Origin of the sequence: Shewanella sp. 5S214 (assembly GCF_041439795.1) — a bacterium.
In the GTDB taxonomy this organism is placed as follows: domain Bacteria; phylum Pseudomonadota; class Gammaproteobacteria; order Enterobacterales; family Shewanellaceae; genus Shewanella; species Shewanella vesiculosa.
The window spans coordinates 1-110,143 of sequence record NZ_JBGOOV010000015.1 but is presented as its reverse complement, the minus strand read 5'-3'; the positions used below and the strand labels follow the sequence as shown (position 1 = coordinate 110,143).

The window sequence follows — 110,143 nt, the reverse complement described above, 5'->3', positions numbered from 1 at the left end:
CTTCCTACAGAGGACTTTCACCTCATTAGTTCATGCCCATGCTGGGCGTACACAAAAACAATCAGCGGAACGGTTTTAAGCTGCTTTCGCTTCGCTCAATCAATTTAAAACACGTCCGCTGTTGTTGGCGTTATCCATAGAAATTTTAATTCGAAACTCACTAATTCGAGCTAAAGGTCTAACTCGGAAATGTCCAAAAATCAGTTAGCCTCGTTTAGAAATTTATAAATTCTACTCTGAACTTGAGGTCGTTGAAGAAAATGACGTGAGCTAGCCATGGATGGCGAGCTAGCTTTGGAGGGGAAGGGACGCCCCATCTGAAGCGTTAGCATTTTCGAATAAGGCCGAGGCCGATTCCAAATAGAGTTAAAAGCTGGATACATTTCCGTCGCAACTTTTTCGCTGCTGCTGTTTGGTTAAATAGCGAAAATGTTGCCGGAACGGCAGGGGTGATCCAAGAGGGGATTGCTGTTGATCCCCTTTTGGCCCGTGCAGGGTGGAACCTTGCGATGTTACTTCAAACGAAGTTTGAAAAAGTCTGGTGTGGGTGAAGCGCCACGACGTTAGTGGCCGTAGGCCATAAAGTACAAAGCAAAAATAACACCTGGATTCCGGCTCAAAAGCATTGCCGGAATGACGCCGTATTTGGCCTGTGCAGGGTGGAACCTTGCGATCTTACGTCAAACGAAGTTTGAAAAGTCTGGTGTGGGCGAAGCGCCACGACGTTGGTGGCCGTAGGCCATAAAAGAACAAGGGTTCCCCTTTGCTGAACCTAAAGCAAATCCTTCATTCTGTGATACAACATTCCAGCAGCAAGTAATGGCGAGCGCAACATTGGGCCGCCAGGGAAAGTCATGTGTTTAATGTCATTAAACACATCAATGCGTTGTGATTGTTGGCTAATTGCTTCAGCTATTAATCTAGCAGCCATATGGGTGGCGTTTACACCATGACCTGCATAGGCTTGGGCGAAGTAGATGTTGGCTGCGTCGGGTAAGCGGCCGATTTGCGGCATGCGGTTGGCGCCAATGCCCATCATGCCACCCCATTCATAATCAATTTTGATGCCTTTTAATTGCGGGAACACTTTTTCAAGATTAGGTCTTAATTCAGCTTCAATATCTTTTGGGTCTTTACCAGAATAAGTGCATAAACCGCCAAACAATAAACGGCGGTCTGCCGATAAATGGAAGTAATCTAATGCCACGCGCATATCGGCAAATGCCATATTTTGCGGGATGATACTGGCACATTGTTGTTCGGTTAACGGCTCCGTGGCTAATAAGTAGGTGCCTGTGGGGAGTACTTTTCCGCCAAGAAAAGGGCTTAATTTATTGCCGATATAACCATTGCCAGCCAACACGAGATAGTTACAATTCACTTCGCCTTCAGCGGTAATCACTTTGGGTTTATTGCCTTTAATGATTTTTTCTGCGGCGCTGTATTCAAATAATTGTGCGCCAAGCTCACGAGCTACTTTTGCTTCACCCAAGGCTAGATTTAGTGGGTGCAAATGTCCGCTGCCCATATCAACTAATGCGCCTTGGTAAAAGTCTGAACCGATAACTTCACCTATTTGCGAACGATCCAGCAGTTTGATTGATTTTTGATAACCTTGGTCTTTTAGATCTTGGTATTCTGCAGCTAAATCATCCATATGTCGTGATTTTACGGCTAAATCGCAATAGCCCATATGCAAGTCGCAATCGATTTTATGATCGGTAATTCGCTGCGTGACGATATCAACCGCTTCAAAACCCATTTGCTGAATGGCTTTTACGCCTTCACCACCAATTTCATTGCGGAATTGAGTCGCGTCATGCCCTATGCCACGGATCAGTTCACCACCATTACGCCCAGATGCGCCCCAACCAATGCGTTTAGCTTCGAGTAATACCACACTGTAACCACGTTGTCTGAGTTCAATAGCGGTATTAATCCCGCTGAATCCACCCCCCACAATACACACATCTGCCGTTATATTTTCGGTCAGTTTTGGGTGCTGATAAAGCTCTTTTGCTGTCGCGACATAAAAGGAATCTGGGTACTGTTGGCTATGAATCGGGGTATTACGTGGCATATACTCTCCAAGCTATTGATTGTATTATAATAATAGATTTTAAATAAATAGTTAGATGCAAGGTGACACATCTAGAGTGTGCATTTTATTTAACACTTATTTAGTGTAAAATACAATTGCTTTGATTTAAGTAAGTTATCATGCTTAATTAGTACAGATTTTTGGTAAAGTGTTAATAATCTGCAACACTTAGTCGCAGGCTATCAGTCAAGATTTAATAGGGGAATAAATTTGGATATTGGTACAAGCCTAAAAGCTGTTCGCAAATTGAAAGGGTTATCTCAACGCGAGTTGGCCAAGCGTGCAGGGGTGACCAACAGTACAATTTCAATGATTGAGAAAAACAGTGTCAGTCCTTCGGTGAGTTCACTGAAAAAGGTCTTATCTGGGATCCCGATGTCATTAGTCGATTTCTTCTCAATTGATGACGGTTCTGTTGGAGACCTGAAAGTGGTTTATCGCAGTAATGAGTTGCTCGATATTGGTACTGGTGAATTAGTCTATAAGCTAATTGGCCGAGATTACCCCAACCGAGCAATGTCAGTGATGAGTGAAACATACCCAGTGAATGCTGATACCGGCGCTGAAATGCTGCAGCACAAGGGTGAAGAAGGCGGTATCATTGTCTCTGGTAAACTTGAGCTTACTGTGGGTGAAGAAGTTTTTACTCTTGAAGAAGGTGACAGTTATTATTTTAACAGTGAACAACCACACCGTTTTCGTAACCCATTTGAGCAAGCTTGTAAGGTTGTAAGCGCAACGACCCCCGCTGATTTTTGATGGTTTATCATTCATTTCTTTCTGCTATATCGACTGTTTTTGTTCAAGGGAATAGCGCAAGATCATCCATTAATCTAGCTATTCCCACCTATCAAAAGTAAATAATGAGTCTACTTTTTGCTGTTACAGACTCTCCTCCTAGCATGTGATTATTGTTTTGTGTAAAGAATATTAAGCAACAAATTCCCTTTTATTGTGCATTCATCTCCCCATTTTGGCGCATTTTATCGTGATAACTCATCAATGTTGATGAGATGATTTTTTTATACATCTTGGTTGATTTAAAGTTAATGCAATGTATTTAAAGTGTTTTAATTTATTTTCATTAAAAGTTATTTTTATCCTCCGTTATCCTCTTGCCTAGCTAAAAAAATCCGTGTAGTGTGTGAAAAAATGAACACGTAAAACAATAAGTTCATCACATTCTTTGCTAAAGGTGAGATATGTCTCAGTCAGGTATTCCCCTCATAGGGGTAGTAGCGTGCAATCAGCAAATAGGTCTTCATCCATTTAACATAGTGGGCGAAAAATATTTGTTGAGTGTGGTCAATGGCGCAAAAGGTTTTCCCTTAGTTATCCCATCGCTTGGTGTCGATGCGCCTATTGACGCTATTCTTGCTCGTCTTGACGGCATTCTTTTCACTGGCTCACCATCAAATGTTGAACCTCACCACTACCTAGGGCTCCCTAGTGATGAGGGCACTCATCATGATCCCAAGCGTGACGCAATAACCTTACCCATGATAAAAGCTGCGATTGATGCCGGTATTCCGGTATTGGGTATTTGTCGTGGTTTTCAAGAAATGAATGTGGTGTATGGTGGCAGTTTGCATCAAAAGCTACATGAAGTTGGCACGTATATTGAACATCGTGAAGATAAGAAAGCCCCTTTAGATGAACAATATGGTATTTCGCATCAAGTAAATCTTGTCGCTGGCGGGCTTCTTCACGATGCATGGGGCTGTAACACCGCAGAGGTTAACTCTGTTCATACTCAAGGCGTTGATCGTCTTGGTGAGGGGTTACAGCCAGAAGCATTCGCTCCAGACGGATTAGTCGAAGCATTTTCTGTTAAAAATGCTAAAAATTTTGCATTAGGTGTTCAATGGCATCCAGAATGGAAAGTAACTGAAAATGCATTCTATACTGCTATTTTCGAAGCATTCGGACAAGCCTGTAGACATTATGCGGCAACACAAGTGAGATAAAAATGGATAAGTTAATCGCTTTTTTGAAAGACAAAAAAATTACCGAAGTTGAATGTGTTATCAGTGACATGACTGGGATTGCACGTGGCAAGATAGCCCCAGTAGATAAGTTTGTATCAGAAAAAGGCATGCGTTTACCTGAGAGTGTGTTGTTACAAACTGTGACTGGTGATTTCATCGATGATGAGATTTACTATCAACTTCTTGATGATGCCGATATCGATTTTGTTTGTGTGCCAGACGAAAACGCTGTTTTCATGCTGCCATGGACTGTTGAAGCTACCGCTCAGGTTATTCACGATTGTTATGATCGTATGGGCAACCCGATTGAACTGTCACCGCGTAATGTATTGAAGAAAGTACTAAAGCTTTATGAAGATAAAGGCTGGGAACCGGTTATTGCGCCAGAAATGGAATTCTACCTCACCAAACGCTCTGACGACCATGATTTACCGCTTAAGCCACCTATTGGTCGCTCTGGTCGCCCAGAAGCTGGACGTCAGTCTTTCTCTATCGACGCCGCTAACGAATATGATCCTTTGTTCGAAGACATGTATGACTGGTGTGAAGTTCAAGGCCTTGATATTGATACCTTGATCCATGAAGACGGTCCGGCACAAATGGAGATTAACTTCAGCCATGGCAATGCATTGTCATTAGCCGATCAAGTGTTCATTTTTAAGCGTACATTGAAAGAAGCTGCGTTAAAGCATGATGTGTGTGCCACATTTATGGCCAAGCCAGTTACCGATGAACCTGGTAGCGCAATGCACATTCACCAAAGCGTGCTTGATATTAAAACCGGTAAAAACATTTTCACTAAAGAAGATGGTACTCAAAGCAAATTATTCCTTAGCTACATTGCGGGCTTACAACAATACATTCCAGAATTGTTACCGTTAATGGCGCCAAGTGCTAACTCGTTCCGCCGTTTCTTGCCTGGTACATCTGCACCCGTAAACCTTGAATGGGGCGTTGAAAACCGTACTTGTGGCTTACGTATTCCAGAATCATCACCACAAAATCGTCGTATTGAAAACCGTATTCCAGGTGCCGATGCTAACTGTTATCTGGCGATTGCTGCCAGCTTATTATGTGGTTATATCGGTATGGTTGATGATTTAAAACCTTCTACGCCTGTGACCGGCAAGTCAAACGAAAGCCGTACTAATAATGACAACTGCTTACCTTTGACCTTAGAAGAAGCGTTAGTTGCGATGCAAACCAGTGATGCTTGTATTGAGTATCTCGGTCAATCATTTACCACAGGTTTTGTGGCGGTAAAGCAAGCAGAGCTTGAAAACTTTAGACGTGTTGTAAGTTCATGGGAACGTGAGTTCTTATTATTAACCGTGTAATGATAGTTGAGAACGTTAACTTAGATTACTAATGTTTGTGGATAACAACAGGTAGCAAATAAACATTAATTTGTTACCTGTTTGTAAGGATACCAGTATGCCAAACCCATTACCGACAGATGCGATGAGCCAGCAACATGAGCTTGAGCGTCTGCAAACTGCAGATAAACAACATTTTATTCATCCATTCACCGACTCAAAGGGGTTAGCCGAAAAAGGGACTCGGGTGATTGAACGTGCAGATGGCGTCTATTTGTGGGATGTAATGGGACATAAACTGCTCGATGCGATGGCAGGTTTATGGTGTGTCAATGTGGGTTATGGTCGCCAGTCAATCGTTGATGCCGCCAGCCAGCAGATGCAGAAGCTACCTTTTTATAATAGTTTTTTTCAATGCTCTCATCCTCCTGCAATTGAGTTAGCTCAAAAAATTGCTTCTCTGGCTCCAGCGCACATGAATAATGTGTTTTTTACCGGGTCAGGCTCTGAGTCAAATGACACTAATTTGCGCATGGTGCGACGTTATTGGGATTTAAAAGGTAAGCCAAACAAGAAAACCATTATCAGTCGAGTGAATGCTTACCATGGTTCAACGGTTGCCGGGGCCAGTTTAGGTGGTATGTCTGGCATGCATGAACAAGGTGATTTACCTATTCCTGGTGTGGTGCATATTGCGCAACCTTATTGGTATGCAGAGGGCAAGGACTTGTCTGCTGAAGCATTTGGGTTACAAACAGCACAGGCATTAGAAGCCAAAATCATTGAGCTAGGCGAAGATAATGTTGCCGCGTTTATTGCTGAACCTTTTCAGGGCGCGGGTGGAGTGATTATTCCACCTTCAACATATTGGCCCGAAATAAAACGCATTTTAGCCAAATACGATATTCTATTTATTCTTGATGAAGTGATCAGCGGCTTTGGCCGCACCGGAAAGTGGTTTGCGGCAGAGTATTTTGATTTGCAGCCAGATCTCATCACTATCGCCAAAGGCATGACTTCGGGTTATGTGCCAATGGGCGGGGTGATTGTGTCAGACAAAGTGGCAGACGTTATTAAGCAAGAATGTGGCGAATTTACCCATGGTTTTACTTATTCCGGTCATCCGGTTGCCGCTGCCGCTGCATTAGAGAATATTCGTATTATTGAGCAAGAAAAATTAGTTGAACGTGTGGCAAATGATAGTTCGCCGTATTTACAGTCGCGCTTACAACAACTGGCCGAACATCCATTAGTGGGTGAGGTTCGCGGCATTGGTTTGGTTGCCGCCATAGAGTTAGTGAAAGATAAAGCATTACGGCAGCGATTTGACGCCAAGGTCGGCGTTGGAACATATTGCCGCGATGCGTGTATCACTCATGGTTTGGTTATGCGTTCGGTCGGCGACACTATGATTATTTCGCCACCATTAACCATTAGCCACGCAGAAATTGACGAGCTAGTGAGTAAAGCAACCCAAGCATTAAATGACACTTATCAACACCTAAATATGCTCAACTAATACATAATTACTGAATGATTATTGCGATATAGTGATTTTTTAACCAATTGCATTTAGCAGATCTAGTAATCGAAAATGTTTTTGATAGTATTCACAGTGAAAGGCGAAAGTGATGTTGCGTTAACCATACCGATGCATAGTTAAGTTGTAGCATTGGATAATTTCTTTCAATAGAAAGAAGATTTTACACGCTGTTAAGATCTAGCGAAAAAAACGAATGTCAGTACCATTCTGACCATTATCCAAAAGGGAGAAAGTATGAAGCTATTAAACAAACTATCCACAGTGGCCTTAATTACAGCAGGTGTGTTTGCTAGCACCGCTATTCAGGCTCAGGAAGTGGTTAAAATGTACAACTGGTCGGATTATATTGCCGAAGATACTTTAGCCAATTTTGAGAAAGAAACCGGTATTCATGTCATTTATGACGTGTTCGACAGCAATGAAGTACTTGAAGCAAAATTACTTTCTGGCCACAGCGGTTATGACATTGTTGTTCCGTCTAATCACTTTTTAGCGAAGCAAATTAAAGCGGGCGCTTTTCAAAAACTTGATCGCGCTAAGTTGACTAATTATGCCAACTTAAAGCCTGATTTAATGAAACAGCTTCAAAAAGCCGATCCCGATAACCAGTATGCAATCCCTTATTTATGGGGCACTAATGGTATCGGATACAATATCGATAAAGTCAAAGCGGTATTAGGTGAAGATGCGCCATTTGATTCTCTAGAGTTAATTTTTAATCCTAAGTACGCAGAAAAAATCGCATCATGTGGTTTTTCGATGTTAGATTCTGCTGACGATATGTTACCTCAAGCGCTGATTTATTTAGGCTTAGATCCTAACAGTAAAAATCCTGATGATTATGAAAAAGCCGCCGAAGTATTGGAAAAAGTACGTCCTTACGTCACGTATTTTCATTCCTCACGCTACATCTCTGATTTAGCGAATGGCGATATTTGTGTCGCGTTTGGTTTCTCTGGTGATGTATTCCAAGCAGCTGCACGTGCAGATGAAGCCGGTAATGGTAATAAGATTGGCTATTCTATTCCAAAAGAAGGCGCCAACTTATGGTTTGATATGTTAGCTATTCCACAAGATGCCACTAACATTGATAACGCCCATAAGCTGATAAACTATTTACTTCGCCCTGAAGTGATTGCACCTATCAGTAACTATGTTGCTTACGCAAATCCTAACGCACCAGCACAAGCATTAGTTGACGAAGCTATCCGTAATGACCCAGCCATTTACCCACCTCAATCGGTAATTGATAAGTTATATATTGGTGATATTCGTCCATTAAAAATTCAACGTGTAGTCACACGTGCTTGGACTAAAGTGAAGTCAGGTCAATAACCTTTCTCGCTCATAACAGGGCGAGTTCCTCGCCCTGTTTTTTAAACATATTTATGTATTTATTGGCTAATTTAGCCATCTAACAGATTGTTACGTGTGCCCTTAAACAGACTTTTCTGTTGTGGTATGCACACTCCAAAAAGGCGGAGCAGTATTATGGTAAACACCTCGGGCGTCACCAATAAACCAATCACAAAGACGCAAGATAAAGTACTGCTTAAAATTGAGCGTGTGAGTAAAATTTTCGACGACGTCCGTGCAGTAGACGATGTGTCGTTAACCATTAATCGTGGCGAAATATTTGCGCTGCTGGGTGGTTCAGGTTCTGGTAAGTCAACTTTATTACGTATGTTAGCGGGCTTTGAAAAGCCAAGTGAAGGGCGTATTTTCCTTGATGGTGTCGACATAACTGATATGCCGCCATACGAGCGTCCTATTAATATGATGTTCCAATCATATGCATTATTTCCGCATATGACGGTTGAGCAAAATATCGCTTTTGGATTAAAGCAAGACAAAATGCCCAAGGCTGATATTGCCGTGCGGGTTAAAGAAATGCTTAAACTGGTGCACATGGAAAAGTACGGTAAACGTAAACCGCATCAGTTATCAGGTGGCCAGCGTCAGCGTGTGGCACTCGCTCGTTCGTTAGCGAAACGACCTAAATTATTATTACTTGATGAGCCAATGGGCGCATTAGATAAAAAGCTGCGTACGCAAATGCAGTTAGAAGTGGTCGATATTTTAGAAGCGGTAGGCGTGACTTGTGTGATGGTTACCCACGACCAAGAAGAAGCCATGACCATGGCTGGACGCATTTCTATTATGCATGAAGGGTGGATTGCACAAACTGGCAGCCCAATGGATATTTATGAGTCGCCGGCCAGTCGAATGGTGGCAGAGTTTATTGGTACGGTTAATTTATTTGATGGTGAGATCATCGAAGATGAAGTTGACCACGCAATCATTAAGTCTCCAACCTTATCGCAGCTGTTTTATATTGGTCACGGTATTTCAACCAGCCTTGAAAATAAACATGTATTTTTAGCTTTGCGCCCAGAAAAAACCATTATTAGCCGTCAAAAGCCCGAAAGTGATTACAACTGGGCCCATGGTGTAGTGCATGATATTGCTTATCTTGGTGGCTTATCAGTGTATTACATTAAGTTAAAAAACAATCAAATTGTCCAATGCTCAATGATCAATCGTGAACGCCGCGCCGATCATCCTACATGGGAAGAAGAGGTTTACATCAGTTGGGAAGACACCAGCGGGGTTGTATTAAACTCATGAAGAATCCATTGAAAATTTTCAAAGGCCGACATCTCACCATGGGGATTCCATACCTATGGTTGTTATTGTTTTTTGCCTTACCGTTCGCCATTGTGCTAAAGATCAGTTTTTCTACTGCTGCGATTGCGATTCCACCTTACGAGGCAACATTTAATTATGTAGATGAGGCACTCAATATATTCGTTAACTTGGGTAACTATTTATTGTTATTGCAAGATTCGATGTATTACATGGCTTATCTGACCTCATTAAAAATGGCTTTCTTTGCCACTATTGGGTGTTTGGTACTCGGTTTTCCAATGGCTTATGCCATTGCCCGTGCTCCAGTAAAAATGCAGGCGGTATTACTGCTGTTGGTCATGCTGCCATCGTGGACTTCATTTTTGATCCGTATTTATGCTTGGATGGGTATTTTAAGCAATAACGGTCTAATTAATAACGCCTTGATGTGGTTAGGGGTTATTTCAGAACCGATACAAATGCTCAATACTAACTTTGCTGTGTACATAGGTATTATTTATGCCTACCTGCCGTTTATGATTTTGCCGCTGTACGCCACTTTGGTTAAATTGGATTTAAGCTTAATTGAAGCGGCCTCAGATTTAGGCTCTAGCAGTCTTAATACCTTCTGGAAAATCACTCTACCATTATCAAAGGGCGGTGTTATCGCTGGCTCTATGTTGGTATTTATCCCTGCAGTAGGTGAGTTTGTTATTCCTGAATTACTGGGCGGCCCAGACACATTAATGATTGGTAAGGTGTTGTGGCAAGAGTTCTTTAATAACCGCGACTGGCCTGTAGCGTCATCATTAGCCATTGTGATGTTAGCGTTACTGATTATCCCGATTACCTTGTTCCATCGATATCAGTCACGCAACATGGAGAACGATCTATGAAGAATTTAAGTTTCTCTAAAGTGATGTTGTGGTTTGGATTGATATTTTTATATGCGCCAATGCTTATTTTGGTGATCTATTCATTTAATGAATCAAAATTGGTTACCGTATGGGGAGGCTTTTCACCTAAATGGTATGGCGAACTATTTCAAGATGAGCAAATATTAAATGCCGTCTGGACCAGTTTACGCATCGCCTTTTACAGTTCTACTATGGCGGTGATAATTGGTACGATGGCGGCATTTGTTATGACCCGTTTTAGACGCTCATGGGCTAAGTTAACCCTGTCTAATATGATTACTGCTCCTTTGGTTATGCCAGAAGTCATCACCGGTTTGTCGTTATTATTATTATTTGTACAGATATCAGAAACCTTTGGCTGGCCCACTGAACGTGGCATGTTTACCGTGTGGATTGCTCACTCTACTTTCTGTGCGGCTTATGTTGCTGTGGTGGTGTCGTCAAGACTGCGTGAACTGGACTTATCAATTGAAGAAGCGGCGATGGATTTAGGTGCAACGCGATTAAAAACCTTCTTTTTGATTACCATACCCATGATAGCCCCATCTCTTATTGCTGGTTGGTTATTATCATTCAGTTTGTCATTAGATGATTTAGTGATTGCCAGCTTTACCTCTGGTCCGGGTTCTACAACCTTACCCATGGTCGTGTTTTCGTCTGTGCGTTTAGGGGTATCACCTAAGATTAACGCGCTAGCGACAATTATTATTTTAGCTGTGTCCTTGGTTGCTTTCCTGTCTTGGTATTTAGCCCGCCGAGCAGAGAAAAAAGCCAAAGCTGCGATGGAATAACATCATTCAATAGACCAAGATTAAAAGCCATACTGACATCAGTATGGCTTTTTTATTCGCTATGTCTGCTACTCAAATGTTTTTACGCTATTTTGATTACGTGGGTGTTTAATATATTCTACAAAGTGTCAAAAATTTCATAGTAAATGCTAGTTTTTGAATTTGCTTAAGTGTAGGATGAATCAGTTGTTTTACGTTTTGAACCTATAAAGGAAGTGCTATGTCCGCCACACCTCATGCTAGTTCATATTATGCCGCGTCGGCTAATGATAAAGTTGAACGCCCTCGCTTAGAATCTATAATTGAAACAGATGTTTGTATCATTGGCGCGGGCTATACCGGGCTGTCTTCTGCATTACATTTATTAGAAAGCGGCATGAAAGTTGTGGTGCTTGAAGCAGCAAGGATTGGCTGGGGAGCATCCGGTCGAAACGGTGGTCAAATCGTCAATTCATTTAGTCGCGATATTGATTCTATTGAAGGTGTTGTCGGCAAAGAACAAGCTAAGCTATTTGGCAAAATGGCATTCGAAGGCGGCCAAATTATTCGTGATCGTATTGCCAAATATAACATTGATTGTGATCTAAAAGACGGCGGTGTATTTGCCGCCATGAACGCAAAACAAATGCGTCATTTAGAAGGTCAAAAATCCTTATGGGAAGCGCATGGTCATAACAACCATTTAGAGTTACTCGATCAAAATGGCATACGTAATGTCGTCAATACCGATTTATATGTTGGTGGTTTGCTCGATAAAAGCGGTGGTCATATTCACCCTCTAAACCTTGCTTTAGGCGAGGCTCGTGCGGTTGAATCTCTTGGTGGGCTAATTTTTGAAGACTCTGCTGTTATAAAGGTAGATGACGGTGCTTCACCGATTGTGCATTCCGCGCTGGGCCAAGTTAAGTGTAAATACGTGGTAGTTGCAGGTAATGCATATTTAGGTAAGTTACTGCCAGAGCTGCAAGCTAAATCCATGCCGTGTGGTACTCAGGTGATCACCACTGAACCATTGTCTGACGAAATGGCAGCCAGTTTACTGCCACAAGATTATTGCGTAGAAGACTGTAATTATCTATTAGATTATTACCGCCTTACTGGAGATAAACGCCTGGTATTTGGTGGCGGAGTAGTTTACGGCGCACGCGATCCTGCTAACGTTGAAGCCTTAATTATGCCTAAGTTATTAAAGACCTTCCCGCAATTAAAAGGGACTAAGGTGGATTACGCTTGGACAGGTAATTTTTTAATGACCTTGTCGCGTTTGCCGCAAGTGGGACGTATTGGCGACAATATTTATTACTCACAAGGCTGTAGTGGCCATGGGGTTACCTACACTCATTTGGCGGGTAAGCTGATTGCTGAAATGCTTAATGGTCAAGCCACACGTTTTGATGCTTTTGCCGCATTACCTCATTATCCATTCCCTGGTGGTCATGCTATGCGTGTACCGTTTAGTGCCATAGGCGCTTGGTATTACACCCTTAGAGATAAGTTTGGAATTTAACCTGCTTTACGTACTGGTAGAGAGAGTGCGAGTAGGTTGAGTACAAACGTCAGTTTAGGAGAATATTGTGAAATTAATCGATCCAAGTTTATTACGTCAACAGTGCTACATTAATGGCCAGTGGTGCAATGCCGATAGTGGTAAAACGATTGCCATAGCGAATCCAGGCACGCATGAGGTCATTGGTCATGTTCCTGTGATGGGCAATACCGAAACACTTGCGGCTATCGACGCTGCAAATGCGGCGCTACCAGCGTGGCGAGCATTAACCGCAAAAGAGCGCGGCCAAAAGCTGCGTCGTTGGTTTGAGCTAATGTTGCAACACAGTGATGATTTAGCACTATTGATGACCACAGAACAAGGTAAACCACTTGCCGAAGCCAAAGGTGAAGTGGCTTATGCCGCGTCCTTTATTGAATGGTTTGCAGAAGAAGCTAAGCGTGTGTATGGCGATACTATTCCTGGGCATCAAGCAGATAAACGTATTACGGTTATTAAGCAGCCTGTTGGCGTTACCGCGGCGATTACACCATGGAATTTCCCTGCGGCTATGATTACTCGTAAAGCCGCGCCAGCATTAGCTGCTGGTTGTACTATGGTCGTTAAGCCTGCGCCGCAAACGCCATTTACCGCATTAGCATTAGCCGAGTTAGCTGAGCGTGCTGGTATTCCTGCAGGTGTATTTAGTGTGGTTACCGGTGACTCAATCGCCATCGGTAAGGCCATGTGCGACAGCCCAATTGTGCGTAAGTTATCGTTTACTGGCTCAACACCAGTTGGTATTAAACTGATGGAGCAATGCGCGCCAACACTGAAAAAACTATCACTTGAGCTAGGTGGCAATGCACCGTTTATCGTATTCAATGATGCAGATATTGATGCTGCCGTTGAAGGTGCAATGATTGCCAAATATCGTAATGCGGGTCAAACCTGTGTGTGTGCTAATCGTATTTATGTGCAATCGGGCGTTTACGATGAATTTGCGCAACGTCTCGCTGTCGCGGTGGCTAAGCTTAAAGTGGGACTAGGTACAGAAACGGGTGTAACCACTGGACCATTAATCAACGCCGATGCCGTAGCAAAAGTTCAGCTTCATTTAGATGATGCTGTAGCAAAAGGTGCGCAGATCCTTGCTGGTGGTAAACCTCATGATCTTGGTGGCTATTTCTTCGAACCGACTATTTTAACCGGCGTAACACGCCAGATGTTAGTCGCAACCGAAGAGACTTTTGGTCCTTTGGCTCCATTGTTTAAGTTTGATGATGTTGATGATGTGATCAAGCAAGCAAACGACACTGAGTTTGGTTTAGCGGCGTATTTTTACGGTCGTGATATTTCGTTAGTGTACAAGGTTGCTGAAGCGCTTGAATATGGCATGGTTGGCGTCAACACAGGATTAATCTCGACTGAAGTAGCACCTTTTGGTGGTATTAAATCGTCTGGGTTAGGCCGTGAAGGTTCAAAGTTTGGTATCGAAGAATACCTGGAAATGAAATATATCTGCATGTCAGTTTAAGAGAGTGGGCAATGACTAAAACAAATGATGGACTAATGGCACGTCGCCAAGCGGCAGTGGCTCAAGGTGTAGGACAGATCCACCCAATCTTTACTGAACGAGCGGAAAACGCCACAGTATGGGATGTTGAAGGCCGTGAATATATTGATTTTGCAGGTGGTATCGCCGTACTTAACACCGGCCATTTACACCCTAAAGTTAAAGCAGCAGTGGCAGCGCAGTTAGAGGCGTTTTCACATACTTGTTTTATGGTGCTTGGCTACGAAAGTTACATTGAAGTGTGTGAAAAACTCAATCATCTGGTGCCTGGTGACTTTGCTAAAAAAACCGCGTTGTTCACCAGTGGTTCGGAAGCGGTCGAAAACGCCGTTAAAGTCGCGCGGGCTTATACCAAACGAGCGGGGGTTATTGCATTTACGTCTGGTTACCATGGTCGCACTATTGCTGCCTTGGCATTAACTGGCAAAGTAGCACCCTACAGTAAAGGTATGGGCTTAATGTCAGCTAACGTGTTTAGAGCTGAATTTCCATGTGAAATGCATGGCGTGTCTGAAGACGATGCTATGGCATCGATTGAGCGCATTTTTAAAAATGATGCTGAGCCTGCTGATATTGCTGCCATCATTTTAGAACCCGTTCAAGGCGAAGGTGGTTTCTACGCTGTGACGCCGTCATTTATGAAACGTCTACGTGAACTCTGTGACGCCCATGGCATTGTATTAATCGCTGATGAAGTGCAAACCGGTGCGGGTCGTACAGGCACGTTTTTTGCGATGGAGCAAATGGGCGTAGCAGCAGATATCACTACCTTTGCTAAGTCAATTGCCGGTGGTTTCCCATTATCAGGCATTACTGGTAAAACCGAGGTGATGGATGCCGTTACTGCAGGTGGTTTGGGCGGCACTTATGGTGGTAGTCCTATTGCTTGTGCTGCGGCATTAGCCGTTATCGAAGTGTTTGAAGAAGAGCAATTGTTAGCCCGTGCCAATGAAGTGGGTAACAAACTCAAATCAGCATTAACCGACATGCAGGCTAAATACCCGCAAATTGCTGATGTTCGAGGCTTAGGTGCAATGATCGCTATTGAGCTGATGGAAGACGGTGAGCCTGCGCCGCAGTATAGTGGCAAAATTTTAGCTGAAGCGCGAAGTCGTGGGCTTATTTTATTGTCATGTGGCACCTACGGTAACGTTATTCGTGTATTAGTTCCGTTAACAGCGCCTGATGCACAAATTGATGCCGGTCTGGCGATTATGGATAGCACATTTCAAGCGGTGTTTAAATAACCAGTCTTTTTATGATCTAGAATAAATAAAATCCTGCTTTTGTGGGGTTTTTTTTGGATTAAACAAACTTAATTTTTAAAGCTGACTACACTTTTTTTATATCTAAAAATCATACTAAAGCAGGAGCCCACTTGAATGAAGGAATTATCCATTAGGTCAAAGTTGTTATGGATCACCTCGACATTATTTATTGTCACAGTAATTTCACTTTCTCTAAGTCTCTGGCTGGGATTAAAAGAAAAAAATGCTGAGTTAGCCACACAAGTAGAGATAGCGCTAAAGCAAGAGATTAACGACAAACTGTCAGCAAGAGCCGGGGAATATGGCGAACGAGTGGCGGGATTTATTAATGAGGCCTATAGGATCCCTTTTTCATTTGCTGGCTTACTTGAGCAAAGCTCAAAAAAAGATCCTTTAAGTCGTGAACGTGTTGAGTTGTCTGTCGCTGCAATACTTCAAAAAAATAGCCAACTGTCATCTATGTACGCGCAATTTGAACCAAATGGTTATGATGGTCTTGATAGTGAATACACTCAAGGTGCACCTCACAGTGTCGTGAGCTCGGGCACCATGGAAATATATTATACTCGCAATGATGATGGCACTGTTGAGCAGAACCAAGTTGATGATGCAGCTGAAAAATATATTACGACGTTAAATGAGTTTGGTATGCGCGAAGCAGAGTGGTACTTATGCGCTAAAGATACTAAGAAGCCTTGTTTAATGGAGCCTTATTTATACGAAATCACCCCAGGTAATACAGCGTTAATGACCTCGCTAACCGTGCCTGTGATTGTTGATAACCAATTTAAAGGTTTAGTTGGTGCAGATATTAATTTGCCGATATTTCAAACCATGATCATGGAATTATCTAAAAGCTTATATGGTGGAGAGGCCAAGGTGACCTTGGTGAGCCAAAAAGGATTTGTGGTCGCTGCCAGTCATTATAAAAAACTTGCTAGACCCTTGAGTGAGTCTGTAGGGCCAGAATTGGCCAAAAAACTGTTGGCGTTAAACAATTCATCGGGGTTTGTTAATGAGCCCAATACTATCGCTGTGGCTTATCCTATTAATATTCCTATCGCCAATGCGACTTGGTCATTGATTATTGAAGCGCCAAAAAGTAACGCATTTATGGCGGTTGATGATATGAACACTGCCATGAATGAGATGGCAACGTCGCTGGGAAGTTTACTGCTAACCATAGGCATCATAGTTACCGCTATTGCTGTACTGATTATCAGTCTGGTGATTAAGAGCATTATTTCGCCGCTTAATATGATCCAAGCTAGGGTTGAGAATCTTGCCAGTGCAGAAGGTGATTTAACCCAATCGATTGAAGTTGAATCCCATGCGGAATTAATTGCTCTTGGCAGTGGTATCAATGCCTTTATTGCGAAATTACGTTATCTGATCTCCGAACTAAAAGTGCTTGCAGACCGCTCACAGCAAGAAAGTATTAAGTCGGCAGACATCGCTAAGCACACTCGCGAAAGTGTTAATCGTCAATATGGCGAAATTGAAAGTGTGGTTACCGCGGTCAATCAAATGAGTGCTACCGCGCTAGAAGTGGCAAAAGCTTCTGAGCAAACGGCAATGGAAACCGAGTCAATGACTGTCAATGTTAAAGATGGTCAGTCGCGTTTAACCCAGGCTATGGTGTTTGTTGAAGGTATGTCGACAGATTCTGAGCAAGCTCAGAAAGCGGTGGGCATGGTGTCGCAAAGTAGCTCCAATATTAGCCGCATTTTAGAGGTGATTAGTTCGATTGCTGAACAAACTAATCTCTTAGCACTAAACGCAGCGATTGAGGCGGCCCGTGCCGGAGAACAAGGTAGAGGCTTTGCTGTTGTTGCTGATGAAGTGAGGACTCTAGCGTCTAGAACGCAAAAGTCGACTAATGAAATTAGTACCTTAATTGAATCGTTACAAAAAGAAGTTAAAAATGCTTCGAGTATTATTGATAAAGGCGCTCAAGGTGCACAAAAAGCCGTAGAGCAAACTCAGCTGGCATTGCAGTCGCTTAATGCCATCGTAGAACAAATTAACGAGGTGTCTGGTCAGGTGACGCATATTGCTACCGCCGCAGAAGAGCAGAGTGCGGTAACCGAAGAGGTTAATCGTAACATTACTGGTATTTCTGATTCTGCATCAGAATTGTCACAGCTCGCCGATAGTGCTCAGCAAAGCAGTGACAGTTTAGCTAAGCTAGTGGATGAGCAGCATCAGCAGTTAGCAAAATTACGAACTTAATTCTGTGTGCTTTTGTGTGAATATGAAAAAAGGTGGCTTATTAGCCACCTTTTTTATTGTTATCCCGCTCAAGGTAAGACATCTGCTAAGATGTTACTCATTGGGTATGGCGACTACGATATGGTTATCACAAATATCATGTTACTAAGATATGATGGTTATTAAGATATGCTGACGAAATATTATGACTGAATTTATTGCGCCACCTTGTGATGGAATTATTGATGTTTTATACCAAGATGAACATCTACTGCTTATCAATAAGCCAACAGGTTTATTGAGTCTTTCGGGGAAAAATCCATTAAATAAGGATTCAGTACACTATCGTTTAGTGCAAGATTACCCTTCGGCAACCTTAGTACATCGACTTGATTTTGGCACCTCTGGCATCATGCTGGTGGCATTAAACAAAGTCATCAATGGATTACTAACAAAACAGTTTCAGCAGCGCACTATTACTAAACAGTATACCGCTGTACTTTATGGCGATGTAGTTAACGACTTTGGTGATATTAGGTTACCGATAGCCAAAGACAGCGAGCATTTTCCGTTAATGAAAGTGTGTCATCACCATGGCAAGCTCGCTCACAGTCAATACCAAGTAATAAAGCGACATCAAGAGGGGATATCTACCCGAGTGGAATTTACCCCTATAACTGGACGTACACACCAGTTACGTTTGCACAGCCAACAAATCAGTCATCCTATTTTAGGGTGTGACTTGTACTATAATGAACATTCTCAGCAGATGTCGAGTCGCTTGATGTTACACGCTAGTGGATTATCTTTTACTCATCCAGTGACCGAACAAAGGATCGATTATGTTTGTCCAAGTCCCTTTTAATGAGTGAGCTATTTAACCGCTCAACAAACAAACTGATTTTAGCATGATGAAATCTAATGCATAATCAATCTATTATTTATTATTACGCGGGTTAATCAGTATGGTTATGTCTTGGTTAGATGCGCTAGCGTTAAGTGTATTTTTGGTCAGTTGGATCGGTTATACCAGTTTTGCCAAACGTAAAGCGAAAAACACCAACTGTATTGCGCGAGTGATGCATCAGCAGCGCATACATTGGATGTCACAAGTTATCGCCAAAGAAATACGTGTGGCCGAAGCGGCATTGTTGGCTAATTTAGAGCGTAATATTGCATTTTTTGCTTCCACAACCTTACTGATCATTGCGGGGGTATTAACGCTTTTTTCTCAAGTGGAAAAGCTTGAAACTGTTATTGGTTCTATTCCTTTTACCTCATCGCCTAACCATGCCTTGGTCCAAGTCAAACTGGCTCTTTTAGCTGGTATCTTCGTGCTAGCTTTTTTCCAATTTACTTGGTCTATGCGTCAATATGGTTTTGTGAATATCATGATTGGTGCTGCGCCATTAGATAAAACTGGCACCGATAAAAATGCACTCGGTTACGCAAGGCAAATGGCTGTTGTGCAAGATCAAGCAGCACATTCATATAACTATGGCCTACGATCTTATTATTATTCCATGGCCGCATTGTGCTGGTTTATGCATCCTGGGATATTTATTTTGGCCAGTTTATTTGTGGTATACACTTTGTACCAACGCGAATTTAATTCTAAAGCCGTGGTAGCCATTACCGCCGCCCAAGCCTTCCTAGAAAAAAATCCGGCCTATATCCGTCGAGACTAGGGCGGTAATGTCAGTGCTAGCGTTTCAGTTTGGCGTGATCTGAGACGAATCCGTTAAAAGCTATTTAGCACTGATAAGAAAAATAATGCATCAGTGTGAGAGTAAGCAAGGTTTGCTGCTGATAATAGTGATTGGCAAGGCTACACGACAGCTATGGGGGGATCTCAATCAACCTCAAAGATAGGCCTATTAAATTGCACTATGAACTCAACATTGATGAACAAACTGGTGAGTGTTTACCTAGTTATTATGATGGTGAATTTACCACTAAAATTAATGGGCTGTGGTTCGCAGGACAGGCAATAGCGACAAGACTTTATCAGTGGAGAGTACAAAAAATATAAGTGGTTTAGTGAGGCTATGAGTGACTAGTCTAGACGTAACGTCTAAAGGTTCAAACTAATGCTATAAATCGCAATCTAGATAATATCAATCACCTCAAATCTTCATTCTTAAGCTTCTAAAGTAACAACAATTCTGAAACCTAATTTTTACCCCTTGATTTGAGATCTAGCCAGAATGGCGAAAGTGCTTTTACTTGGAGTTCTGTAAATAACTGTACCAATAACAAGAATTGCTGAAGGGTTGTAGTATGATGAATTAAATCAAATGTTTCATTAAATTCAAGTAGGGAAGCTATGACCATTTTAATTGATAAAATCAGGATTTCTGGATTTAGAGGGATTAATAATATTGAATTAGATTTACCAAGAGTTGCGGTGTTAATAGGCCTAAATAATGCAGGTAAAACCTCTGTAGTTAAAGCATTTCAGCTTGCTCTAGGTGATTATTCAAGATATCTAACTGAAGAAGATTTTTTTATCGGTGAAGACGACAACCCTATAGATGAAATTTTGGTAGATATAAGGGTGGTTTCAATCGGTATCGATGGTGAGAGAACTTCACTTTTTGAGGATGAATGGATAGATTTTTTTGGTGATAAAGTTCAAGCTGATGCTCTTGAGAATCAATTTTCAGCAATTAGAACTATATGTAAAGCTGATGCTATCAAAGGAGGTTATGACGTTTCTAGATTTTCTTTAGAAAACTGGCCTGATTTTACAGATTGGAGAGGTATTAAGGTCAATCAGAAAAAACGAATTCGTTCGGCATTGCAATCTTTACCATACTTCTCTATTGATGCTCAGCGAGATCTTCATTCAGAATTAAGAGAGAAAAACTCTTTTGTCGGAAAAATATTATCTAATATTAAATACAACGAAACAGATAAAGATGCATTAGAGGGAATCATTTCTGATTTAAATATTGAAGCAGTTAGTAAGAGTGAACCTCTTTTAAAATTAAAAAAGCATTTAGAACAACTAAATCAATCCTTTTCAAACTCAGGGATAGCTGAAATAACCCCTTTCCCTAAAAAAATAAGAGATTTATCAAAGCAATTTACAGTACATTTTGGGGAAAGTGACAGTAGCTTGTTTTCAATGGAGTACCATGGGATGGGGACCAGAAGTTGGGCCTCTATGTTGACGGTTAAAGCTTTTACTGAGTTAACTTCTGAAAAGTATGAGGAAGAATCCGAAGCTTATCACCCTATACTTGCCGCAGAAGAGCCAGAGGCGCATTTGCACCCGAATGCACAACGAACACTTTACAAGCAGCTAGTTGAATCTAAGGGGCAAGTTATCATAACGACCCATTCTCCTTATGTCGTAGCATTAGCGGAACAGAGTAATTTGAGAGCGCTCTCAAATGGAGCATCTGGAGTTTGTGTAAGGCAGTTAAGTAGTGATATTTCTCTTGAGGATAAACGAAAGCTACAAAGAGAAGTCATACACTCTAGAGGAGAATTGCTGTTTTCAAGAGCTTTAATTTTGTCAGAAGGTGAGACAGAAGAACAAGCATTACCTATTTTGTTTCAGAAATACTTTAACTCAGAACCTTTTTCTCTTGGGATTAATTTTATTGGAGTTGGTGGATCTGGGGCTAAATACAAACCATTTTTGAGATTAGCTAGAGATTTTGGTATTCCAGTATTTATTTTTAGTGATGGAGAAGTCCCTATTATAGCAAAGCTAAAAAGTGCTTATGAAGATATTTTTGGTGATGTTGATTTAGCAAGTGCTTCGAATATTACCATCCTGAATGGAACAGATTTCGAGGGGTATTTATTAGCAAGCGGGTATGAAGAACTGATAAAAAAATCGATAACGGAGCTTGAGGGGCCTGATAAAATTACTTCTTGGATGAATAAAAGGCAAGGTACTGCTTTAAAGCCTGTTAAGGTCGGTGTTCCAGATTGCCAAACCTGTAGGCAACCAATTTTAGAAGCTCCCATTAGAGATTACTCAAGTGCTGATGGAATGCAAAAAGCAATTTTAGAAATATTGGATTCTAAAAAACCAATGTATGCTCAAGCTATTGCGCAGGCTTTATGTGAATTACCAAAAGAAAATTTACCGCCCAAAATAATAGAATTTTTTGAGAAAATTAAGGTGAGGGTCTAAGCCATGATGCCACTATCACATAATCAGTCGCTTGTTGTAAAAGCGCCACTTGATAAGAATATACAAGTCTTAGCCTCTGCTGGCTCAGGTAAAACTAGAGTATTAACAGAAAGAGTCCGATTTATATTAGAACAAACTAAAAAAGAAAGAGTTATCGGACTCACATTTACTAATAAAGCTGCTGAAGAAATGATAGAACGGTTATCTGATTCAGAAGAAGCTGCTAGTAGAGCATTGATCTCAACAATTCATTCTTTAGCTCAAAGCATAATCGAACAATATGGCCACATTATAGGATTACCATCTGAACTAAATATTTATGACAGAGACAAAGATAGGATGGAGATCTTTTTACAATCTTTGAGAGATGATGGAGTTAATATTGATGAATATTTGGATGTTCCTGACTCGAAAGAACACCGCAACAGACAATCTATTATGCAAAAATATATGGATGCATTCTCTACTATAAAACGAGAGTTTCTAACAGAAGATGAGGCTTTAGCTAAATTTGGTGGACAAGACCGGATTTGGAACATTTATCAAGATTATCAATCTGCATTATTGAATACTGGCGGAATTGATTATGATGATATTTTATTTTATGGTCATCAATTATTATTAAAAAACGATTGGGTTTCAAACATCTATAGAACGAAATATAAACACGTTTGTGTGGATGAAGCTCAAGATTTGAATAGGGCACAATACGAATTTATTAAAGTGTTCTGTGGTCAATCAGTGAAAAGTTTATTGATGGTTGGAGACCCTCACCAAATGATTTACGGTTTTAATAGCTCATCATCAAATTTTTTATGTGAAGAATTTATTCGTGACTTTGAACCATTAACATTTGAGTTAAAAGAAAATTATCGGAGTTCTAAGTCAGTAATTTGTGCTGCAAATAAATTAAAACCAAACTCTCAAGAAGAGCATAGTGCTGCACTTATCGGTGGAGTAACCTTCAATAAATTTCAAGATGAATTTGCAGAAGCTCAATGGATTGCTAATCAAATTAAATATTTACTTGAAATGAAGAGCCATGTAGAGATAGAAGGTGAGATAGCACTTGAGAGAATGGTAGTGATTGCTAGAAATCGTTTTGTTTTTAAAGCTTTAGAAGAAATTTTATCCAATGAAAATATTAAGTACTTTTTAAAGAAAGGTGAACGTTTAACAGAACCAAATTCACTCTTTGGGAAGGTGTTAGATTATGGTTTGAGGGTTAAATTGACCCCTAAAGACTGGGTTGATGGTAAAAAATTATGTAATTTATTGGGAATATCACCACCGAAAGATTGGGGCGGAGAGAGACAGTTATATAACTGGTCGATGAATATCGAGCTCAATTCGAATGTTCAATTTCCTGAACTTCAATCAGAGCTACTGAAAGAGCTCGATAATTTAGACAATGAAGAACCGAAAATAAGAAAGTTTGTTTCTAAATTTGACCAGAAACTAAAGGATTTAGCTTCATCAAGTAAGAATGAGAAAGATAAGTTAGAGTTAGAAATGAGTATTTCTGAATTGAATGACTTTAAAGAGTTATGGCTCAGATTTAAAATGAAGGGTATTGGAGATTCATTAAAAGCATTTAGAAATGCCATAGCCTTAGGGCAAATTACAGAAAGTAGAAGCAATGCTGGTATTACGTTAAGTACGGTACATACCATGAAAGGTTTAGAAAAAGACATAGTATTTTTAATGGGTATGTGTGAAGGAGTATTTCCTGACTATAGGGCTGTTTCAAGCAGTGATATTTCAGAAGAGCGAAATAACGCATTCGTGGCAGTAACAAGAGCTAAAAGATGGCTATATATTTCTTACCCAGAAAGAAGAACTATGCCATGGGGAGATGTTAAATGGCAGCAACCATCAAGGTTTGTTAAAGAAATGCAGTAACTCAACAGCGGACTATAGAATTCACTATAAATTAGCTATCTGTAAGGCTCTCTGGGGAGCTATTTTATAACGAATCATCATATCCAACCAATCGCATTAAGCAGCTATAAAGCCTATCTGGCGCGTAAAAACCTTAATCGCTTGGGAGTTAAATTAACACTCATAAATATTGTGTTGATTTAACTCTCCGTAGGACCCAAAAAATATTACTTATGGTAAAACGAAACCTAAGAGTACAAGACATTAGAAGTTTTTTAATATAGACATAACTAATAGAATCGAAACTAGTGAATCTCCCAGTAATAATTTCTATTTGAATAATCTGAATCTGCTACATATCTGCTACACAGAACGCCAGAAACGAAAAAGCCGTAGTAGGTGTTATCCTGCTACGGCTTATCTGAATTGGTGGCCCCTCACAGACTTGAACTGTGGACCTGACGATTATGAGTCGTATGCTCTAACCAACTGAGCTAAGGGGCCGACTTAAGCTAGTCGTCACTAACAAAAGCGTGTGCAGTATACGAAGTTTATTTGTGCTTGTCACCTCTGATGTTGCAAGAATTCTATTGAAATGATTCAACTGGTTATCTGTTAATCAGTACAACTAAATATCCATAACAAGCTTGCAGGTATTTGTCGCACTTTAATGCCAAATAGAGAGGTTGATCGCAGTTACAGCGGATGACTTTTTTGTCACAACGTTACCCCGTGATGACTTATGCTATTCAGCCTGAATCTCAGTGGTGATTTTTTTGTAAATGTCAGTCCAAATGACAACTATCCTCATTGCCCTTCATTGCCAGGTCGTCGGCGCCATTTAGCCAAAAATGCTAACGCTTCCTCTATATCCCAGTGCTGTAGCGCATGTTTAATCCGATTCTGTGAAGGCGGTATGTGTGCTTGGTTTTGTTTTGTTATTTTCTGTGATCGAGTTGACCAATAACGTTTTGATATCAGGGGGTTGTTCACGTTAATAGTACAAATTTCGAGCTGATTTAAAGGTTGAGATTAAGGTCTAAAGTATTTGCAGTATGTTGCGTTTAACTCTGCTAAAAAGGTAGACAAGGTATTATTACGTCAGTCAGTAAACCCATGTACTGCACCATAATAATGTGTTCTTAATAACGAGAATCGTTATGGTTGCAAGTTACAATTATTTCTATTTTGATCCCAAATGGCTTTAGCTTGAAATCAAGGTAACAACAATACAAGCACAAGTATAAATTGGCAGTCTTAAATAGTTTGGGGCAAATATTTGCATGATATTAGTCGAAATCAACATGCAGGAATGTCTGACCAAAATGCTTATCTTGGCTATGTCGAGGTCATCAAGTTACGGTGCAAAGTCGGCATAACGTTTTAGATGGAGTCTACTAGGACTCTGTTCACATATAGATGACATGAATGGGGATACACACATGTTGCAATCTAATTTGACCGTGCTTGCCGATAAATTAGGCCAACTCCTTGAGCCTTCTCGAGTTCATACCGATTACATACGCCGCGTAGCTTGGGGTACAGATGCTTCTTTTTACCAAAAGCGTCCACAAATGGTTGTCCACACTAAAGATGAAGCTGAGGCGTCAAAAGTATTGGCGCAATGTTATCAGAGTGCGACTCCAGTGACCTTTAGGGCTGCAGGTACAGCGCTTTGTGGTCAGGCTATTTCTGATTCAGTTTTGATGGTTGCAGGCCTTCACTGGAATCGCTTTAAGGTGCTAGAAGCGGGCAAGAAGGTACAAATGCAGCCCGGAGTCATAGGTTCTAGACTGAATAGTGCACTGGCGCCTCTGGGATGGAAATTTGGGCCAGATCCAGCCACCATTGCCTCTGCAATGGCGGGTGGGATTGTGTCTAATAATGCTTCTGGAATGAACTGTGGTACGCATCATAACTCTTATCAATTAATCGACTCTGCACGAATCATCTTTGCCGATGGCTCGATTTTAGACACCGCAAATGCGCAAAGTCGTGAAGCGTTTAAGCAACAGCATCCTGATATGATCAAAGGTATCGAAGCCATTCGTGACGAAATCATGGCTAATCAGGAACTCGTTAACCGTATCAAGCGTAAGTATTCGATTAAAAACGTAACGGGTTTTGGTATGAACTCTTTCGTTGATCATCATGATCCTATCGACATTATTTTACACTTGATGGTTGGCTCTGAAGGTGCCCTAGGGTTCTTATCTGAAATCACCATGAACAGTGTGGTTAAAAACAATTTTTCTGCGTCGGCAATGGTGTATTTCGATTCACTTCGTGGAGCTTGTGAGGCCATTGTTGAGCTGCGACGAGATGCCTTCAAAGAAACCAATGCTGCCGAGTTATTAGATAACTTTGCCCTCAAGGCTGTTGCTCAATCTAAATATCAAACGCCAGACTTTCTAAAACATGTTCATAAAGATGTGACGGCGGTATTATTCGAGACCTTTGGCGACAGCCAGGAGCAGATTGATGCTAACGTTGCTAAAATGTCAGTGATTATGGCTAAGCACGGTTTGTATCGTGATGTCGAGTTCACCCAAGATCCAGCAGTTGTCACTAATATGTGGGCCATTCGTAAAGCCATTTTCCCGCTGGCCGGTTCAATGCGCCCAGTCGGTACGTCTTGTATTATCGAAGATATCGCCTTTCCTATTGAGGTGTTGCCACAAGCCACCATAGATTTACAAAACTTATCTTTTGCCCATGGTTATGATGATGCGGTGATCTATGGTCATGCCCTTGAAGGTAACTATCACGTTATCTTCGCTCAAGACTTCTCTACTAAAGCTGAAGTGGAACGTTTCGAAGGCTTTATGCAAGGAATGGCTGATCTAGTTGTTGGATATGACGGATCGCTTAAAGCTGAACACGGTACTGGCTTTGGCATGGCTGCATTCGTTGAAAAAGAATGGGGTAGTGCGGTTTATGACTTGATGAAGCGAGTTAAGAAAACCCTGGATCCAAACGGTATTTTAAACCCAGGAGTCATCATTAACGATGACCCACTTTGTCACGCAAAAGGCTTTAAGCCTATGCCAAAAGTGCATGATATTGTAGATAAATGCATTGAGTGTGGATTTTGTGAACCGCATTGTGTGGCCCATGGCTTAACCTTGTCTCCACGTCAACGTACTGCTGTTGCGCGTGTTATGAAAACCTTAGAAGCCACAGGTGATGAGCCTGACGTCTTGGCTGACCTAAAGAAGAACTATCCTTACTTTGCCATCGACACCTGCGCTGCAGATGGCTTGTGTAAACTCGGTTGTCCAATGGCAATTGATACCGGTAAATATATGAAAGTATTGCGGGCCGAAGGGGCCAGTAATATGGATAAGAAAATTTCTGATTTTACTGCCGATCGTTTTGGTAGCATGGAATCTGTGGCTCGATTTGCGCTAGGTGCCACTGACATTAGCCGTAAAGTGATTGGCGAATCAGGTATGGGGGCAATCACTAAAATCGTTCGTAAGATTATGCCTAGCATGCCGATCCCATTATGGACTGAAGGTATGCCGACACGGGGCAAAGCTTTACCAACGGCTAAAACCTCTGGTGACATGAAAGCTGTTTATTTCCCTGCATGTTTGAACCGTATGATGGGCACCAGTGCTAAACATGATGATCAGCGCTCTTTGCCTGAAACGATTGTGAGCTTATTCGAAAAGGCTAATATCGAGATGATCCTAGGTGAGAAGACCAAAGGCTTATGTTGTGGTCAGCCTTGGGAGTCTTATGGTCACGACGAAGCGGCTGATCGTAAGTCTGATGAGCTCTCTGTGTGGTTGTTAAAGGCGTCTAACAATGGTGAATATCCAATCTTAGTGGCTACCACTGCCTGTCTTGAGCGGATGCGCCGAGCTTGTGATAGCCGTTTACAGATGTATGGCCCTGAAGAGTTTGCTTTTGAATTTTTGGTTGATCGTCTACACATAAACAAAGTTGTCGATAAAGTGGCTGTTCATCCAACCTGTACCACTCGTAAGCTTGGTATGGCTGGTAAGTTAACTGAGCTTGCCAAACTTTGTGCTACCGAGGTTGTGGTGCCTGAGAAGGTTGGGTGTTGTGGTATGGCGGGTAACCGCGGTATGAATTACCCTGAGCTTAATGAGCATGGTCTTCGTCATTTAAAAGAGGAGACTAAAGATCAAGGTTGTACTCATGGTTACTCAGTATCAGCAACCTGTGATGTTGGGTTAACGACCCACTCAGGTATTCCGTATAAAAATATCTTAACGCTACTCGATAAAGCATCTAGCAAAAAACAGCACTAATACGCTTATATTGATATTCATTAGCCCACGAAATAGCGTGGGCTTTTTTAGCTTTACGGATGTGATACCCATGTTATTCACTACCTGAACCGTTTATCGAGTGGCAAGCTTGGCAATCTATATAAAAAAACCCAGCATATGCTGGGTTTTTATGGTCTTGCTATAGAGCGTAAACCTTACGTTTACTCGTCTAAGAACGACTTTAAGATTTCTGAGCGAGAAGGGTGACGTAATTTACGTAACGCTTTAGCTTCAATTTGACGAATACGTTCACGCGTTACATCAAACTGCTTGCCCACTTCTTCTAACGTGTGGTCGGTATTCATGTCGATACCAAAACGCATACGCAGTACTTTTGCTTCACGGGCTGTTAGGCCAGCTAGGACTTCGTGTGTAGCGTTCTTTAGACTTTCGCTTGTGGCTGAGTCTAATGGTAGCTCGAGGGTAGTGTCCTCGATAAAATCACCTAAATGCGAATCTTCATCGTCACCGATTGGGGTTTCCATTGAGATTGGCTCTTTAGCGATTTTCAGTACCTTACGAATTTTATCTTCAGGCATCATCATACGTTCTGCCAATTCTTCAGGAGACGGCTCACGGCCCATTTCTTGAAGCATTTGACGCGAAATACGATTCAACTTGTTGATGGTTTCGATCATGTGTACTGGAATACGGATCGTACGGGCTTGGTCAGCGATTGAACGAGTGATTGCCTGACGGATCCACCACGTTGCATAAGTCGAAAACTTGTAACCACGACGGTATTCAAACTTGTCTACCGCTTTCATCAAACCAATGTTACCTTCTTGAATCAAATCCAAGAACTGTAAACCACGGTTGGTGTATTTTTTAGCAATAGAGATAACCAAACGTAAGTTAGCTTCAACCATTTCTTTTTTCGCACGGCGAGCTTTCGCTTCACCGATAGACATACGACGGTTAATGTCTTTGATGCCTGCGATGGTTAAATCTGTTTCAACTTCGATAGCACCTAACTTGGTCACACAACGTGTGACGTCATCAGTGATCATACGCAAACCTTCAGCGTAAGGCTTGGTGCTGGCTTTTTCTTTGTTGAACCAATCTAAGTTTGTTTCGTTGCCAGTGAATGCTTTAATAAAGTTTTTCTTTGGCATTTTAGCTTGTTCAACACACAGTTTAATGACCAAGCGTTCTTGAATTCGAACGCGGTCCATCATGTTGCGCATGCTTTTAACTAAACGGTCAAACTGTTTTGGTACTAAACGGAATTCTTTGAATAATTCACCAATAACAAATAATGAGCCAATCGCTTCAGGATGGTCACGGCCTTTTGTGGCAATGATCGCTAAGCTTTTTTCGTAGGCTTCTCTAAGTTGAGTGAATTTTTCTTTAGCTTCTTCAGGATCAGGCCCTTTGTTGCCTTCTTCCTCTTCTTCATCGTCGTCATCGTCATCGTCATCATCATCGTCATCTTTTTTAGAGTCCGCTAATTCAGAACCAATGTTGGTGGCGGTAGGGGCGACGTCATCGTCGTCAGGATTGATAAATCCAGAGATAATATCAGACAAGCGCAATTCTTCAGCTTCATACTTATCGAATTGTTCTAAGATCATTGCAATCGCTTGAGGGTACTCACTGACAGAACTCTGTACAGTGTTGATACCTTCTTCGATACGTTTAGCAATAACAATTTCGCCTTCGCGGGTAAGTAGCTCTACCGTGCCCATCTCACGCATATACATGCGCACAGGGTCTGTGGTTCGGCCTAACTCACTTTCTACGGTTGCGAGAGCTGCCGCTGCTTCTTCTGCAGCATCTTCGTCTGTGTTGTCTTCCGACATCATCATGTCATCGGCATCTGGCGCTTCTTCAAAAACGCGGATACCCATGTCATTTATCATCTGGATAATATCTTCAATCTGATCGGAATCGACCATGTCTGCAGGTAAGTGGTCGTTCACTTCTGCATAGGTTAAATAACCTTGCTCTTTACCTTTAGCGAGCAACAGTTTGAGTTGCGACTGCGGAGTGTGATCCATAGATATCATCCAATTTTGGGGAACTGATAAAACGATAGGCCAGTTAGCTATGCTAAGTGGCACGCAAATCGTCAATTATAGCTGTGTGGGCTAACCTTAGCTAGTCCATGGCAATGTTTGTTCGCATATTCTTAACGAATAAGCTGCGAACTACTTCGCTATGCCTTTCATTATAGAAATCAGCTTAGTTAGCTGTATTTTTTCAACTTTCGTTAAAGCCTGTTTCAGGCTTAACTCCTGATATCGTTGTTCAATATATTGGTTGTTTAACCAAATCAGGGTTTGTTTAAACTCTGGCAGTACGTTTTCATCCGCCACTTGATGATCCCATTGGGCTAGCTTAATTAGAGTGCTTTTTTGGTCATGCTCTCTATGCATTTCAAGTAGTTGTGCGCTGTTTAACGTTTGCTCTCGAGTTATATCTAACAAATGATTGAGCAATTCTATGCCGGTCATCTGTAATCGATCTAGTGCAGGCTGTTTTGCCAAACCAAAGCCTAAACTTGGGTTTTGGACCAGTAGGCCAATGGCCAATCTTAATGGCGTGCCACGACCTTGTAAGCCTTTCGCATTTAATGGTTTCTGTTTTGCAACATTGATATTAATATCTCTTCTTAATTCAATGATGTTATTCTTTTTCATTCTATATGCTAAGTTTTTTAACAATATTCCTTGCAAAACACTGTCTTGTACCTTTTCTATGTACGAAATAGCATCTTTCGTCAACGCAGCTTCATTCAGACCATGCATTAACGCTAAATTATCAAATAAAAAGGCTTCTAATGTGCTACTTGCTGAATAGCGACTTTCAAATTCTTCTTTTCCAATCTTACGAATTAATGAGTCAGGGTCTTCTCCTTCAGGAAGAAACATAAACCTAACTTGAACACCTGGTTTTAATATAGGAAGAGCTGTATCAAGAGCACGCCAAGCTGCTGCTTTTCCTGCCTTATCGCCGTCGTAACAGCAAATAACTTCCTTGGCACTACGTAATAAAAGTTGAAATTGTTCTGCCGTAGTTGCTGTGCCTAATGACGCTACAGCATAATCAACCCCAAACTGGGCGAGTGCGACGACATCCATATATCCTTCAACAATTAATACATGCTGAGGATCACGGTGCTTTTGTTTTAGCTCATATAAACCATAAAGTTCATTACCCTTATGAAATATGGGCGTTTCTGGAGAATTCAAGTACTTTGGGGTACCGTCACCCAAAACTCTTCCACCAAATCCAACCACACGACCACGACGATCGCGTATTGGGAACATTAATCTGTCGCGAAAACGGTCATAGCGTTTACCGCTATCATTGGCAATTAACATGCCTGCTGTCAGTAATTTATCTTGGGCGGGCACATTTTGCCTGTAACGACCCAGTAAACCATCCCAACCGTCGGGAGCAAACCCAATGCCGAACTGCTCAACAACTTCAGTCGATAATCCGCGAAACTCAAGATAGTCGATAACTTTCTGTTTGTCTGTATGCTGCCTCAACTGGCTTTGATAGAAGAGGTTGGCTTCTTCCATCAGTTCGTATAAATCTCGACTTAATCCTTGATCAGGTCTTTTTCCTGTGCCTTGCTCTCGTGGTACTGCAAGACCAAGCTGACCGGCAATTTCTTCAATGGCATCAACAAATTCTAGGCGATCATATTCCATGACAAAATCAATAGCATTGCCATGGGCACCGCAGCCAAAACAGTGGTAAAACTGTTTGTCTCTACTGACGGTAAAAGAGGGTGATTTTTCGCTATGAAAAGGACAACAAGCCGAATGGTTCTTACCGGCTTTTTTCAACGGCACTTTACGATCGATTAGATCGACTATGTCTACTCGAGCTATTAGCTCATTGATAAAATCACGAGGTATCGCCATTGATTGCTGTTGTTCTCGAATTTACTTTATCAACTGATTTAAACAAACAAGCCGTGCAAGTGCACGGCTTATTCAACATTAAAAATTGATTACTTCAATTTAGCGCGGATCATTGTACCAATGGCACTCATATCTGCACGGCCTTGAACTTTAGATTTTAATGCTCCCATTACTTTACCCATATCCGCCATGGTTCCAGCACCAACCTCAATAATTGTTGCATCGATAATCGCTGCAACTTCATCTTCGGTTAGCGGCGTAGGCAAGAAGTTTTCGATTACTCGAATTTCTTCTGCTTCTGCCTCTGCCAACTCCGGACGATTCGCTGCTTCATATTGAGCAATCGAATCGCGGCGTTGTTTAACCATCTTGGTTAATACAGCTATTGTCTGTTCATCAGTCAGTGTTTCGCGGGTATCCACTTCAATCTGTTTGATGGCAGAAAGAGCCATACGAATTGTTCCTAGGCGCACTTTTTCTTTAGCGCGCATAGCATCTTTCATTTGGTCTTTTAGCTGTTCGGTTAAGTTCATAATGAGATTAATATAAACGTACGCGACGTGCGTTTTCGCGAGAAAGCTTCTTAGCTAGACGCTTAACTGCAGCTGCTTTTGCACGCTTACGGGCAGTAGTTGGCTTCTCGTAAAATTCACGAGCACGCACGTCAGCTAGAATACCTGCTTTTTCACAAGAGCGCTTGAAACGACGAAGAGCTACGTCGAATGGTTCGTTTTCACGTACTTTAATAATTGGCATACGCCATCACCCCTTAGGTGTAGTTATGCTGGATGACTAAATCGACTAAACTTTTTTAGTGATTTAACTCAAACCAAAGGCTATTTAAAATGGTGCGGAATTTTACACCGAGCGGTGACCATTTGTAAACCCCCTGACTTGATTTTCTCTTTAGGGAGCGGCTCATCGTGCTATTTTGTGATAGTGAATCAAAATGCGGTCATCTTGGATAACTGCGCCGCATCTGCCTTAGTCTCAGAGCAGTATGGTCTGCGTTAAATAAAGCGCATCATGATTAGCGAAATTATCGTCACCTAATCGTTAAATTGAGCATTAGGTTTGTATAAAACAAGCTTATAACTTGGATTTGTTAACCGAAACTCTTATTCATCGCTTGTGTTATTTAATCCTGAAATATTGGAGTATTGACGCAGAGACGGGTAGAATTGGCGGCCTTATTTTAATGAAGACGAGAGATTATGCGCGTTATTGGTATTGAGACATCCTGCGATGAAACTGGGATAGCAGTCTATGATGATAAATTAGGCTTAATGTCACATGTGCTATATAGCCAAGTTAAATTGCACGCCGACTATGGTGGTGTTGTGCCTGAGCTTGCCTCTCGTGATCATGTTCGTAAAATTGTGCCTTTAATCAAACAGGCCTTAGCGCAAGCTAATTCGAGCTTAAATGATATCGACGGCGTAGCGTACACTAAAGGTCCTGGCCTCATTGGTGCCTTACTTGTAGGAGCCTGTGTAGGGCGATCGTTAGCTTATGCTTGGAACAAACCTGCTGTTGGTGTACATCACATGGAAGGGCATTTACTGGCGCCTATGTTAGAAGATGATGCGCCAGAATTTCCTTTCATAGCCTTGCTAGTCTCTGGTGGTCATTCAATGTTGGTACAAGTTGAAGGCATTGGTCGTTATCAAGTGTTAGGTGAGTCTGTAGATGATGCGGCCGGTGAAGCTTTTGATAAAACAGCCAAGTTAATGGGATTAGATTATCCTGGCGGCCCTCGCTTAGCCAAGTTAGCTCAAAAAGGCTTATCAGTAGGCTATAAGTTTCCGCGCCCAATGACCGATAGACCTGGGTTAGATTTTAGTTTTTCAGGCTTAAAAACATTTACTGCAAACACGATTGCTAAAGAGCCTAACGATCCGCAGACTCGTGCCAATATTGCCCGTGCTTTTGAAGAAGCCGTTGTTGATACTTTAGCGATTAAATGTAAACGAGCTTTAAAGCAGACAGGTTATAAGCGATTAGTGATCGCTGGCGGTGTGAGTGCTAACACTCGTTTACGTGAATCATTAGCCGAAATGATGACTAATCTAGGTGGGCAGGTATATTATCCTCGCGGAGAGTTTTGTACTGATAATGGTGCCATGATTGCTTATGCTGGATTACAGCGCTTACGTGCTGGACACACTGAAGGACTCGCGGTTAAAGGCCAACCAAGGTGGCCTTTGGATACCTTACCTGCAGTCGATTAATCGATGAGTTTATGCGATTGGTAGCTTAGTCTAGCAAGTGATTCTACGATTGCTATTAATGAAAACCTGATACTATTTGGCATCGGGTTTTTTAATGGATTTTTTTCGTGAGACTTTGCTTTCTTCACCGTGACGCAAACGGCCAATATTGTCTTTGTGACGAATTAAAATTAGCGTTGATAGCATAGCGACAGGAAGAATGAAGCGTTCATCTAACCACCAAGTGTAAAAAGGCGCTAAGGTGGCCGTTGCCATAGCAGCCACAGATGAATAGCGCGTTAACAGCACAAATACAATCCAAGTCAGGATTAGGCAAAGGGCTAAATCTCCACCAATGGGAGCCATTGCACCAAAAGCGGTCGCGACACCTTTACCGCCTTTAAAACCAAAAAAGATTGGCAATATATGCCCTAAGCAGGCGCTGACAGCAATGAAGCCTAATGATGCCGCATCAAGTCCCATTTTATAGCCAAGGTAAGAGGGCGCAGCGCCTTTAAGCATATCAAAAAATAATACTAATACTGCCGAACTGACTCCACCGATGCGAAGCACATTAGTGGCCCCAGGATTGCCGGAACCGCTGGTTCTTGGATCGGGTAAACCTCTTATTTTACAAACCAGTATGGCACTTGAGATCGAACCCGCTAGGTAGGCGGCAATGATCATCAACACGGTGACAGTAACGGCGTTCAAATTGGTTTCCTTACTCTTCTTAGGGTATCATCGCGCATTGATTTGTTGGGCAAGTGATTTTCAGTATCCTCTGAAGCCACCTTTGCGTTAACATTAACCATTTCGTTGATATTAATTGCACAATAGCGCCTATCCTACTGCTTTAACTGATTAGGAAAAAGCTTAAATGTGGATTATTAAGCATTTAATCGATAATTAAGTTTGATTAGGATGTTCTTGAAAGTTTTTATGTCGATTAAGGTAGGAATTATATGGATAAAGTACTCATCCGTCAGCTAGCGATAGAGACCATAATTGGTATCTATGAGTGGGAAAAAAAGATCCATCAAACATTACTTATCGATTTAGATATGGCATGGGACAATCGTCTTGCCGCTGCTAGTGATAGTTACGAAAATGCTTTGTGTTATGAAACCGTATCGAATCGTTTAACCGCACTGATCACTGAAAATCCGATTGAGTTGATTGAAACTGTCGCTGAAATGATTGCCCATTGTTTGCAACAAGAGTTCAATGTGCCTTGGGTTAAAGTGGTCGTGATGAAGCCCGGGGCAATACCTCATGCGGTTTCTGTTGGTGTTGAGATTGAACGCGGTAACATTTAAGTGTTATTTTATTTTTTCGTTTAGCATTAGGTCAGTCAATGGCACGTATTTACATTAGCTTGGGCACCAATATTTCTCCTGAGCAACATCTTAAAGCCGGTTTGGTTGATTTACAGCAATATTTTGGCCCATTACAATTATCACGCGTATATGAGAGTGAATCGGTTGGCTTCAAAGGCACTAATTTTTTAAACATGGTTGCCGCTGCTGATACCGAATTATCGATTGCACAGGTTGTGGCAACGTTTAAGAAAATTGAGCAAGACAACGGCCGTATCAGAGGTGAGAAAAAATTTAGCCCTAGAAGCCTTGATATTGATTTGCTGCTCTATGACGATGTGATTTGTAACATTCCGGTAGAACTTCCCCGCGGCGAAATTTTGTTTAATGCCTTTGTTTTATGGCCTTTAGCTGAAATTGCCCCTGAGTTACCCCATCCGGTGACGCTACAGACCTATGGTGCGCTTTGGCAAGACTATGACAAGCAACGCCAGCAGTTATGGCCTATTACCTTCGAGTTCCCAGCCGAATTATTACCCGTTAAATATTAATTATTCATCAATAAGTTAATTTCTTACAAAGGAAAGATATGGACACGTTACAAGTTATTTTGCTGGCATTAATCCAAGGGCTGACTGAGTTTTTGCCGATTTCTAGCTCGGCACATTTAATTTTACCGTCGCAAATTTTAGGTTGGGCTGATCAAGGATTATCATTTGATGTTGCGGTAAATACTGGCTCTTTATTTGCGGTAGTGATTTATTTCCGTCATGAGATAGTGGCACTGGCTAAAGCTTGGTTTATCAGTTTAGTCGCTAAGCAACAAACGCAAGAAAGTAAACTCGCTTGGTGGATTATTTTAGCCACGATACCTGCGGTTATTGTTGGCTTTACCGCCAAAGATTTTATAGAAACCCATTTTAGAAATACCTTAGTCATCGCTATCACAACAATCGTGTTTGGTCTGTTGCTGTGGTTGGCCGATAGAATGTCAAAAGCGCAGTTAAACGAATTTCAAATGGGCTGGAAAAAAGCGTTGCTTATTGGTTTAGCTCAGGCGATGGCATTAATCCCTGGGACCTCACGTTCAGGCGCTACCATGACAGCCGCACTGATGTTAGGGCTGACCCGTGAAGCTGCTGCACGATTTTCATTTCTGATGTCTGTGCCGGTAAGTTTTGGTGCAGCGTTATTGGTGACCAAAGACTTAGTGACCAGCCCAGCACCTATCGATTACCAAGCGCTTGGTTTAGGTATTGTTGTATCCTTTGTTGCGGCCTATTTATGTATTCATTTCTTTTTAAAGTTTATTAGCAAAATAGGCATGACACCGTTTGTATTATACCGACTGGTTCTTGGTGCGGTATTGCTTGGATTACTCTACCTTTAGGGTAAGCATCTAAGCGACCTTTGTTTGCAAAACGGGTTGGTATCAACCCGTTTTGTTTTATGCTCTTTTAATTAACTATCAGTGTAATTATGACGTTATCTTTATTATGTCCAGTGTGTTCTGCTCCACTCATGCAACATCAAGCTTCATCGGGATTTTATTGCGACAATAAACATCATTTTGATAAGCATCCTAATGGCTATTGGCCACTACTGAGCAACACTAAGGCTAAGTCTAAGCCACAAGTGGAGTCTCGCCAGCAAATGCGCGGACGACATTTTTTATTAGAGTCAGGTTTGTTTGCACCGCTAATTAAGCAACTCCAAACCGTGTTGTTGGATTTGTGTACCTCACGTGGCGAAACCCAATTACAGCATATCGATTACCAGTGTGCTGATGGCTTCTATTTACGTCAGCTTGTTCCAGCTTTAGCTGAAGCAAATGTGTCATGTGAGCATTGGGGAATTACCGATGCTGAAAATGCTATTTTCGCAGCCGCTAAAGCTGAAACACCAGCTAATTTATTATTGTTAGCATTAAAAAAATTACCTTTTGAAGCGCAATCAATCGACATTGTCACAGTACTTGATTCACCTCTAAAAGGTAAAGAGTGCATTCGAATTTTAAAAGATGATGGACGTATTGTGCTTTTACAGCCGGGTGTTCGTCATTTATGGCAGATAAAACAACAAGTTTATCCCGACTTAGTTGAGAAGCCGCTTCAACTCAATTTACCCAACGATGTTGAAATTGAATCGCAGCAACAAGTTGTATTCGTTCAATCTGTTACTGGTGAGCAGGCATTAACATTACTTGATATGTCGGTCTTTGGATGGCGTGCAAATGATCAGCTAAAGCATCAAGTGAAATCGACTGCGATTGCCGATTTAGAGTTTAATTGGCAAATTTTAGTCCTAAAAAAACGTTTATAAATGGTCGAAAAGGTAACGAGCGAGAAGGCTGATAACAAGCGATAATGACGACAATGCGCTGAGAGCGTTAAAGGGCTAGGGCGCTTAGTGATTAGGCGCTATAAGTGCTAATACGAGGGTTTGGAATAGATGGCTTTCAAAGGCTAAATGGTTGAAGGCGATATAGATTAAATCGTAAAAAATTTGCTGTCGAGAAGACGTAGGTGTTTAGATTTTTCGCTTGATACCGCTTGATACCGCTTGATACCGCTTGATACCGCTTGATACCTCATTTTAAATAAGCACAAATAATTAAGGCTTGATGTTGAAATACTACAAAGTAGTGGAATCAACAATCAAGCCCTAATAATCAACCTATTAAATAAGCTAATTTTTAATAGCAGTTCTTACTTTTTGTAAGAAGAAGCCATGTTGTCTAAACGGTCATTAGCACGTTTAGCTTCGGCTTGTGCGTCCATAGAAGCAGCTTTAGCACCTTTAACATCGGCAGATAGCTTGCTTTGCTCAGACTTTAAAGAACCAACTTCTGCTGATAGTTGATCAACTTTGTTACCTAGGTTTGCTACGCTTTCTTCTAAAGCAGTAGTGTTAGCACAACCACCTAATAAAGCAGTCATCGCAACACCAGCAATCATCAGTACTTTCTTGTTCATGGGTAAATCCCTTAATATATAGGTTGTTAAATAGTGCAACGGCATGTGCCTTTGCAACGGCGTAATTATGTCACAGATTTTTTAATTTGCTATAGGCAAACTTAACATTGTTTAATTAAAATAGCGAAATAAAAGAAAATTGCAAGCTGGCTGGGCAAAAAGCATCATTATTTATCGATTTTATATAAATCTTAGTGATTTATTGCTTATTCTCCGCTAAAAATTGCATTTTTCCGCTTTTTTACATAAAAACCTAAATAGGCGATTACTGATGTAACCATTATGGTTCAATTCTTTGTTTTATATAACTATTAACTGTTTCTGAGCGCGTTAGTTGAAGTTGGCTTTTAATTTGCGATCCTTGGTAACCCGCGCTAATAATTGATTGCACATCTACGTTGCTGGCCAACTCATAGCAATGTTGTAAAAATTCAGCTTGCGGATAGTTTGCTTGTTCAAATCCAGTTCGTCCTCTTATGTCGCCATGACAACATAATAAAAGCTCTGTTAACCGTTGCGGTTTACGCCAGAAATCACCTTTATCAAACAGTTTAACGATGGTTTCAGCCCTCAGTTCAAAAGCATTATGAATATTCTGATGTTGATCGCTAACCAATAAGGCTAAATCACGGTATTCATTAGGCACGCGTATTCGTTGGCAAAGTGCTTTAATGATGCTTAAGCCTTTTTGGCCGTGACCATGATGTTTCGGCCACTCTTGTTTTGGGGTTAACCCCTTGCCCACATCATGTACTAATGCTGCAAAGCGGACCGCTTTATTACTGCTTAGTAGGCTGGTTTGCTCCAAAACCATCAGCGTATGGACGCCGGTGTCTATTTCTGGGTGCCACTTTGCTGGTTGGGGGACGCCAAATAACGCATCAATTTCTGGAAATAACACGGTTAATGCTTGGCATTGCTTTAAAACGGCGAAAAATATTTGCGGACTTTGGCTGCTTAATGCTTTATCACATTCCTGCCATACGCGTTCTGGCGTGAGGTGCTCTAATTCTCCACTATTGGCGATATCGGTCATCAACTGTAAGGTTTCAGCTGCAATGGTAAAACCTAAGTGATGAAATCGAGCCGCAAATCGCGCCACTCGCAATACACGCAAGGGATCTTCAATAAAGGCGTCGGATACATGGCGCAGTACTTTGGCGTGGATATCATCAATGCCATGGTAGGGATCATAGAGTTTACCTTCGCTATCTTGTGCAATGGCATTAATGGTTAAATCGCGGCGCAGTAAGTCATCAGCAAGAGTGACATCTTTATTAGCATCGCAGCTGAACCCTTGGTAACCCTTACCTGTTTTACGCTCTGTTCTCGCCAGTGCATATTCTTGTTGAGTTTTTGGGTGTAAGAAAACCGGAAAGTCCTTTCCGACTTGCTGATAGCCTTGAGCCAACATTTCGTCAATACTGCTGCCAACGACCACATAGTCTTTGTCGACAACAGTTTGTTTAAGAAGTGTATCGCGCACGGCCCCGCCGACTAAATAAATCTTCATGGCGTACCACAACGTGTAATAATAAGTTGCTTAAATCTTATCAGAGTTAGATTTTTACGGCTAACTTTTGACAAGCTGTTGCACAAGCATTAACGTGAGCCGTCAGTTTCAAATAAGGATTTTTGGTCGAATGTATAAAGCCTTCTATGGATTAAACGATAATCCATTCTCAATTGCGCCTAACCCTCATTATATGTTCTTGAGCGATCGTCATCGCGAAGCGCTGGCACACTTAACTTACGGGTTAGGTGAAACAGGTGGATTTGTATTGTTGACGGGGGAAGTTGGTACCGGGAAAACTACCGTTTCACGTTGTTTATTACAACAAATACCGGAAAATACAGATACGGCATTTATTCTTAATCCATCACTTACCGAGTTAGAGCTTTTGGCGACATTGTGTGATGAGTTGGAAATTAAGTATGGCGAAAATCCGACCTTAAAACAGCTGACCGATCTCATCAGTACTTACTTACTCACTAATCATAAAAATGCCCGTAATACCGTACTGATTATTGATGAGGCGCAGCATTTGCGTTCTGAGGTGTTAGAGCAGTTGCGTTTGCTGACTAACCTTGAAACCAATACCAAAAAACTGTTGCAGGTCATTTTGATTGGCCAACCAGAGTTACAGCAACTGTTAAAACGCCAAGATCTTCGCCAGTTAGCACAGCGGATCACCGCTCGTTACCATCTATTACCATTGAATAAAGATGAAATTGGCTTATATGTTCTGCACCGTTTACAAGTAGCGGGTCGGCACGAGCCTTTATTTACCCGTAAAGCGATAGCCGCGTTACATAAGCACTCTGGCGGTATTCCACGCTTGACTAACTTATTATGTGAACGAGCGCTAATGGCTGGTTATGGTCAAGCTAAGGTGCCGATTGATCACAAGATGGTTAATCAAGCCGCCGTTGAAGTGTTAGGTGATATTGATGCTCCTAGCGATAAGCGTTGGCCATTTGTTGCAGCAACCGCGCTGGTATTGGCATTTGGTTTGTCGTTTTATCTGTTTAATCGCTCGGCTAATGACGATAGCCTTAACTCCAATACAGCATTAGCTAGCAATCAAACGCAGCAGTCTGTTAATCCGCCAGCGTTAGCCACTATTCCTAGTGCCACAAATCAATCTATTACAGCATCGACATCGCAACTACAAACCAGCCCGCCAGTTGTTAACGCGCAGCAACAGATTTTGCGTCAAGCTATGTTACAAAGCAGTAGCATTGATAATGCTTTTGCCGGGTTATTTGGTTTATGGAATAAACAACCTATCATTGGTTTATCTGCCTGCCAGGCTGCGCAGCAACAAGATTTAGCCTGTTACCAGCAACAAGGTAATTGGTACAGTATTATGCGGCTAAATTATCCTGCGGTGGTGTATTTACAAGATGCTCAGGCGAATGTGTTTTATGGGGTGATTGTAGAGCGCCAAGTGGAGCAAATTTTATTGCAATTGGGCGAGCAACAATTCTGGGTCAACAAAGATTGGTTTGATCGTCATTTTAGCGGTACCTTCGAAATTCTTTGGCAACCAGACGGTGTATTACCCCGTGAAATCGGTCAGTCTTCGAGTCTGGCGCAAGTACAGTGGTTAGAAAATAGCTTAGCGTTAGTCAATAAACGCCGAGCACGCTTACTGACACAATTCGATGGTGAATTAGAACAGCAATTAATGCAATTTCAGCGTCAGCATGGCCTAAAGCCTGATGGTATTGCTGGCAATCAAACCTTAGTACAACTGAACTTATATTTAAGCCAGCAAGGCCCGCGTTTGAGTGCATCTTCGGAGCGCAGTTAATGTCAATTCTATTAGACGCTGTTAACCGTAAAAAGCAGCAACAAGAAAATATTGTTGATGTTATTTTAACGCCCAGAGCCAATTATTCTCCGCCGCCGAAAATATCAGCCAACACCCGAAAATTCACTCTGCTGGCGTTATCTATTGCTTTTGGTGTTGGTGCGGCTTGGAGCATGAGTTTGTTGCTACATCCTGCAGTGCCTAGTGTGCAAACTGTTGCCTTACCCGTTGAGCGTTACAATGCACAGTTAGCCGTGGCTGATACCGTGGCTGTAGCCCCGTCAACCCTATCTGCTGATGCGGTAGCTGCTAATGGATCTCGTGAGCTGCCACGCGGCAATCAGAGTGCCATAGATCAAGGCCATGATGGAGTGCGATTAGCCGGTAAAGTGGCTCTGCCGATTGCGCAGCCTCTTGCTCAAAATAGTTATCAATCCTTGGGTACTTTGCAACGTAATGTTGAGAACACTGCTGCTGAACCTATGGGGTCAGGTTATCAATCGGCATCAGATGTTGAGGCGCGGAGTCAGGATTGGGGTCGTAATGATGATGCTCAGGCATTAACTCAACAAACTGACGATCAACCCCATCAAGTGTCGGGACGCAGTGCGTCTTCTAATCTGACAAATAATGCCGAACCGATTATATTAGGCGCCAATGCGAATCGACGTGGGCAAGCTGAACTAGAAGCATTAAGGCTGCAAGTTAATGCTGCGGCTGAAGAGGTCGATTTTGCTTCGGTAAAAGAGCCCTCAATTGATGAGCGCAATAACTTGTTAGCCGCATTTCAAACCGCGCTAAAAGATGTTGAATATGAGCAGTCTGCTAATCAGCAAGTGACGCAGGAAAAGCTCGATCCTATTCCTCGACCTACAAATCAACAGATTCCTAAATATGGTGATTTACCTGCAAGCGTACAGTTACAAGTGCCTGAGTTTAATATTAATGCCCATGTATACTCATCTGAACCAAACAATCGTTGGCTAAATGTCGATGGCGTTGAGTTACAGCAGGGCGATATGATTCAGAATAAGCTTACCATTGTTGAGATAAGGCCTAGGGATATAGTGTTAGAAATTAACGGTGAACAATTTAGAGTGCCGGCTATTTAGATGCTGCTTTAGCACAAGTATTTCAATCTCGGTTTACCATACTTACCTTAACAAACCTATCGCAACTTCGTTATGTCATTTGTTAGTCTTAATCGATAAATAACACTAAGGCGCTTATTGCGCCTTAGTGTTATTGGTTTAATTAACTCGCCATATTAACCATGAATGTTATTGGCTAAAAACAAGGTTAATCCATAACCGATGCAATAACATAATAGTAATGCTGGTACGTATTTTAAGTAGCTGACAAATGTGAGCTCTTCCACTTTACTCATGGCAATGATGCCTGATGCAGAACCTATGATTAATAACGATCCACCGACACCAACAGAGTAAGTCAGTCCTAACCATTGTGCTGTTGTTAGAACCGGATCGGCTTTTAATAACGCTGCGGTTAATGGCACGTTATCTAACAGGGCAGAACCCACGCCAGTGAAAAAGTTAGAAATACTAGGGTTATACATGCCGTACACTTCGGTTAATAAATGTAAGGTGCCAATTTCTTTAAGCATGCCAACGAGTAACAAGATACCTAAGAAGAACAATAGAGTATCGAATTCAACCTGACGGATATATTCTAATACTTGAACTTCTTCACTTTTACTTTTATTGGTGCGGCCCACTAAGAACATCACCGATAAGCCGAATAAAAAGGTCAATACCGGCGGAATACCAAACAGCACGTTAAGTACCATGGTTAATACTATGGTAGTAAAGAAAATGACTCCGATGACAATATCAACCGTATTGTAATTTTGCTCGATAGGCGTAGTGCTTACATGTCCTTCGGCTTTAAGTGAAAACAATACTGCTAGGACCATGACGCTAATGCCTGCTGGAATAAACAAGATTAACAATTCTGAGATATGCACTTTACCGGCGAGGAAAATCATCAAGGTAGTCACATCACCCGTGATTAATGCCACCCCACCAGAGTTTACCGCAAAGATAATTAACACGGCCATACGGCGGCGCATTTGTTTATCTAAATTAAAGGTTGTTAGTAAACCTAATGAGACCAGAGTGGCAGTGACGTTGTCACAAAAAGTCGATAGTACTAATGAGAATAACCCGACTTGCATCATCAACATTCGCACAGAGACTTGCTGCGGAAATATTTTTTGAACCAATACTTGGATCATGCCTTTAGCATTAAGATAGGCCACAAAAGTCATGGTCGACATTAAAAATAACCATAATGTAGCAATTTCTAATAAGTTTTCGTTGAGGTTTTCGCCCACGATTTTACTTTTTTCTGGGCTACCAGAAGCTATGAACAAGGTAATCCAAGCTATACAGCCAAGGAATAGGGTGGTTTTTGCTTTATTTATATGGGTAACTTCTTCGAACACGATACTGAGCAATGCAAGTACCGCAAGTGAGATAAGAAAAGTATGTAGCATGACTGCAATTCCAACTTTGTGTTGTAGGTAATCAACATCATTACCATGAATTTTTGCTAACCTAATTTGGCCCTAGCGTTAAGGTTTAATTAAGCTTTCCGTTTGGCGGGGCGATCACATCACACAACGAGGGATTTCGCAACTGAGATCACAGTTATTTTGTCAATAATCGACCAAAGTAGCGTATAAAAAAGCAATACAGTGAAAAGAAATTGGAGTTTGTTAACACAAATGAAAAGAGGATAAATAACGTGGTTATTTATCCTCTTTATTGTTACCAAAAGACTGCTTAGCTTGAGCTGTCTGTTGATTTATTTCATTGCAGCAAAAATACGATCAACAGCGGCCAGAGTATATTCAATTTCAGCATCGCCGTGAGCCATTGACATGAAACCCGCTTCATAAGCACTTGGCGCTAAATAAATACCTTCATCTAACATGGCATGATAGAAATGACGGAAGTGTTCCATGTTGCATTTTGTGACTTGGGCAAACGAGGTCATTGGCGTGTTATCTTCAGTAAAGAAGAAACCAAACATACCACCCACATAAGTAATATTTAATGGAATACCGTGTTTGTCTGCAGCGGCTTTAAAACCTTCTGCAACACGTTTCGTTTTATCTGCAAGCGCTTCGTATAAACCGGGTTGACACAATGCATCCATTTGGGCTAAACCAGCAGACATCGCAATTGGGTTACCAGATAAGGTACCGGCTTGATAGACAGGGCCAGTTGGTGCAATAAACTGCATGATATCTTTACGGCCACCAAATGCGCCTACAGGCATGCCGCCGCCAATAACTTTGCCAAGTGTGGTTAAGTCAGGTGTTACGTTGTAGTGGCCTTGTGCGCCACTCATAGAGACGCGGAAACCTGTCATCACTTCATCAATGATTAATAGTGCACCAAACTCATCACACATGGCACGTAAGCCTTGCAAAAAGCCTTCGACAGGTGGAATACAGTTCATGTTGCCCGCAACGGGCTCAAGGATGATACAGGCGATACTGGTTGGATTTTGTTCGAAGATAGCGCGTACAGAATCAAGATCATTATAAGTTGCTGTTAACGTGTGCTTAGCAAAATCTTCTGGAATACCAGGTGAGCTTGGTTGCCCTAGGGTTAACGCGCCAGAACCTGCTTTAACTAATAAGCAGTCAGCATGGCCATGGTAGCAACCTTCAAATTTTAAGATATTGTCACGGTTAGTAAAACCACGTGCTAAACGAATCGCACTCATGGTGGCTTCAGTACCTGAACTGACCATTCTAACTTGTTCTATTGATGGCACCATTGATATGACTTTTTCAGCCATTTTAACTTCAAGTTCCGTTGGTGCACCAAACGACAAACCATTTTCAACGGCATCTAACACTGCTTGGCGAATTTTAGGGTGGTTATGACCTAAAATCATCGGTCCCCATGAACCAACATAGTCGATATACTTTTTACCATCGGCATCAAAAATATAAGCACCATCAGCTTTTTCAATGAACAAAGGTGAACCACCTACACCATTAAAAGCTCGTACAGGTGAGTTAACGCCACCAGGGATGGTCTTTTTAGCCTGTTCAAATAAAACCTCGGAACGGGTCATGTCTAATCCTTAATATTGTGTGCCAATTATCTATCGGCTTTACGTGAATACCAGTTTACTGGGCACTCATACTTTTCGAGTTGGTCTTCAACCCCAAGTGTTAATGCAAAAAGTGCCATACGTATAAGTAAGCCGTTATCGGCTTGTCTAAAAATAGCCAAACTTGGGTGGCTGTTTAAATCATTGTCGAGTTCATTTGCTTGCGCGCGTGAATCACGAGGCAATGGATGCATAATCACGGTATTTGACTTGCAGTGTTGCGTATAAATATTGTGATTTAAGCGAAACTTACCTCGGTACTTATTGGCTTCTTCCTGTGATGGGAAGCGCTCTTCTTGAATGCGTGTCAGATATAAAATATCTGCATGATGCAAATTGCCTTCAAGTTGCTCGGTTATTGTGATCTTATGGCCAGCATTTTCAATGTCGGCGATCACATAGTCAGGCATTGATAGTTCAGTTGGCGATATCAAGGTGAATTTAATATCTTTATGCATGCACAGTAAGCGTGATAGTGAATGCACAGTACGACCATATTTTAAATCACCTACCATAGCGATATGCATACCGTCTATGCCCATACCTGAGTGGCTTAACTCTTTCTTGATGGTAAATAAATCGAGTAAGGCTTGAGTAGGGTGTTCATTCGGTCCGTCGCCACCGTTAATTACAGGTACGCGACTGCCTTCGGCAAATTCTTTAACTGAGTATGCGTCTGGATGACGCATGGCAATCACATCCGAATAAGTAGAGAGTACTCTAGCCGTATCGTAAAGTGATTCGCCTTTGGATAATGACGATGATGCCATTCCTGTGGTTTCTCGAACATGTCCGCCAAGTAAATTGAAGGCACAGCCAAAGCTGACACGAGTTCGGGTGCTGGGTTCAAAAAACAGATTGCCTAAAATGGCACCTTCTAATACTTTGGTGCGTTTTTCACGCAAAGCATAAGGTGTCATTTTATTCGCGACGTTGAAAATAGTGTTAATTGAATCCAGATCTAACTGGCTTACTGAAAGGATATGTGAACCTTCGAACTGCGTCATCAGCCTAATTTCCAAAGTTTAGGGGCAAAATATTCACCAGAACAGCATGCTATTTTACCGTATTATTATATAGGGTGTTATAGAGATTATGTCTAGGGTGGCTGAGGCAAAATTGTAGCAGAAAATAACCGCCAGATAAATATAATAACCGTGCTTAACACAGAGATTCACTTGCTGTTATCAAGAACATTGACATGATTTTGGCCGTTAACTTAATCGGGTTTGAAAGACTCATTTTATTTGCTCGTGCCGCAGCGAATTAGCCTTAGAACCACTGAGATAACATCTGAAGCTGCAATTTGCTCAAGCGCCTCATATGGAGCGACAAGTGAGGATTAAGCAGCACTTTGTCACACTATTGAGGACTAATGAGCTCAAAGAGGTTGGATTAAATTTGCCCTGAGCGAATTTCTTGCAATAAATTCGCCCAACTGATCACCCCAACAACTTTTTGCGTGTTATCACGATAGATATACACTTCGCCAGATCGTTTTGGTAGCAGTGCTTCATAAGCCTCATTTAAGGTGGCGCTGTCAGGTAATCCGGGCATGAGATGACGCGATAGGGTGGTTGAATCTTCAAAGGATTGCATTTCAAGTCGCAACATTTCAATTTCGCCTTCAGCATTTCTAACTAATACTGGGCGGCCAGCAGCGCGTTTAAGTACTTCAAGCAGTAGTTCGTCATCATCGTTAACAATCACGAAGCGTTTATCCATCAGTACCCTAACACCTTTCTTTTGTAACCCTTGATTCAGTGGGGCAACCTTATAGCCTAAGCCCATAATATCCAGTTGTTTAAGTAGGATAGAATGAGTATTAAATCCCTGGTATGCCACTAAAAATGCTGGAATGGTGACAAACATCGCCGGTAAGATAATCGACGCATCGTTGGTTAATTCAAGTAGCGCAACTAATGCAGCTAGAGGGGCACTCAGACAAACCCCCATCATTGCTGTCATGCCAATGACAGTATATAAACCCACATAAGGTGCAATGGATGGAAACAGTAAACTGCTGACTAAGGCTAAGATAGCCCCAACTAATGCGCCAATACCATAGAGTGGACCAATTAATCCGCCGGGGACACCAAAGCCAATAGCAGCGATGGTGGCCAAGATTTTTGCCAACAACAGTGCAATTAAAAACAGTAAACTAGGATGCTCACTAATGGCTTCTTTAATTGCCAGATCACCAGAACCTAAAGCTTGTGGCAGCAACAGCGCCACAAACGAAGTAATCACACCCGCAATAAGCAGCCGATAAATTAACGGCCATTGCTGACCTGTCGCGGTTACTTTTAGCAGTGAATAGTTAAACAACGCAGCGACACAGCCTAAAGCAAGGCCGCCAATCAGCAAAATAGGATATTGATCCAATGGAATATGAATGACATTAATCAATTCATATTCATGAATATTACCAAACACCAATTGACTGGATACCGCGCCGCAAATGGCTGAAAGCATGATTGGGAAGAAATAATGGATTTTGTATTCGCGCACAATCACTTCAAATACAAATAATACCGCAGCAAGCGGTGCATTGAAGGTTGCAGCAATGCCGGCAGCAATACCACTGGCACACATAATGCGCACGCTATTGTCTGGTAATGAAAACTTCTCGGCCATAACACTGGCACTTACTGCACCTAAGTGAATTGCAGGGCCTTCTTTACCGACAGAAAAATTAGCCATTAAGGCGATTAATGCTTGAAAAAACTGTCCAGCAGCAGATTGAAGCGGTACCTTACCGTAATGTAATTTGAATCGGTGAAGTACATAGGCAATCCCCATGCGCCGATAGCGTTTTGAGCCCAATAAAGACAGTAGCCAAATGAGTAATGCGCCGATAATCGGTAAGTAAGATCGCCAATTAGTTAAGGTTGAGCTTAAGGTTAAGCTATCTGAATGCAGGTATTGATCTGCCCACACTAAGCTTAAACGGAATAAGATAATCACCACAGAAGCTATGATGGCAAACAGCAGCGCCAGTGCACAAAGTTGCACACTAATTTTAGCCTGAGATAACTTATCTCTAAATTCGTTACGTAGATATTTGCGCGTCGTTCTTTTGGCGTGAATAATAGCGGCTTTATTTATCTTAAATCGCACGGTTTGACTCTAAGGCCTGTTGATATGTTAAGGGTGTTTTGTGCAGCTGTTTATTGATCGTTTGATAACGCGCTAGTGTCATGTTATTACTCTCCATCAATAGGACTAACCGCTTAATACATGCTGGCTGCATATCTGATTTAACACAGTTAATAGGCTAAAAAGGGTTATTGGACTCGCTAAATATTAGCATTATAAGCTTGTGTAATACGGGTATGATTTGCACAAAACGTTAACTAGGGCACAAAAATAAACCCAAGAAAAATATGCTTCGCCAAGCATACTGTATTTTATTAAAAGGTTGTAACTTAATGTTAAATTATCACCGTTGGTTAGATAGACTGCAAGTTTTAGAACGTAAAAATAGGACATCAAGCATATACTTGATTGGTTTAATGTTAGTGTGTTTTTTATTGGGAGCAATAAGTTTTAATTTATGGCTTTCATTTGCACCAGAGGCTACGCCAAATAGTGCCAGTGGCAAGCGTAAATTGTTACAACAACTGGAGGAACAGGCGCAAGTGCTTGCCAGTCGTAATTTAGCATTAAGCATTGCTGAAAATGCCAATAAAGAAATGCAAGATATGTTTAGCCAACAATTATCAGATCAAAAAGCGTTAGAGAAAGAATTAGCGTTTTATCGCAGTATAATGGTGACTGATTCTGGTGTTGAAGGTGTGTCTATTCATGGGGTGGAATTAGCCCAGGGTGTGACGACTGGTCAATATCAATTGCGATTAATTCTCACTCAGTTGCAAAAACACCAAGTTAAAGTGAAGACGAGTTCGACGGTATTGTTGCTGGGTACACAAAATGATCAGCCAGCTGAGCTGTCTTTGAGCAAATTAATCAATAAAAAACTAGATTTTGAATTTAATTATTTTCAAATTATAGATAACAATTTTGAACTTCCAGTGGGATTTAATCTTCAACGAATCATGGTCAAAGTGAAGGTGGCTGCTCGTCGTGGTGTCAAAGGTGGCGAGATTGAGCAAGTCTATAATGTACCAGAGCTGTTGATGGGTGAAAAAGAACTGCGGGTAATACTTGAACAAAATAGTCAGGTAAAGGATAATTCTCTGCAGAAACCGAAGTAAGAGGTAGTAATGACTGAACAAGTTGATACAGCAATGCCGATCCAATTTACCGATGCGGCGGCGATAAAAGTAAAAGGTCTGTTAGAAGAAGAACAGAATCCTGAATTAAAACTGCGTGTGTATGTAACAGGTGGTGGTTGCTCTGGTTTTCAGTATGGCTTTACATTCGATGAGAAAGTCAACGAAGGTGATTTCACCATTGAGAAACAAGGTGTGCAATTGGTTGTTGATCCAATGAGTCTTCAGTACCTTGTTGGTGGTGAAGTCGATTATACATCGGGTCTTGAAGGTTCACGTTTTTTTGTTAAAAATCCTAATGCGACCACAACATGTGGCTGCGGAGCGAGTTTCTCGGTGTAATGCGCGTTATTACAGTGATTAACCTGTCTGGGGACATGTAATCGAATAGCTAACAAAAAGCCGTCTTTCGACGGCTTTTTTGATGTCTATATTGTACCGATACACCCACAACTAACTGCTCATAATATTAAAATTCATCCGCGGTTTAAACCACGCCTTCACTTTTGCATTAAAGCTAATCCACACTTGAATGATCCCCAGCGCAATAAGCACAGAGTAGATAACCCAATCAGCAACAACGGTTTGAAACAAACCAAAATCAAACGTGGTTGGACCGGCAACTAAATTGTCGGGGTCATACATAATGATTGGCAGTACGCTATATAACAAAAGTTGCAGTACGCAATACACCCGCAGAAGATATAAGCCTGCTTTTTGGCGGCCGATTATTGCGAGCACTATCATTAAGGTTAATATGCATAGCATTGCACTTAACTCAGACAAGGAGTTGGCAGCATATAGCCCGCTGATGGCCGACAAGGTATAAACGATCATCAAGCCAATTAGCCGTTTTGGTAAATGTGGCTTTGCAACGCTGTGAGCCTGGTCTGCGTGGTTGGTTTCAGAGTTGGTATCGGTCATTACAATTAATGCTTTTGTTGTTTCTTTGGCAAAATTCGCTCATTCATTTCAAAAGGAGGAACCACAACACCTAAGTCTTCTTGAACGGGGAAAACTGCGATAAATAAGTCATCATCTTCCATACCGCTTACCCAACGTTCTTGAAACTCGTCAAGTGGAATCGCTAATGGCTCGCAGTCTTTCCATTCATCAACAGCCCATAGTGCGGCAGTCTCTTCAGATGGCCACATTGGAATACAGTCTTCATCTTCAGTGGTCAGCATGACACAACCATCTTGATCTTGAAGTGTCCAAATAATTTTTTCAGCTTTAATCTGATCAACCATATAATCATAACGACCTTCTGGAGTTAGATTCATTAGTTCAGATACAGTTTTGGTTTTATTGCTCATATTGACTCTCATCTTAAGTTTTGGCTTTGCTCAATTTTAAACAATTAAGCAAATTTGTGGGCATCATAACATTGAGGCCACAATTGCAAAAGTAAACCACGCATTTTGGTGTGTTTATCTCGCCTTGAAACGCCCACCTAGCACAGCAGCGCGTGACGCGCCCGTAACAGCGGGTAAGTTAGCGGGTAAATCATGGTGATAACGCATGGCTAACCAGGCAAAGGCAATGCCTTCAACCCATTTTGCATTCACACCTAACGCGCTGGTGGTAGCGACTTTATAATGGGGAACCAAGATGGCGAGTCGTTGCATTAAGGCTTTATTTAATGCTCCGCCACCACAGACAAATAATTCACCTGTCGGTGCCAGTTTATTTATGTCGTTGGCAATACTGTGGCAGGTAAGATCAAGTAGGGTAGATTGAATATCTTCTTGATCTAAATGACTATAGTCAGCGATTTGTTGCTCAAGCCAAGCTTGATTAAACAGCTCTCTACCAGTACTTTTTGGGTAAGCTAACGAAAAGTAAGAGTGCGATAATAGCTGTTTGAGTAAGACAGGATTACTGGTTCCGGAGTCTGCCCAAGCACCATCCTCATCAAAAGGAAGGTTCAAGTTTTGTTGAATAAAGGCATCGATTAGGTTGTTACCCGGACCGGTATCGAAGCCTAATACTTGCTCACTATTACCAGGTAAATAGGTTACGTTGGCAATTCCACCTATGTTTAAAATCACTCTAGAGTGACCTTGGCGAGCAAACACTTGCTGGTGAAATGCTGGAACTAACGGTGCCCCTTGGCCGCCAAGGGCAATATCTTTACGTCTAAAGTCAGCAATGACATCGATATTAGTTTCAATAGCAATGGTATTAGGATCGCCAATTTGCAATGTAAAACCCATTTCTAAATTAGGCATATGACGCACAGTTTGTCCGTGTGACCCTATGGCTATAACCTCATCGGCAGTGACAGTTGTTTTAGCCAATAAGTGATTAACCGCTTGTGCAAACAGTTTACCAACGCTGCGATCGAGTCGACCGAGGCGGTTTATTTCATCTGTTGCAGGCTGGCATAAACGTTGTAAACCACTTAATAAATGTGCTGGTATTGCTTCGGTATGGCTGGCAACTAAAATAGGATGATCAGTTGAAAAATCAACCAACACCGCATCAACACCATCCATGCTTGTGCCTGACATTAGACCGATAAAGTATTCTGGCTTAGACATGAGGTAACTCTCTGTGAATGGCAATATTAGGCTATTAATTACTTGCCAATTGCTGTTGTTGATTTGATTTTAGCTGAGCCATCAATTGTTTACTGAGTGCCGTAAATTTATTTTTCTCTTTACGATCAATCGGCATAGATTTAGGTAAGTCGATGGTTCGTGGATTGCGATGAACGCCATTTACAATGAATTCATAATGTAAGTGAGCGCCAGTGACTCGGCCTGTTTTACCTAAGGTACCGATTATTTGGCCTTGTTTAACCGTTTCACCACGGTTTACTTTGCGCTTAGTTAAATGCAAATACTTAGTGGTGTAGGTTTCGTTGTGCTTAATGAATACATAGTTGCCATTAAACTGGTTATAACCGGCCTCAACCACTTTACCTTTACCCGCGGCTTTAATCGGTGTACCTATGGCGGCCACATAGTCTACGCCGCGGTGGGCTTTAATTTGCCCCGTTACTGGGTGCAAACGACGAGGATTAAAGTTAGAACTGACATATTTAAAGTCTACTGGCGAGCGTAAAAATGCTTTGCGCATACTACTGCCATCTTCTGAATAATATTCTCCGTCGGTATACCGTACGGCGGTGTAACGCTCCCCTTGGTTAAAAAACTCTGCGGCGAGAATATTGCCATTACGTAAAAATTGGCCATCGGCGTATTCTTGTTCAAACAATAATGAAAAATGATCACCTTTACGGATATCAAGCGCGAAATCGACGTCCCAGCCAAAGATATTGGCCAATTCCATAATGTGATTACCCGATAAACCGGCATCCGCCGCAGCATTCCAAAAGTTACTTTTAATATTGGCGGTAATAAATGAGGTACGATTTTCGATTTCTTTGGTGTTGACGGTTTCTTTGTATTGCTCATTGTGATGACTGATCACTAATGTCGATACTTTGTCCATTCGATAGGTTAATTCTTGTAATTCACCTTGGGCATTTTTACTAATGGCAATTTCTTCGCCGGGCATAATCTTGAGCAAATTCTTTTTGGCTAACGGTAATTGGGTAATGTCGTAGACGTCTTTAGCGCTGAGTCCAGCACGGCTAAATAAGCCGCCCAATGTATCGCCTTTAACAACTTCATAGTATTCAACGCTATTATCATCGTTAGCGACCTCTTGCTTTAACTTGGCTTTTTGATTAGCCACTTGCTGGTCGATATCATTGATCATACCGTCAATATCAGAAGTGCTGGTTTGCAACATCGAAAGGTGTTGAGCAAAGGCTTCGTCATCTGCCGTTTCACCGCTGATGGAAGTGTCGCTGTCATCTTTTGATAGGAGTTCATCAGACTTTTCGACATCAATATTATCATTACTATTTGGTGCTGTAGGCGTGCGAAAGGCAAGTGGAATGGCATAACGCTTGTTGATTTCTATGTCGGGTTGCTCAGTTGATTGGCTCATCAATTGGGTTTGTTTAGATGCTTGAGCGTCTTCCGATGGGAACATCAGAATAAATGTCGTTAAAATCACTAATAAAGATAATGTGATTTGATGTGCTTTTGGCAGCAATGTGAATAAAGTAAGAAGCTTTGCCATTGACTCTGTTACCAATTTCTCTATCTCGTTGTTATCTGCTAAGTGTACACTCTTTCATTTGCTGTGGCTAACAAGTAACATAGAGCTCTTTATTTTTTGTGCAAGCCCTGGGAGTTGCAGTAGAGATGGCGAATTTAGATCAAGTATTGGCAGAGATTAAGCGCGGTACCGATGAGATATTACTTGAAGCGGATTTGCTTGAGAAACTGAAAGAAGGGCGCCCATTACGCATCAAGTTAGGCGCAGACCCTACCGCTCCAGATATTCACTTAGGTCATACGGTTATTTTGAACAAAATGCGTACTTTTCAAGAGTTAGGTCACGAAGTGATTTTCTTGATTGGTGACTTTACCGGTATGGTCGGCGACCCTAGCGGTAAAAACAGTACTCGTCCGCCATTGACCCGTGAGCAAGTGCTTGCTAACGCAGAAACCTACAAAGAACAGGTTTATAAAATTTTAGACCCAGCAAAAACGCGTATCGAATTCAACTCTAGCTGGTTAGAGCCATTAGGTGCCGCGGGTATGATCCGCTTAGCTTCACAGCAAACGGTTGCTCGTATGATGGAGCGTGACGATTTTAAAAAGCGCTATGCATCAGGTCAATCTATTGCGATTCATGAATTTATGTATCCTTTATTGCAAGGTTACGATTCAGTTGCATTGCAAGCCGATGTTGAATTAGGTGGAACCGATCAAAAGTTTAACCTGCTTATGGGTCGCGAACTGCAAAAGTCAGAAGGCCAAAAACCACAAACTGTTATCATGATGCCATTGCTTGAAGGTTTAGACGGCGTTAAAAAAATGTCTAAATCGGCCCACAACTACATAGGTGTGAGTGAGCCTGCAAATGAAATGTTTGGTAAAATCATGTCGATTTCAGATGATTTGATGTGGCGTTATCTTGAGTTATTGTCATTCCGTCCATTAACTGAATTAGCCCAGTTTAAACTAGACGTTGAAAATGGCACTAATCCTCGCGATATCAAGATTTTATTAGCCAAAGAAATCATAGCTCGTTTCCATGATGAAGCCCAAGCAGAAGCTGCACATCAAGCGTTTATCGATCGCTTTCAAAAAGGTGCCATTCCAGATGACATCGAAGAAGTCATTTTAGAAGCAGGTGAAGGCTTAGCGATTGCTAACTTACTCAAAGATGCCGGTCTTGTCGGCTCTACATCAGATGGTATGCGGATGATCAAGCAAGGTGCGGTTAAAATGGATGGCGAAAAAGTGGAAGACAGTCGCATCAGTTTTAATGCTGGTCTTGAAGCGGTATTCCAGGTTGGTAAGCGAAAATTTGCTAAAGTTATCTTGAAATAAGTTTTACGAAATCAATAAAAAACGGCTTATTAACTAAGCCGTTTTTTTATGTCTGATACGTAATGAAATCGATATCACTGAAGCCATATAACACAGCCAATTAAAGCGCTCGCGGCGCGCAATTGACTCTGATTTTATTACTGAGCCGCAAGTTGGTCAGTCATGGTTTGATAATCCATTAAATCCATTTGCTCCACTAGGCGCTCAGTATTGCTATCAAATTTAAGGGTTGTGACACCGGGTACGGCAAGGTCGATAATCTTTCCAGGTTTACCATACTGATCGCCTGGACCGCGTAAGCGATAACTACCAATGATTACCACCAATGAGCCAGTATTAAACATGTGTTCTACGTTTAAGCGGTATTCTAATACCCCTTCATGGGCTCGTTGTAAAAACGCAATAATGTGCCGACCACCTTTGTAGGTCGTATTGGCTGTCTTATCGTAAAATACTGTTTCGCGTGAATAAAATCGACGTAAGACGGTATAATCGTGATCAGTGAGTGCTTCCATGTATTGCATCGCAAGTTGTTGTTCTCGCGGCATGTCACCAATATTGGCTTTAGTGGGAAAGCTCAATAGCAAACAGTATAATATGAAGATTATTCGCACATTAAATTCTCTTAGTTTTCAAATCAAAAGCCGGTAAAGATAAGTGCCAGCGAATAGCACTCAGACGGATGATTAGCGTACTGAACATAGCGATCAGTAATGATGTCATGCTATCCATGCCGACAAATATACTTAAGGTATAACAGATGCCTCCAACGATAGAAGCGGTTGCGTAAACTTCTGTTCGCAGCACCATTGGAATTTGTCGACATAATAAATCACGAATAATCCCGCCGCCGACGCCGGTGATTAAGCCCATGACGACCGCGACCATACCAGACAATCCCATTAGTAAGGCCTTTTCTGCGCCAATAACGGTAAATAATGCCAAACCTAATGCATCGGCTATGGGCAATGTGCGTGCAGGTAATTTATGGGGTTTACGCACCAACACTAAGCACGCCACTACGGTCGCAAGAATGACAATAATATAATTTGGATCGCGGATCCAAAATACCGGTGTCGCGCCGATTAAGGCATCACGAATACTGCCGCCGCCAATAGCTGTAACAGACGCTAATACAATAACACCAAAAGGATCCATGCGGTGCTTACCAGCAGCTAACGCTCCCGAAAGGGCAAATACAGCGGTACCGCATAAATCAAAAAAGTAGATCCATTGACTCATTTACTTAGCTCTTTGAGATGAATTGTGAGGGCATCTACTGAAATACGGATTTCTATTACCGATAAAATCAACGAATACAATAACAGCAGTAAACTCAATCCAAACACCAATGAGCCCACTTGATTAAAGCCAACGTAAATCAAAATCATACATAACACACACAAGGCAAAACTGCTGACACCAGCTTCTTGCATTTTGCGAATAATAATAATTCGCTGGCGTAAATTTTTAATTTGATCGCCTTGTACCGGTTTTTTATCGTTACTGAGTTGACGGATCAATGCCGCTAATGAAAAAAATCGATTGGTGTAGGCCAGCAATAACAATGAAATAGCCGGAAACAGCAATGCTGGTGTGGTTAATGATACATGTAAATGGTTGAACAAAATGGCATTCCTAAACTGGTTTTCATGCAGCTAATAATTAGTTATAGAGGATTTATGTTACAAAGATATAAGCCATTTGTCGGCATAATTGACCTATGTTAACAACGAGTGGTGACATCAGGTTGTAACAGGCCTACATCAAACGCACACGAGTCCATAATCGCTAAATGATAGCCTGTTTAAAACAAGATTTATATGGTTTAAATAAATCTTAATCCGGTCCAAATAAGCGGTAGTAGCAAGGTTAGGCTGATCCAAAAAAGATTGGCTGTGTGCGTGACAGTTATGGCTTGGCTAATGTGGCGATGATCCGGCAAGGGCCCTGATTTTACTTTGGGTAAATCTACCCGAATGGTGTTGCCATTTTCAATAAATTGCTGTGGCCCGCCTAATTCTATTTTTAATAATTTAGCCGCTAATGCGTAACTCGTGTAATGGTTATTGAGCTGATCTTTATTCACTGTTGTCGATATTGGTGGTGAAAAAATAGACTTGATACCCAATTGGCCAAATTGAATGGCGATTGAGCAGTGCCAAAGTAACGTCGGGATGAAAAATATGACTCTATTTAACTGACCGACAAAACTTGAAAAAATATAAAAATGTGGATGATAAGGCGGCCAGCAATGTTGTAGTTGTCTTAACATACGCACCACTAAGGTCATCGTAGCGCCGCCTATGCTGAAAAATAGTATGGTTGATAAGGTGCCGTAAATGGGAGTAGTAAACAGTTTCTCTATGGTTGTTTTACTTAACCCCACCTCTGATAAGGCTTGGGTATTTTGTCTCACCCAAGGAGCCAGAAGTTGTTTGGCCTGTTGTTTATTGCCGGTTTTTATGGCATCAACCACTTTTTGTGCCACAGGCTTAAAAGCGGAATCACATAAACAGAAATACAAGATGATCAGTTCAAAAAACCAAGGATAAGCAGCAAGGCTGAGTAAAAAGCTCACGATAATCCCGCTAGGCACAATTAAAATGAGTGTCGCTAAAATCCCTGCAATAAGTTGCTGGCTCACCGCTCGCTCTGGATGATTTACTTTGATGGCTATCAAGGTGGCTAAGCGGTTGAACCATAATAATGGCTGTAGATCTCTAGGAATGGGCGCAAATCGAGCCAAAATTAAGGCACAAAATAAAATACAACAGCTTTGCAGTAACCCGCCATCTTGGCTAAGTAATTGAGGATTAAATAATTGATTGACCATAGACACTCAATAGTTAGGCTGTTGTTAACCTTAAGGTTGCTCAGTACAGAGACCATGAGGTCATTGTCTCTGTACTGATTCTAGAAGGTTTATAGCTGTTGTAACAGTGCGATCACCATCATGGCAGAATGCAGGCCTGCTTTAATAATATAAGAGTCAAAATCAACCGGTGAGTCATTGTTGGCATTATCTGATAGAGAGCGGATAACCACAAAAGGTACTGTAAACTGGTGACAAACTTGGGCTATAGCTGCCCCTTCCATTTCACAGGCTGCCATAGTCGGAAAGTTTTCACGCATCACTTTTGTCCGTACCGGGTCGCAAATAAAGCTGTCGCCAGTACAAATTAATCCTTCTATTGCGTTTACTTCACCTAATGATGCTACAGCTTGTTTGGCCGCATTCACTAGGTTGATATCAGGCATAAATGCTGCTGGTTGCTGGGCCATTTGGCCAATTTCGTAACCAAATGCAGTGACATCTACGTCGTGGTGACGTACTTCTGATGAAATCACAATATCGCCGATAGCGAGAGAATCCACAAAACCGCCTGCAGATCCTGTGTTAATCACATGGGTTACGGCAAATTTTTCGATTAATAATGTGGTCGCGATACTGGCTGCCACTTTACCGATCCCCGAGCGAGTGACGACGACATCTTTGCCCGCAATGCTACCGCTAATAAATTCGATTCCGGCAATAGTGCTATGCACAGGCTCAATGATGGCTTGAATTAAATGAACAACTTCTGGCTCCATTGCGCCAATAATACCGATTTTCATGAGTGAACCTTAACTGAATAAGCAAATTTGAATGGCTGCTAATATATCACGAGCACGATAAATGTGTGTAAGCTGACAGTGATTTTATTGATCAATGGGTTGGTTATTTGCACCAGGGCCTCGAGTTAAAACTATTTTATTATGAGTGATTTAATTCATGGTTATTGGAGGTAACAGCTTTTTTACACCTAATTAATTACGCCACAATAACGACAATTTAACACAGCCTGTCTTAGGATTGCCGATTAAAGCGTCATAGCTATTATTTAGAGGCAAAATCCTGCAACACGATATGACTTACTATGCAAACCGCGCCAAGGCGTTAAAGCCTTTAATGCCAGTAAAAAATCCCAGCAGATAAGATTGAAAAGATTAAAGCGTTACTTGGATTCTCAGCTTCGAGCGTTAATGCTAAACCCAGCAAGACACGTTATCCCATGCTGTTATGTTGACTGGAATCTAGTTTCGAGCAACAAGCGACTCACACCAAACCTCCTTTATAGATTGGTATAAATGTTTACGCTTTTATTAAACTGTCCTGATGCTCAAACTTCAGTCCTTTCTTACTGACATGGGCAAAAAATTGTTCAGGCGTCATGGGTTTTGAAAAATAAAACCCTTGAAATTCTTTGCAGCCCATATCCGCCATAATGCTTACCTGTTCCGCAGTTTCTACACCTTCAGACACACACTTGATATCGAGTTCTTCACACATATTATGGATCGCTTTTACCAAGCTTTGTTGACGAGCTGAAGAGGTAACTTGGCTGATTAATGAACGATCTAATTTGAGTTTATTAATTGGGTAGTCAGCCAAACGAGTAATATTAGAATAACCGACGCCAAAATCATCTACCGAAATGGTGAAACCCCACGCTTGTAGAGTTTTCATTAACATTAACGAGTGGGCTTGATTCGCTTCTAGTGAGGTTTCGGTTAACTCGAGTTCTATTTGTTTTGGGCTGACAGTAAAGTCAGCTAAATACTTAACTAACTTGGACATAAAGTCGGTTTGAGTGAAATCAATTAGTGAGATATTAATCGCCACAGGTACACAGTTAAGCCCTTGTTGAGTCCATTGATTGATTTGCGAGCAGACTTTTTGTATCACCAAATCCGTTAAACGGCTGATCATTCGGTATTCTTCTGCGATAGGGATAAATACCGCTGGTGATACTGTACCTAAAATGGGACTGTGCCATCGAGCCAACGCTTCAAGGCCGATACATTGTCCTGATGCCGTTACTTTAGGTTGATAATAAACGGTTAGCTCACCTTGCTGTAGTGCTTCATCGAGCAACATCGATATTTCATATTTCTCTAAAAAGCTTTGTGAATTGGTTTGGTCATATAAGCTAAATACATCGTTGGTATTGGCTAATTTAAGCGCCTCGATAGCATGAGCGACAACTTTACAGCTTGCATCCCCGTGTTCAGGGCAATGGGCAATACCAAATAGAAATGATTGCGAAGACTTAATTCCTAGTAAGTTGTAATCTTCATCTAAAGTATGTTTGATTTTAGGTAAGGCGCTATACAGATCGGTTTCGTTAAGGCTACCAAGAATAAAGGCAATTTTCCCAGGTCCAATATGAGCACATAATAAAGGTCCTTCAATATTGTTACGCAGGCGTTTAAAGGCTGTTTTAGTAATGGCTTGAGAATTATGGTTACCAAATTTTATATTTAAATAGTCGTTATTGGCACTTTGAGCCACAACCACATAAAAGCCTTTTCGATATTTTGCAATTAGGCGGTCACATTGCAGTTCAAACCAATCTCGATTCGGTAACTGTGTTTGTGTATCGCGATAACGTAGACGTCTGTTCTCTTGTTCCATGGCGGCCAAATTACCTTTAATGCTCTGTTCTGCACTGCAATCATGAAATTCATAAACACAAAAATTAGCATCGGTCAGTTGCTGATGGACAACACGCTGATAGGTATTGTTGAAGTGCAATATTTGCTCTTGTTTGCCTGCGTTACAGGTTTTGATGTTTGGCATGACAGATGAAAGCAATAACGTTTCGCTTTTTAATGGTTTAGGTAATTTTAGTAAATCAATCGCTTGTTGGTTCGCATCAGTAATCTTTCCCAGATCATCGACAATAATTTTGGGGATAGTCGATTCTGCAAAAAAAGTGCGGTATAGCTCATTTTTGCTTTTCAAATAAGCGTTTGAGCTTAGCGTTGCTTTATTGAGACGTTTAGCCGCGACAATGGTTCTTGCAACAGCTAAAGGCACGCAGATATTAAAAAATAGAAAAACCACTCCAGTAATATACCAACTCGCATCAGGGAGTTGCTTATCTATGTCGGTGTATTGAGACAGGTCGATATCATGCAATATCATATAAAATGGCACGATATTTAATAAGGCGAAACAGATTGCTACTCGGTGCCCTAACAACATTAGCGCAATAGAAGGGCATACAAACATCAGCATACTACCTATTTTGGCTAGTCCTAAGTCTGGAAGCGACAAGTTGATTGCTAAACTCGCCAATACCAATGCAGCGAGGAGGATATGAGCACATAAATGATAGAATCGCTTACTGGCCAGTAACAATAAAAATAACACCGAAGTGAAACCAATAGTAAGCGCGATTATCCATAAGTAATTTAATTGTAAGGCAGAATTGAATGTGTCAAACGCAATAGCTAAGCACAGCAACATTCCCGAAGAGAGGATTATTCGTAGTGCACTTATTCGCCAGTTGGGTATCGATTCATGTGCGTTTTTATCATCGTTTAGCAGGAAAAATTGGTTAATGAAATTCATGAAAACACATATTTTGATTGCCAGAAATTAATTAAATAGCATTTACTTTTATAAATCAATGGACTGTATGATTATTCGTGACAGTAAAATGTAAATATCTATTATATGTAATGCTATTTCTTTGAGGGGACAGTTTTGTGGTTAAAAATTGTTCATCGATTTAATGCGCAGAATATTTTTGCTCGAAGGTCTACCTGTATGAACAATAAAATGACAGTGAAGATTTATAGTATTGATGCTGAGTCGGTGCGGTATAACCGTTATTACCCATATTTAGCAGCAATCTTTCGTTTGCAAGGGGCTGCAACATTGTGTCAATTAAATAGCCATATGTTGCGACCTAGATGTGTATTTAGCCTAAAGGATAGGAGCAGTTATTTAATGGCGCTAGTTATGCGAATGTTCTCGCTTTAGTTTTACGCATCACTTCTTTTTCTGGGTAAACGGCATCCATAACAAGCCTGTTAACCATGCATTTTGTTTCGCGTTTGGGTATTCGATTAATCCTATGTCGATATCCTCGTCTGCTTTACTGGCCTTAGCAGAATAACTACCAAATAACCGATCCCACCACACAATACTAAAACCAAAGTTAGTGTTACTTTCGGCCATCACTTGGCTGTGATGTATGCGGTGCAGTATTTGGGTTACCACCACATATCGGGCAATATGTTCGATTTTTTTAGGTAAGCGAATGTTAGCGTGGTTAAAAATGGCAAATCCATTAAGCAAGATCTCAAACAGTATCACCGCCTCAGCAGGTATACCTAATATGATAATCGCTAGCGCTTTAATCCCAAGACTGGCGATGATTTCTAAGGGGTGAAAGCGCAAAGCCGTACTGCTGTCGACATGGCGATCCGCGTGGTGCACTTTATGTAAACGCCACAATAACGGTATGCGATGAAATAGCCTATGTTGCCAGTAAATAAGCATGTCCAGTAACAACAGACTGCTTATAATATTGACCCAATGGGGCAGATTAACCCAGTGCAATATGCCCCATTGTTGTTGTGTTGTGTACAAGGCAAACCCAGCTAAACCCAGTGGTAATAGTAATCTTGCTACCACAGAAGCAATTATTAATAAGCCAAAATTGCCAAACCAACGAGTGACTATAGAGGCTGTTTGTGGTGTTTTGGTTAGTTTCCTTGCGGGGAATAGGCATTCTAGACTCATCATCAATGCCAGAATCGTTAAAAACACACCTAAGCGTATCGCTACCATCTCATCTATCATGTTGTTGGCTCCTTAACGGCTGATTTCTTGGTCTTTGCTCCTTTGACAAGCTGATTTTTAAGTGTGTAGTAGCCGCCATGAATGCGCGTAAAAATGGTAATGGCCCCTAAAAAGGCAAAACTATAGGCAAGTTGTGGAAAATAAGTCGGCCATAAACAAAATGCCACAAAGAAGGCGATGGTTTCGGTGCCTTCGGTTAAGCCACTTAAAAAATAAAAGCTCTTATTGGCAAATTGTGGTCGAGGCAAATTCAGCTTTTCAGCCGGTATAGCAAAGGCTAAAAAGCTTGAGCCTGTGCCGATGAATACGCTTAACAACACAGCTGCGGCTAAGGCGTTTTCATTAGGGTTGGCCAAGGCGAACCCTAGCGGAATGGCGGCATAAAATATAAAATCGAGGCAAATATCCAAATAACCACCCGCGGCACTGCTGTGTTTTTGGTGGCGAGCAAGCGCGCCATCAAGGCCATCGATAATTCGATTAAGTGCGATAAAAAACAAGGCGCCGTACCAAAATTGTAATGCCAACAAGGGAACAGCCAACATGCCTAAACCGAAACCCACTAAGGTGAGCTGATCAGGGTGGACATTTTTTTTATCGAGTAACAGCACCGCAGGCGCTAACAGTGGCTTTATTACTGGGGTGATAAATCTATCTAGCATGATGTCATTCCAATTAATCTATTGATTATCGTTCAATTCTTTAACGTCGCGATTTTGTTACGTCACGGCTTATCTATATCTATAACTGTTCTACCCATATCAGTACTGCTGATTACAGTATCATTTCTCAAAGTGAAATGACTTCGCCTTGGGCTGCGTCGGCATCATTTTGATCGTGAGTCACCATAATCGCGGGTAGCTGGTGCTGGCGTATTTGATCAAAAACGAGTTGCCTGATTTCTTGGCGTAATTGACTGTCGAGCTTACTAAAGGGTTCGTCTAATAAAATGGCTTTAGGTTGGCTAAGCAATACCCGCAGCAATGCTACTCTAGCTTGCTGGCCGCCAGATAAACTTTGTGGATTACGCTGCTCTAATCCGCCCAGACCGACTTGGGTTAATGCCTCACTAATTGCGGTTTGTCGTTGTGCTTTAGGGCTCGGCGGCATGGCAAAGCCGATGTTTCCTGCCACAGATAAATGCGGAAACAATAACGGGTCTTGATAGAGCAAACCAATATGGCGTAAATGACTGGCTGTCGTAGTGATATTTTGGCCGTTTAAATGCAATTGTCCTTCAGCACTAAAACCCGCTGGTAACATGCCAGTTAACCAGTTTAATAACGTCGATTTTCCGCTACCAGATGGTCCCATAATCGTCAGTATTTCACCGCCACGAATGGTTGCACTTAATGATAATAAGCCTTGTTGCTGACGACGCAAGATCAGCCCATCAATGGTGAGAACTGATGCTGTAGTTGTACTTGAGCTTTTGGCTGTACTGGCGAATGTTTGCATTATTATCCTTGTTGGTGGCGCTTGCTTAACATTTTGGTAATCATTTTTGGCAATAACCAAGCTAATAAAAAACCTAAAGCGGGGAGGATCATTTGCATTAACGCATATACGGCACTGATCCTGCGGCTTCCACCATTGGCGAGTGCAACTGCTTCAGTGGTAATGGTGTTAATTCGCCCGCCACCAGTAAGCAAAGTGGGTAAGTATTGACTAAAGCTAATGGCTAAACCAAGCGCGCAAGCAATGAATATTGGCCCAATTAACATGGGCAGTTTAATCCTAAAAAAGATTTTCGCTTTGGTCGCACCAAGACTGGCGGCAACAATACTAAAGCGTGGGTCTAAACGTCGATAGCTGCTAGCCAGTGATAAAAACACATAAGGTAATACAAACAACAAATGGGCCAGTACCACATTGATAAAGGTATGTTGGCTGTTGACTTGCTCAAGTAACCACACCAGACCAAATAAAAACGCGATGCTTGGAATAAGCAAAGGCAGATAAATTAATACACTCCCCAGTAGCGATAGCGATTTTCCGCTGTGCTGCTCCGCTTCTAAGGTGAGTAAGGTTAAGCTTATGGCTAGGGCAGTGGCGCAAAGGGCAATCAGTACCGTGTCGATAAGCGGCGTGTGCATTTGTTGTAATGCTGTTTGCCAATGTAGCATGACAACTTGTTGCGGCAAGGCATCAGGGAAATGCCAGAAACCAGCAAAAGACCATAGTAGCATTCCCACTAATGCCAAACCTATGATGGCCATCATTAAGGCGGTGATCACATGGGTTATCTTTTGGATGATGGCGCCGCCGTAATCGCGCTGGCCATTGGTTAACATCGAGTTAGCGAATTGACACACTAAGCCTTCTAGGAGCCACCAGCAGGCTAATACGAATAAGGTGAGTTGAATTTGTAATATTGCCCCTGCTGATGCTTTAATCCGTAGGCTTAAATCCACATCATGAAACCACTGCATAATCGCTACAGCCAATGTCGATGGGTTGTTAGGGCCTAAAATTAAGGGGATTTCGACGCTAGCACTGGCGTAGGCCATTACTGCCAATATAGGTAAGCGTAAGTGAGGATAGAGGCTTGGCAACACCACTTTAAAAAATGCGGTTATTGGGCAATAACCTAAGCTCAATGCCACTTTATGTTGTGCCCGCAATGTTTGCCCAAGATCGGGTTGCGCTAACACGCCCAGCGCCATCAGCAATAAAAAAGGCAGCTCTTTTAATGTTAGGCCAAGAATAATACTCAGCCCCATCGCATCGTGTGGGTATAACCAATCGGGTGGCGCATTCCAACCACTTAACCAAGGTGAGACTAGGCGCGATATCATGCCCGACGGGGTGATAAGAAATCCAATAGCAATGGCCGCCGCGGCATGAGGGATAACAAGGATTGGCCCTAAAAGCCGTTGAATATAACCCAGCCAAGGACTGGTAAAGTAACTTGCTAGGATAAGTATCGTGATTAAAAAGGCTAATAAGGTGCTGATAAAGCTGGTGCCGATGCTCAATAACGCCATGTGACCAATACCCGGTGTTTGCCATAATTGGCTAAAACCATTCAAGCTCAATGAGGTTTGATCTAATGCTGGGATCCAACCAAATGCAGGCAACATTACGCCAATTAAGCCACCCATTACCGGAATAACTAACAATGCCATCATGATGTATGGACTGATGCGTACAATAGGATTAAACAACCTGGCTATTGTGCTCATTGCATCACTCCATAGCGTTGTAACCATAGCTTTGCAATCACTTTACTCCAGCTTGGATCTGGCTCGCTTAACGCTGGGCTGATTGCTTGGTTAGCGATAGTTGCACTGGGATGTGACTGAGCTGATGGATTAAACCAGGCTTGTTGCTCGGCAGTCAGCTTAGATGTTGCCAACACGCTGATGTCGCCCCATACACTGGGTTGTTGTTTTTTTGCTTGTGCTCGTGGGCTAAGTAAAAAATTGACGAGCAGTTTAGCGCTATTAGCGTGAGCAGCATTATAGGGAATGGCGATAAAGTGGATATTACTCAAGCTGCCATCTAGCATACGATAGCTGCGGCTACTGTCGGGTAATTCAAAACGCGCCACTGCCGCCGGAATTTCGGCGGCAGAAAAAGTAAATGCTAGGGCAAGTTCGCCATCGCCGATTAAACGACGTAATTCCATGCCGCTGGACATAAAGTGGCGGCCTTTGCGCCATAAATACGGGTGTAACTCATCTAAATATTGCCACAAGACCGGCAATAACAGAGCTTGGCTTTGTGCCGTGGCAGGTTGATAAAGTCGATTTTTGATTGCCTCAGGTTGAGCGTTATTCAGTACAATCAGGGCATACTTTAAAAAGCTGGTGGCCAAAAAGTCTGGTGGCTTAGGGTAGGTGAACCTGCCTGGATGTTGTTTGACCCATTCGCTTAATTGTTGCAAGGTTTGCGGTGGTGATTGTGTCGCTAGGCTGTCGTAATAAAAAGTCAGCGCAGCTTTACCCCATGGCGCTTCCATGCCTTGTGTTGGTACGCCAAAGTCGCGAGTCATTGCTGGGTTGTTGTCTGGGTCAGTTAAGCTAAAGTTGGGTAATTGTGCGACCCAGTTTGGCGCAAGGAGTTGATGCTTGGCCATGGCGGCAAAGTTTTCACCGTTAATCCACACTAAATCGACTTGGCCTTGAGTGTTATTACCTGCTGACTTTTCTGCTAATACTCGACTGACCGCTTCGCTGGTGTCGGTGAGTTTTACATGGTGTAAATTGATCTGATACTGCTGCTTAACTTGCTTGGCAACCCACTGAATATAACGATTGATTTGTGGATCGCCGCCCCAAGCATGAAAGTATACGTCTTGGTTTATTCCACGAGCTTCAATATCTGACCATGTTGCTGAACCAGTGGTTTTGGCATCAGCTTCACCAGTCCAAAGACAGGCGCATACACTGATAATTAACGCCGTTGTGGCAATGATATGCACTATAGGTTTAGGTGTTTTGCTGAATAACATCCACTTAGCGAACCGCATTTAATGACCAGTCATAATTTAAAAAATCGATATTCAATTGCTGTTTTTCTGCCGCGGTTTGAAGTGCCGGACTGAGTTTTAGCCCACTAGGATAGAGTAATAAAAATGCATCAACAGAATCAGCTCCATTAAAGCCTTTGGTAAAATCGTCGCCATACCATTTAAAAATTGCAGACAAATAGACTGTGTCGCCTTTGGCGTAGTTGCGGCTGCTATCGGCAAGGAAACGTTGGGTTTGTGCATCGAGTTGCATGTCGAGTTTAGCGCCAGTGTAAGCTTCTTCGCGTAGTGCAGGGCAACCAATGCTGGCACAATTTACCGCAAAATGAATTCTAGGATCATTGTAACGATCGCTGCCGCGGATCAGTTTATGCTCAATATCATCGAGACTGCGGGTTTTACCCAGTAATGGGATAAAACTCTTGTCCCATGGTGAGCTGAAAAATCCACCTAAGTCTTTGATTGAGTCGATATCAGGGTACTTGGTTAAGATTAGTTCAACTGTCCAGGCGTTGTAAGCATTGATGAGCATCGCCAGTTGTGCCGGCTTATCCCAAGCATCAAATTGAGTTTGAGTAATTTGACCGAGTTGTTTGAGATACAGGGTCAATATCGCTCGGTCTTGCTGCATGGCGGCGTAGTCTATCGCGCTACTGTGACCTTGGTTTATCGGCTTAACATGACGGCTGAGTAATGTATTCCAGTTATCGTGTAGCGCCATGATCTGGTTATCTAGTGTATTGTTATCAGTAGCTTGGTTGTTGTTCGCCTGACTAATAGCCGGACTCTTTATAGCAGAAATAACGTCAGACTGATCCACTGCCGCAATAGCCGCATGACTAGCAAGCAAACTCAGCAATAAACCGACAGTCAGCATAAACGATTGAGCATATCGCGTTAATCTTTTCATTATCTGAGACCTATTTTTGTTATATAGAGTCACTTTATAACAGCCATTATCGAGAGTTATGTTCTAAGAATCATCATCAGAACGATTAGTTAAGGCCTATAACCTAAGGCCCATTTTCATAAACCCAAGTGATCACTCAGTAGGGTTAGCCACGACGCCAAGTGTGGTATTTTTCTAACCAGCGCAGCACAGTTGCTGGAGCATGGTTACGCTTCCATTCACCAGCGGCGTACTTGTTGCCTTCGGCCCATGTTGGGTAGCTGTGAATTGTGCCTAAAATCTTATTCAGTCCCAAGCCGTGTTTCATTGCCAACACAAATTCTGCAATTAAATCGCCAGCGTGTTCTGATACCACGGTCACGCCTAAGATTTTATCTTTACCTTTAGGGGTAATCACTTTAATAAACCCTTGGGTGGCACTGTCGGTAATGGCACGATCAAGTTCAGCAAAATCAAAGCGAGTTACTTCGTAATCAATGCCTTGCTGCTGGGCTTCGTATTCATTTATACCCACTCGAGCCACTTCTGGATCGATAAAGGTGGTCCATGGGATCACGCGATAATCGACTTTGAATTTTTTCAAATGACCAAACAGTCCATTGACTGCCGCATACCAGCCTTGATGCGCTGCCACGTGAGTAAATTGATACGGGCCAACAATATCGCCTGCCGCATAGATATTTGGGTATAAGGTTTCTAAGTATTCATTGGTGACGATAGTGCGCTTTGTCTCAATGCCTAGCTCTTCCAAACCGTAACCGCTTAAGCGGGCACTGCGACCGACGGCACATAATAGCTGGTCGTACTCTAACGCTAATTCTTGCTGTTGATGCCCAACGATAAGGTACTTTTTACCATCGCGTAGTTCACAGCGCAGTGCTTGATGAGAGGTTAAAATATTCACGCCACTTTTTTGTAAGGCCTGGGTGGCAAACTCTGACACTTCACGATCTTCTTTGATCATGATGCGTTCAGCCATTTCAACTTGAGTGACTTGCGATCCTAAGCGGGCAAAGCTTTGTGCTAGTTCAGAACCAATTGGGCCGCCACCTAATACCACCAATTTTTGCGGCGCAGTGTCGAGTTTGGCAAATTCATCCCACAAGGTATCACTGGTGACATAGCCGACTTCTTCTATGCCTGGTAACGGTGGCACAAACGGGCTAGCACCTGTTGCGATGACAATACTGCGCGCGGTTAAGCGGCTAGTGTTACCGTCTGGGTGGCTAATTTCTACAGTCCATGGGTCGACTAATTTTCCGTAGCCTTTGACGACGTCGACACCTAAATTGGTGTAACGCTCAATGCTGTCGTGGGGAGCAATATCGGCCACCACTTGATGCACTCTCGCCATGACTTTTTTAAAAGAAAACTCAGGTGTCGTGTCTTCTAGGCCGTAATGATGGGCGTTTCTTATTTGCTGAGCAATTTTAGCGCTTTTAATAATCGCTTTACTGGGCACACAGCCATAGTTTAAGCAGTCGCCGCCCATTTCTCCGGCTTCAATTAAGGTTACTTTGGCTTTTACTGCGGCAGCAATATAGCTAGTAACTAGGCCTCCGGCACCTGCACCAATTACAATTAAGTTGCGATCAAACTTAGCGGGTTTAGTCCATTGACTGTATACGCGGCGTTTTTTAATGGTATTGACTATCGCTTTAGCAATAAGAGGGAATAAGCCTAATAGTGCAAATGATATAATCAGATTAAACGATAAAATGTTCGTTAAGCTGTCAATTTGCGCCAGCTGAGTACCGGCATTAACGTATACAAAGGTGCCCAAAAACATACCAATCTGGCTTACCCAGTAAAAGGTCCACGATTTAAATGAAGTGACGCCCATCAATAAATTAATCATGAAAAATGGGAATATGGGCACTAAGCGTAAGGTGAATAAATAAAAGCCCCCCTCTGTTTCAATGCCTTTATCAATCGCCGCTAAACGTTCAGGGAAGCGCTTTTTGATTGAGTCGCGCAATAAGTAGCGTGAGACTAAAAAGGCCAATAATGCGCCAATACTTGAAGCAAACGAAGCAATAATCAACCCTTCAACAATACCAAATAGTGCTCCAGAGGCAATGGTGAGAATGGCTGCGCCGGGAAGAGACAATGCTGTCACAGTTACATACAGTATAAAGAATCCGCCAATAACTAATAATGGCGATTGCTCGCGCCATTGGTGGAAATCATTCATCGAGGCTTTTAAGCCTTCTAAGGTCAGTAAATGATGCAAGTCGAAGTAGAAAAACAGTACTACTAATAATGTAGCAATGAGTAATAGGATAATTTTTTTAATCATAAACAGTCGCCTTAAAATGAATGTTGCAAGGTAAGCGTGGCGTTAACAGGTAGCTCAGGGAAAACCAAGGTTGAGCCAAAATAACCGCCTTCAAATACAGGGCGCCAGTTGTTTTGATTGGTCACATTATTCACGTCCAGCCTTAAGCTTGTTTGCGGTGTAAAGTCATAGCGAGTGTTGATATTAAGCGTGTATTGATCGCGGATGTACACAGTCGCTAAAAAATCTAATGGGTAACTCTTGGTATATAGACCGGAGAAACCTGCTTGCCATTTTTCTGTAATGGCAATACCACCATTAATTGTCAATGTCTGCTCAGGCAAACCTTGAACTCGACGATTTGATGGTGCAAATGAGGCAAAGTTTGGCGCTCCAATTCCAGTGCCTTGGATGATATCCGGGCGCGAGTTGTCAAAGCTGTCGGCCACTTGCACTGTGTCTTGGCTACTTGCTGAGTCATCATAGCGAGCGTCTAAATAGCTGTAACCTGCGCTAAACCAATATGGATCGGCATCAAAAAAGGCTTGTGCCTCAAATCCCTTGGTGCGAATGCCGGTATTGCTGCCATCTCGATTACGCAGGCTGCGTTTTTGATCAAACACAGCGGCATCGACATACCAAGCGCTGTCTGTTGGTGAGTATTTTATACCGACTTCATTAAGGGTATTTTCAGTGGCAAAGTTTTGACGACTAATTTGGTTGTTTGCACCTAAGGTATTGCCACCGCCCATACTGTTTGAGGTTGATTCATTATAACTAGCGCTGGCATAGGTGGTGATAGCATCGGTGAGTTTATAGCTGAGACTAATTTGTCCAGACTCTAGCATTTCATGAATAGAATCGCTGGCCGCAGTTTGACCTTGTGGCGCAATAGGATCGCGTGCCTGGACATCATAAAAATCAGCTCGATAACCTATGCTGGTCGAAAACTTATCGGTCCATTGACTGTTGTGTTGGATCGCCAAGCCGGTTTGCCAACTGCTGGAGTCTGTGGTGTCAGACAATGAAAAGTCGCTACTGCCATCGCCGTTGGTATCGTATTGGGCTCCGGGTGACACAAACACACCTGGGCGTAGCTCAACTAGCCTTGCTTGCTGCTCAGCAGTCAGTGGAATACGGCGGTTTTCAATTGGACCCGTCAAGTCGATAGGTAAGTCAGCTTCGGTGGTAAATTGGCTGTAACCTAACACTTTGCTGTAGCGAAGATCCACCGCGGCAATGGTACTTTGGCTGTCATTCCATTGATATGCTAATTCAAGGCGGTTTTGGGCTGTGTCTGCACCATCAATGATTTCAACAAAACTGTTTTGAGCGATTTCTTCACGTTCTAAATGCTGATAATAAGTGATGTTTTTAAGGGTTGCATTATCACTAAGTTGGCGCACATATGTGCTGTGCAGCAAAAAGGTTTGTGCGTCGTTAGTGTTATCGGGATCGGTTAATACTTGGCTGCGATCTATCTCAACTAAGCCGGTTGGCGATACGATGGCATTGGCTCCAGCAATAGTACTGCCATTAGGTTGAACACCTTGACCAGTAATATATAAACCGTTGTCGATTAATGCTTGAGTAGGGCGATTAATCCCCGCGTTGTCGGTAAATTCAACATCATAGTATTCGACGTTAATATCCCAAGTACTGACATCGTCGGGCAGTAATCGAAATGCCACAAAAATACTGTCACTTTTAAAGCCTGAGTAATCGTAATAGCTGCCGTTATCTATGTGTTCAGCGCTTAAACGTATGCCACTTTGGTTGGCGACTAGGTCTGTGGCGACATCTAATTGAGCGCGATAATGGTCCCAACTGCCGCCCGATGCCGTGATCTTGCCAAATTTACTGTCAGTTGGCGCAGTTTTCGAATGTAAATTAACAAAACCACCGTTACGTTGACTGGTACCGAGTAGCACTGGTGGTGCACCTTTGACTACATCAATTTGCTCTACTGCATTAAATGACATGGGAATCCCAAAGCCGTTATTACCGGCCTGGCGACGAACACCATCTTGGTACAGTTCACCTAATTGACCGCGAATGGTTGGCAAACTCGATGCACCGAAGCCGCTGGCTGAATAACTGTTAGGGCTGACTTTTTGAATGTCTGATAAATCAGTGATATTAAGCTGTTCAATCATTTCACTGGTGATAGGCGTGACCGAGCGGGCGATATCTTTTAATGCTATGCCATCCCCAAAGGGGCCGTTGATCTTAGTGTTTTTAGGTGACATGCCTTTATCGTTAATCGCTTTACCTGATACTTGAATCACTTCGATAGTGGAAGTGTCTTCAGCTGCAGTTGTCAAAGATGAATACAAGGCTAGGCTAACCGCTAGCCCGATAAGTGAACGATTTTGATGGCGATGAGTAGGCATAATATTTTCTGCTGTGATGAACATGGTTAAAGAGACCTTCTAATTAACTTTTTTGTTTCAACCATGTTATGCCTATTTTTATAGGCTTAGGTCTAAATGGCATAGATGACAGTGCAACATAGTTGCGCGTTACTCGGTCAATTAGTGGCAAATGCGATTTTTGCTTAAAAAGTCAGTTTAGCCTATTAAAAGCTCATTAGTTTTAGATAGATACCACTTTATTATTATTTTTTAAGGAATGATGATGCAAACAACACTTAGCGGCGATGTTCAACGCAAATTGCAATGGTCATTACTGGCTTTACGTTTAGGCGTATTTTTGGTGATGCTAGTGTGGACATTGGATAAGTTTGTTAATCCTGGCCATAGCATGAAGATATTTGAAAAGTTTTATGGCATTAGCGGCATGAATGAAGTTGCCGCCTATATTATGGGCGCACTGCAATTAACCTTAGTGTTTGCGTTTGTATTGGGGTTTAAAAAGCGTATTACTTACGGGATTATCTTTCTCATGCACGGCGCTTCAACCTTGTCGGCATTTAATCAATATTTTGATGCGTTTAATAACTTATTGTTTTTTGCTGCATGGCCAATGTGGGCCGCGTGTTTTGCGCTGTACATGTTAAGAGATGAAGATACTAAGTTTACTGTGCAATAAATGACTCACCGCTTTTAGGAACAAAAAGGCCGGCTAAATATATTTAGCCGGCCTTTTTATTGGCTGCTCAATGTTAAACTCGAATACAAAACACCAAACTTGAGGGTTAAGCACTCAAGGTCATGCTGTCAATTTTGGGTATTATTTGGCGTAACGATTACGAATAACCAAAAAGCTAAATAACACCACAATTACCATTTGCGTACTTAAGCCTTGCCATGTCGACGCTATACCTAACCAGCTAATCGATACATCTAAAGGGAAGGGCGTAAGGCTAATTACCGCAGCTTCTTGTAATGCTGAAATACCTTTGCCTGCCAAGATAAACGCTAGCACCAGCATGAAGTATGAACTCACCGCAAAGAAGCGGGCTAATGGCAATTTAACTGAGTAGCGCATCATTAACCAAGCAATCACAGCTAAAATAGCCATACCGGCTAGCAAGCCGTAAACTAGGTAACTGACTTGTTCATTACTGCTATCAGAGCCTATGGCTTGAGTCAGTAATGACTGATAGAACAAAATGGTTTCAAAGACTTCACGATAGACCGAAATAAACGCAAGCCCTGTGAGACCCCACAAGGTACCAGTGTTTAAATGACGATCAACATTATTTTTAATGTAACCTTGCCATTTGGAACCCTGGGTTTTACTGTGCATCCAATAACCGACATAGAACAACACCAGAGCAGCCATTAATGCGGCGCCGCCTTCCATTAACTCCCTCGATGCGCCGCTAATGCTAATCAGATTATCTGCCGCCCACCAGGTTAATACTCCCGCAGCGAGTGCCGATATCCAACCAAAATGAACAAATTTAATCGCATCATGGCGCTCGGTTTTAATTAACACTGTCATTAAGGCAATGATCACCAACAGTGCTTCTAAACCTTCGCGCAACAGAATAATTAATGCCGCCGAAAACATGGCATTATTTGATAACGATTGGCCTGTTAATACAGTGTCAGCTTGATTGAGCTGAGTCATTATACTGGCAAACTCTTGATTAATCTGTGTGGTTTGGCCTGGTACTTTCAGTAAGTTTCTAAAGTTAAGCAGTTGGCTCTCGATCGATTTTCGTAAACTACTGTCATGAGCATCTAAGGTATTTTCAATTAACTCAAATCCATCTAAGTATGCACTTACCGCCAAGGTTTGTGCTTGCGCTAACTCATTGGCGTGATAAGCCTCTACAGCAGCTTGCAAGTTTGTGCGTGCAGTTGAAATCGGCGACTCGGCGTGTTGAAACAGTAATTCAGGTTGTGAGCGTAATAACTCAAGTTGGCTACGATCAATGCCGACATCTTGCTGAAGTAATTGTATAGGATTGTTATTGACCCATTGTTGTAATTCAACATTGGTATCATGTTTCCTATGTTCAGTTGCCGTGGCCGTTGGCTCAAATGCTAAGCTGCCAACATAGAAAGCCAATGACCAACGTTGTTGATCATTTAACTCACTAAAAGCCCGCATCGCGCTGCCATCTAAGCCATCAGAAATGGCGTCATACAGTCCCAGTAACGAACGATTTAACGCCCGTTCTTGGTCGGTGAAATTGGTTGGTTCAGGTGTTAAAGATTTGGCTAATGGCCCATTGCCTTGGCCTAAATCACCGTGACAGCTTGAGCAATTTTCGATAAACAATTGCTGAACATGATCTTTGGTTAATAGCTGTGATGGCAATATTAAGGCCGGAGACTGGCTTAATAACTGTTGGCGGATTTGTTGGCTAAATTCTTGAATAACAGCCAGTGGCGCTTTGTCTTCAATGGCTTGTTGTAATTGCAATGCATCTGCCATTACTGAATTTTGCATATCATTCGCGAGCAGGTTGGTTTTTTCAATAATAATGCTGGCAAATTGCTGCATTTCAGCAAATTCATCAGGATTAGTAATATTACCTGCTGTAACCGCTTCTGAGTAATCCACCCCAATATATTCAGCTAACTGGAGAATTTGTCGTGTTTGTTTGACAATATCGTCAGATGTCATTGCCGGGCTCTGCGCCCATAGCGTCGTTGAAAAAATCGCACTAATAGCAAGCAATAGGCATCGATTGAAGAAAGATGAGTTGAGCCATTGCCGTCTTAACGTCAAGCTGTTTAAGAAAGTATTCAAGGTATTGCCCCAATAGGAATAAAAGAATTATTCTCTAAAATAAACCAAGTAAATGATAATGATTTGTATTCTACTTATTTGTTGGTAGCTTATCAATCACTGTGAAAGCTTGTTGGTGAGGCTGGTGAGTATTAATCCAGTTTATTTGCGCAAGTATGATCTGATTTCAGGGTTAGGAAATAATTCTGCAATAAATTTTTTATTATTATAGTCACTAAAACATTGAGTTATGATTAGCTGCTGTGCAGTATTCATTATTACTGTTTGGTATAAGTCACATTCATTTAAGATAATAAACGGTGTGGCAATCGTCCTTTATCTTGCCGTCTGCGTTATCTGACCATTTATCCGATTTGAATCTGGCTCGGGTTAGCTATAATGAGCAAAATAAGATTATTCTGTTTATTATAGCTATTCTGACGAGATGTTTTGATAACACACAGGCCGATAATGACGAGTTATATAAGAGCAGGTAGACAATGACTACCCCAGCAAGCGCTCCAATTTATGGTGATCTTAGTTTGATCGACATAGGCATGGATTTATTTATTGAAATTCATTTTGCCAATGGCAAAACTGTCCAATCACGTTCGAGTATGATTGGTTATCAACTTGGGCGTTTTATCTTAATTGAGTATCCAAACAAAGGTCTTTCTGAGGCTTATCAGCATATGCTAGTGAATGCTGAAATTGTTGTAAGAGCCATGACCAATAGCGGCTTTAAAGACATCATTGCGTTTAAGTCATCTATTTTATCTATCGTTAATCAACCGATTAAGATGTTATGTCTCAGTGTTCCGAAAATAATCATTAAGAAAAAGTTACGCGATCAGCTCAGAGTTAATATTGAACAAGATGTATTTGTTATTCACAATGACGCTAAAGTGAGCGCCAAAATGGTTGATTTTTCATTTTCGGGGTGTTTGCTGACCTTAGACGCCAACGCGGCAAGTTTTGCCGAAGGCGAGCAAATACACGTGTCTATTTCGATCAATACTGAACTTTCTGGCATTTTATCTGGCAGTGCGGTAAAAGTTAAAAATGTTGAAGGGCTATTACACGTGGGGATCAAATTTTCAGATGATAATTCGCTATTAAAAGACAATATCTTCAGCTATTTTTTAGTTAATTCGACTCGACACTCATAATCAACAGTGAGTTATAGTAAAAAATAAACTAAAAAAAAGCGCATCATAAGATGCGCAAAAATTCACAAGCAAACACGTTATAACAGCTTGTTATTATCAAGCTAACCTAGAATGTCTATCCTGTTAGGCTAGCAAGCTATTAATCTAAATAGTTTAAAATCCCTAATGCCGCGTCTCGACCTTCTGCAATCGCTGTCACGACTAAGTCAGAGCCTCGCACCATATCTCCGCCAGCAAACACTTTTGGATTGGTGGTTTGAAACGGGTTGTCATCTGTTTTATTGGCTTTCACTAGGCCCCATTCATTGGTTTCGATACCAAAATCACTAAACCATGCGGCAGGGCTAGCTTGGAAACCAAAGGCAATAATCAGCGCATCAGTTGCTAACACTTGCTCACTACCTGGAATGATTTCAGCGCGTTGACGTCCGCTGGCATCTGCTTCGCCCATTCGGGTTTCAACGCACTCAATCCCGACCACTTGACCGTTTTCAGCTTTAATGGCCACAGGTTGACGATTAAATAAGAAATTAACGCCTTCCTCGCGAGCATTTTGTACTTCACGACGTGAACCCGGCATGTTGACTTCGTCACGGCGATAAGCACATGTCACGCTTTTAGCTCCTTGACGAACGGCTGTTCGTAAACAGTCCATTGCAGTATCACCGCCGCCTAGCACCACGACATTTTTACCTTCAAGGCTTAGATACGGTGTCGCTTCGTCTTGAGTACCCATAATGTGATGAGTATTACCAATAAGATACGGCAGGGCTTGGATCACGCCTTGGGCATCTTCATTAGGCAGTTTTGCTTTCATGGCGGTGTAAGTACCCATACCTAAGAATACAGAATCGTATTCATCTAACAGGCTTTGGAAGCTCACATCTTTTCCGACAGTGACACCCATTTTGAATTTGATGCCCATACCTTCAAGCACTGAGCGACGTGTCGCCATGACTTCTTTATCAAGCTTAAATGACGGTATGCCGTAAGTGAGCAAACCACCAATTTGTGGATACTTGTCATACACTACTGTTTGCACACCATTGCGTGCCAGAATATCAGCACAACCAAGACCTGCAGGACCCGCTCCAATGATGGCAACACGCTCTTTACGAGGAGTCACTTGAGTCATGTTTGGGCGCCAACCTTGTGATATGGCAGTATCGGTAATGTATTTTTCAACACTACCAATAGTCACAGCACCAAAGTCATCGTTTAAGGTACAGGCACCTTCACATAAGCGGTCTTGTGGGCACACTCGGCCACAAATTTCTGGCAGCGTATTGGTTTCATGCACCAAGTCTGCCGCCTCCATAATCCGGCCTTCTTCTGCCAGTTTTAACCAGTTTGGAATGTAGTTATGCAGTGGGCATTTCCATTCGCAATACGGGTTACCACAGTCCAGACAACGATCGGCTTGCTGCTTGACTTCTGGTTGTGTAAACGGCTGATAAATTTCAATAAATTGTGTGGCACGTTTCTTGGCTTCATGTTTTACCGGGTCTACTCGACCCACTTCGATAAATTGAAAGTCATTGCTCATAATAATTACCCTGCTTTTACCACTAATTCCGGACTCTTCTGCTCAATTTTTAGCAGGTCAGCAACGGCAATATTCGTTGGTTTAACTAATACGAAACAATCCAACCAGTTTTCAAAATCACTCAATATCATTTTGGCATGCTCACTGCCTGTTTCTTCATAATGAGTTTCAATAAGACCTTTTAAGTGCTGCTGGTGGATTTTTGATTCTACTTTATGGGTGTCGACCATTTCGGTGTTTACCCGACGATTAAAGCGCCCAAATTGGTCAAACACATAAGCAAATCCGCCTGTCATACCTGCACCGAAGTTAACTCCAGTTTTACCTAGGATAACCACGATACCACTGGTCATGTATTCGCAACAATTATCGCCACTGCCTTCAACGACAGCAATGGCGCCAGAGTTACGCACAGCAAAACGCTCACCCGCTTGGCCTGCGGCAAATAATTTACCGCCCGTTGCGCCATACAAACAGGTGTTGCCCATAATGGCACTGCGTTCACTCTGGAACGGGCTACCGATAGGAGGATGAATAACGATTTTACCGCCTGACATCCCTTTACCAACATAATCATTGGCGTCGCCGCAAAGCCTAAGTTCAAGGCCTGGACTATTCCAAACCCCAAAACTTTGTCCTGCGCTACCGCTAAAACCAAGGGTTAACGGTTGTTTTGCGCCCGCGACCCCGACTTTAGTGGCAATATAGCCTGACAGTGTTGCGCCAACAGAGCGATCGGTATTATTAATTTGATATTGATAAGTAAACGGTTCACCGAGATCAACTGCCGTACGACAATCAGCTAACAAGGTTTGGTTTAACTGACCCACATCGGATGGCGGATTGATTTCTTTCCATGTCAGTGACGTATTTGGCTGCACTTTAGGCTTGTATAAAATCGGCGCTAAATCTAAGCCACGTTGCTTGTCTGTTTGACCTTCAATCGCATACAACCAGTCGCTGCGTCCAACTAAATCTTCGAACTTGGTGACACCTAATGCTGCCATCCATTCACGCACTTCTTGAGCAACAAACTCAAAGTAGGTCATGACACGTTCTGGTAAGCCGTGATAATGATTATCACGTAAGTTTTTATCTTGTGTCGCAACACCTGTGGCACAGTTATTAAGATGACAAATACGTAAGTATTTACACCCAAGCGCGATCATAGGCACAGTGCCAAATCCAAAGCTTTCAGCCCCGAGTAATGCAGCTTTAATCACATCAGTACCGGTTTTTAAACCGCCATCCACTTGTAAGCGAATTTTATGACGTAAGCCATTTTCTACCAGTGACTGATGCACTTCCGCTAAACCGAGTTCCCAAGGAGAACCAGCATATTTCACTGAGGTGATTGGGCTTGCACCAGTACCGCCATCGTAACCCGATATGGTGATCATATCGGCATAGGCTTTGGCGACACCCGTTGCAATAGTGCCCACGCCTGGTTCTGAAACCAGCTTGACCGACACCAAGGCTTTTGGATTGATTTGTTTTAAATCGAAAATCAGCTGAGCCAAATCTTCAATAGAATATATATCATGATGTGGTGGCGGTGAAATGAGAGTCACACCGGGACGTGCATGACGTAATCCGGCAATTTCCACACTCACTTTATGACCAGGTAACTGACCACCTTCACCGGGTTTTGCCCCTTGTGCCACTTTAATTTGCAGCACATCAGCGTTAACCAGGTAGTGAGCTGTCACTCCAAATCGACCAGATGCAATTTGCTTAATGGCTGAGTTACGTTCGCTATTGAAACGACGCGCGTCTTCTCCGCCTTCACCTGAGTTTGAGCGACCGCCAAGACGATTCATCGCAACCGCTAATGCTTCATGGGCTTCAGGGCTTAATGCGCCAATACTCATGGCGGCACTATCAAAGCGTGAGTAAAGTGTTTCAGCGCCTTCAACAGTCTCTTGCTCAACTGCGTCAAGCTGGCCTTTAATGCCAATTAAATCACGCAGCGTTGCCACTGGGCGATCATCAACCAAGCGAGTAAACTTTTTATACTCAGCGTAGTTTTTGTCTTTTAGTGACGCTTGCAAGGTATTGACTACATCTGGGTTAAAGCAGTGATATTCGCCGCCTTCAACATACTTAAGCAAGCCACCTTGTGGTAGCGGTACATGGGCGCGATAGGCCGCAGTATGGAGTATTTTTTGGTCATCGGCGATATGGTTAAAGCTAACCCCTTCAATACGGCTGATTACGCCTTTAAAGCACAATTCAATCACATCACTGGCTAAACCGACGGCTTCAAACTGTTGGCTACAACGGTATGATCCGACGGTACTAATGCCCATTTTTGACATGATTTTACGCAAACCTTTTTCAATGCCATAACGGAAGTTAAGCATTAATGGGGTCACATCATCTATCTGATGCAATTTAGCCATCGCAGAAATAGATTCGTATGCAAGGTAAGGGTAAATGGCTGTTGCGCCAAAGCCGATTAGTACCGCAAAATGATGTGGGTCACGAGCAGATGCGGTTTCAACAATAATGTTAGTGTCGCAACGCAAACTTTTATCGACTAAACGTCGCTGCACAGCTCCGACAGCCATCGCGGCTGGGATCACTTGAGCATTTTTTGCAACCGCGCGATCAGACAAGACTAATAATGTTGTGCCACTGCGCGCTAAGCGTTCTGCTTCGTCTGTTATACGACGAATCGCCTGCTCTAAGGTTTCTTGAGCATCGTAGTTCAAGTCAACTGTATTGGCGCGATAGTTAGTGCTATCGAGTCCAAGTAATTGGTTAAAATCGCTGAATAATAAAATTGGCGAATTAAACATTACTCGGTAAGCATTACCTGTGGTTTCGCTAAAAAGATTTTGTTCACGTCCTACACAGGTCGCGAGCGACATTACGTGTTTTTCACGCAAGGGGTCAATCGGTGGGTTGGTCACCTGAGCAAATTTTTGACGGAAATAGTCATACAAGGAGCGTGACTTTTTCGACAATACAGCCATAGGTGTATCATCGCCCATTGAGCCAATGGCTTCTTCGCCTTTGCTGGCTAGTACCCAAATAACTTGCTCTAATTCTTCACGAGTAAAACCAAACTGTTTTTGATATTGCAGCAGTGTTTTGGCATCGAAGCCACTTGAACCTTGTTTTGTCGGCGCAATTTGCTCCGCAGGGATCAATGTCTGACTGTTTTTAGCCATCCACTCTTTGTAAGGATGACGACGCTTTAGGTCATTATCAATTTCAAATGAGTGATACAAGCGACCATTTAAGGTGTCTAATACTAATAACTCGCCTGGCCCAACACGGCCTTTTTCAATCACTTCATCGGCGGAATAATCCCAAATACCCACTTCAGACGCTAAGGTGAGGATACGATCCTTGGTTATAACGTAGCGAGAAGGGCGTAGGCCGTTACGATCAACTGCACAGGCAGCATGGCGACCATTGGTCATTACAATGCCTGCAGGGCCATCCCACGGCTCCATATGCATTGAGTTAAAATCATAAAAAGCTTTTAACTCGTCATCCATTTCAGGATTAGATTGCCATGCTGGTGGAATAAGCAAACGCATCGCACGGTATAAATCCATGCCACCGGATAACAGCATTTCGAGCATGTTATCTAAAGAAGACGAGTCTGAACCGGTTTCGTTAACAAAAGGGGCCGCTTGTTGTAAATCGGGTAATAAAGGCGAGTTGAATTTATAAGCACGCGCTCTTGCCCATTGACGGTTGCCGGTAATGGTATTGATCTCACCATTATGAGCGAGATAACGAAACGGTTGTGCTAATGGCCATTTTGGCGATGTATTCGTTGAGAAGCGCTGGTGAAATAAGCAAATCGCACTTTTTAAACGAATATCTGCTAAGTCTGTATAAAATGATGGCAGGTCTGCTGGCATCATTAATCCTTTATAGACTATGACTTGCCCAGAAAGACTAGCAACATAAAAATCTTTATCATCTGTTATTTGTTGCTCAAGACGGCGACGAGCCATATATAAGCGACGTTCAAGATCTTTCTCACGCCATCCCACTGGCGCGTTAATCAATACTTGATAGATTTGTGGCAAGCTTTTCCGGCCAATCTCCCCCAGAACATCTGGATTGATCGGAACTTTACGCCAGCCAGCGACACTTAACGTTTCTCTTTGTAGTTCTTTTTCTAAAATGAACTTCGCTTCATCAGCGCGTTGCTCATCTTGGCTAAGAAATAGCATACCCACCGCAAATTTGCGGCTTAAATGCCAATCATTTTCAGCCGCAATAGCTTCAAAAAAATCTGTAGGCATTTGCATTAATAAACCACAGCCATCACCTGTGCGTCCGTCAGCTGCAATACCACCACGATGCTTCATTCGATCGAGACCATGAATCGCGGTACGCACAATACGGTGACTCGCGTCTCCGTCCATTTGTGCAATCAAACCAAATCCGCAATTGTCACGCTCAAAACTGGGATGATACAAGCTCATACAAAAAACCCCCTAAACCTCTACTAGATACGACTCGGGGTAAATTTGAAGAATATCCATAGATATGCACCCGAACCATCCAAATTAAACCGAGAATGCATAAAGGTCAAACCAAAAAAATGCAACAAACTGAAATATAATTACTAGAAAAAGGTAATAAGCTGTCAAGTTTACGTTAACGTAAACTGTGTTTTTGGCACTATAACGTTCTGAATAAAAAGAATTTTAGAAAAAAATTAAATTACTGATTACCTTTTTGTAACAATAGCGGTTAATTGTTTTTGAAACAAAAATAATGAATTTTATTTCAAACACAGTCTTTGGGTAAAAAATTATTATAAATGAGTAAATATTCACTTTTTTGTAGATGTAAATAAACTAAATTGTTTTAAACGTTATTTAGTTTGTACATAAGTTTATAACTCGCTTGAGTTAATAGACTGTTTTATTGATTTAGCACCAAGACAGGTGTTTATCGACTGACTACACTGGCGAACTTTGGCGTAATAATGAGACTGTATTTTGGGTTTAGATGACTACGTAAATACGTTTGGCGTGTATTGCAAACGTCTATATGGACAAAGGGTAAAAAAATTAACCATTGATGCCCAATTTACTTGCCCTAATCGTGATGGCACCTTAGGGGTAGGAGGGTGTACTTTTTGCAACGTTGCCTCATTCAGTGGTGAACGAGGTAGAGAACAACCGATAGCGATACAATTAACTGAAGGCAAAGTACGTGCGCAATCGGCAAAAAAATGTACCTCTTCAGTGAATATAAATACTCCCCCCACAGCGAAATATATTGCTTATTTTCAAGCTTACACTAGTACTTATGATGAGTATGAACTGCTTAAGCAAAAATATGATCAAGCGCTGGAGGATAGCGATATTGTAGGGTTACATATTGGTACTCGTCCTGATTGTGTTCCTAATGAAGTAATTGATTTACTGGTTGAGTATCAACAACGAGGGATAGAAGTATGGCTAGAATTAGGCTTACAAACCGCCAATGATCATACCTTAAAGCGGATTAATCGTGGCCATCTGTTATGCGAATATCGTCGGACGGTAAAAAATGCCCGCGCTAGAGGCATTAAAGTGTGTACTCATTTGATATTAGGGCTCCCAGGCGAAACGTCGATTGACTATTTTAATAGCTTACAAACTGTATTAGGCATTGGTGTAGATGGACTTAAATTACATCCTTTACATGTTGTTGAAGGCAGTACGATGGCGAAGCAATGGCGTCATAATGCTATGCCATTATTGACCCTTGAAGAGTATGCCGCTGAAGCTGCAAAACTTATTCGACATACTCCAAAAAATATTATCTTTCATCGGGTAACTGCTTATGCCAAAAAACCAATCTTACTCGCCCCAGATTGGTGTGCTTTTCGCTGGGATGGCTTGGTTGCGATCGTAAACGAGTTACGTGAATTTGGTGGGCAAGGCAGTGCATTAATCGCTAGCCAACCTAAAACCTCCTGGGGCGAGTGATCGCTGCGGGTCGATTATTGGCAATCAAATAGGTTCAACATTTAGGTCGATTTTTGTGATGTTATATAGGAGTGATAACTATTATCACTAAAAATTTGGCTGAAAAATTATCAATGTGAGGTATTTTTAAACATTGGTAATACCAGTTGAGTAGTTATGTTGAAAAAATGTGATATTTTGTCATTAAATAGCGGTTAAATATTAGCAAGCCTTGCATAGGGTATTTTACTCGGTATCATATTTATAACTTTATAGCGTTATATTTGATAGAGGTGCCTTAATGGCCACAACGCAGTTAGACTCAATATTGGATCTCAATACGCTTGAGCAATATATCAGTGCCATTGGAGCTGGAACGTTATTGAAAAGCGTCGTGTTATTCGAGCAGCTAATGCCTGAATATATCAGCAGCCTAGTGAAAGCGGGTGATGCAAATGATAAAGACACCTTATGTGCAGAAGCTCATAAATTTAAAGGTGCAGCAGGGTCTGTTGGCCTGAAACGCATTCAGCAATTTTCACAGCTATTACAACACGGTGAAGAAGCTAAATGGGAAACCGAACACAAGGTATGGCTTGCTGCAATCGTTGAGCATGCTGCCAAAGATTTACAACAGTTGAAAGTATACTTGGAAGCAAAAGCGTAATTACCATTATGCTAGTCACTATCAGTTTAGATAAATACCTAGACGAGTGCTGAAAGTCATGTTGTTTAAGTGCCTCTTATTTAAGGGGCATTTTTTATGGGCTTTTGTTTCGATTAGCCCATTGATATCTTGTTTTTTTGGCTTATTTAATTCACTATTTGAATTAACATAGATAAGGGTAATCGTTTATATGAAAAATCTTCCTAGCCTTAAAAACCTTTATTATTTAGTTCATTTACATCAAGAACAAAATTTTAATCGCGCTGCCAAGATATGCTTTGTGAGCCAATCAACATTATCAAGTGGGATTCAAAACCTTGAAGAGCAACTGGGTTACCAGTTAATTGAACGCGATCATAAATCCTTTATGTTTACTGCTATTGGCGAAGAAGTGGTTGAGCGAGCTCGCAATATTTTAACCGATGTCGATGACTTAGTTGAGTTAGTTAAAAATCAAGGCGAACCCATGACTGGAGAGATCCGCTTAGGGTGTATTCCGACCATAGCGCCATTCTTACTCAGTCGAGTGGTTAAATTATGCCAGCAAGATTATCCCAAACTCAGCTTGTTATTAAAAGAAGATACCACTGAGCGTTTGTTGGATGCGTTAGCCAAAGGTGAGTTAGATCTATTGATATTGGCGTTACCTGTGGACACGAGTGGTTTTCATAGTATGAAAGTCGGTATTGATCCGTTTAAAATGGTAATGCATAAAGAGGTATCGCAACAATTAGTGCAACCTATCGACTACCAAAAAATGCCTGATGAAAGTATTTTTTTACTCCAAGCTGAACATTGTATTACCGGACACGCAATAACAGCATGCCAATTGGGTGATAGTGCCAAAATTAATCCCTTTGCTGCCACGAGTCTGCATACTTTAGTACAGATGGTAAACAGTAAACTTGGTACTACATTTTTACCCCAAATGGCTATTGATACAGGGATTTTAACGGATACCGATCTGGTTGCTATCGATCCACCTGGCGAAGCCCCTTACCGTGATATCGGTTTAGTTTGGCGTCAAACTACCAGTCGTATTTCAACGTTCAGAACCTTAGGTTTGGCCATTCAGAAAAAGCTGTTAGCACAAGTGTTACCGAATAAGATCGGTTAGAGACTCATTTGGAGAATGTTGAAGCCTCAATAAATGGCAAGTCGTAATACTTGCCATTTTTGTTATTAACTGACTTCAACTAGTAGAGGGAGCTATTTTATTGGAGCAACACCATACACTTCAGTTGGATGCTTTTTACCCTTTAGCATAATAGGCCCTAAGTCAGTCAGTTGATACTGGCTATTTTGCTGTTCAAGTCGATGCACCACATCCCCTGAGAGCAACATTCTTTGACCGAGTGGGTTACATTGATCTTGCAGTCGAGCCAGAGTGTTTAATACATCACTAAAGAAGCTAATTTCTTGCTTATGAACACCAACAACTGCGGCGACAACTTGGCCACAGTGCGCTGCTGCTTTGAATTTGGGCACAAAACCATATTGCTGTTCAAAGTATTTTCTCTGCCACTGAAGTTGCTGACAAAACTCAAAATAAATATTCATGCAACGGTCATGTTTAATGCCTTGTTCTAACGGCCAATGGATCAATACTGCATCACCCATATAGCGATAAATTTCCGCTTCATTATCGGTCACCGTATCTGCAAGCATACTAAAGCTGTCTTGAATCAAGCGGCTAAAGCGATAGTCACCTAACGTTTCTGCATGAGCGGTTGATGACACCATATCGATAAACAAGAACAATTGTTGCTCATAACGTGGCTTGTGATATTTACCCATGCCAATATTCAGTAATACTTTTGGGCCTACCAACAGCGACATTTGTTCAATAAAAGCTAAGCTGACCCGCACCACAACAAGATAAACCACTAATGCTTGGAATGATGGGCTGTAAATAATTTGCACCGTAAGCATTTGCCGCAATGTCACCATGTGATTCTCTATGGCCCACATGTTTAAAAATTGTGTCACATACGCTAAGGTCGTCGCCCCGAGTAATAGAAACAAGCCTTTAAATACGACTGAAAATAAATAAGGTAAACGACTGATGGCGCTAAAGTCAGCAATCAGGTTCGACATCCAATGCAAACAGCCAAATACAATGCCCATCATCACAGCAAGTGTGGCTAAATCGGCACTTCCAACTGCCCACTCAGGTAGTTGCGATGATTGTGAGTAACGAAAAAAAACGAAAGAAGCCATTGCTACACACCAGGCAAAAATAGCGAACAATAATTTTTGTGTTTGACGGCGTGCTTTCACGGAGAATGTGGTTGCCTAAATGACTTAGTATATAAGAGGGGTAGTCTATAGAAATTTTGCTTACTTGTGATATTTTATTTCTGATTTAGATCAATAGAAGTGAAGAAACTGCTGCAGTAGTACAAGTTTTTTCGATATTAATAATCATAGTCAGGGTTGTGATTGTGGCAGATTATGAGAATGCATTAGCTAAGATCTGTTGCGTAAAGTTAATTTTAAGGTAAAACCCTCGAGGATTGGATAATTGTATACTGCCATCTTCGGCGATGCTTTCTGTGAGTGCTTTGCTATTAGCCGCTTTTGGTCGTAATTGCAGTACCTCTCCATGACGGGCGCTAATTTTATCCACCTTGCCTAAGGCAATAAGCTCCATTATCTCTTCCCAATCTTGTTGTAACTGTCTGGCTTGATCTCTGTTGGGTTGCCACAGTATGGGTGTGCCTATGCGTCTTTGTCCAACAGGAATACTCCGTTCACCTTCAACAGGAACCCATAACACTCTCTGCAATTTATGATAAACCAGACTATTCTCCCAAGTCATGCCTTGAATATTCGTCAGTGGGGCCACAGTAACATAAGTCGTTTCTAGTGGTTTGCCGTTATGATCAATCGGGATCGTTTTCAGCTCAACGCCTAAATGCAGAAAGTCTTGTTCAGGTTTTGAGCCCGCAAGCGCACCTAATTCAGATTCAATAAGTTGACCTACCCAGCCTTTATCTCTTCGCAAATCCACCGGTACTTCTATTTGATTATCTCTGGCAATATCCGCTAAACAAATGCCTGCCATATTGTGGGCTCTTTGCATTAATTCATTGAGGTTTAAGGGCGATGATTTAGCCATTTGATGATAATTTACCTTTGAGAACGTGGGGGGGCGCTGGCGATTAATACTGACACGCTATGCTATCAAGTAATATTGATTGATAACAAGTTTAGTTAGTTGTACCTGGGTTGGTTGAAAAATAACCGCATTTTGTTTGGGTAAAGTTATTCGCTTAAAATCTTCTGTAGGATGCTGTTTTAAAATGAATTTTTTAACTACGACTGTTTTTATAATATACTTGTCCCAAGTTACACTCGTTTTTCCCCTACATTTCACACATACTTATCCACAGATTTAATGGATAAGTACAAGTTTATGGCTCTTTAACTGATTAAAAACCCCAAGTCAACGTAATAAAATGGCTTTTTTACGGGTTTAATTTAAAATAAGCCTTGTTATTTGTGTATAACTTAAGTTGCTAAATGAGTGATTAGCTATCTCAATTAGGCTTGTGTGTTTTTTGTACTATTGCAGCGATCTAGCATTTTTTGAATTTATTTAAAATTTTAAGTTACTGTTTATATAGAATTATAATATAATTCTCAGCAGTTTTATTCAAAAGGATATTAGTTGGTTTTTAGCCTGTTATTAAGGTTTACCAAAGTTTCGAACAGAGATATCCACAGATTTTGTGGATAATCCACAAAGTGGTTTTGTATAATTGTTGATAATTTTGATTTATTCACATTGTTATTCAATTATCCACAGTAAATAGAGGTTTGCCGATAGGCATGCTTTGTGAAACAATCAAACGATATAAAATTTGTTATTTTCGGAGTCCATGTGATTGATAGCGACGGCTTTCGCGCAAATGTGGGCATCATTATCTGTAATAAATTTGGACAAGTTATGTGGGCCAGACGTTTTGGCCAACATTCATGGCAGTTTCCACAAGGTGGGTTGGATGATGGCGAGTCTGCAGAAGAAGCCATGTATCGAGAACTTTACGAAGAAGTGGGGCTAAGACCTGAACATGTTCAAATTTTAACGTCCACGCGCTCTTGGTTACGTTACCGTTTACCTAAGCGTTTGGTACGCCAAGAAAGCAAACCTGTTTGCATTGGCCAAAAACAGAAATGGTTTTTACTACAATTGAAAGGTCACGATAATACCATTAACTTGAATTCTTCAGGTCATCCAGAGTTTGATGATTGGCGTTGGGTCAGTTATTGGTATCCTGTTCGTCAGGTAGTGTCTTTTAAACGCGACGTATATAGAAAGGTAATGAAAGAGTTCGCATCGACGACATTAGCGCTACAAACGCGCGAATTTAGTAAAAAACGAAGCAAACAACGGAGTTAACTGATTTCAAAGAGGATTGGAACAGTGTTAAATATGCTCAGGGATATTACTCAAGCTGTTGCGAGAGCCAACAGCCTTGAAAGTGCATTAACCATATTAGTGTCACAAACTCGATTAGCGATGGCTACCCATTGCTGTTCTATCTATATCCTTGAACAACAACATCTTGTGTTATCGGCCACCGAAGGGCTAGAAAAATCTGCTGTTGGCCGCGTCAGTATGCCGCTATCTGAAGGGTTAGTTGGCTTAGTTGCCGAACGTGAAGAAGCTATTAACCTTGCTGATGCCCGTATTCACCCTCGCTTTAAATTATTCCCAGAAGCTGCAGAAGAAGAATATCGGGCATTTTTAGCTGTACCGATCATTTTTCAAAAACAGGTTGTCGGCGTTATTGTGGTGCAACAGCCCGAAGCGCGTCAGTTCAGTGAAAACGAAGAAGCATTTTTAATGACCTTGGCAGCGCAACTTGCTGTCGTTGTGCGAAGCTTAAAGCACAAGGCGGCCATTACCAATGTGCAGCAACAAGTTGTTTTCAGTGGTGAAACAGCGTCAAGCGGTATTGCGATTGCTCATGGTCTAGTGTTAGGTGGTTTGATTTCACTGGAACAGGCCGAGATCAGATGTACTGATGTTGATGTTGAAATTCTGCGCTTAAAATTAGCCGTACAGCGTTGTAAAGACATGCTGACGTCAATATCGCAACGTTTTGAACGCGAAAAATCTGCTGATGTTGCCTCTATATTTACGGCATTTCAATTACTGCTCGATGATTCGAGTCTCGGTGGCGAGTATGCCCGTGAAGTCGCATTAGGCTGGCAAGCTGAGTCTGCTGTCAGTCGGGTGTCTATTCGCTATATTGAGCAGTTCTTGGCGATGGAAGATCCTTACCTCAAAGAGCGCGCCAGTGATATTCGAGAGCTCGGGCAGAAGTTGCTTCGACAACTGATAGAGCCTGGTCGACTGGAATTAGAACCGGATAAACCGGTTATATTAGTCGCAAAAGAAGTGGATGCCACTTTACTGGCAGAGTTTCCGCGACAAAAGTTAGCTGGGATTGTCACCGAGCGTGGTGGGGTAAATGCTCATGCCGCTATTTTAGCGCGTGCGCTAGGTGTACCAGCCATTGTTGGCGTTGATGAAGTCTTATCCATCGATATTGATCAAAAGCTATTAGTATTAAATGCTAATCGTGGTCAGCTATTGGTATCGCCTTCACCCGCTGTGATAGAAGAGTACCAATTACTGATTGATGCTGATGTTGAAAAACAAAAGCAATTTTCTGCCGAGTTGGGTTTACCCTCTATTACCACCGATGGTGAGCGGATCCATTTGTATCTCAATGCAGGGTTACTCAGTGGTATCGCATCTGAAATAGCAGAATGTGCCGATGGTATTGGGTTGTATCGAACTGAAATCCTATTTATGTTGCATCAACGCTTTCCGAGTGAAAGTGAGCAAATCAATGTCTATCGCCAAGTATTAGATGCTGCAGGTGATAGACCTGTGGTGATGCGTACATTGGATGTGGGTGGTGACAAACCACTACCGTATTTTCCGATTAAAGAAGATAACCCATTTTTAGGCTGGCGCGGCATTCGGTTATCACTGGATCATCCTGAATTATTTTTAGTGCAATTACGGGCGATGCTACAAGCGGCAAGTCACGGTAATCAATTGCAAATATTACTGCCAATGGTCAGTAATTTAGATGAAATAGATCAAACCTTAAAATATTTGGATCAAGCATTTATTGAATTAAGCCAAGAGTTAAATACTATTTTGGTTAGGCCAAAAGTTGGTGTAATGCTTGAAGTACCAGCATTATTATACCAGTTACACGATGTGGCGAAGCGAGTTGATTTTGTTTCTGTCGGTAGTAATGATTTAACGCAATATTTGCTGGCTGTCGATCGTAATAACCCGAGTGTGAGTTCGCTATTTGACAGTTATCACCCAGGTATTCTTAGAGCCCTTAAACGCGCGGTCGATGAGTGTAAACTGTATAATTTAGATGTGAGTGTGTGTGGTGAACTTGCTGGAGAACCCTACGGCGCATTGCTTTTAGTTGCTATGGGGTATAACAAACTCAGTATGAACCAAGGCAGCTTAGCGAGGATTAATTTTTTACTTAGACGTGTCTCAAAACAACAGTTATCTGAATTGCTGGAGTCTATTTTACAGCAATCAAATGGTAATCAAGTCCGAGGCTTACTCGCTCATTTTTTACAACAGCATGATTTAGCAGACTTAATTAATATGGATTAGTCGTTTGATTTAATCGGCTTGATAACTCGCTGTTGTGGTTTTTGATAATATTGCCAAGTGTCGCTCTTAAGGATGTCATCGTGGATAGTTTACTGCAGGTCTTTTTAATATGTCTTTTGCTGGGATCCGTTGTGGGTTTTTTAGCCGGCCTTCTAGGTATTGGAGGGGGATTAATTATTGTGCCTGCTCTGTTGTATATCTTACCCTCAGTGGGCATTAGCTCGGTTCAACTCACTCACGTCGCTATCGCTACATCACTGGCGTCGATTATTTTAACGTCTATGTCTTCAGCTGCTGCCCATCATAAACGCGGTAATATTCCTTGGGCGTTATTTAAACCTATTTTACCCGGCATTGTGATTGGTTCTTTAGCGTCAGCATTTGTGTCTGAGCAAATTGCATCGGATGATTTACAGCAGGCCTTCGCCATTTTTGTCGTGTTAATGGCTGTACAAATGGCGTTTCCGTTTAAAGTGAAAACGGGAAGTAGTCTGCCTAATTTTGCCGTGCTATTTATCATCTCAATTTTGATAGCGCTAACCGCTGGGCTAATGGGAATTGGTGGTGGAGTACTGCTAGTTCCATTTTTGAGTTATTGCGGTTTACAAATGCGCCAAGCTGTTGGGTTTTCATCGGCAACCGGAATGCTTATTGCTGTATCCGGTACCATTGGTTATATCATCGCGGGATTTGATGTACCGAATTTACCCGAGGGCTCGGTAGGATACATTTATTTACCCGCATTAATCGGGATTATTATTAGCTCAATGTTGTGCGCGCCTATCGGTGTAAAAGCGGCAAGCTCTTGGCCCACGCCAGTGTTGAAAAAAATCTTTGCTTGCTTGCTTGTTGTTGTAGGATTGAAACTACTAACGAGTTAAGCCTAAACAATAACAAAAATGGCGTTGTTCAAGTATTTGAACAACGCCATTTTTGTTATGAGCGAAACCAGATTATACGGCGAAAGGATATTTAATCGCGTCGTGATGCTGATAATCTTCTACACTAAAATCATCCAAGGTCACCCAAGTTTCAATGTCTTTTAAGGTTTTAATCTGTGGATTAATGATTAATTTAGGTGAGGCAAAAGGCTCACGTTTTAGCTGAATATCGCGCATGGGTTCAAGCTGATCTTCGTAAATATGAGCGTTGACAATTTTATGGTACGCCTTACCGGGTTTGTGGCCCGTTATTTGTGCCATTAATGCCAGCAATACGTAAACCTGTACCATATTGAAGTTCAATCCTAATGGAACATCACAACTTCTTTGGGTGCTATTGAGATACAAGGTATCACCAAGTAATGAAAAGTGATGCTCGTACATACATGGACGTAAGCAACCTAAGTCAAATGCGCCTGGATGATAGAAGGTTAAAATCTCACCGCGATTATCGATACCGTTAGTTAAGTCATCAACAATTTGTTGCAGTAAATCGACTTGCCCACCACCCGCTTTTGGAAAAGCACGCCCCAAGGCTCCATAAATCAGCCCCATATCGTCGTGACCTTTACGGTTTGGGTTGTCTAACCAAGCTTGGTTTTCATTGGCATTGGCATCCCATGTTTTGGTGCCTAATGATCTAAAATCAGCAGCATTTTGATAACCGCGTAAATAGCCAAGGATTTCTGCAATGGCCGATTTCCAGAAACTTTTACGTGTAGTCACTAATGGAAATTGATTATTTGCAACGTCATAAACAAGATCGGCATTAATCACGGTGAGGCATTTTTTGTTAGTGCGAGCATTATTGACCCATTCGCCTTCATCGACAATACGCTGGCACAAATCTAGATATTGTTTCATCTGTTTAATCCTTTTTCCTTTTCGAGATTATACCCAAACCAAGGTTAATTAACACGTTCTAATCTGTAGAAAAAGACCCAATCTACGCTATGCTTCACAGTGTCAGCATAACTCGAATAAAGTATAAAGCAGACTTGTTACCGCTTGATACCTCGGAAATACCGAGTTAATATCAAGAAACAAGCGATTATTATAGTTTCAATGATTCAGATAGACTTATCTTATTGTTTTTTTTGGAGTGTTATATGGAACGTGCAATTAAAAACTTTTTAAGCCAAGAGTCTGCCGGTGGGATTTTATTGATGATCGCCGTGGCTTTGGCGATGATTCTTGCCAATTCACCATTAGCTGGGATATATCAAGATTTCTTAGCCACTGAAGTCCAGTTTAGGGTAGGTGATCTTGATATCGATAAGCCACTTTTACTGTGGATTAATGATGGTTTGATGGCATTGTTCTTTTTATTAATCGGCTTAGAAGTGAAGCGTGAATTACTGGAAGGAGCATTGTCTAGTGTCGCAAAAGCATCCTTACCCAGCTTTGCTGCTATTGGTGGCATGGTTTTTCCTGCGTTATTTTACTTAGCATTTAACTACTCTAACCCTGAAACTCAGGTTGGCTGGGCCATTCCTGCGGCAACTGACATTGCCTTTGCGCTAGGTATTATGGCACTACTGGGTAGTCGTGTTCCGGTGGCCTTAAAGGTATTTTTGCTGGCGTTAGCGATTATTGATGATCTTGGCGTGATTGTGATTATTGCGCTGTTCTACAGTACCGATTTATCAATGCTTAGTTTAGTGATTGCGGCGATATCAATCGTGCTAATGGTCGCTTTGAATAGAAAAGGGGTCAGTTCGATTCTACCTTATGGATTATTGGGCTTTATTTTGTGGGTTGCGGTATTGAAATCTGGCGTGCATGCGACTTTGGCCGGTGTGATTATCGCATTTTGTATCCCTTTACGTGCTAAAGATGGCTCTTCACCGTCTGAGCATTTGGAGCACAAGCTACACCCATGGAGCACCTTTATGATTCTGCCGGTGTTTGCTTTTGCTAATGCTGGTTTATCATTAACCAATATGTCATTGGATACATTTGCTGAACCTATCACCCTAGGTATCATCATGGGTCTGTTGTTAGGTAAGCCTATTGGAGTGCTGCTATTTAGTTATTTAGCAGTAAAACTTAAATTAGCTGAGTTACCACCAGGCATTGGCTGGAGGCATATCATCCCTGTTGCGGTTATGTGTGGTATTGGATTTACCATGTCGGTGTTTATTGCTTCACTAGCATTTGAGAATTCACCGGCTGCGTTTGGTGATTATGCAAGGCTCGGTATTTTAACTGGATCGTTATTTGCGGCTGTGATTGGTTATTTTTGGTTAGCCAAGGTACTGCCTAAAAATGGAGGGAAATCATGAAATTCAATACATTAACCTTGGGAATACTCGTGAGCAGTCTAGCTATTCCTGTATCGGCGGAATCATTTAATGTTTGTCTTGAATCATCTGACTCACCCACTTGCCAAAGTTATTTGGAAGGCGTTGTGGATGGAGCATTAATGTTTCAAGATGAGCTGGCTAAGAAACGAATTGATCCCAATGATTATGAATCAAGAGCATTGAAATACCGAGCGGGGAAACGTTATCAAACAGCGAATGTGAATTATTGCTCTAGCCACATAATAGTAAAATCTGAAGTTGTCTCAGCACTTACTGAGCAGGTGTCGTTAAACAATGTCAGTAACAGTGATGAGCTGGAATCAGTGATCACGAGTTTAATGGATTGTCGCCGCAGTCAGTAATTTGGTCAATAGATTAACGCAGCCCTTGGGCTGCGTTTTTTATGCTTGATTTTTGGCTAATCATTCAGATGAATTAATCTAGTGGTTCAGGAACTGTTGATTTTTGATGATGAATGTAGCAACCGTTTGTTATGGCGGATTAGCTTTTTAGATCCTGTGTTTCCAAGATTTAGACTGCAGGGTTAAATCACCTGAACTTGAGATGGCAAACCACGCTAAAACAGCCCTCTGCCTTGCTCATTGCGTTGAGTTAACAGGTAGTAAATTTGCTATTGGAAGCACCAATTCGCCTTGTAGGAAAACGAGTGACAAGTTTGATGGTAGCTAAGACTATGATTTTTATTGTTGTATTGTCATATCTTATCCTTAGTTTAAGTTAAATAAACCACTAACGCGTTTTCTCTAACCCACGTTAACCACCTAAGATATACAGCCCAGCTACTATCAATTAATCAACAGCGCAGTTAAGTGTTTATTTGCTATAGTAGCTGTAGTGATTTTTGTAGGGTTAGTAATTGATATGCAGCATTTAAATTATAATCATTTATATTATTTTTGGATGGTACAAAAGAAAGGCTCTGTAACCAAAGCCGCTCAAGTATTATGTCTTGCACCTCAAACCATTACCGGGCAGATCCGTTCATTGGAGGAAAGGTTAAAGGGCGCTGTGTTTAAACGTGTAGGGCGCAATTTAGAGGCTACTGAGTTAGGAGAACTGGTCTTTCGTTATGCGGATAAGATGTTTAGTCTTAGCTATGAAATGCTTGATATCTTAAATTATCAAAAAGATGACTCCTTGTTGTTCGAGGTCGGTGTGGCGGATGCATTATCTAAAGCCCTCGTGAGCCGTGTGTTATTAACCGTTATTCCTGCCGATGGGTCTGTACATTTAGCCTGTTATGAGTCAACTCACGATAGCCTTATTGAACGTTTACGTGAGCATAAGCTGGATATCATTGTATCGGATTGTGCCGGCGGCTCGTTGAAGTATCCTGAGATTTTGTCGAAAAAGTTAGGCGAGTGTGGAGTGAGCTTTTTTTCTGCGGAATCTATCTCTACGCCTTTTCCTGCTTGTCTTGAGCAGAGTAAATTATTAATCCCAGGTAAACGAACCTCATTAGGACAACAGTTACACGGTTGGTTTGCGGAAAAAAATCTTAATGTCAGTATTCTGGGGGAATTTGACGATGCCGAAATGATGAAAGCATTTGGTTACTTTAATCGCGGTATTTTTGTCGCACCGTCTATTTATCGTCATGATATACTGTCACAAGGTATGGTATTGCTTGGTGAAACAACTGACATCAAAGAAGAATACCATGTGATGTTCGCTGAGCGAATGATCCAACATCCCGCGGTAAAATCATTATTAGCAACGGATTTTGGAGAATTATTTGCTGGACGAGATAAACAAGTACAAGATTTTGAGAACCGTATAAGCTAACTTGTGATACAGACATCAGGAGATTTGTGTTGGAATTAATGAATATAGCTCGTGTCCGCTGGGCATGTCGTCGCGGAATGTTAGAATTAGATATCTTGTTTCAACCTTTTGTCGAAACTCAATATGAAGCAATGACCGATGATGATAAAAATACCTTTATTCGTCTATTAGAGTGTGAAGACCCAGAGTTATTTGCTTGGTTTATGGGGCATGAACAATGCCAAGATCCATTGTTAGCCGATATGATAATAAAAGTCCGTGGAAGACCAGCACCTTAATTCAATAGCCGTTTCGTCGTCTAATACTAGCACTCATATGCAGCAATTTGCGTTGAGTGCTTCGTTTTTACAGCGTGCTGGTTTAACAGTATTTTTTGCCGTTATTTTAAGTAGCTTTTTGGCTTGGCCCAGTTATTCCTCCCTGATATACCACATTATCCAAACATTACTTTTTATTGTAGTAATGCTTATTTTTGTTTTTGAATGGCGCAGATTGTCTCATTGGCGTTGTTTATTTTCTTTGGGAAATAAGAGGGCTGGTACTCTATTATACGGTACTGGTGTACAAGCGAGTAATATCAGCCTAAGCAAAAAAGCCTTCATTTGCCCACTAGTGTGCATTATTTTTTTACAGGTGAGTAAATCTGGAGAGCAGCGGTTATTACTGGTGTGGAGTGATATGTTAGACGACACAGCGTATCGTGATCTGTGCCGTCTATTATTGAGCCATCAATGAGCTTATTTAAGCGTAAATCGTCCGATAATGATTAACGATTAGGTTGTAAGATAGTCGGTTTAGGATTGTCGACTTGTTCAGGATAATCAATATTATAGTGAAGTCCTCGACTCTCTTTTCGCTCCATCGCACATCGAATAATCAACTCTGCAACCTGGACTAAGTTACGCAACTCTAACAAATTGTTGCTGACACGGAAATTTGAATAATACTCTTCAATTTCTTGTTGCAGCATTAAACATCTTCTGAGCGCTCGCTCCAATCGTTTATCAGTTCTCACAATACCGACGTAATCCCACATAAATAACCGCAGTTCGTGCCAGTTGTGGGCAATGACCACTTCTTCATCTGAGTTACTGACTTGACTTTCATCCCACACAGGCAATGGACAAGGCATTGGGATTTTATGTAACAGTCCCTCTATATCCTGTGATGCTGCCCGTGCAAAGACTAAACACTCGAGTAACGAATTACTCGCCAATCGGTTAGCGCCGTGTAAGCCTGTGTAAGCCACTTCGCCAATAGCATATAAGCCATTAATGTCAGTTTGACCATGAAGATCAGTCATCACACCACCGCAGGTATAATGTGCTGCAGGCACTGCAGGGATCGGATCTTGAGTAATATCAATACCTAATTCTAGGCAACGTTGATAAATGGTGGGGAAATGCTTAATGATAAAATCAGCAGGTTTATGGCTGATGTCTAGATAAACACAGTCTGCGCCTAAGCGTTTCATTTCATAATCGATTGCGCGGGCGACAATATCACGAGGGGCAAGCTCTCCGCGTTCATCGAAGTCAGGCATAAAGCGGCTACCGTCTGGGCGGCGTAAATATGCCCCTTCACCACGTAATGCTTCGGTTAATAAGAAATTTCGCGCGTTAGGGTGAAATAAACACGTTGGGTGAAATTGATTAAATTCCATGTTTGCGATGCGGCAACCCGCACGCCAAGCCATAGCAATACCATCGCCACTGGCAATATCAGGGTTGGAAGTGTATTGATAAACTTTAGAACTGCCGCCGGTTGCTAAGGCCACAAATTTTGCCTTAACGGTTTCAACATGCTCCTCATCTCGATTCCACACATAAGCGCCAAGTACACGGTTACCCGGTCGATGTAATTTACGAGTGGTGATTAAGTCGATCGCATTGTAACGTTCTAATACTTGTATGTTTGGGTGAGCCATGGCTCGTTCTTGTAATGTGGTTTGTACTGCTTTACCGGTTGCATCTGCTGAGTGTAGAATTCGTCTATGGCTATGCCCGCCCTCACGGGTAAGGTGATAAGGTGCCGCGCTATTATCGACTCCTGCTAAGGTTTCTTCTTTATCAAATGCCACCCCACAATTAATTAACCATTGCATTGCGCTTTTGGCGTTTTCTGCGGTGTATGTCACAACCGATTTATCGCATAATCCGGCACCAGCGATTAACGTATCGTTGACATGTGACTCAATTGTGTCGCCTTCATCAAAAACGGAGGCTATTCCACCTTGAGCATATAGCGTGGACCCTTCTGATAACGGGCCTTTAGAAAGAAGAATTACTTTTGATTTTTCAGCAAGATGTAGTGCTAAAGTTAGTCCAGCAGCTCCGCTGCCGATGATCAAAATGTCACATTGGTGTTCAACTGCTTGTTTCATCAGGTATCATGGTGTGGCTTAGTGGTTTTATTATAGTAAATCAAATAACCTAAGTAGGGTACTTTTACAGCGGGTTTTATTGTGATTTTGCTTAGATATTTTATTGATAAGTGAAATAAATTAACTTTTTTTAATTCAAAATCGAACTTTCTTCATATTGGTAGGTCTACTTATATGAACAGGATTCGAGCGACTGAGAAATCAGTATTACAGATTAGGAGTAGTCGGCTCGGATGAGTGGACAATATAGTGATCAACAATTAGTTGAACGAGTACAGCAAGGCGATAAAAACGCATTTAACCTGTTAGTGCTAAAGTATCAAAATAAAGTGATGAGTTTGATTTCCAGGTATGTTCGCAATCAAGCGGACGTGGCGGACGTGACACAAGAAGCCTTTATTAAAGCTTACAGAGCCTTAGCAAACTTTCGTGGTGAAAGTGCATTTTATACTTGGTTGTACCGTATTGCGGTAAACACCGCAAAAAACCATCTTACATCGCAAGGGCGCAGAGCACCTGCAAACGATGTTGATATAGAAGATGCAGAATATTATGAAGGCAGTGATGCACTTAAAGAGTTTGCATCACCAGAGCAATTATTAATGAAAGATCAAATGAGTAAAGTGATCTTTAACACGCTCGACACTCTGCCTGAAGAATTAAAAATGGCCATATCGCTCAGAGAGCTAGACGGCATGAGTTATGAAGATATTGCCAATATAATGGATTGCCCAGTAGGCACAGTCAGATCGCGTATCTTTCGTGCTCGTGAAGCAATCGACAAACAGCTCCAGCCTTTGCTGGAAAAGTAACAGCCTTAACCTTAGATAGGTGAATAATGCTTAAATCAAGTCAAGAATGGGTATCTGCAGCAGTTGATGGTGAAGCCGATGATAAAACATTGGCACAGCTTTCTGCTGATGTTGATTCACATGATGAATGGCAACGCTATCATATGATAGGCGATGCAATGCGCGGCGAACTGCCTGCGACCATTGACTTAGACCTTTTTGCCAGCATCACTGCAGCGATTGAGCTTGAGCCAACAATTATCGCGCCTCAAGCCAAATCAACTGAAGTTGACCAACAGCGAACTACTGCTTCCAATGTAGTGCCATTTTTCAAGCAGTTTGGCCAATATGCTATTGCTGCAACTGTCGCTATGGTGGCGATTGTTGGTGTGCAAAATTATAACCAAAGCAATGATGCAGAATCGCCATTACCAGTGTTAATGACACGTCCTTTAGTTGGTAGTGTATCTCCGGTAAGTTATCAGACTGGTGCAGCACAAAATCAGCAAAGCTATTCCAACGAGCAAGTGATTGAACAGCGTCGCCGGATTAATGCTTATATTCAAGATCACATGTTGCAACAACGCTTAAATCCAGGTGTTGCTGTTGATAACAATAGCGTGCAAGATGCTACGGTAAATCCATAATAAATTGGAATAAACCTTATCTTACGTCTTACTTTGTTAGGAGTTAGCTTGCGCCTTATCCTGCTAGCACTATTAGCGTTAACCTTTCCAACACACGCTGAAGAAGATTTATCTGCTAAAGCTTGGCTTAATAATATGAGCCAAGCGATGCACGATAAACAATATAAAACCTCAATTATTCAGCTACAAGCTGACCATATTCGTCCGCTCGTCTATATTCATGGCATTGTCGACAACAAAGAAGTTGCTTTACTTGAGTACCTCAATGGCTCACCTAAAAATGCTGTACGAGTTGATAATCGAGTTACGTTTATAGAACATGACCAGCCGGCTTACAGTGTTTTGGCTCCTCGCATACAGGGTATTTGGCCTGCGGCGTTGGCGGGAGATTTAAATCAACTCGAAAAAGGCTATCAATTTGTTATTGGCGGTCGTGCTCGTATAGCTGGACGTCCAGGGCAGATGATCCGTTTATTGGCTAATGACGATAACCGCTATGATGCGCAAGTGTGGATCGATATGGATACCTACCTGCCATTACGTTTTGACACCCTCAATAAAGACAAACAATTGCTTGAACAAACCATGGTTATTGAACTTATTGAGTTAACTGAACCAGCAAATATTTTAATTGAAGCCGCTAAGCAAGAGTGGCCAGCAGTGATGAATCAAGCTGAACGCACTGATGGCAAAAATTGGCAATTTACTTGGTTACCTGAAGGTTTTGACGTGGTTGTTCGCGATCATCATCGTTTAATTGGTATTCATGAACCTGTTGAATATATTGCATTAACTGATGGTTTAGCTAATATTTCAGTGTATGTTGCCCGTGCAGGAGAAAACCCTATGCCTAATGAATTACTTATTCGTAATGGCTTTTCAATGGTCGTGGTAAAAGTAGGTACTCTTGAGGTCGTGGCAATTGGTAAGGTGCCTTCAGAAACCTTAGATAAAATTGCTAATAGTTTAGTATTAAAGTAACCCTTATGCTTTATTGAACCATAAGCCGTGACAAGAGCTTCTTGTATCACGGCTTATGTGTTTTCAGGGCCAGCAGAGCGTTATCAATGATATAGCTTAGTGATAAACTTGCTTAGTCATTGCGCCGCATTATGCTAAAATTACTCCATTATTTATCGGTTGAGTGTGTAAAATGACGAGTAAAATATCCGAATCAACGGCACCGACTATGATGGAAGAAATTGCCCGAGTGGTTGATTATCAACAAGGTTGGGCAACAGTTGAAGTTGAGTTGAAAAGTGCCTGTAATCATTGCGCTAGCAGTGAGAATTGTGGCACATCAACCATTGCAAAAGCTTTTTCTGTTCAAACGCAACGTTTTTCATTGCCAAGTGATAAACCTTGCCATAAGGGTGATTTACTTAAAATAGGCTTACCTGAAAGCGTTATCATTAAAGCGGCTGCATTAGTGTATTTATTGCCGTTACTAGGATTGTTTCTATCTGCATTAGTGGGGCAAATGTTAGCCGCTGGCCTAGGATTGAGTACTAATGGTTTTGCTATGGTTTTTGGTGCATTAGGCGCATTGGTTGCTTGGTTTATTGGTAAACACTTCGCCGCGCAACTTGAAGCACAAGCTACACCCGTTATCATTGCCTATTTGGGGCAAGAAGTGGGCATTATTAGTGCGAGCCACTAGTTATTATTAAGGATAACTTATTAGCCTGTGGTGCATCTTGTACTGACTGATTGAGTCCGTAAACTCATTAGCCAATGCTTGAAAACAGCATCTTATGGCCAACAATTACACCAAAATAGATACTATTGTTTAATCTGATTGGTATTAACCCCCTAATCAGGTACAATTTGCCACCTCGATTTTCATCATATTTAGTAGTAGTCATTGCAGCATAATGAAACACATTAGAAACTTCTCGATTATTGCCCATATCGACCATGGTAAATCAACTTTATCCGATCGCCTGATCCAGGTATGTGGCGGCTTAACTGACCGTGAAATGGCTGCACAGGTTTTAGATTCAATGGATCTAGAACGTGAGCGTGGCATTACGATTAAAGCCCAAAGTGTCACCTTAGATTACCATGCAAAAGATGGTAACACTTATTTACTCAACTTCATTGATACCCCTGGACACGTAGACTTTTCTTATGAAGTTTCACGTTCTTTGGCAGCATGTGAAGGTGCATTATTAGTGGTTGATGCTGGTCAAGGCGTAGAAGCTCAGACATTAGCAAACTGTTATACTGCACTAGAAATGAATTTGGACGTTGTCCCAGTACTAAACAAAATTGACTTGCCTCAGGCTGAGCCCGATCGTGTCGCTGCAGAGATTGAAGACATCGTTGGTATTGATGCCATGGATGCGGTGCGCTGTTCTGCAAAGACTGGTATCGGTGTTGATTTAGTCCTTGAAGAAATTATTGCAAAAATTCCTCCTCCAGTAGGTGATGAATCTGCGCCTTTACAAGCCTTGATTATTGACTCATGGTTTGACGCTTACCTTGGTGTGGTGTCGTTAGTTCGTATTAAGAATGGCATTCTTAAAAAAGGCGAAAAATTCAAAGTGATGTCCACCGGACAAAACTATAACGCTGACCGTGTTGGTATTTTTACTCCAAAAGAAAAAGACAAAGCAGAGCTTCGAGCCGGTGAAGTGGGTTATGTTATTTCTGGTATTAAAGAAATTCATGGTGCACCAGTTGGCGATACGTTAACTCATGCAAAGCATGGCGCAGACAAACCATTACCCGGTTTTAAGCGAGTTAAGCCTCAGGTTTATGCTGGTGTATTCCCGATTTCGACTGATGAGTATGAAAGTTTCCGCGATGCATTGAACAAGCTTAGCTTAAATGATGCGTCCCTGTTTTTTGAACCTGAAACCTCTTCAGCGTTAGGCTTTGGTTTCCGCATTGGTTACCTCGGTTTACTGCACATGGAGATTGTTCAGGAGCGCTTAGAGCGTGAATATAATCTCGATTTGATCACTACAGCACCGACAGTGGTTTACGAAGTTATCATGAATAACGGTGATACTATTTATGTTGATAATCCATCAGGATTACCTGCGCTGAATAACATCCAGGAAATTCGTGAACCGATTGTTGAAGCCAATATTTTAGTGCCTAAAGAATACCTAGGTAACGTGATTACCTTGTGTATTGAAAAGCGTGGTTCGCAAACCAACATGGTGTATCACGGTAATCAAGTGGCCGTGACCTATCATTTGCCTATGGCTGAAGTGGTAATGGACTTCTTTGACCGTCTTAAGTCTACGAGCCGGGGTTATGCTTCATTAGAGTATAACTTTATTCGCTTCGATCCAGCGGACATGGTACGCCTAGACATATTAATCAATGGCGACAGAGTTGATGCACTTGCGATGATTATTCACCGCAGTAACATTCGTCATCGTGGCTTGGCTTTGGTTGAGAAGATGAAAGAATTAATCCCTCGCCAGATGTTCGATATTGCGATTCAGGCTGCTGTTGGCAGTCAGATTATTGCTCGTTCAAGCATTAAAGCATTACGTAAAGATGTGACCGCTAAGTGTTATGGTGGTGACGTTTCACGTAAGAAGAAACTGCTTAACAAGCAGAAAGAAGGTAAAAAACGCATGAAGCAAGTGGGTAACGTTGAGGTGCCACAAGAGGCATTTTTAGCGGTACTGAAGCTAAACGATTAATAATAATTAATCGAGTTTATGTGCAGAATAACGCCGCATATTGCGGCGTTATCGTTATTTTTACTATATATTTTGTAACACTCAACTGGGTGAATGTTTATTCGTTAATCACCATACTGGATTGAGTTATTCTGAGCTTTGCTCAAGCCATATGGATCCAACACACCCAGCAGGAGATAAATCAGTAATGGCAGCCTATTTTTCGCTTATTTTAGTGCTCGTAACCTTGGTCAGCGGTCTTATTTGGTTAATTGATGTGGTTTTCTTCGCGCCTAAACGCCGTGAAAACTTATTAGTAGCACAAGCTAACTCAACCCAGTTAAGCGCAGACGCTATCGATAAAATTATTCGTGAGCCTGTGCTAGTTGAAACGGCGCATTCTATTTTTCCTGTCATTGCCTTTGTCATGATTCTGCGCTCATTTATTTATGAGCCATTTCAAATTCCTTCTGGCTCTATGATGCCGACACTCTTGGTCGGTGACTTTATTTTGGTTGAAAAGTTTAGTTACGGATTACGTGATCCGGTATGGCGCAGTAAGTTGGTTGAAACTGGTGAGCCTGAACGTGGTGATGTATTTGTATTCAAGTATCCTGAAAATCCAAAGATTGACTACATAAAGCGTGTAGTTGGCCTGCCAGGAGACAAAATTTTCTATCGAAATAAGCAGCTTATGATCCAAGAGGCATGTGATAGCCAAGTTGACTGTCCTGCGGCTAAAACGATTGAACATGTCGAAATTAATCGTGGAGAGTTTAGCCATAATGGCGTGCCATTAATTCGTTCGACTGAACAACTTGGCGATGTTAAACACGATATATTAATCGATCCGTCACGACCTGATTTTAGACAGCACTTTTATCCTCAAGCAGGCCTTCCTGCCGGTGAGTTTGTTGTGCCTAAGGGAATGTATTTTGCCATGGGCGATAATCGTGATAACAGTACCGACAGCCGTTTTTGGGGCTTTGTACCGGAAGAGAATCTTGTAGGTAAAGCCGTAGCAATTTGGATTAGTTTTGAATTTGATCGTCAGCCGAGTGATATGTTACCTACATGGGTACCAACCGGCGTACGTTTTGATAGAGTAGGTGGAATACATTGATGGAACCCATTAAAAATTTGCCGCGTTTGTGCCGTACTTTAGGTTATGAATTTAATAATATTGAATTACTTATCCAGGCATTAACTCATCGTAGCGCAGCAAATAAACATAATGAGCGTTTAGAGTTTTTAGGTGATTCGATTTTATCGATAGTCATTTCAGATGCCTTATATCATCAGTTTCCAAAGGCAACTGAAGGCGATTTAAGTCGTATGCGTGCGACCTTAGTTAAAGGCGATACGCTGACTATCATCGCCAAAGAATTCAAATTAGGGGATTATTTATATCTCGGCCCTGGAGAACTTAAAAGCGGTGGATTTAGACGCGAATCGATTTTAGCCGATGCAGTAGAAGCTATTATTGGTGCTGTCTACCTCGATGCCGACATTGAAGTGTGCCGTAAGCTATTATTATCATGGTATCGAGAGCGTTTAGCTGAGATAAAGCCGGGTATTAATCAAAAAGATCCCAAGACTATTTTACAAGAATACTTGCAAGGTTTTAAAAAGCCATTGCCCGATTACCAAGTTGTCGCGGTAGAAGGCGAAGCGCATGATCAAACCTTTACTGTAGAATGTAGCATTAGTGAATTAGATAAAGTTGTCACCGGTGTGGCAAGTTCAAGAAGAAAAGCTGAACAGCTTGCCGCTGCTCAGGTATTGGAGTTACTGAATAAATGACCAAGAAAACAGACTTGCCAGCAGGTGATAATCAAGAACCTAGCTTAGATGAACTGCTAGCAAGGATGAACCAAGCAGCACCTGTCGCCACTGCCAAATACGATGTAACTTATTGTGGCATGGTGGCTATTGTTGGTCGCCCAAATGTGGGTAAATCAACGCTTTTGAACAAGTTACTTGGTCAAAAGGTGAGTATTACCTCAAAGAAACCGCAAACGACTCGTCACCGGATCATGGGTATCCATACCGATGGCCCAAGCCAAATTATATTTATTGATACCCCTGGTCTGCACATTGAAGAAAAACGTGCGATTAACCGCTTAATGAATCGTGCAGCTGCCAGTTCTTTAGCTGATGTTGCTATGGTTATTTTTGTGGTTGATGGCATGACATGGACTGCTGATGATGAGATGGTATTACAAAAGCTACAACATCGTAATGATGCTCGTAAAATCATCTTGGCTATCAATAAAGTCGATAATATTAAAGATAAAGAAGCATTATTTCCTTACCTCAATCAATTAGCACAAAAATTTGATTTTGATGAGATTTTGCCAATATCAGCCAGTAAAGGTACTAACGTACAACGCATTTTGGATATGGCGCGCGAGTCGTTACCTGAAGCACCATTTTACTTCCCTGAAGATTATGTGACAGATCGCTCACAACGTTTTATGGCATCTGAAATTGTTCGCGAAAAGCTGATGCGCTTTTTAGGTGACGAGCTTCCATATGATGCGACTGTAGAAATTGAACAGTTTAAAATGATGGAGAATGGTGTTTACCAAATTAATGCGTTAATTTTAGTCGAACGTGAAGGCCAAAAACGCATGGTTATTGGTAATAAAGGCGAACGTATTCGGACGATTGCGACTCAAGCCAGATTAGATATGGAAACCCTATTTGAGAATAAAGTTTTCCTTGAAGTATGGGTAAAAGTCAAATCAGGTTGGGCTGATGATGAACGTGCATTGAGAAGTTTAGGCTATGGCGATAACTAAATCGACTTTAGCGTTATTGATTGTTAGTTTATAGACATGGCCACTATGAAACGTGGCTATGTGCTTCATCATCGACAATTTCGCGAATCGAGCGTGATTGTTAATTTGCTAATTGAGGGCGAAGGGCGCGTTGATGCCATCACTCGAGTTGGCTCGGGTAAACGGTCGATTAAAAGCATATTACAACCTTTTCAACCACTCATAATCCAGTTTAGCACCAAATCTGAGTCCAAAAATTTAGGGTTAAAAAACATTACCCAAATTGAGTCTGCAGCGCCCGCGATGCCCTTAAGCGGTAATAGTCTTTATTCAGGTTTCTATTTAAATGAATTATTAGTTCGTCTATTGTCCGTGGAGCACCAAGCTGAAGGGATATTTTTAGATTACCACCGCGCATTACTCGCATTAGCTAAACAGTTTTGCTCAAGTCACCTGCGTTATTTCGAAATGGCACTGTTATTAGAGTTAGGTGCGCTGCCTTCTCTTGCCTATGATACACAAGGTGATTTACTCGATAACAATTGTCACTATCGATTTATTGCCCAGAGTGGCTTTATACCTATTTTAACAAGCCAAGAGAGTCATTTTACTCATGGCAAAGGCAGTTTATCGGGGGCCATGTTGCTAGCATTGGCATCGCAAGAGTTACAACCTGAACAGTTTAATCAAGCCAAAGGGTTAATGCGTTATTTACTTACGCCATTATTGGGTAATAAACCGTTATTAAGCAGACAGTTATTCACTAAAAAAACGGATTAGTATAATGTTTTTTTAGATTTAATACGTGAACCAAGCACGGTCTGAACCGTATATAAAACTTGGTAAGCATAAGTCATTATTGTGTTATTTATTACGTTAAGGAGCTCGATGTGAGCGGAATACTATTAGGCATTAACATCGATCATATCGCGACATTGCGCCAAGCTCGCGGTACTCATTACCCCGATCCTGTTCACGCAGCGGCAGTAGCAGAACATGCTGGCGCCGATGGGATCACCATACATTTACGTGAAGATCGTCGCCATATTCAAGACCGCGATGTGTATTTATTGGCAAAAACATTGAAGACCAGAATGAACTTCGAGTTTGCCGTCACTGAAGAAATGATTGCCATCGCTTGTGATATAAAACCAGCTTATGCCTGTTTAGTCCCAGAGAAACGCGAAGAGCTCACAACTGAAGGTGGCCTTGATGTTGCTGGTCAGTTAGAGAAGATCCGCTCAGCCGTCACTCGTTTGGCTGCAGAAGGTATTAAAGTGTCATTGTTTATTGATGCCGACAAAACGCAAATTGATGCAGCAGTTTTATCTGGCGCACCTTACATTGAGATCCATACCGGTTGTTATGCTGATGCGATCACTGATGCTGAGCAGGCTGACGAGTTAGCGCGTATTACTGAAATGGCACAATATGCTCACAGTAAAGGTTTAGTGGTTAATGCGGGACACGGTTTGCATTATCACAATGTTAAGGCCATCGCGGCTATTCCTGAGCTTTATGAGCTTAATATAGGTCATGCTGTGATTGCCAGAGCCGCTATTGATGGTTTAGATACTGCCGTTAGAGATATGAAGCAACTCATGCTTGCAGGCCGCAGAGGCGAGTAATGGCAATTGTTGGTATCGGCACAGATATTGTAGAGATTGCCCGCATCGGTGAGCAACGACAGCGCCTTGGTGATAGATTAGCCAAAAGAGTGCTTACAGAGTCTGAGCTTGCGACTTACTTGCAATCAAAGCAGCCTGAGCGATTTCTAGCGAAACGTTTTGCAGCCAAAGAAGCCGCTGCCAAAGCGTTAGGTACCGGAATAGGCAGAGGAGTGTCGTTTCAACATATTCATATCGATAATGATGCTAACGGTGCGCCTCTAATCCGCTTTACTGATGGTGCATTAGCAAGACTAGAACAGTTAAGCGGTCGCTGTGGGTTTATCAGTATTGCCGATGAACAACATTATGCAGTAGCCACTGTGGTATTAGAAAGTTGATGTCACAACATTAAATGATTTATCAAAGGCGCATTAGCGCCTTTTTTTGTGGTCTTTTAAAATCGGCCTAATTGGGGTAAATTAACAAGATAACAACAATTAAAGAGACTTAAAATGAAATCTGCAGTAGAACAACTTTCAACTTACAAAAGTGTGCATTTAAATTCGCAAAATATTAAAACCCACTTTATTGGCGTTCCGATGATTATTTGGTCAGCATTTTTAATGCTGGGGACCATTCGTTTTGACTGGCAAGATTATCAAATCAGTGTAGCGATGATATTAACAGTGTTGGTGTTGGGCTATTACATGGCGCTTCACATGCGACTGGCGCTTGGTTTAGTGTTATTTATTCTGCCTGTGCTATACACCAGTGAGCAGGTTGTTCATACTTCACACCCGTTTATTATTGCCATCAGTATTTTTGTTATCGGCTGGGTGATGCAGTTTATTGGTCATCATTATGAAAAAGCTAAGCCTGCTTTTATGGATGATCTTAATCAACTTCTGATAGGGCCATTTTTTTTAATGGCAGAGCTATATTTTATGATGGGTTTAGAAAAAGACTTAGCGGCACAAATCACTCCCATTGCACGTGAAAAGCGCCGAGCATTAGAAGCTAAACTTTCCAACTAATGTGGATGAATTAATGGTCATAAAAAAGGCGCTATTAGCGTAATGCCGTTCACTTAAGGTGAGCGGCATTTTTTCTTTTTGCTACAGGATACTTA

Annotated in this window: 89 protein-coding genes and 1 tRNA gene; 52 read left to right on the top strand and 38 right to left on the bottom strand. The window is 41.8% G+C overall.

Features of this window, described 5'->3' with window-relative positions:
- Positions 1 to 772: 772 nt before the first annotated feature.
- Positions 773 to 2,080, bottom strand: a complete 1,308-nt coding sequence (locus ACED29_RS11885; protein WP_182754267.1) for an FAD-binding oxidoreductase — start codon at positions 2,078 to 2,080, stop codon at positions 773 to 775.
- A gap of 231 nt (positions 2,081 to 2,311) precedes the next feature.
- On the opposite strand from ACED29_RS11885, the gene ACED29_RS11880 reads away from it, so the two are divergent.
- The 16 genes from ACED29_RS11880 to ACED29_RS11805 all read left to right on the top strand — a co-directional run bounded on the left by ACED29_RS11880 (position 2,312) and on the right by ACED29_RS11805 (position 23,880).
- Positions 2,312 to 2,860 carry a cupin domain-containing protein gene (locus ACED29_RS11880; RefSeq protein ID WP_124017033.1) on the top strand — a complete coding sequence of 183 codons (549 nt, stop codon included), beginning with the start codon at positions 2,312 to 2,314 and terminating at the stop codon, positions 2,858 to 2,860.
- 443 nt (positions 2,861 to 3,303) lie between these two features.
- The gene (locus ACED29_RS11875; RefSeq protein ID WP_124017034.1) at positions 3,304 to 4,068 is read left to right on the top strand and encodes a gamma-glutamyl-gamma-aminobutyrate hydrolase family protein; all 765 of its coding nucleotides are present in this window, start codon (positions 3,304 to 3,306) and stop codon (positions 4,066 to 4,068) included.
- A 2-nt stretch (positions 4,069 to 4,070) separates the two neighbouring features.
- On the top strand, positions 4,071 to 5,426 hold the full coding sequence (locus tag ACED29_RS11870; protein ID WP_124017035.1) for a glutamine synthetase family protein: 1,356 nt from the start codon (positions 4,071 to 4,073) through the stop codon (positions 5,424 to 5,426).
- A 97-nt stretch (positions 5,427 to 5,523) separates the two neighbouring features.
- A complete protein-coding gene (locus tag ACED29_RS11865; RefSeq protein WP_124017036.1) occupies positions 5,524 to 6,924 on the top strand; it encodes an aspartate aminotransferase family protein in 1,401 nt (466 codons plus the stop codon).
- 258 nt (positions 6,925 to 7,182) lie between these two features.
- On the top strand, positions 7,183 to 8,283 hold the full coding sequence (locus tag ACED29_RS11860) for a polyamine ABC transporter substrate-binding protein (protein ID WP_124017037.1): 1,101 nt from the start codon (positions 7,183 to 7,185) through the stop codon (positions 8,281 to 8,283).
- A gap of 156 nt (positions 8,284 to 8,439) precedes the next feature.
- Positions 8,440 to 9,576: a polyamine ABC transporter ATP-binding protein gene (gene potA, locus ACED29_RS11855; protein ID WP_124017038.1), complete on the top strand. Its 1,137-nt coding sequence runs from the start codon at positions 8,440 to 8,442 to the stop codon at positions 9,574 to 9,576.
- Positions 9,573 to 10,472, top strand: coding sequence for an ABC transporter permease subunit (locus ACED29_RS11850; protein ID WP_124017039.1), 900 nt, complete (start codon positions 9,573 to 9,575; stop codon positions 10,470 to 10,472). Before potA ends, ACED29_RS11850 begins: the two co-directional genes overlap by 4 nt.
- A complete protein-coding gene (locus ACED29_RS11845) occupies positions 10,469 to 11,284 on the top strand; it encodes an ABC transporter permease subunit (RefSeq protein ID WP_124017040.1) in 816 nt (271 codons plus the stop codon). The genes ACED29_RS11850 and ACED29_RS11845 overlap by 4 nt, the downstream gene beginning before the upstream one ends.
- Before the next feature lie 220 nt (positions 11,285 to 11,504).
- Positions 11,505 to 12,791 (top strand): NAD(P)/FAD-dependent oxidoreductase, encoded by a 1,287-nt coding sequence (locus ACED29_RS11840; RefSeq protein ID WP_371697744.1) that lies wholly within the window; start codon positions 11,505 to 11,507, stop codon positions 12,789 to 12,791.
- A gap of 67 nt (positions 12,792 to 12,858) precedes the next feature.
- Complete coding sequence (gene gabD, locus ACED29_RS11835) at positions 12,859 to 14,307, top strand: NADP-dependent succinate-semialdehyde dehydrogenase (protein ID WP_124017042.1); 1,449 nt, start codon at positions 12,859 to 12,861, stop codon at positions 14,305 to 14,307.
- A gap of 11 nt (positions 14,308 to 14,318) precedes the next feature.
- Positions 14,319 to 15,593, top strand: coding sequence for a 4-aminobutyrate--2-oxoglutarate transaminase (gabT, locus tag ACED29_RS11830; RefSeq protein WP_347690147.1), 1,275 nt, complete (start codon positions 14,319 to 14,321; stop codon positions 15,591 to 15,593).
- A gap of 135 nt (positions 15,594 to 15,728) precedes the next feature.
- Positions 15,729 to 17,846 (top strand): methyl-accepting chemotaxis protein, encoded by a 2,118-nt coding sequence (locus ACED29_RS11825; RefSeq protein ID WP_371697743.1) that lies wholly within the window; start codon positions 15,729 to 15,731, stop codon positions 17,844 to 17,846.
- Positions 17,847 to 18,030: 184 nt separating this feature from the next.
- Positions 18,031 to 18,690 (top strand): RluA family pseudouridine synthase, encoded by a 660-nt coding sequence (locus ACED29_RS11820; protein ID WP_371697742.1) that lies wholly within the window; start codon positions 18,031 to 18,033, stop codon positions 18,688 to 18,690.
- 100 nt (positions 18,691 to 18,790) lie between these two features.
- The gene (locus ACED29_RS11815; RefSeq protein WP_124017046.1) at positions 18,791 to 19,513 is read left to right on the top strand and encodes a DUF599 domain-containing protein; all 723 of its coding nucleotides are present in this window, start codon (positions 18,791 to 18,793) and stop codon (positions 19,511 to 19,513) included.
- A gap of 638 nt (positions 19,514 to 20,151) precedes the next feature.
- Positions 20,152 to 21,978 (top strand): ATP-dependent endonuclease, encoded by a 1,827-nt coding sequence (locus tag ACED29_RS11810; protein WP_371697741.1) that lies wholly within the window; start codon positions 20,152 to 20,154, stop codon positions 21,976 to 21,978.
- Positions 21,979 to 21,981: 3 nt separating this feature from the next.
- Positions 21,982 to 23,880: an ATP-dependent helicase gene (locus ACED29_RS11805; protein WP_371697740.1), complete on the top strand. Its 1,899-nt coding sequence runs from the start codon at positions 21,982 to 21,984 to the stop codon at positions 23,878 to 23,880.
- 406 nt (positions 23,881 to 24,286) lie between these two features.
- Here the strand turns inward: ACED29_RS11805 and ACED29_RS11800 are convergent.
- Positions 24,287 to 24,363, bottom strand: a tRNA-Ile gene (locus ACED29_RS11800).
- Between the two features lie 938 nt (positions 24,364 to 25,301).
- Between ACED29_RS11800 and ACED29_RS11795 the strand changes: the two genes are divergently transcribed.
- Positions 25,302 to 28,142 (top strand): FAD-binding and (Fe-S)-binding domain-containing protein, encoded by a 2,841-nt coding sequence (locus ACED29_RS11795; RefSeq protein WP_182742066.1) that lies wholly within the window; start codon positions 25,302 to 25,304, stop codon positions 28,140 to 28,142.
- A gap of 182 nt (positions 28,143 to 28,324) precedes the next feature.
- Here ACED29_RS11795 and rpoD read toward each other — a convergent pair whose 3' ends face one another.
- From rpoD to rpsU, 4 genes are all read right to left on the bottom strand, one after another.
- Entirely contained in the window at positions 28,325 to 30,163 is a 1,839-nt protein-coding gene (gene rpoD / locus ACED29_RS11790) for an RNA polymerase sigma factor RpoD (protein WP_124017050.1), read from the bottom strand.
- Positions 30,164 to 30,313: 150 nt separating this feature from the next.
- Positions 30,314 to 32,041 carry a DNA primase gene (gene dnaG / locus ACED29_RS11785; RefSeq protein WP_371697739.1) on the bottom strand — a complete coding sequence of 576 codons (1,728 nt, stop codon included), beginning with the start codon at positions 32,039 to 32,041 and terminating at the stop codon, positions 30,314 to 30,316.
- Positions 32,042 to 32,130: 89 nt separating this feature from the next.
- On the bottom strand, positions 32,131 to 32,574 hold the full coding sequence (locus ACED29_RS11780) for a GatB/YqeY domain-containing protein (protein ID WP_124017052.1): 444 nt from the start codon (positions 32,572 to 32,574) through the stop codon (positions 32,131 to 32,133).
- A 7-nt stretch (positions 32,575 to 32,581) separates the two neighbouring features.
- A complete protein-coding gene (gene rpsU, locus ACED29_RS11775) occupies positions 32,582 to 32,797 on the bottom strand; it encodes a 30S ribosomal protein S21 (protein ID WP_006080725.1) in 216 nt (71 codons plus the stop codon).
- Positions 32,798 to 33,255: 458 nt separating this feature from the next.
- Here rpsU and tsaD point away from each other — a divergent pair, with 458 nt between their 5' ends.
- Positions 33,256 to 34,272 (top strand): tRNA (adenosine(37)-N6)-threonylcarbamoyltransferase complex transferase subunit TsaD, encoded by a 1,017-nt coding sequence (tsaD, locus tag ACED29_RS11770; protein ID WP_182698996.1) that lies wholly within the window; start codon positions 33,256 to 33,258, stop codon positions 34,270 to 34,272.
- 72 nt (positions 34,273 to 34,344) lie between these two features.
- Here the strand turns inward: tsaD and plsY are convergent, their stop codons facing one another.
- Positions 34,345 to 34,938: a glycerol-3-phosphate 1-O-acyltransferase PlsY gene (gene plsY, locus ACED29_RS11765; protein ID WP_371697747.1), complete on the bottom strand. Its 594-nt coding sequence runs from the start codon at positions 34,936 to 34,938 to the stop codon at positions 34,345 to 34,347.
- Between the two features lie 278 nt (positions 34,939 to 35,216).
- Here plsY and folB point away from each other — a divergent pair, with 278 nt between their 5' ends.
- The 4 genes from folB to ACED29_RS11745 all read left to right on the top strand — a co-directional run bounded on the left by folB (position 35,217) and on the right by ACED29_RS11745 (position 37,892).
- A complete protein-coding gene (folB, locus tag ACED29_RS11760; RefSeq protein ID WP_182722506.1) occupies positions 35,217 to 35,570 on the top strand; it encodes a dihydroneopterin aldolase in 354 nt (117 codons plus the stop codon).
- 38 nt (positions 35,571 to 35,608) lie between these two features.
- Complete coding sequence (gene folK, locus ACED29_RS11755) at positions 35,609 to 36,121, top strand: 2-amino-4-hydroxy-6-hydroxymethyldihydropteridine diphosphokinase (RefSeq protein ID WP_124017056.1); 513 nt, start codon at positions 35,609 to 35,611, stop codon at positions 36,119 to 36,121.
- A 38-nt stretch (positions 36,122 to 36,159) separates the two neighbouring features.
- On the top strand, positions 36,160 to 36,960 hold the full coding sequence (locus ACED29_RS11750) for an undecaprenyl-diphosphate phosphatase (RefSeq protein ID WP_124017057.1): 801 nt from the start codon (positions 36,160 to 36,162) through the stop codon (positions 36,958 to 36,960).
- Positions 36,961 to 37,049: 89 nt separating this feature from the next.
- Positions 37,050 to 37,892 carry a putative RNA methyltransferase gene (locus ACED29_RS11745; protein WP_124017058.1) on the top strand — a complete coding sequence of 281 codons (843 nt, stop codon included), beginning with the start codon at positions 37,050 to 37,052 and terminating at the stop codon, positions 37,890 to 37,892.
- 386 nt (positions 37,893 to 38,278) lie between these two features.
- Here the strand turns inward: ACED29_RS11745 and ACED29_RS11740 are convergent, their stop codons facing one another.
- Both ACED29_RS11740 and ACED29_RS11735 read right to left on the bottom strand, forming a co-directional pair.
- On the bottom strand, positions 38,279 to 38,545 hold the full coding sequence (locus ACED29_RS11740; RefSeq protein WP_124017059.1) for an Lpp/OprI family alanine-zipper lipoprotein: 267 nt from the start codon (positions 38,543 to 38,545) through the stop codon (positions 38,279 to 38,281).
- 280 nt (positions 38,546 to 38,825) lie between these two features.
- Positions 38,826 to 40,058 (bottom strand): multifunctional CCA addition/repair protein, encoded by a 1,233-nt coding sequence (locus ACED29_RS11735; protein ID WP_371697738.1) that lies wholly within the window; start codon positions 40,056 to 40,058, stop codon positions 38,826 to 38,828.
- A gap of 130 nt (positions 40,059 to 40,188) precedes the next feature.
- Between ACED29_RS11735 and ACED29_RS11730 the strand changes: the two genes are divergently transcribed.
- Both ACED29_RS11730 and ACED29_RS11725 read left to right on the top strand, forming a co-directional pair.
- Entirely contained in the window at positions 40,189 to 41,862 is a 1,674-nt protein-coding gene (locus tag ACED29_RS11730; protein ID WP_182698307.1) for an ExeA family protein, read from the top strand.
- Positions 41,862 to 42,974 (top strand): general secretion pathway protein GspB, encoded by a 1,113-nt coding sequence (locus ACED29_RS11725; protein WP_371697737.1) that lies wholly within the window; start codon positions 41,862 to 41,864, stop codon positions 42,972 to 42,974. The genes ACED29_RS11730 and ACED29_RS11725 overlap by 1 nt, the downstream gene beginning before the upstream one ends.
- Positions 42,975 to 43,129: 155 nt before the next feature.
- Here the strand turns inward: ACED29_RS11725 and nhaD are convergent, their stop codons facing one another.
- The 4 genes from nhaD to ACED29_RS11705 form a co-directional block, all read right to left on the bottom strand.
- Complete coding sequence (gene nhaD, locus ACED29_RS11720) at positions 43,130 to 44,377, bottom strand: sodium:proton antiporter NhaD (protein ID WP_124017063.1); 1,248 nt, start codon at positions 44,375 to 44,377, stop codon at positions 43,130 to 43,132.
- 311 nt (positions 44,378 to 44,688) lie between these two features.
- Positions 44,689 to 45,975, bottom strand: coding sequence for a glutamate-1-semialdehyde 2,1-aminomutase (hemL, locus tag ACED29_RS11715; protein ID WP_371697736.1), 1,287 nt, complete (start codon positions 45,973 to 45,975; stop codon positions 44,689 to 44,691).
- Positions 45,976 to 46,001: 26 nt separating this feature from the next.
- Positions 46,002 to 47,021 carry an aspartate carbamoyltransferase gene (locus ACED29_RS11710; protein ID WP_182722511.1) on the bottom strand — a complete coding sequence of 340 codons (1,020 nt, stop codon included), beginning with the start codon at positions 47,019 to 47,021 and terminating at the stop codon, positions 46,002 to 46,004.
- Between the two features lie 388 nt (positions 47,022 to 47,409).
- Positions 47,410 to 49,134: a chloride channel protein gene (locus ACED29_RS11705; protein WP_124017066.1), complete on the bottom strand. Its 1,725-nt coding sequence runs from the start codon at positions 49,132 to 49,134 to the stop codon at positions 47,410 to 47,412.
- A gap of 311 nt (positions 49,135 to 49,445) precedes the next feature.
- Between ACED29_RS11705 and ACED29_RS11700 the strand changes: the two genes are divergently transcribed.
- Together ACED29_RS11700 and erpA are read left to right on the top strand one after the other, a co-directional pair.
- On the top strand, positions 49,446 to 50,231 hold the full coding sequence (locus ACED29_RS11700; protein WP_371697735.1) for a DUF6776 family protein: 786 nt from the start codon (positions 49,446 to 49,448) through the stop codon (positions 50,229 to 50,231).
- Between the two features lie 9 nt (positions 50,232 to 50,240).
- A complete protein-coding gene (erpA, locus tag ACED29_RS11695) occupies positions 50,241 to 50,591 on the top strand; it encodes an iron-sulfur cluster insertion protein ErpA (protein WP_124017068.1) in 351 nt (116 codons plus the stop codon).
- 111 nt (positions 50,592 to 50,702) lie between these two features.
- Here the strand turns inward: erpA and ACED29_RS11690 are convergent, their stop codons facing one another.
- From ACED29_RS11690 to ACED29_RS11675, 4 genes are all read right to left on the bottom strand, one after another.
- On the bottom strand, positions 50,703 to 51,173 hold the full coding sequence (locus ACED29_RS11690) for a hypothetical protein (RefSeq protein ID WP_371697734.1): 471 nt from the start codon (positions 51,171 to 51,173) through the stop codon (positions 50,703 to 50,705).
- A 5-nt stretch (positions 51,174 to 51,178) separates the two neighbouring features.
- Positions 51,179 to 51,565 (bottom strand): DUF2750 domain-containing protein, encoded by a 387-nt coding sequence (locus ACED29_RS11685; RefSeq protein ID WP_165870124.1) that lies wholly within the window; start codon positions 51,563 to 51,565, stop codon positions 51,179 to 51,181.
- A 114-nt stretch (positions 51,566 to 51,679) separates the two neighbouring features.
- Complete coding sequence (locus ACED29_RS11680) at positions 51,680 to 52,792, bottom strand: anhydro-N-acetylmuramic acid kinase (protein WP_371697733.1); 1,113 nt, start codon at positions 52,790 to 52,792, stop codon at positions 51,680 to 51,682.
- 34 nt (positions 52,793 to 52,826) lie between these two features.
- On the bottom strand, positions 52,827 to 54,347 hold the full coding sequence (locus ACED29_RS11675; protein ID WP_371697732.1) for a peptidoglycan DD-metalloendopeptidase family protein: 1,521 nt from the start codon (positions 54,345 to 54,347) through the stop codon (positions 52,827 to 52,829).
- Between the two features lie 125 nt (positions 54,348 to 54,472).
- Here ACED29_RS11675 and tyrS point away from each other — a divergent pair, with 125 nt between their 5' ends.
- Positions 54,473 to 55,669, top strand: a complete 1,197-nt coding sequence (tyrS, locus tag ACED29_RS11670; RefSeq protein ID WP_124017073.1) for a tyrosine--tRNA ligase — start codon at positions 54,473 to 54,475, stop codon at positions 55,667 to 55,669.
- Between the two features lie 137 nt (positions 55,670 to 55,806).
- Here tyrS and ACED29_RS11665 read toward each other — a convergent pair whose 3' ends face one another.
- The 14 genes from ACED29_RS11665 to ACED29_RS11600 form a co-directional block, all read right to left on the bottom strand.
- The gene (locus ACED29_RS11665) at positions 55,807 to 56,217 is read right to left on the bottom strand and encodes a nuclear transport factor 2 family protein (protein WP_235781991.1); all 411 of its coding nucleotides are present in this window, start codon (positions 56,215 to 56,217) and stop codon (positions 55,807 to 55,809) included.
- A gap of 67 nt (positions 56,218 to 56,284) precedes the next feature.
- Positions 56,285 to 56,911, bottom strand: a complete 627-nt coding sequence (locus ACED29_RS11660) for a trimeric intracellular cation channel family protein (RefSeq protein WP_124017075.1) — start codon at positions 56,909 to 56,911, stop codon at positions 56,285 to 56,287.
- A complete protein-coding gene (locus tag ACED29_RS11655) occupies positions 56,908 to 57,297 on the bottom strand; it encodes a DUF2721 domain-containing protein (protein ID WP_124017076.1) in 390 nt (129 codons plus the stop codon). The genes ACED29_RS11660 and ACED29_RS11655 overlap by 4 nt, the downstream gene beginning before the upstream one ends.
- Before the next feature lie 200 nt (positions 57,298 to 57,497).
- Positions 57,498 to 58,505 carry a cobalamin biosynthesis protein gene (locus tag ACED29_RS11650; protein WP_371697731.1) on the bottom strand — a complete coding sequence of 336 codons (1,008 nt, stop codon included), beginning with the start codon at positions 58,503 to 58,505 and terminating at the stop codon, positions 57,498 to 57,500.
- Between the two features lie 89 nt (positions 58,506 to 58,594).
- Entirely contained in the window at positions 58,595 to 59,287 is a 693-nt protein-coding gene (locus ACED29_RS11645; protein WP_124017078.1) for a 5'-methylthioadenosine/adenosylhomocysteine nucleosidase, read from the bottom strand.
- Between the two features lie 517 nt (positions 59,288 to 59,804).
- A complete protein-coding gene (locus ACED29_RS11640; RefSeq protein WP_371697730.1) occupies positions 59,805 to 62,069 on the bottom strand; it encodes a putative bifunctional diguanylate cyclase/phosphodiesterase in 2,265 nt (754 codons plus the stop codon).
- A 423-nt stretch (positions 62,070 to 62,492) separates the two neighbouring features.
- Positions 62,493 to 63,308, bottom strand: a complete 816-nt coding sequence (locus tag ACED29_RS11635) for a sterol desaturase family protein (RefSeq protein ID WP_371697729.1) — start codon at positions 63,306 to 63,308, stop codon at positions 62,493 to 62,495.
- Entirely contained in the window at positions 63,305 to 63,970 is a 666-nt protein-coding gene (locus ACED29_RS11630; RefSeq protein ID WP_182698316.1) for a CDP-alcohol phosphatidyltransferase family protein, read from the bottom strand. The genes ACED29_RS11635 and ACED29_RS11630 overlap by 4 nt, the downstream gene beginning before the upstream one ends.
- A 127-nt stretch (positions 63,971 to 64,097) precedes the next feature.
- A complete protein-coding gene (locus ACED29_RS11625) occupies positions 64,098 to 64,766 on the bottom strand; it encodes an ATP-binding cassette domain-containing protein (RefSeq protein WP_259395670.1) in 669 nt (222 codons plus the stop codon).
- Between the two features lie 2 nt (positions 64,767 to 64,768).
- Positions 64,769 to 66,493, bottom strand: coding sequence for an ABC transporter permease (locus ACED29_RS11620; protein ID WP_371697728.1), 1,725 nt, complete (start codon positions 66,491 to 66,493; stop codon positions 64,769 to 64,771).
- On the bottom strand, positions 66,490 to 67,764 hold the full coding sequence (locus ACED29_RS11615) for an ABC transporter substrate-binding protein (RefSeq protein ID WP_371697746.1): 1,275 nt from the start codon (positions 67,762 to 67,764) through the stop codon (positions 66,490 to 66,492). Before ACED29_RS11615 ends, ACED29_RS11620 begins: the two co-directional genes overlap by 4 nt.
- A gap of 4 nt (positions 67,765 to 67,768) precedes the next feature.
- Positions 67,769 to 68,692 (bottom strand): DUF547 domain-containing protein, encoded by a 924-nt coding sequence (locus tag ACED29_RS11610; protein ID WP_371697727.1) that lies wholly within the window; start codon positions 68,690 to 68,692, stop codon positions 67,769 to 67,771.
- A gap of 145 nt (positions 68,693 to 68,837) precedes the next feature.
- Entirely contained in the window at positions 68,838 to 70,991 is a 2,154-nt protein-coding gene (locus ACED29_RS11605) for an FAD-dependent oxidoreductase (RefSeq protein WP_371697726.1), read from the bottom strand.
- Positions 70,992 to 71,002: 11 nt separating this feature from the next.
- A complete protein-coding gene (locus tag ACED29_RS11600) occupies positions 71,003 to 73,363 on the bottom strand; it encodes a TonB-dependent receptor (RefSeq protein WP_371697745.1) in 2,361 nt (786 codons plus the stop codon).
- A 244-nt stretch (positions 73,364 to 73,607) separates the two neighbouring features.
- Between ACED29_RS11600 and ACED29_RS11595 the strand changes: the two genes are divergently transcribed.
- A complete protein-coding gene (locus ACED29_RS11595; RefSeq protein WP_124017085.1) occupies positions 73,608 to 74,021 on the top strand; it encodes a hypothetical protein in 414 nt (137 codons plus the stop codon).
- 141 nt (positions 74,022 to 74,162) lie between these two features.
- Here ACED29_RS11595 and ACED29_RS11590 read toward each other — a convergent pair whose 3' ends face one another.
- Entirely contained in the window at positions 74,163 to 76,013 is a 1,851-nt protein-coding gene (locus ACED29_RS11590; RefSeq protein ID WP_371697725.1) for a cytochrome c/FTR1 family iron permease, read from the bottom strand.
- Positions 76,014 to 76,618: 605 nt separating this feature from the next.
- On the opposite strand from ACED29_RS11590, the gene ACED29_RS11585 reads away from it, so the two are divergent.
- Positions 76,619 to 77,287 carry a flagellar brake protein gene (locus ACED29_RS11585; RefSeq protein WP_182722521.1) on the top strand — a complete coding sequence of 223 codons (669 nt, stop codon included), beginning with the start codon at positions 76,619 to 76,621 and terminating at the stop codon, positions 77,285 to 77,287.
- A 139-nt stretch (positions 77,288 to 77,426) separates the two neighbouring features.
- Here ACED29_RS11585 and ACED29_RS11580 read toward each other — a convergent pair whose 3' ends face one another.
- Together ACED29_RS11580 and gltB are read right to left on the bottom strand one after the other, a co-directional pair.
- A complete protein-coding gene (locus ACED29_RS11580) occupies positions 77,427 to 78,833 on the bottom strand; it encodes an FAD-dependent oxidoreductase (RefSeq protein WP_371697724.1) in 1,407 nt (468 codons plus the stop codon).
- A gap of 5 nt (positions 78,834 to 78,838) precedes the next feature.
- On the bottom strand, positions 78,839 to 83,287 hold the full coding sequence (gene gltB / locus ACED29_RS11575; protein WP_182698321.1) for a glutamate synthase large subunit: 4,449 nt from the start codon (positions 83,285 to 83,287) through the stop codon (positions 78,839 to 78,841).
- Positions 83,288 to 83,809: 522 nt separating this feature from the next.
- Between gltB and ACED29_RS11570 the strand changes: the two genes are divergently transcribed.
- From ACED29_RS11570 to oxyR, 3 genes are all read left to right on the top strand, one after another.
- On the top strand, positions 83,810 to 84,787 hold the full coding sequence (locus ACED29_RS11570; RefSeq protein ID WP_371697723.1) for a TIGR01212 family radical SAM protein: 978 nt from the start codon (positions 83,810 to 83,812) through the stop codon (positions 84,785 to 84,787).
- A gap of 280 nt (positions 84,788 to 85,067) precedes the next feature.
- On the top strand, positions 85,068 to 85,433 hold the full coding sequence (locus tag ACED29_RS11565; RefSeq protein ID WP_124017091.1) for an Hpt domain-containing protein: 366 nt from the start codon (positions 85,068 to 85,070) through the stop codon (positions 85,431 to 85,433).
- A gap of 190 nt (positions 85,434 to 85,623) precedes the next feature.
- Complete coding sequence (oxyR, locus tag ACED29_RS11560) at positions 85,624 to 86,550, top strand: hydrogen peroxide-inducible genes transcriptional activator OxyR (RefSeq protein WP_124017092.1); 927 nt, start codon at positions 85,624 to 85,626, stop codon at positions 86,548 to 86,550.
- 92 nt (positions 86,551 to 86,642) lie between these two features.
- Here oxyR and ACED29_RS11555 read toward each other — a convergent pair whose 3' ends face one another.
- Together ACED29_RS11555 and mutH are read right to left on the bottom strand one after the other, a co-directional pair.
- Positions 86,643 to 87,653 carry an adenylate/guanylate cyclase domain-containing protein gene (locus ACED29_RS11555; protein WP_220487645.1) on the bottom strand — a complete coding sequence of 337 codons (1,011 nt, stop codon included), beginning with the start codon at positions 87,651 to 87,653 and terminating at the stop codon, positions 86,643 to 86,645.
- A gap of 232 nt (positions 87,654 to 87,885) precedes the next feature.
- Entirely contained in the window at positions 87,886 to 88,554 is a 669-nt protein-coding gene (gene mutH / locus ACED29_RS11550) for a DNA mismatch repair endonuclease MutH (protein ID WP_182698323.1), read from the bottom strand.
- A gap of 765 nt (positions 88,555 to 89,319) precedes the next feature.
- On the opposite strand from mutH, the gene rppH reads away from it, so the two are divergent.
- The 3 genes from rppH (at position 89,320) to ACED29_RS11535 (ending at position 92,984) form a co-directional block, all read left to right on the top strand.
- Positions 89,320 to 89,838 carry an RNA pyrophosphohydrolase gene (rppH, locus tag ACED29_RS11545; protein WP_124017220.1) on the top strand — a complete coding sequence of 173 codons (519 nt, stop codon included), beginning with the start codon at positions 89,320 to 89,322 and terminating at the stop codon, positions 89,836 to 89,838.
- A gap of 24 nt (positions 89,839 to 89,862) precedes the next feature.
- A complete protein-coding gene (ptsP, locus tag ACED29_RS11540) occupies positions 89,863 to 92,103 on the top strand; it encodes a phosphoenolpyruvate--protein phosphotransferase (RefSeq protein ID WP_371697722.1) in 2,241 nt (746 codons plus the stop codon).
- A gap of 80 nt (positions 92,104 to 92,183) precedes the next feature.
- The gene (locus tag ACED29_RS11535) at positions 92,184 to 92,984 is read left to right on the top strand and encodes a sulfite exporter TauE/SafE family protein (RefSeq protein ID WP_124017096.1); all 801 of its coding nucleotides are present in this window, start codon (positions 92,184 to 92,186) and stop codon (positions 92,982 to 92,984) included.
- Positions 92,985 to 93,056: 72 nt separating this feature from the next.
- Here the strand turns inward: ACED29_RS11535 and ACED29_RS11530 are convergent, their stop codons facing one another.
- Complete coding sequence (locus ACED29_RS11530) at positions 93,057 to 93,908, bottom strand: thymidylate synthase (RefSeq protein ID WP_124017097.1); 852 nt, start codon at positions 93,906 to 93,908, stop codon at positions 93,057 to 93,059.
- Between the two features lie 245 nt (positions 93,909 to 94,153).
- Between ACED29_RS11530 and nhaA the strand changes: the two genes are divergently transcribed.
- The 5 genes from nhaA (at position 94,154) to ACED29_RS11505 (ending at position 97,891) form a co-directional block, all read left to right on the top strand.
- The gene (gene nhaA, locus ACED29_RS11525) at positions 94,154 to 95,329 is read left to right on the top strand and encodes a Na+/H+ antiporter NhaA (protein WP_124017098.1); all 1,176 of its coding nucleotides are present in this window, start codon (positions 94,154 to 94,156) and stop codon (positions 95,327 to 95,329) included.
- The gene (locus tag ACED29_RS11520) at positions 95,326 to 95,712 is read left to right on the top strand and encodes a hypothetical protein (protein WP_124017099.1); all 387 of its coding nucleotides are present in this window, start codon (positions 95,326 to 95,328) and stop codon (positions 95,710 to 95,712) included. Before nhaA ends, ACED29_RS11520 begins: the two co-directional genes overlap by 4 nt.
- A gap of 520 nt (positions 95,713 to 96,232) precedes the next feature.
- Positions 96,233 to 97,156: a transcriptional activator NhaR gene (gene nhaR / locus ACED29_RS11515; protein WP_182698327.1), complete on the top strand. Its 924-nt coding sequence runs from the start codon at positions 96,233 to 96,235 to the stop codon at positions 97,154 to 97,156.
- Between the two features lie 29 nt (positions 97,157 to 97,185).
- Complete coding sequence (locus ACED29_RS11510; protein ID WP_124017101.1) at positions 97,186 to 97,434, top strand: succinate dehydrogenase assembly factor 2; 249 nt, start codon at positions 97,186 to 97,188, stop codon at positions 97,432 to 97,434.
- 37 nt (positions 97,435 to 97,471) lie between these two features.
- Complete coding sequence (locus ACED29_RS11505; RefSeq protein WP_182698328.1) at positions 97,472 to 97,891, top strand: protein YgfX; 420 nt, start codon at positions 97,472 to 97,474, stop codon at positions 97,889 to 97,891.
- A 31-nt stretch (positions 97,892 to 97,922) separates the two neighbouring features.
- On the opposite strand, the gene nadB is transcribed toward ACED29_RS11505, so the two are convergent.
- Positions 97,923 to 99,539, bottom strand: a complete 1,617-nt coding sequence (gene nadB, locus ACED29_RS11500; protein ID WP_182698329.1) for an L-aspartate oxidase — start codon at positions 99,537 to 99,539, stop codon at positions 97,923 to 97,925.
- Between the two features lie 233 nt (positions 99,540 to 99,772).
- On the opposite strand from nadB, the gene rpoE reads away from it, so the two are divergent.
- From rpoE to ACED29_RS11440, 12 genes are all read left to right on the top strand, one after another.
- Positions 99,773 to 100,351, top strand: a complete 579-nt coding sequence (rpoE, locus tag ACED29_RS11495) for an RNA polymerase sigma factor RpoE (protein WP_124017104.1) — start codon at positions 99,773 to 99,775, stop codon at positions 100,349 to 100,351.
- A gap of 26 nt (positions 100,352 to 100,377) precedes the next feature.
- A complete protein-coding gene (locus ACED29_RS11490; protein ID WP_371697721.1) occupies positions 100,378 to 100,977 on the top strand; it encodes a sigma-E factor negative regulatory protein in 600 nt (199 codons plus the stop codon).
- A gap of 48 nt (positions 100,978 to 101,025) precedes the next feature.
- Positions 101,026 to 101,958 (top strand): MucB/RseB C-terminal domain-containing protein, encoded by a 933-nt coding sequence (locus tag ACED29_RS11485; protein WP_371697720.1) that lies wholly within the window; start codon positions 101,026 to 101,028, stop codon positions 101,956 to 101,958.
- A 208-nt stretch (positions 101,959 to 102,166) separates the two neighbouring features.
- Positions 102,167 to 102,637 (top strand): SoxR reducing system RseC family protein, encoded by a 471-nt coding sequence (locus tag ACED29_RS11480; RefSeq protein ID WP_165870133.1) that lies wholly within the window; start codon positions 102,167 to 102,169, stop codon positions 102,635 to 102,637.
- Between the two features lie 214 nt (positions 102,638 to 102,851).
- On the top strand, positions 102,852 to 104,642 hold the full coding sequence (gene lepA / locus ACED29_RS11475; RefSeq protein WP_124017108.1) for a translation elongation factor 4: 1,791 nt from the start codon (positions 102,852 to 102,854) through the stop codon (positions 104,640 to 104,642).
- A gap of 187 nt (positions 104,643 to 104,829) precedes the next feature.
- A complete protein-coding gene (lepB, locus tag ACED29_RS11470) occupies positions 104,830 to 105,744 on the top strand; it encodes a signal peptidase I (protein ID WP_371697719.1) in 915 nt (304 codons plus the stop codon).
- Entirely contained in the window at positions 105,744 to 106,424 is a 681-nt protein-coding gene (rnc, locus tag ACED29_RS11465) for a ribonuclease III (protein ID WP_124017110.1), read from the top strand. Before lepB ends, rnc begins: the two co-directional genes overlap by 1 nt.
- The gene (gene era / locus ACED29_RS11460) at positions 106,421 to 107,425 is read left to right on the top strand and encodes a GTPase Era (protein WP_124017111.1); all 1,005 of its coding nucleotides are present in this window, start codon (positions 106,421 to 106,423) and stop codon (positions 107,423 to 107,425) included. The genes rnc and era overlap by 4 nt, the downstream gene beginning before the upstream one ends.
- A gap of 45 nt (positions 107,426 to 107,470) precedes the next feature.
- Entirely contained in the window at positions 107,471 to 108,184 is a 714-nt protein-coding gene (recO, locus tag ACED29_RS11455) for a DNA repair protein RecO (protein ID WP_165870134.1), read from the top strand.
- Positions 108,185 to 108,294: 110 nt separating this feature from the next.
- Positions 108,295 to 109,032 (top strand): pyridoxine 5'-phosphate synthase, encoded by a 738-nt coding sequence (gene pdxJ, locus ACED29_RS11450; protein WP_124017113.1) that lies wholly within the window; start codon positions 108,295 to 108,297, stop codon positions 109,030 to 109,032.
- Entirely contained in the window at positions 109,032 to 109,412 is a 381-nt protein-coding gene (gene acpS, locus ACED29_RS11445; protein WP_124017114.1) for a holo-ACP synthase, read from the top strand. Before pdxJ ends, acpS begins: the two co-directional genes overlap by 1 nt.
- A gap of 114 nt (positions 109,413 to 109,526) precedes the next feature.
- Positions 109,527 to 110,048: a DUF962 domain-containing protein gene (locus ACED29_RS11440; protein WP_371697718.1), complete on the top strand. Its 522-nt coding sequence runs from the start codon at positions 109,527 to 109,529 to the stop codon at positions 110,046 to 110,048.
- Positions 110,049 to 110,143 lie beyond the last annotated feature (95 nt).

Coding starts and splice junctions, on each gene's coding strand:
- ACED29_RS11885 (WP_182754267.1), bottom strand. CDS start 2,080: ATGCCACGTAATACCCCGATTCATAGCCAACAGTACCCAGATTCCTTT.
- ACED29_RS11875 (WP_124017034.1), top strand. CDS start 3,304: ATGTCTCAGTCAGGTATTCCCCTCATAGGGGTAGTAGCGTGCAATCAG.
- ACED29_RS11870 (WP_124017035.1), top strand. CDS start 4,071: ATGGATAAGTTAATCGCTTTTTTGAAAGACAAAAAAATTACCGAAGTT.
- ACED29_RS11865 (WP_124017036.1), top strand. CDS start 5,524: ATGCCAAACCCATTACCGACAGATGCGATGAGCCAGCAACATGAGCTT.
- ACED29_RS11860 (WP_124017037.1), top strand. CDS start 7,183: ATGAAGCTATTAAACAAACTATCCACAGTGGCCTTAATTACAGCAGGT.
- potA (WP_124017038.1), top strand. CDS start 8,440: ATGGTAAACACCTCGGGCGTCACCAATAAACCAATCACAAAGACGCAA.
- ACED29_RS11850 (WP_124017039.1), top strand. CDS start 9,573: ATGAAGAATCCATTGAAAATTTTCAAAGGCCGACATCTCACCATGGGG.
- ACED29_RS11845 (WP_124017040.1), top strand. CDS start 10,469: ATGAAGAATTTAAGTTTCTCTAAAGTGATGTTGTGGTTTGGATTGATA.
- ACED29_RS11840 (WP_371697744.1), top strand. CDS start 11,505: ATGTCCGCCACACCTCATGCTAGTTCATATTATGCCGCGTCGGCTAAT.
- gabT (WP_347690147.1), top strand. CDS start 14,319: ATGACTAAAACAAATGATGGACTAATGGCACGTCGCCAAGCGGCAGTG.
- ACED29_RS11825 (WP_371697743.1), top strand. CDS start 15,729: ATGAAGGAATTATCCATTAGGTCAAAGTTGTTATGGATCACCTCGACA.
- ACED29_RS11820 (WP_371697742.1), top strand. CDS start 18,031: ATGACTGAATTTATTGCGCCACCTTGTGATGGAATTATTGATGTTTTA.
- ACED29_RS11815 (WP_124017046.1), top strand. CDS start 18,791: ATGGTTATGTCTTGGTTAGATGCGCTAGCGTTAAGTGTATTTTTGGTC.
- ACED29_RS11810 (WP_371697741.1), top strand. CDS start 20,152: ATGACCATTTTAATTGATAAAATCAGGATTTCTGGATTTAGAGGGATT.
- ACED29_RS11805 (WP_371697740.1), top strand. CDS start 21,982: ATGATGCCACTATCACATAATCAGTCGCTTGTTGTAAAAGCGCCACTT.
- ACED29_RS11795 (WP_182742066.1), top strand. CDS start 25,302: ATGTTGCAATCTAATTTGACCGTGCTTGCCGATAAATTAGGCCAACTC.
- rpoD (WP_124017050.1), bottom strand. CDS start 30,163: ATGGATCACACTCCGCAGTCGCAACTCAAACTGTTGCTCGCTAAAGGT.
- dnaG (WP_371697739.1), bottom strand. CDS start 32,041: ATGGCGATACCTCGTGATTTTATCAATGAGCTAATAGCTCGAGTAGAC.
- ACED29_RS11780 (WP_124017052.1), bottom strand. CDS start 32,574: ATGAACTTAACCGAACAGCTAAAAGACCAAATGAAAGATGCTATGCGC.
- rpsU (WP_006080725.1), bottom strand. CDS start 32,797: ATGCCAATTATTAAAGTACGTGAAAACGAACCATTCGACGTAGCTCTT.
- tsaD (WP_182698996.1), top strand. CDS start 33,256: ATGCGCGTTATTGGTATTGAGACATCCTGCGATGAAACTGGGATAGCA.
- plsY (WP_371697747.1), bottom strand. CDS start 34,938: ATGATCATTGCCGCCTACCTAGCGGGTTCGATCTCAAGTGCCATACTG.
- folB (WP_182722506.1), top strand. CDS start 35,217: ATGGATAAAGTACTCATCCGTCAGCTAGCGATAGAGACCATAATTGGT.
- folK (WP_124017056.1), top strand. CDS start 35,609: ATGGCACGTATTTACATTAGCTTGGGCACCAATATTTCTCCTGAGCAA.
- ACED29_RS11750 (WP_124017057.1), top strand. CDS start 36,160: ATGGACACGTTACAAGTTATTTTGCTGGCATTAATCCAAGGGCTGACT.
- ACED29_RS11745 (WP_124017058.1), top strand. CDS start 37,050: ATGACGTTATCTTTATTATGTCCAGTGTGTTCTGCTCCACTCATGCAA.
- ACED29_RS11740 (WP_124017059.1), bottom strand. CDS start 38,545: ATGAACAAGAAAGTACTGATGATTGCTGGTGTTGCGATGACTGCTTTA.
- ACED29_RS11735 (WP_371697738.1), bottom strand. CDS start 40,058: ATGAAGATTTATTTAGTCGGCGGGGCCGTGCGCGATACACTTCTTAAA.
- ACED29_RS11730 (WP_182698307.1), top strand. CDS start 40,189: ATGTATAAAGCCTTCTATGGATTAAACGATAATCCATTCTCAATTGCG.
- ACED29_RS11725 (WP_371697737.1), top strand. CDS start 41,862: ATGTCAATTCTATTAGACGCTGTTAACCGTAAAAAGCAGCAACAAGAA.
- nhaD (WP_124017063.1), bottom strand. CDS start 44,377: ATGCTACATACTTTTCTTATCTCACTTGCGGTACTTGCATTGCTCAGT.
- hemL (WP_371697736.1), bottom strand. CDS start 45,975: ATGACCCGTTCCGAGGTTTTATTTGAACAGGCTAAAAAGACCATCCCT.
- ACED29_RS11710 (WP_182722511.1), bottom strand. CDS start 47,021: ATGACGCAGTTCGAAGGTTCACATATCCTTTCAGTAAGCCAGTTAGAT.
- ACED29_RS11700 (WP_371697735.1), top strand. CDS start 49,446: ATGTTAAATTATCACCGTTGGTTAGATAGACTGCAAGTTTTAGAACGT.
- erpA (WP_124017068.1), top strand. CDS start 50,241: ATGACTGAACAAGTTGATACAGCAATGCCGATCCAATTTACCGATGCG.
- ACED29_RS11690 (WP_371697734.1), bottom strand. CDS start 51,173: ATGACCGATACCAACTCTGAAACCAACCACGCAGACCAGGCTCACAGC.
- ACED29_RS11685 (WP_165870124.1), bottom strand. CDS start 51,565: ATGAGCAATAAAACCAAAACTGTATCTGAACTAATGAATCTAACTCCA.
- ACED29_RS11680 (WP_371697733.1), bottom strand. CDS start 52,792: ATGTCTAAGCCAGAATACTTTATCGGTCTAATGTCAGGCACAAGCATG.
- ACED29_RS11675 (WP_371697732.1), bottom strand. CDS start 54,347: ATGGCAAAGCTTCTTACTTTATTCACATTGCTGCCAAAAGCACATCAA.
- tyrS (WP_124017073.1), top strand. CDS start 54,473: ATGGCGAATTTAGATCAAGTATTGGCAGAGATTAAGCGCGGTACCGAT.
- ACED29_RS11665 (WP_235781991.1), bottom strand. CDS start 56,217: ATGCCGCGAGAACAACAACTTGCGATGCAATACATGGAAGCACTCACT.
- ACED29_RS11660 (WP_124017075.1), bottom strand. CDS start 56,911: ATGAGTCAATGGATCTACTTTTTTGATTTATGCGGTACCGCTGTATTT.
- ACED29_RS11650 (WP_371697731.1), bottom strand. CDS start 58,505: ATGGTCAATCAATTATTTAATCCTCAATTACTTAGCCAAGATGGCGGG.
- ACED29_RS11645 (WP_124017078.1), bottom strand. CDS start 59,287: ATGAAAATCGGTATTATTGGCGCAATGGAGCCAGAAGTTGTTCATTTA.
- ACED29_RS11640 (WP_371697730.1), bottom strand. CDS start 62,069: ATGAATTTCATTAACCAATTTTTCCTGCTAAACGATGATAAAAACGCA.
- ACED29_RS11635 (WP_371697729.1), bottom strand. CDS start 63,308: ATGATAGATGAGATGGTAGCGATACGCTTAGGTGTGTTTTTAACGATT.
- ACED29_RS11630 (WP_182698316.1), bottom strand. CDS start 63,970: ATGCTAGATAGATTTATCACCCCAGTAATAAAGCCACTGTTAGCGCCT.
- ACED29_RS11625 (WP_259395670.1), bottom strand. CDS start 64,766: ATGCAAACATTCGCCAGTACAGCCAAAAGCTCAAGTACAACTACAGCA.
- ACED29_RS11620 (WP_371697728.1), bottom strand. CDS start 66,493: ATGAGCACAATAGCCAGGTTGTTTAATCCTATTGTACGCATCAGTCCA.
- ACED29_RS11615 (WP_371697746.1), bottom strand. CDS start 67,764: ATGTTATTCAGCAAAACACCTAAACCTATAGTGCATATCATTGCCACA.
- ACED29_RS11610 (WP_371697727.1), bottom strand. CDS start 68,692: ATGAAAAGATTAACGCGATATGCTCAATCGTTTATGCTGACTGTCGGT.
- ACED29_RS11605 (WP_371697726.1), bottom strand. CDS start 70,991: ATGATTAAAAAAATTATCCTATTACTCATTGCTACATTATTAGTAGTA.
- ACED29_RS11600 (WP_371697745.1), bottom strand. CDS start 73,363: ATGCCTACTCATCGCCATCAAAATCGTTCACTTATCGGGCTAGCGGTT.
- ACED29_RS11595 (WP_124017085.1), top strand. CDS start 73,608: ATGCAAACAACACTTAGCGGCGATGTTCAACGCAAATTGCAATGGTCA.
- ACED29_RS11590 (WP_371697725.1), bottom strand. CDS start 76,013: ATGACATCTGACGATATTGTCAAACAAACACGACAAATTCTCCAGTTA.
- ACED29_RS11585 (WP_182722521.1), top strand. CDS start 76,619: ATGACTACCCCAGCAAGCGCTCCAATTTATGGTGATCTTAGTTTGATC.
- ACED29_RS11580 (WP_371697724.1), bottom strand. CDS start 78,833: ATGAGCAATGACTTTCAATTTATCGAAGTGGGTCGAGTAGACCCGGTA.
- gltB (WP_182698321.1), bottom strand. CDS start 83,287: ATGAGCTTGTATCATCCCAGTTTTGAGCGTGACAATTGCGGATTTGGT.
- ACED29_RS11565 (WP_124017091.1), top strand. CDS start 85,068: ATGGCCACAACGCAGTTAGACTCAATATTGGATCTCAATACGCTTGAG.
- oxyR (WP_124017092.1), top strand. CDS start 85,624: ATGAAAAATCTTCCTAGCCTTAAAAACCTTTATTATTTAGTTCATTTA.
- ACED29_RS11555 (WP_220487645.1), bottom strand. CDS start 87,653: ATGGCTTCTTTCGTTTTTTTTCGTTACTCACAATCATCGCAACTACCT.
- mutH (WP_182698323.1), bottom strand. CDS start 88,554: ATGGCTAAATCATCGCCCTTAAACCTCAATGAATTAATGCAAAGAGCC.
- ACED29_RS11530 (WP_124017097.1), bottom strand. CDS start 93,908: ATGAAACAATATCTAGATTTGTGCCAGCGTATTGTCGATGAAGGCGAA.
- nhaA (WP_124017098.1), top strand. CDS start 94,154: ATGGAACGTGCAATTAAAAACTTTTTAAGCCAAGAGTCTGCCGGTGGG.
- ACED29_RS11520 (WP_124017099.1), top strand. CDS start 95,326: ATGAAATTCAATACATTAACCTTGGGAATACTCGTGAGCAGTCTAGCT.
- nhaR (WP_182698327.1), top strand. CDS start 96,233: ATGCAGCATTTAAATTATAATCATTTATATTATTTTTGGATGGTACAA.
- ACED29_RS11505 (WP_182698328.1), top strand. CDS start 97,472: ATGCAGCAATTTGCGTTGAGTGCTTCGTTTTTACAGCGTGCTGGTTTA.
- nadB (WP_182698329.1), bottom strand. CDS start 99,539: ATGAAACAAGCAGTTGAACACCAATGTGACATTTTGATCATCGGCAGC.
- rpoE (WP_124017104.1), top strand. CDS start 99,773: ATGAGTGGACAATATAGTGATCAACAATTAGTTGAACGAGTACAGCAA.
- ACED29_RS11490 (WP_371697721.1), top strand. CDS start 100,378: ATGCTTAAATCAAGTCAAGAATGGGTATCTGCAGCAGTTGATGGTGAA.
- ACED29_RS11480 (WP_165870133.1), top strand. CDS start 102,167: ATGATGGAAGAAATTGCCCGAGTGGTTGATTATCAACAAGGTTGGGCA.
- lepA (WP_124017108.1), top strand. CDS start 102,852: ATGAAACACATTAGAAACTTCTCGATTATTGCCCATATCGACCATGGT.
- lepB (WP_371697719.1), top strand. CDS start 104,830: ATGGCAGCCTATTTTTCGCTTATTTTAGTGCTCGTAACCTTGGTCAGC.
- rnc (WP_124017110.1), top strand. CDS start 105,744: ATGGAACCCATTAAAAATTTGCCGCGTTTGTGCCGTACTTTAGGTTAT.
- era (WP_124017111.1), top strand. CDS start 106,421: ATGACCAAGAAAACAGACTTGCCAGCAGGTGATAATCAAGAACCTAGC.
- recO (WP_165870134.1), top strand. CDS start 107,471: ATGAAACGTGGCTATGTGCTTCATCATCGACAATTTCGCGAATCGAGC.
- acpS (WP_124017114.1), top strand. CDS start 109,032: ATGGCAATTGTTGGTATCGGCACAGATATTGTAGAGATTGCCCGCATC.
- ACED29_RS11440 (WP_371697718.1), top strand. CDS start 109,527: ATGAAATCTGCAGTAGAACAACTTTCAACTTACAAAAGTGTGCATTTA.